Annotated in this window: 115 protein-coding genes, 1 tRNA gene and 1 pseudogene (2 of these 117 only partly in view); 70 read left to right on the top strand and 47 right to left on the bottom strand. The window is 63.1% G+C overall.

From position 1 onward, the window contains the following. Both lipA and LOZ74_RS08660 read left to right on the top strand, forming a co-directional pair. Window positions 1–775: the 3' portion of a lipoyl synthase gene (gene lipA, locus LOZ74_RS08665; protein WP_370638907.1), read on the top strand. 230 nt of this gene lie to the left of the window's left edge; the window shows 775 of its 1005 coding nt (coding positions 231–1005); its start codon lies beyond the left edge, outside the window; its stop codon occupies window positions 773–775. Further along, on the top strand, window positions 775–1248 hold the full coding sequence (locus LOZ74_RS08660) for a type II toxin-antitoxin system RatA family toxin (protein WP_230293728.1): 474 nt from the start codon (window positions 775–777) through the stop codon (window positions 1246–1248). Before lipA ends, LOZ74_RS08660 begins: the two co-directional genes overlap by 1 nt. Here the strand turns inward: LOZ74_RS08660 and LOZ74_RS08655 are convergent. Both LOZ74_RS08655 and LOZ74_RS08650 read right to left on the bottom strand, forming a co-directional pair. Next, window positions 1209–1712: a CinA family protein gene (locus LOZ74_RS08655; protein WP_230293727.1), complete on the bottom strand. Its 504-nt coding sequence runs from the start codon at window positions 1710–1712 to the stop codon at window positions 1209–1211. The genes LOZ74_RS08660 and LOZ74_RS08655 overlap by 40 nt on opposite strands. Window positions 1713–1748: 36 nt before the next feature. Next, window positions 1749–2936 (bottom strand): bifunctional 2-C-methyl-D-erythritol 4-phosphate cytidylyltransferase/2-C-methyl-D-erythritol 2,4-cyclodiphosphate synthase, encoded by a 1188-nt coding sequence (locus tag LOZ74_RS08650; RefSeq protein WP_230293726.1) that lies wholly within the window; start codon window positions 2934–2936, stop codon window positions 1749–1751. A gap of 73 nt (window positions 2937–3009) precedes the next feature. Here LOZ74_RS08650 and dusB point away from each other — a divergent pair, with 73 nt between their 5' ends. The 7 genes from dusB to hflX all read left to right on the top strand — a co-directional run bounded on the left by dusB (window position 3010) and on the right by hflX (window position 12662). Continuing rightward, the gene (gene dusB / locus LOZ74_RS08645) at window positions 3010–4047 is read left to right on the top strand and encodes a tRNA dihydrouridine synthase DusB (RefSeq protein ID WP_230293725.1); all 1038 of its coding nucleotides are present in this window, start codon (window positions 3010–3012) and stop codon (window positions 4045–4047) included. Next, window positions 4044–5165, top strand: a complete 1122-nt coding sequence (locus tag LOZ74_RS08640; protein ID WP_230293724.1) for a nitrogen regulation protein NR(II) — start codon at window positions 4044–4046, stop codon at window positions 5163–5165. The genes dusB and LOZ74_RS08640 overlap by 4 nt, the downstream gene beginning before the upstream one ends. Then, the gene (locus tag LOZ74_RS08635; RefSeq protein WP_230293723.1) at window positions 5162–6610 is read left to right on the top strand and encodes a sigma 54-interacting transcriptional regulator; all 1449 of its coding nucleotides are present in this window, start codon (window positions 5162–5164) and stop codon (window positions 6608–6610) included. Before LOZ74_RS08640 ends, LOZ74_RS08635 begins: the two co-directional genes overlap by 4 nt. 114 nt (window positions 6611–6724) lie before the next feature. Beyond that, complete coding sequence (locus LOZ74_RS08630) at window positions 6725–9052, top strand: ATP-binding protein (protein ID WP_370638891.1); 2328 nt, start codon at window positions 6725–6727, stop codon at window positions 9050–9052. Between the two features lie 34 nt (window positions 9053–9086). Beyond that, window positions 9087–10469, top strand: a complete 1383-nt coding sequence (locus tag LOZ74_RS08625; RefSeq protein ID WP_230293722.1) for a sigma-54 dependent transcriptional regulator — start codon at window positions 9087–9089, stop codon at window positions 10467–10469. Between the two features lie 178 nt (window positions 10470–10647). Then, window positions 10648–11283 (top strand): RNA chaperone Hfq, encoded by a 636-nt coding sequence (gene hfq, locus LOZ74_RS08620; RefSeq protein ID WP_230293721.1) that lies wholly within the window; start codon window positions 10648–10650, stop codon window positions 11281–11283. 29 nt (window positions 11284–11312) lie between these two features. Further along, window positions 11313–12662 carry a GTPase HflX gene (gene hflX, locus LOZ74_RS08615; protein ID WP_230293720.1) on the top strand — a complete coding sequence of 450 codons (1350 nt, stop codon included), beginning with the start codon at window positions 11313–11315 and terminating at the stop codon, window positions 12660–12662. On the opposite strand, the gene mazG is transcribed toward hflX, so the two are convergent. From mazG to LOZ74_RS08560, 11 genes are all read right to left on the bottom strand, one after another. Continuing rightward, window positions 12659–13453, bottom strand: a complete 795-nt coding sequence (gene mazG / locus LOZ74_RS08610) for a nucleoside triphosphate pyrophosphohydrolase (RefSeq protein ID WP_230293719.1) — start codon at window positions 13451–13453, stop codon at window positions 12659–12661. The genes hflX and mazG overlap by 4 nt on opposite strands. A gap of 225 nt (window positions 13454–13678) precedes the next feature. Continuing rightward, window positions 13679–15091 (bottom strand): ISNCY family transposase, encoded by a 1413-nt coding sequence (locus LOZ74_RS08605; protein ID WP_230293718.1) that lies wholly within the window; start codon window positions 15089–15091, stop codon window positions 13679–13681. Window positions 15092–15424: 333 nt separating this feature from the next. After that, complete coding sequence (locus tag LOZ74_RS08600) at window positions 15425–16837, bottom strand: ISNCY family transposase (RefSeq protein WP_230293718.1); 1413 nt, start codon at window positions 16835–16837, stop codon at window positions 15425–15427. Window positions 16838–16998: 161 nt separating this feature from the next. Continuing rightward, window positions 16999–17169 (bottom strand): hypothetical protein, encoded by a 171-nt coding sequence (locus LOZ74_RS08595; protein ID WP_230293717.1) that lies wholly within the window; start codon window positions 17167–17169, stop codon window positions 16999–17001. Further along, on the bottom strand, window positions 17166–17933 hold the full coding sequence (locus LOZ74_RS08590; protein ID WP_230293716.1) for an MBL fold metallo-hydrolase: 768 nt from the start codon (window positions 17931–17933) through the stop codon (window positions 17166–17168). The genes LOZ74_RS08595 and LOZ74_RS08590 overlap by 4 nt, the downstream gene beginning before the upstream one ends. Next, window positions 17930–18706: a TatD family hydrolase gene (locus tag LOZ74_RS08585; RefSeq protein WP_230293715.1), complete on the bottom strand. Its 777-nt coding sequence runs from the start codon at window positions 18704–18706 to the stop codon at window positions 17930–17932. The genes LOZ74_RS08590 and LOZ74_RS08585 overlap by 4 nt, the downstream gene beginning before the upstream one ends. Continuing rightward, window positions 18706–20271: a methionine--tRNA ligase gene (metG, locus tag LOZ74_RS08580; RefSeq protein WP_230293714.1), complete on the bottom strand. Its 1566-nt coding sequence runs from the start codon at window positions 20269–20271 to the stop codon at window positions 18706–18708. Before metG ends, LOZ74_RS08585 begins: the two co-directional genes overlap by 1 nt. 68 nt (window positions 20272–20339) lie before the next feature. Next, window positions 20340–21296 carry a DNA polymerase III subunit delta' gene (locus tag LOZ74_RS08575; RefSeq protein WP_230293713.1) on the bottom strand — a complete coding sequence of 319 codons (957 nt, stop codon included), beginning with the start codon at window positions 21294–21296 and terminating at the stop codon, window positions 20340–20342. Then, window positions 21293–21937, bottom strand: a complete 645-nt coding sequence (gene tmk, locus LOZ74_RS08570) for a dTMP kinase (RefSeq protein ID WP_230293712.1) — start codon at window positions 21935–21937, stop codon at window positions 21293–21295. The genes LOZ74_RS08575 and tmk overlap by 4 nt, the downstream gene beginning before the upstream one ends. Continuing rightward, window positions 21934–23136 carry a D-alanyl-D-alanine carboxypeptidase family protein gene (locus LOZ74_RS08565; protein ID WP_230293711.1) on the bottom strand — a complete coding sequence of 401 codons (1203 nt, stop codon included), beginning with the start codon at window positions 23134–23136 and terminating at the stop codon, window positions 21934–21936. Before LOZ74_RS08565 ends, tmk begins: the two co-directional genes overlap by 4 nt. 42 nt (window positions 23137–23178) lie before the next feature. Beyond that, window positions 23179–24207, bottom strand: coding sequence for a lytic transglycosylase domain-containing protein (locus LOZ74_RS08560; protein WP_230293710.1), 1029 nt, complete (start codon window positions 24205–24207; stop codon window positions 23179–23181). A 145-nt stretch (window positions 24208–24352) separates the two neighbouring features. Here LOZ74_RS08560 and LOZ74_RS08555 point away from each other — a divergent pair. Continuing rightward, window positions 24353–24442 (top strand) — tRNA-Ser (locus LOZ74_RS08555). A 122-nt stretch (window positions 24443–24564) separates the two neighbouring features. Here the strand turns inward: LOZ74_RS08555 and LOZ74_RS08550 are convergent. From LOZ74_RS08550 to LOZ74_RS08540, 3 genes are all read right to left on the bottom strand, one after another. Beyond that, entirely contained in the window at window positions 24565–24720 is a 156-nt protein-coding gene (locus tag LOZ74_RS08550) for a hypothetical protein (protein ID WP_230293709.1), read from the bottom strand. 62 nt (window positions 24721–24782) lie between these two features. Continuing rightward, window positions 24783–26171 carry a class II fumarate hydratase gene (gene fumC / locus LOZ74_RS08545; RefSeq protein ID WP_230293708.1) on the bottom strand — a complete coding sequence of 463 codons (1389 nt, stop codon included), beginning with the start codon at window positions 26169–26171 and terminating at the stop codon, window positions 24783–24785. A gap of 30 nt (window positions 26172–26201) precedes the next feature. Then, window positions 26202–26444, bottom strand: coding sequence for a hypothetical protein (locus LOZ74_RS08540; protein ID WP_230293707.1), 243 nt, complete (start codon window positions 26442–26444; stop codon window positions 26202–26204). Window positions 26445–26623: 179 nt separating this feature from the next. On the opposite strand from LOZ74_RS08540, the gene LOZ74_RS08535 reads away from it, so the two are divergent. After that, complete coding sequence (locus LOZ74_RS08535) at window positions 26624–28534, top strand: M1 family metallopeptidase (RefSeq protein WP_230293706.1); 1911 nt, start codon at window positions 26624–26626, stop codon at window positions 28532–28534. A 196-nt stretch (window positions 28535–28730) separates the two neighbouring features. Further along, window positions 28731–29156: a PilZ domain-containing protein gene (locus LOZ74_RS08530; protein ID WP_230293705.1), complete on the top strand. Its 426-nt coding sequence runs from the start codon at window positions 28731–28733 to the stop codon at window positions 29154–29156. A gap of 16 nt (window positions 29157–29172) precedes the next feature. Here LOZ74_RS08530 and LOZ74_RS08525 read toward each other — a convergent pair whose 3' ends face one another. Continuing rightward, on the bottom strand, window positions 29173–30804 hold the full coding sequence (locus tag LOZ74_RS08525) for a hypothetical protein (protein WP_230293704.1): 1632 nt from the start codon (window positions 30802–30804) through the stop codon (window positions 29173–29175). A 289-nt stretch (window positions 30805–31093) separates the two neighbouring features. On the opposite strand from LOZ74_RS08525, the gene LOZ74_RS08520 reads away from it, so the two are divergent. Further along, complete coding sequence (locus tag LOZ74_RS08520) at window positions 31094–32155, top strand: OmpA family protein (RefSeq protein ID WP_230293703.1); 1062 nt, start codon at window positions 31094–31096, stop codon at window positions 32153–32155. A 76-nt stretch (window positions 32156–32231) separates the two neighbouring features. Here LOZ74_RS08520 and LOZ74_RS08515 read toward each other — a convergent pair whose 3' ends face one another. Next, the gene (locus LOZ74_RS08515) at window positions 32232–34928 is read right to left on the bottom strand and encodes an EAL domain-containing protein (protein ID WP_230293702.1); all 2697 of its coding nucleotides are present in this window, start codon (window positions 34926–34928) and stop codon (window positions 32232–32234) included. Between LOZ74_RS08515 and LOZ74_RS08510 the strand changes: the two genes are divergently transcribed. From LOZ74_RS08510 to LOZ74_RS08500, 3 genes are all read left to right on the top strand, one after another. Further along, window positions 34896–35219, top strand: a complete 324-nt coding sequence (locus tag LOZ74_RS08510) for a hypothetical protein (RefSeq protein WP_230293701.1) — start codon at window positions 34896–34898, stop codon at window positions 35217–35219. The two genes, LOZ74_RS08515 and LOZ74_RS08510, sit on opposite strands and share 33 nt — an antisense overlap. Before the next feature lie 20 nt (window positions 35220–35239). Continuing rightward, window positions 35240–36829, top strand: coding sequence for a mechanosensitive ion channel family protein (locus LOZ74_RS08505; RefSeq protein ID WP_230293700.1), 1590 nt, complete (start codon window positions 35240–35242; stop codon window positions 36827–36829). A 179-nt stretch (window positions 36830–37008) separates the two neighbouring features. Next, a complete protein-coding gene (locus tag LOZ74_RS08500; RefSeq protein WP_230293699.1) occupies window positions 37009–37842 on the top strand; it encodes an autotransporter outer membrane beta-barrel domain-containing protein in 834 nt (277 codons plus the stop codon). A gap of 10 nt (window positions 37843–37852) precedes the next feature. Here LOZ74_RS08500 and LOZ74_RS08495 read toward each other — a convergent pair whose 3' ends face one another. The 5 genes from LOZ74_RS08495 to LOZ74_RS08475 all read right to left on the bottom strand — a co-directional run bounded on the left by LOZ74_RS08495 (window position 37853) and on the right by LOZ74_RS08475 (window position 41152). Continuing rightward, window positions 37853–38716 carry a bile acid:sodium symporter family protein gene (locus LOZ74_RS08495; RefSeq protein ID WP_230293698.1) on the bottom strand — a complete coding sequence of 288 codons (864 nt, stop codon included), beginning with the start codon at window positions 38714–38716 and terminating at the stop codon, window positions 37853–37855. 28 nt (window positions 38717–38744) lie between these two features. Next, window positions 38745–39353 carry a hypothetical protein gene (locus LOZ74_RS08490; RefSeq protein ID WP_230293697.1) on the bottom strand — a complete coding sequence of 203 codons (609 nt, stop codon included), beginning with the start codon at window positions 39351–39353 and terminating at the stop codon, window positions 38745–38747. Continuing rightward, window positions 39350–40093, bottom strand: coding sequence for a DUF2092 domain-containing protein (locus tag LOZ74_RS08485; protein ID WP_230293696.1), 744 nt, complete (start codon window positions 40091–40093; stop codon window positions 39350–39352). The genes LOZ74_RS08490 and LOZ74_RS08485 overlap by 4 nt, the downstream gene beginning before the upstream one ends. Before the next feature lie 204 nt (window positions 40094–40297). Beyond that, entirely contained in the window at window positions 40298–40447 is a 150-nt protein-coding gene (locus tag LOZ74_RS08480; protein WP_230293695.1) for a hypothetical protein, read from the bottom strand. Window positions 40448–40558: 111 nt separating this feature from the next. Continuing rightward, a complete protein-coding gene (locus LOZ74_RS08475) occupies window positions 40559–41152 on the bottom strand; it encodes a hypothetical protein (protein ID WP_230293694.1) in 594 nt (197 codons plus the stop codon). A gap of 196 nt (window positions 41153–41348) precedes the next feature. Between LOZ74_RS08475 and LOZ74_RS08470 the strand changes: the two genes are divergently transcribed. Then, window positions 41349–41942: a YidH family protein gene (locus LOZ74_RS08470; protein WP_230293693.1), complete on the top strand. Its 594-nt coding sequence runs from the start codon at window positions 41349–41351 to the stop codon at window positions 41940–41942. Here LOZ74_RS08470 and LOZ74_RS08465 read toward each other — a convergent pair. Together LOZ74_RS08465 and LOZ74_RS08460 are read right to left on the bottom strand one after the other, a co-directional pair. Further along, window positions 41931–42299, bottom strand: coding sequence for a DUF1622 domain-containing protein (locus LOZ74_RS08465; protein ID WP_230293692.1), 369 nt, complete (start codon window positions 42297–42299; stop codon window positions 41931–41933). The genes LOZ74_RS08470 and LOZ74_RS08465 overlap by 12 nt on opposite strands. A gap of 118 nt (window positions 42300–42417) precedes the next feature. Continuing rightward, window positions 42418–43578, bottom strand: a complete 1161-nt coding sequence (locus LOZ74_RS08460; RefSeq protein ID WP_230293691.1) for a BamA/TamA family outer membrane protein — start codon at window positions 43576–43578, stop codon at window positions 42418–42420. Between the two features lie 614 nt (window positions 43579–44192). Between LOZ74_RS08460 and LOZ74_RS08455 the strand changes: the two genes are divergently transcribed. After that, complete coding sequence (locus LOZ74_RS08455; RefSeq protein WP_230293690.1) at window positions 44193–44801, top strand: hypothetical protein; 609 nt, start codon at window positions 44193–44195, stop codon at window positions 44799–44801. 129 nt (window positions 44802–44930) lie between these two features. Continuing rightward, window positions 44931–45908 (top strand): formylglycine-generating enzyme family protein, encoded by a 978-nt coding sequence (locus tag LOZ74_RS08450; RefSeq protein WP_230293689.1) that lies wholly within the window; start codon window positions 44931–44933, stop codon window positions 45906–45908. A 194-nt stretch (window positions 45909–46102) separates the two neighbouring features. On the opposite strand, the gene LOZ74_RS08445 is transcribed toward LOZ74_RS08450, so the two are convergent. Then, a protein-coding gene (locus LOZ74_RS08445; protein ID WP_230291444.1) for an IS5 family transposase occupies window positions 46103–46860 on the bottom strand; the annotation gives its coding sequence in 2 pieces (ribosomal slippage) (window positions 46103–46527 and window positions 46527–46860; 759 coding nt in all). A gap of 171 nt (window positions 46861–47031) precedes the next feature. Here LOZ74_RS08445 and LOZ74_RS08440 point away from each other — a divergent pair. Then, entirely contained in the window at window positions 47032–47814 is a 783-nt protein-coding gene (locus tag LOZ74_RS08440; RefSeq protein ID WP_230293688.1) for a sensor histidine kinase, read from the top strand. On the opposite strand, the gene LOZ74_RS08435 is transcribed toward LOZ74_RS08440, so the two are convergent. After that, window positions 47801–48451 carry a response regulator transcription factor gene (locus tag LOZ74_RS08435; protein ID WP_230281117.1) on the bottom strand — a complete coding sequence of 217 codons (651 nt, stop codon included), beginning with the start codon at window positions 48449–48451 and terminating at the stop codon, window positions 47801–47803. The two genes, LOZ74_RS08440 and LOZ74_RS08435, sit on opposite strands and share 14 nt — an antisense overlap. Window positions 48452–49367: 916 nt before the next feature. Between LOZ74_RS08435 and LOZ74_RS08430 the strand changes: the two genes are divergently transcribed. Beyond that, window positions 49368–49580, top strand: a complete 213-nt coding sequence (locus tag LOZ74_RS08430) for a hypothetical protein (protein WP_230293687.1) — start codon at window positions 49368–49370, stop codon at window positions 49578–49580. A 15-nt stretch (window positions 49581–49595) separates the two neighbouring features. On the opposite strand, the gene LOZ74_RS08425 is transcribed toward LOZ74_RS08430, so the two are convergent. After that, window positions 49596–51137: a DASS family sodium-coupled anion symporter gene (locus LOZ74_RS08425; protein WP_230293686.1), complete on the bottom strand. Its 1542-nt coding sequence runs from the start codon at window positions 51135–51137 to the stop codon at window positions 49596–49598. Window positions 51138–51237: 100 nt separating this feature from the next. Between LOZ74_RS08425 and LOZ74_RS08420 the strand changes: the two genes are divergently transcribed. Next, complete coding sequence (locus tag LOZ74_RS08420; protein WP_230293685.1) at window positions 51238–51606, top strand: PilZ domain-containing protein; 369 nt, start codon at window positions 51238–51240, stop codon at window positions 51604–51606. 45 nt (window positions 51607–51651) lie between these two features. On the opposite strand, the gene LOZ74_RS08415 is transcribed toward LOZ74_RS08420, so the two are convergent. Continuing rightward, on the bottom strand, window positions 51652–51852 hold the full coding sequence (locus tag LOZ74_RS08415; RefSeq protein WP_370638890.1) for a metal-sensitive transcriptional regulator: 201 nt from the start codon (window positions 51850–51852) through the stop codon (window positions 51652–51654). A gap of 76 nt (window positions 51853–51928) precedes the next feature. Between LOZ74_RS08415 and LOZ74_RS08410 the strand changes: the two are divergent. Together LOZ74_RS08410 and LOZ74_RS08405 are read left to right on the top strand one after the other, a co-directional pair. After that, window positions 51929–53660 (top strand): annotated as a pseudogene (locus LOZ74_RS08410) (multicopper oxidase domain-containing protein). Continuing rightward, window positions 53657–54652: a copper resistance protein B gene (locus LOZ74_RS08405; protein ID WP_230293683.1), complete on the top strand. Its 996-nt coding sequence runs from the start codon at window positions 53657–53659 to the stop codon at window positions 54650–54652. The pseudogene LOZ74_RS08410 and the gene LOZ74_RS08405 overlap by 4 nt, the downstream one beginning before the upstream one ends. Here LOZ74_RS08405 and LOZ74_RS08400 read toward each other — a convergent pair. The 10 genes from LOZ74_RS08400 to LOZ74_RS08355 all read right to left on the bottom strand — a co-directional run bounded on the left by LOZ74_RS08400 (window position 54621) and on the right by LOZ74_RS08355 (window position 62061). Continuing rightward, window positions 54621–55088 carry a MarR family winged helix-turn-helix transcriptional regulator gene (locus LOZ74_RS08400; RefSeq protein ID WP_230293682.1) on the bottom strand — a complete coding sequence of 156 codons (468 nt, stop codon included), beginning with the start codon at window positions 55086–55088 and terminating at the stop codon, window positions 54621–54623. The genes LOZ74_RS08405 and LOZ74_RS08400 overlap by 32 nt on opposite strands. Before the next feature lie 492 nt (window positions 55089–55580). After that, complete coding sequence (locus LOZ74_RS08395; RefSeq protein ID WP_230293681.1) at window positions 55581–55751, bottom strand: hypothetical protein; 171 nt, start codon at window positions 55749–55751, stop codon at window positions 55581–55583. Beyond that, window positions 55751–56536 (bottom strand): sigma-70 family RNA polymerase sigma factor, encoded by a 786-nt coding sequence (locus LOZ74_RS08390; protein ID WP_230293680.1) that lies wholly within the window; start codon window positions 56534–56536, stop codon window positions 55751–55753. Before LOZ74_RS08390 ends, LOZ74_RS08395 begins: the two co-directional genes overlap by 1 nt. Next, window positions 56533–58593 carry a flagellar biosynthesis protein FlhA gene (locus LOZ74_RS08385; RefSeq protein WP_230293679.1) on the bottom strand — a complete coding sequence of 687 codons (2061 nt, stop codon included), beginning with the start codon at window positions 58591–58593 and terminating at the stop codon, window positions 56533–56535. Before LOZ74_RS08385 ends, LOZ74_RS08390 begins: the two co-directional genes overlap by 4 nt. A 41-nt stretch (window positions 58594–58634) precedes the next feature. Further along, window positions 58635–59462 carry a transglycosylase SLT domain-containing protein gene (locus LOZ74_RS08380; RefSeq protein WP_230293678.1) on the bottom strand — a complete coding sequence of 276 codons (828 nt, stop codon included), beginning with the start codon at window positions 59460–59462 and terminating at the stop codon, window positions 58635–58637. 57 nt (window positions 59463–59519) lie between these two features. After that, window positions 59520–59846 carry a flagellar protein FlgN gene (locus tag LOZ74_RS08375; protein WP_230293677.1) on the bottom strand — a complete coding sequence of 109 codons (327 nt, stop codon included), beginning with the start codon at window positions 59844–59846 and terminating at the stop codon, window positions 59520–59522. Beyond that, window positions 59843–60118 (bottom strand): flagellar biosynthesis anti-sigma factor FlgM, encoded by a 276-nt coding sequence (flgM, locus tag LOZ74_RS08370; RefSeq protein WP_230293676.1) that lies wholly within the window; start codon window positions 60116–60118, stop codon window positions 59843–59845. The genes LOZ74_RS08375 and flgM overlap by 4 nt, the downstream gene beginning before the upstream one ends. A 94-nt stretch (window positions 60119–60212) precedes the next feature. After that, window positions 60213–60713, bottom strand: a complete 501-nt coding sequence (locus LOZ74_RS08365; protein WP_230293675.1) for a flagella basal body P-ring formation protein FlgA — start codon at window positions 60711–60713, stop codon at window positions 60213–60215. A gap of 269 nt (window positions 60714–60982) precedes the next feature. Continuing rightward, a complete protein-coding gene (locus LOZ74_RS08360; protein ID WP_230293674.1) occupies window positions 60983–61378 on the bottom strand; it encodes a hypothetical protein in 396 nt (131 codons plus the stop codon). Then, complete coding sequence (locus LOZ74_RS08355) at window positions 61378–62061, bottom strand: MotA/TolQ/ExbB proton channel family protein (RefSeq protein ID WP_230293673.1); 684 nt, start codon at window positions 62059–62061, stop codon at window positions 61378–61380. The genes LOZ74_RS08360 and LOZ74_RS08355 overlap by 1 nt, the downstream gene beginning before the upstream one ends. Before the next feature lie 229 nt (window positions 62062–62290). Between LOZ74_RS08355 and flgB the strand changes: the two genes are divergently transcribed. The 15 genes from flgB to LOZ74_RS08280 all read left to right on the top strand — a co-directional run bounded on the left by flgB (window position 62291) and on the right by LOZ74_RS08280 (window position 72704). Continuing rightward, window positions 62291–62638, top strand: a complete 348-nt coding sequence (gene flgB / locus LOZ74_RS08350) for a flagellar basal body rod protein FlgB (RefSeq protein WP_230293672.1) — start codon at window positions 62291–62293, stop codon at window positions 62636–62638. 2 nt (window positions 62639–62640) lie between these two features. Continuing rightward, entirely contained in the window at window positions 62641–63048 is a 408-nt protein-coding gene (gene flgC / locus LOZ74_RS08345) for a flagellar basal body rod protein FlgC (protein WP_230281135.1), read from the top strand. Then, window positions 63045–63317 carry a flagellar hook assembly protein FlgD gene (locus LOZ74_RS08340; RefSeq protein WP_230281136.1) on the top strand — a complete coding sequence of 91 codons (273 nt, stop codon included), beginning with the start codon at window positions 63045–63047 and terminating at the stop codon, window positions 63315–63317. Before flgC ends, LOZ74_RS08340 begins: the two co-directional genes overlap by 4 nt. Before the next feature lie 5 nt (window positions 63318–63322). Continuing rightward, a complete protein-coding gene (locus tag LOZ74_RS08335; protein ID WP_230293671.1) occupies window positions 63323–64129 on the top strand; it encodes a flagellar hook-basal body protein in 807 nt (268 codons plus the stop codon). A 2-nt stretch (window positions 64130–64131) separates the two neighbouring features. After that, window positions 64132–64872 carry a flagellar basal body rod protein FlgF gene (locus tag LOZ74_RS08330; RefSeq protein ID WP_230293670.1) on the top strand — a complete coding sequence of 247 codons (741 nt, stop codon included), beginning with the start codon at window positions 64132–64134 and terminating at the stop codon, window positions 64870–64872. 12 nt (window positions 64873–64884) lie between these two features. Next, window positions 64885–65673: a flagellar basal-body rod protein FlgG gene (gene flgG, locus LOZ74_RS08325; RefSeq protein ID WP_230293669.1), complete on the top strand. Its 789-nt coding sequence runs from the start codon at window positions 64885–64887 to the stop codon at window positions 65671–65673. A 2-nt stretch (window positions 65674–65675) separates the two neighbouring features. Beyond that, window positions 65676–66329 carry a flagellar basal body L-ring protein FlgH gene (locus tag LOZ74_RS08320; RefSeq protein ID WP_230293668.1) on the top strand — a complete coding sequence of 218 codons (654 nt, stop codon included), beginning with the start codon at window positions 65676–65678 and terminating at the stop codon, window positions 66327–66329. A gap of 13 nt (window positions 66330–66342) precedes the next feature. Then, entirely contained in the window at window positions 66343–67440 is a 1098-nt protein-coding gene (locus LOZ74_RS08315) for a flagellar basal body P-ring protein FlgI (RefSeq protein WP_230293667.1), read from the top strand. 2 nt (window positions 67441–67442) lie between these two features. Continuing rightward, entirely contained in the window at window positions 67443–67733 is a 291-nt protein-coding gene (locus tag LOZ74_RS08310) for a rod-binding protein (RefSeq protein ID WP_230293666.1), read from the top strand. Window positions 67734–67739: 6 nt separating this feature from the next. Beyond that, the gene (gene flgK / locus LOZ74_RS08305; protein ID WP_230293665.1) at window positions 67740–69077 is read left to right on the top strand and encodes a flagellar hook-associated protein FlgK; all 1338 of its coding nucleotides are present in this window, start codon (window positions 67740–67742) and stop codon (window positions 69075–69077) included. Between the two features lie 8 nt (window positions 69078–69085). Further along, complete coding sequence (locus LOZ74_RS08300; RefSeq protein WP_230293664.1) at window positions 69086–70006, top strand: flagellar biosynthesis protein FlgL; 921 nt, start codon at window positions 69086–69088, stop codon at window positions 70004–70006. Between the two features lie 31 nt (window positions 70007–70037). Beyond that, window positions 70038–70901, top strand: coding sequence for a flagellar motor stator protein MotA (gene motA, locus LOZ74_RS08295; protein ID WP_230293663.1), 864 nt, complete (start codon window positions 70038–70040; stop codon window positions 70899–70901). A 3-nt stretch (window positions 70902–70904) separates the two neighbouring features. Continuing rightward, the gene (locus LOZ74_RS08290; RefSeq protein WP_230293662.1) at window positions 70905–71750 is read left to right on the top strand and encodes a flagellar motor protein MotB; all 846 of its coding nucleotides are present in this window, start codon (window positions 70905–70907) and stop codon (window positions 71748–71750) included. A 16-nt stretch (window positions 71751–71766) separates the two neighbouring features. Continuing rightward, complete coding sequence (locus tag LOZ74_RS08285; RefSeq protein ID WP_230293661.1) at window positions 71767–72063, top strand: PilZ domain-containing protein; 297 nt, start codon at window positions 71767–71769, stop codon at window positions 72061–72063. Between the two features lie 86 nt (window positions 72064–72149). Beyond that, window positions 72150–72704 (top strand): hypothetical protein, encoded by a 555-nt coding sequence (locus LOZ74_RS08280; protein WP_230293660.1) that lies wholly within the window; start codon window positions 72150–72152, stop codon window positions 72702–72704. A gap of 107 nt (window positions 72705–72811) precedes the next feature. On the opposite strand, the gene LOZ74_RS08275 is transcribed toward LOZ74_RS08280, so the two are convergent. After that, window positions 72812–73639, bottom strand: a complete 828-nt coding sequence (locus LOZ74_RS08275) for a flagellin (RefSeq protein ID WP_230281149.1) — start codon at window positions 73637–73639, stop codon at window positions 72812–72814. 343 nt (window positions 73640–73982) lie between these two features. On the opposite strand from LOZ74_RS08275, the gene LOZ74_RS08270 reads away from it, so the two are divergent. Genes LOZ74_RS08270 through fliS form a run of 18 tightly spaced genes read left to right on the top strand, consistent with a single transcriptional unit; the run spans window position 73983 to window position 88751 of the window. Next, window positions 73983–75263, top strand: coding sequence for a sigma-54-dependent Fis family transcriptional regulator (locus tag LOZ74_RS08270; RefSeq protein WP_230293659.1), 1281 nt, complete (start codon window positions 73983–73985; stop codon window positions 75261–75263). Further along, window positions 75251–75631: a flagellar hook-basal body complex protein FliE gene (gene fliE / locus LOZ74_RS08265; RefSeq protein ID WP_230293658.1), complete on the top strand. Its 381-nt coding sequence runs from the start codon at window positions 75251–75253 to the stop codon at window positions 75629–75631. Before LOZ74_RS08270 ends, fliE begins: the two co-directional genes overlap by 13 nt. A gap of 3 nt (window positions 75632–75634) precedes the next feature. Continuing rightward, window positions 75635–77314 (top strand): flagellar basal-body MS-ring/collar protein FliF, encoded by a 1680-nt coding sequence (gene fliF, locus LOZ74_RS08260; RefSeq protein ID WP_230293657.1) that lies wholly within the window; start codon window positions 75635–75637, stop codon window positions 77312–77314. Next, window positions 77311–78342: a flagellar motor switch protein FliG gene (fliG, locus tag LOZ74_RS08255; RefSeq protein WP_230293656.1), complete on the top strand. Its 1032-nt coding sequence runs from the start codon at window positions 77311–77313 to the stop codon at window positions 78340–78342. The genes fliF and fliG overlap by 4 nt, the downstream gene beginning before the upstream one ends. After that, window positions 78329–78928 (top strand): FliH/SctL family protein, encoded by a 600-nt coding sequence (locus LOZ74_RS08250; RefSeq protein WP_230293655.1) that lies wholly within the window; start codon window positions 78329–78331, stop codon window positions 78926–78928. Before fliG ends, LOZ74_RS08250 begins: the two co-directional genes overlap by 14 nt. After that, window positions 78922–80244: a FliI/YscN family ATPase gene (locus LOZ74_RS08245; RefSeq protein ID WP_370638889.1), complete on the top strand. Its 1323-nt coding sequence runs from the start codon at window positions 78922–78924 to the stop codon at window positions 80242–80244. The genes LOZ74_RS08250 and LOZ74_RS08245 overlap by 7 nt, the downstream gene beginning before the upstream one ends. After that, a complete protein-coding gene (locus tag LOZ74_RS08240) occupies window positions 80241–80660 on the top strand; it encodes a hypothetical protein (RefSeq protein ID WP_230293654.1) in 420 nt (139 codons plus the stop codon). The genes LOZ74_RS08245 and LOZ74_RS08240 overlap by 4 nt, the downstream gene beginning before the upstream one ends. Before the next feature lie 39 nt (window positions 80661–80699). Beyond that, entirely contained in the window at window positions 80700–81869 is a 1170-nt protein-coding gene (locus LOZ74_RS08235; protein WP_230293653.1) for a hypothetical protein, read from the top strand. A gap of 41 nt (window positions 81870–81910) precedes the next feature. Next, window positions 81911–82471 carry a flagellar basal body-associated FliL family protein gene (locus tag LOZ74_RS08230; RefSeq protein WP_230293652.1) on the top strand — a complete coding sequence of 187 codons (561 nt, stop codon included), beginning with the start codon at window positions 81911–81913 and terminating at the stop codon, window positions 82469–82471. Window positions 82472–82476: 5 nt separating this feature from the next. Beyond that, entirely contained in the window at window positions 82477–83376 is a 900-nt protein-coding gene (locus LOZ74_RS08225) for a flagellar motor switch protein FliM (protein WP_230293847.1), read from the top strand. An 11-nt stretch (window positions 83377–83387) separates the two neighbouring features. After that, the gene (gene fliN / locus LOZ74_RS08220; RefSeq protein ID WP_230281160.1) at window positions 83388–83666 is read left to right on the top strand and encodes a flagellar motor switch protein FliN; all 279 of its coding nucleotides are present in this window, start codon (window positions 83388–83390) and stop codon (window positions 83664–83666) included. A 5-nt stretch (window positions 83667–83671) separates the two neighbouring features. Continuing rightward, window positions 83672–83950, top strand: coding sequence for a flagellar biosynthetic protein FliO (locus tag LOZ74_RS08215; protein WP_230293651.1), 279 nt, complete (start codon window positions 83672–83674; stop codon window positions 83948–83950). Between the two features lie 29 nt (window positions 83951–83979). Then, window positions 83980–84699, top strand: coding sequence for a flagellar type III secretion system pore protein FliP (gene fliP, locus LOZ74_RS08210; RefSeq protein ID WP_230293846.1), 720 nt, complete (start codon window positions 83980–83982; stop codon window positions 84697–84699). 14 nt (window positions 84700–84713) lie between these two features. Beyond that, entirely contained in the window at window positions 84714–84989 is a 276-nt protein-coding gene (locus LOZ74_RS08205; protein ID WP_230281162.1) for a flagellar biosynthetic protein FliQ, read from the top strand. Beyond that, entirely contained in the window at window positions 84986–85771 is a 786-nt protein-coding gene (fliR, locus tag LOZ74_RS08200; protein ID WP_230293650.1) for a flagellar biosynthetic protein FliR, read from the top strand. Before LOZ74_RS08205 ends, fliR begins: the two co-directional genes overlap by 4 nt. After that, complete coding sequence (locus tag LOZ74_RS08195) at window positions 85768–86910, top strand: flagellar biosynthesis protein FlhB (protein WP_230293649.1); 1143 nt, start codon at window positions 85768–85770, stop codon at window positions 86908–86910. The genes fliR and LOZ74_RS08195 overlap by 4 nt, the downstream gene beginning before the upstream one ends. 30 nt (window positions 86911–86940) lie before the next feature. Beyond that, window positions 86941–88374 (top strand): flagellar filament capping protein FliD, encoded by a 1434-nt coding sequence (fliD, locus tag LOZ74_RS08190; protein ID WP_230293648.1) that lies wholly within the window; start codon window positions 86941–86943, stop codon window positions 88372–88374. Next, complete coding sequence (gene fliS / locus LOZ74_RS08185; protein ID WP_230293647.1) at window positions 88374–88751, top strand: flagellar export chaperone FliS; 378 nt, start codon at window positions 88374–88376, stop codon at window positions 88749–88751. The genes fliD and fliS overlap by 1 nt, the downstream gene beginning before the upstream one ends. A 56-nt stretch (window positions 88752–88807) precedes the next feature. Here the strand turns inward: fliS and LOZ74_RS08180 are convergent, their stop codons facing one another. Beyond that, complete coding sequence (locus LOZ74_RS08180) at window positions 88808–90133, bottom strand: OmpA family protein (protein ID WP_230293646.1); 1326 nt, start codon at window positions 90131–90133, stop codon at window positions 88808–88810. 563 nt (window positions 90134–90696) lie between these two features. Between LOZ74_RS08180 and LOZ74_RS08175 the strand changes: the two genes are divergently transcribed. From LOZ74_RS08175 to LOZ74_RS08150, 6 genes are all read left to right on the top strand, one after another. Then, window positions 90697–91725 carry a glycosyltransferase family 2 protein gene (locus LOZ74_RS08175; RefSeq protein WP_230293645.1) on the top strand — a complete coding sequence of 343 codons (1029 nt, stop codon included), beginning with the start codon at window positions 90697–90699 and terminating at the stop codon, window positions 91723–91725. Beyond that, window positions 91725–92582, top strand: coding sequence for a glucose-1-phosphate cytidylyltransferase (gene rfbF, locus LOZ74_RS08170; protein ID WP_230293644.1), 858 nt, complete (start codon window positions 91725–91727; stop codon window positions 92580–92582). Before LOZ74_RS08175 ends, rfbF begins: the two co-directional genes overlap by 1 nt. After that, the gene (locus LOZ74_RS08165) at window positions 92506–93561 is read left to right on the top strand and encodes an NAD(P)-dependent oxidoreductase (RefSeq protein ID WP_230293643.1); all 1056 of its coding nucleotides are present in this window, start codon (window positions 92506–92508) and stop codon (window positions 93559–93561) included. Before rfbF ends, LOZ74_RS08165 begins: the two co-directional genes overlap by 77 nt. Beyond that, the gene (locus tag LOZ74_RS08160; protein ID WP_230293642.1) at window positions 93558–94766 is read left to right on the top strand and encodes a class I SAM-dependent methyltransferase; all 1209 of its coding nucleotides are present in this window, start codon (window positions 93558–93560) and stop codon (window positions 94764–94766) included. The genes LOZ74_RS08165 and LOZ74_RS08160 overlap by 4 nt, the downstream gene beginning before the upstream one ends. Before the next feature lie 161 nt (window positions 94767–94927). After that, window positions 94928–95761 carry an amidohydrolase gene (locus LOZ74_RS08155; RefSeq protein ID WP_230293641.1) on the top strand — a complete coding sequence of 278 codons (834 nt, stop codon included), beginning with the start codon at window positions 94928–94930 and terminating at the stop codon, window positions 95759–95761. 32 nt (window positions 95762–95793) lie between these two features. Further along, window positions 95794–96726: an alpha/beta fold hydrolase gene (locus LOZ74_RS08150; protein WP_230293640.1), complete on the top strand. Its 933-nt coding sequence runs from the start codon at window positions 95794–95796 to the stop codon at window positions 96724–96726. A 9-nt stretch (window positions 96727–96735) separates the two neighbouring features. Here the strand turns inward: LOZ74_RS08150 and LOZ74_RS08145 are convergent, their stop codons facing one another. Next, the gene (locus tag LOZ74_RS08145) at window positions 96736–97620 is read right to left on the bottom strand and encodes a CoA ester lyase (RefSeq protein WP_230293639.1); all 885 of its coding nucleotides are present in this window, start codon (window positions 97618–97620) and stop codon (window positions 96736–96738) included. 162 nt (window positions 97621–97782) lie between these two features. On the opposite strand from LOZ74_RS08145, the gene LOZ74_RS08140 reads away from it, so the two are divergent. From LOZ74_RS08140 to LOZ74_RS08130, 3 genes are read left to right on the top strand one after another with little or no spacing between them, the layout of a single operon-like run. Continuing rightward, window positions 97783–99933: a xanthine dehydrogenase family protein molybdopterin-binding subunit gene (locus LOZ74_RS08140; protein WP_230293638.1), complete on the top strand. Its 2151-nt coding sequence runs from the start codon at window positions 97783–97785 to the stop codon at window positions 99931–99933. Then, window positions 99930–100400 carry a (2Fe-2S)-binding protein gene (locus tag LOZ74_RS08135; RefSeq protein WP_230293637.1) on the top strand — a complete coding sequence of 157 codons (471 nt, stop codon included), beginning with the start codon at window positions 99930–99932 and terminating at the stop codon, window positions 100398–100400. The genes LOZ74_RS08140 and LOZ74_RS08135 overlap by 4 nt, the downstream gene beginning before the upstream one ends. Then, the gene (locus LOZ74_RS08130; protein WP_230293636.1) at window positions 100397–101023 is read left to right on the top strand and encodes an Isoquinoline 1-oxidoreductase subunit; all 627 of its coding nucleotides are present in this window, start codon (window positions 100397–100399) and stop codon (window positions 101021–101023) included. The genes LOZ74_RS08135 and LOZ74_RS08130 overlap by 4 nt, the downstream gene beginning before the upstream one ends. Window positions 101024–101045: 22 nt before the next feature. Here LOZ74_RS08130 and LOZ74_RS08125 read toward each other — a convergent pair whose 3' ends face one another. Continuing rightward, on the bottom strand, window positions 101046–103061 hold the full coding sequence (locus LOZ74_RS08125; RefSeq protein ID WP_230293635.1) for a pyrroloquinoline quinone-dependent dehydrogenase: 2016 nt from the start codon (window positions 103059–103061) through the stop codon (window positions 101046–101048). A gap of 192 nt (window positions 103062–103253) precedes the next feature. On the opposite strand from LOZ74_RS08125, the gene LOZ74_RS08120 reads away from it, so the two are divergent. From LOZ74_RS08120 to LOZ74_RS08105, 4 genes are all read left to right on the top strand, one after another. Further along, window positions 103254–104444 carry a serine hydrolase gene (locus LOZ74_RS08120; protein ID WP_230293634.1) on the top strand — a complete coding sequence of 397 codons (1191 nt, stop codon included), beginning with the start codon at window positions 103254–103256 and terminating at the stop codon, window positions 104442–104444. Further along, window positions 104441–105619 (top strand): serine hydrolase, encoded by a 1179-nt coding sequence (locus LOZ74_RS08115; protein ID WP_230293633.1) that lies wholly within the window; start codon window positions 104441–104443, stop codon window positions 105617–105619. Before LOZ74_RS08120 ends, LOZ74_RS08115 begins: the two co-directional genes overlap by 4 nt. Before the next feature lie 66 nt (window positions 105620–105685). Beyond that, complete coding sequence (locus LOZ74_RS08110) at window positions 105686–106546, top strand: MaoC family dehydratase N-terminal domain-containing protein (protein ID WP_230293632.1); 861 nt, start codon at window positions 105686–105688, stop codon at window positions 106544–106546. A 4-nt stretch (window positions 106547–106550) separates the two neighbouring features. Next, a complete protein-coding gene (locus tag LOZ74_RS08105) occupies window positions 106551–107714 on the top strand; it encodes an acyl-CoA dehydrogenase family protein (protein ID WP_230293631.1) in 1164 nt (387 codons plus the stop codon). A gap of 51 nt (window positions 107715–107765) precedes the next feature. Here LOZ74_RS08105 and LOZ74_RS08100 read toward each other — a convergent pair whose 3' ends face one another. The 4 genes from LOZ74_RS08100 to LOZ74_RS08085 all read right to left on the bottom strand — a co-directional run. After that, window positions 107766–108896, bottom strand: coding sequence for a CaiB/BaiF CoA-transferase family protein (locus tag LOZ74_RS08100; RefSeq protein ID WP_230293630.1), 1131 nt, complete (start codon window positions 108894–108896; stop codon window positions 107766–107768). Further along, window positions 108893–110236 (bottom strand): MFS transporter, encoded by a 1344-nt coding sequence (locus LOZ74_RS08095; protein ID WP_230293629.1) that lies wholly within the window; start codon window positions 110234–110236, stop codon window positions 108893–108895. The genes LOZ74_RS08100 and LOZ74_RS08095 overlap by 4 nt, the downstream gene beginning before the upstream one ends. Before the next feature lie 84 nt (window positions 110237–110320). Next, window positions 110321–111724, bottom strand: coding sequence for an MFS transporter (locus tag LOZ74_RS08090; RefSeq protein WP_230293628.1), 1404 nt, complete (start codon window positions 111722–111724; stop codon window positions 110321–110323). Next, on the bottom strand, window positions 111721–112038 hold the 3' end of the coding sequence (locus LOZ74_RS08085) for an alpha/beta fold hydrolase (RefSeq protein ID WP_230293627.1). It continues 519 nt past the right edge of the window; 318 of the gene's 837 nt are visible here — the last part of the coding sequence; its start codon lies off the right edge, out of view; it ends in the stop codon at window positions 111721–111723. Before LOZ74_RS08085 ends, LOZ74_RS08090 begins: the two co-directional genes overlap by 4 nt.

Raw genomic sequence — 112038 nt, 5'->3', positions numbered from 1 at the left:
CACGCGCGCCTGTGCGTTCTGCAACGTCAAGACCGGCATGCCGCGCATGGTCGATCCGATGGAGCCGGTGAACGTGGCCATCGCCGCGGGCGAGATGGGGCTGGAACATATCGTCATTACCTCGGTCGATCGCGACGATCTGCCCGATGGCGGCGCGGGTCATTTCGTGAAAGTGATCGAGGAACTGCGCAAGCGCGCGCCCAAGACCACGATCGAAATCCTGACACCCGATTTCCGCGGCAAGATGAAAGCGTCGATCAGGGCGATCTGCGAAGCGCGTCCCGATGTGTTCAACCATAACCTTGAAACCGTGCCGCGCCTTTATCCCACGATCCGGCCGGGCGCGCGCTATTATGCCTCGCTCCGCCTGCTGGAAGAGGTGAAGGCGATCGATCCGTCGATCTTCACCAAGTCGGGCATTATGCTGGGCCTTGGCGAGCAGCGGCTTGAGATCCACCAGGTGATGGACGACATGCGCAGCGCCGACATCGATTTCCTGACCATGGGGCAATATCTGCAACCCACGCCCAAGCATGCGAAGGTGGTCGATTTCGTCACACCTCAGCAGTTCAGCGCGCTGGGCTCGATCGCGCGGGCCAAGGGCTTCCTGCAGGTGGCATCCAGCCCGCTGACGCGGTCCAGCTATCACGCAGGCGACGATTTCGCCGAAATGAAGGCGACGCGCGATGCCCAGCTGGCAAAGCAAGCGGGCGAGCCTGCCAAGGTGCCGGGCAAGAAGCACTGGGACCGCAGCAACGAGATGCCCGCCGACTGATGCCCAGCATTCGCGAAACGCGCGAGCTGAACTATTCGGCCGAGCAGATGTTCGATCTGGTCGCCGATGTAGGCAGCTATCCGCAATTCCTGCCATGGGTCGTGGCGACGCGGGTGCGTTCGGACACCGAAACCGAAATGGTGGCCGACATGATGGTCGGCTTCAAGGCGCTGCGCGAACGGTTCACGTCGAAAGTGCACAAGCACCGACCCGACCGGATCGTGGTCGAATATGTCGACGGTCCGTTGTCGAACCTTGAAAACAGCTGGCAGTTCGAACCGCTGGACGGCGGGCCGGATCACGGTCGGTGCCGCATCCATTTCTGCGTCGACTTCACCTTCCGCAACCGCGTGTTCGAGGCGCTGGCAGGCCAGTATCTCGACCGCGCGTTCCGCAAGATGGTCGGCGCGTTCGAGGAACGCGCCCAAGCGCTTTACGGCAGCAACAGTTCCAGCGCGCACAGCGCCGCCTGAAGGCGGACGTCGGCGCGGCCCTTGCAGTCGAAGTGCTTCAGCTCGGCTGAAGGTTCCTCATCCTCGTCACGGTCGCGATTGGCGCGCGCGAACACGACCGTGCCCACGGGTTTCAGTTCCGTGCCGCCATCGGGGCCGGCAATACCGGTAATGGCCACGGCAACATCCGCGTCGCTGCTTTTCAGCGCACCGGTCGCCATCGACCACGCAACGGCGACGGAGACCGCGCCGAACGTCTCGATCAGATCGCTCGGCACGCACAGCTCTTCCATCTTGGCTTCGTTCGAATAGGTCACGAAGCCGCGGTCGAGCACTTTGGAAGAGCCGGGAATTTCGGTGAGGGCGGCGCATACAAGACCGCCGGTGCAGCTTTCGGCCACGGCAATGGTCGTGCCCGCGTCCTTATGCGCGGCGACGACCCTTGCGGCCAGATCGGTCAGTTCCTGGGGGAGGTTGCTGTCCATGTCAGTTCCGGAAAAGTTGGGGGGATTTTTCGGTCATCACGCCGTTTTCACCAAGAGCACCTGGGCCTGTGCGGCGATGCCTTCACCGCGGCCGGTAAAGCCCAGCCGTTCGGTGGTGGTCGCCTTGACCGAAATGACATCGATGTCAACAGCCAGCAGTTCGGCCAGCCTTGTGCGCATGGCCATGCGGTGCGGCCCGATCTTGGGTGCCTCGCAAATAATCGTCAGGTCGCAATTGCCGATGGCATAGCCCTTGTCGGCGGCCAGCTTTACCGCATGCGTCAGAAAGATATGCGACGCCGCGCCCTTCCATTGCGGGTCGCTGGGCGGGAAATGGTCGCCGATATCGCCGATGGCGATCGCGCCCAATATGGCATCGGTCAGCGCATGCAGTGCCACATCGGCATCGCTATGGCCCGAAAGCGTATGATCGTGGTCGATCCTGATCCCGCACAGCCAGACGTGATCGCCCGGGACCAGCCGGTGCACATCATAACCGCTGCCGGTGCGAAAGGCGGGGGCGGCGCTGTGCGGCATGGCGAAATCTTCCTTGAAAGTCAGCTTGGCGAGCCGCGCATCGCCTTCGACCAAAGCGACATCATGGCCCGCCTTGCGCAGGACCTGCGCATCGTCGCCCGCATCGCGGGCGCCCTGCCATGCCCGGTGGGCGGCAAGGATTGCATCGAAGCGAAAGGCTTGCGGCGTCTGGACACGGCGCAAATCCTCCCGCCGCGCGGGGGCGCCCATGATATCGCCGCTGGCTTCGACTATGCTGTCCACAACGGGTAGAACGGGTATCGCGCCCGGAATATCCCGCAGTGCCGCGATCAGCCTGTCGGCCACGTCCGCGGGCAGATCGGGGCGCGCGGCATCGTGAATGAAAACCTGCGTCGGGGGCAGGGGCCGGGCGGCCAGCGCCTCTAGCCCTGCACGGACCGATTCCTGCCGCGTCGCGCCGCCCGGAACAAAGGAAATGCCGTTGCAATCGCCAATGGCAGCGCGGGCCTGCGCTTCGTCCCTGTCGGGAATGACGATCAGGATCGGGCCGGAAATGGCCACCCGCAACCGCGCGACCGCATGGCCCAGAACCGTCGTTTGGCCATAGGGCGCAAATTGTTTCGGCGTAGCCAGACCGGCGCGCGATCCGCTGCCCGCAGCCACGATGATGCCGGCGGTTTGCCCACCGGCCCGTTCCGCCCGAATATGCCCAGCACCGTCCGCCATCGCGCTGCCCCGCTACAGGCTTGATGGGCGTTGAGCAATCGACTATGCGCACTGCTTAATTTTTAGGCAGAATATGAACGCTATTTCGACATTCCCCACAGCGCCAAAGCTCGACCCGATCCGCATCGGGCCGGTTCATGTGGCGACTCCGGTGGTGCTGGCGCCGATGACGGGCGTGACCGACATGCCGTTCCGTACGCTGGTCCGCCGTTTCGGATCGGGCCTGAACGTGACCGAGATGATCGCCAGCCAGGCGATGATCCGCGAAACGCGCCAGTCGATCCAGAAGGCCGAGTGGCACCCCAGCGAAGATCCCGTTTCGATGCAGCTTGTCGGCTGCGATCCGGTGTCCATGGGCGAAGCGGCCAGGCTGAACGAGGATCGCGGCGCGGCGATTATCGACATTAATTTCGGCTGTCCGGTGCGCAAGGTGACCAACGGTTTTGCCGGATCGGCATTGATGCGCGACATTCCGCTGGCGACAAAGCTGATGAGCGAAACGATCAAATCGGTTTCGGTGCCGGTCACGGTCAAGATGCGCATGGGATGGGATCACGCTTCGCTCAACGCGCCCGAACTGGCGCGTATCGCACAGGATCTGGGCGCGGCCATGGTCACCGTTCACGGACGCACGCGCAACCAGATGTACAAGGGCAGCGCCGATTGGGCCTTCGTGCGCAAGGTGAAGGACGCCGTGTCGATCCCCGTCATCGTCAATGGCGACATTTGCGGGATCGACGATGCCGCCACCGCGCTGGAACAGAGCGGGGCCGACGGGTTGATGATCGGTCGCGGTGCCTATGGCCGCCCCTGGTTGCTGGGTCAGGTCATGGACTGGCTGGAAGGGCGCGATGTGCGCCCCGATCCGTCACTGGCGGAACAATATGCGCTGGTCACCGAACATTATCGCGCCATGCTGGACCATTATGGTGCCGAAACGGGCGTCAAAATGGCGCGCAAACACCTCGGCTGGTACACCAAGGGGCTGAAAGGTTCGGCCGAATTCCGCAATATGGTCAATTTCATCGACGATGCTGACAAGGTGCTGGCAGCTCTGCGTGAGTTCTATCTGCCCTTGTTCGACGATAGCCCGAAGGCCGCCGCCGCGTGACGCTTGCCGGCACGATCGGAGAGGCCGTTCGACCGTCGCCCGATCACGCGCGGCTGATCGCCAGCCTGCCCTATGCCGTCGTCATGCTGCGTCCCGGCCAGCGGATCGCCGCCGTCAATGGCGCGGGCGAGCAGCTGTTGGGACAAAGTGCGCGAAGGTTGATCGGTAAATCCCTGAAATCGGTTGTTGATTTCGGTGAACCGCGTCTGATGGCGATGCTGGACGACACCGATGTGCAGATCAATGCACGCGATATGGCGGCCCGCATCGGCAAGTCCAGCGCCCGCCGCCTGCATGTCATCGTCTCGCCGGTTGCGGGTTGGGAGGGTTGGCAGACGCTGACCCTGATCGAATCGGCAGAGGTCGAAGGGTTCGAGGAATCGGGCATCAATACGCATGAGGAAGCGGGGCTGCGCGCGCCCGAGATCCTTGCGCATGAGATCAAGAACCCGCTGGCCGGTATCCGCGGGGCGGCGCAGCTTTTGGGGCGAAAGGCCAAGGCATCGGACCGTGCGCTAACCGATCTGATCGCGGACGAGGTGGACCGTATCGCCGCGCTGATCGATCAGATGCAAACCTTGTCGAGCCGTTCCGCAGCGCCCGCGACGCCCGTGAACCTGCATGTAGCGATCCGCCGCGCCAGCGCGGTTCTGGAAGCAGGCGGGCATGCCAATGTGCGCATCCGCGAGGAATTCGATCCGTCGCTTCCCATGGTGCTGGTCAATTCGGATTCGCTGCTGCAGGTTCTGCTCAACCTGCTGACGAATGCGGCAGAGGCGTGCGCGGGAGAGGACAGCCCCGAAGTCACGCTGCGCACCCGTTTCGCCAGCGGCATCATGCTGCGGCAGGCAGGTCATGCCCAGCCGATCCGCCTGCCGATCGAAATTTGCGTGACCGATAATGGCCCCGGCGTCGATCCGGAGCTGCGCGATCATATTTTCGAGCCCTTCGTTTCCTCAAAGAAACAGGGGCAGGGCTTGGGCCTTGCGCTGGTGCGCAAGCTGGTGCGCGACATGAACGGGCGCATCAATCACGAGCGGGACGAATTGCGCGGCCTGACGCATTTCCGCATCCGCCTGCCCATGGTGGAAACCAGGCGCGAGGATAGCGAAGCATGAGCGCGCCGGTTCTTCTGGTCGAAGATGATATCTCCATTGCGGTCGTGATTACCACGGCGCTGGAGGACGAGGGGCTGAAAGTAGTCCGCTGTGATACGATTGCAGAGCGGGACCGGCTGCTGGCGTGCGAGAACTATTCGGCGCTGGTGACCGATGTCGTGCTCAAGGATGGCGATGGCATCGGCACCCTGGACGAAGTGCGCGCGCGGCAGCCCAACCTGCCGGTGATCGTCGTATCGGCGCAAAATACGCTGGATACGGCGGTGCGCGCCAGCGACACGGGTGCGTTCGAATATTTCCCCAAGCCTTTCGATCTGGACGAACTTGTACGCGCCGTCACCGCCGCGATCGGCAATGCCGAGGCAGAGGCGAAGCCACTGGAGGGAGAGGGCGATCCCGCGCTTCCGCTGGTCGGCCGGTCCAATGCGATGCAGGCGGTCTATCGCATGATCACCCGCGTTTTGCGTAACGATCTGACCGTGCTGATCCTTGGCGAATCGGGCACGGGCAAGGAACTGGTGGCCGAGGCGATCCACAAGCTGGGCCAGCGTTCGCGCGGGCCTTTTGTGGCCGTGAACACCGCGGCGATCCCCGCCGATCTGATCGAATCCGAATTGTTCGGGCATGAAAAGGGCGCGTTCACGGGCGCTTTTGCGCGCCATATCGGCAAGTTCGAACAGGCGCGCGGCGGCACTCTGTTCCTCGACGAAATCGGCGATATGCCGATGCAGGCGCAGACCCGCCTGTTGCGGGCGTTGCAATCGGGCACCATCCTGCGCGTCGGCGGGCGCGAGGAAGTGCCCATCGATGCGCGCATCGTGGCCGCGACGAATAAGGACCTGGCACCCCTCATCGAAACCGGCCGCTTTCGCGAGGATTTGTTCTATCGCCTGAATGTCGTGCCGATCCAGCTTCCACCCCTGCGCGAACGCGGCGATGATGTGGATGCGCTGGCCAGCCACTTTCTGGCACAAGCCGCGCGCGACGGTCTGCCGCGCCGCAATCTAAGCAAGGATGGCGCGGCGCTTTTGCGGGCGCAGCCATGGCGCGGCAATGTCCGCGAGTTGAAGAATTTCGTCTATCGCCTCGCCCTGCTGGCGCGTGAGGAGATTGTCGACCGCAGTGCGGTTCAGGCTTTGCTCGCCGACGAGGCCGCGACTGCCCCGCCGCCATCGGGCGCAATCATGGCCGAGAGCGGCGGCATCAACGATCTCGACAATGCGCTGCATCGCTGGCTGGCTGCCAATGCGCCCGAACCGGGCCAGATCTATGCCAAGGCGATCGCTGCTTTCGAAAAACCGTTGCTGACCCATATGCTCGACACCACGGGCGGCAACCAGCTGCGCGCCGCACGAATGTTGGGGATCAACCGCAACACTTTGCGCAAGCGTCTGGACGAGCTTGATATCGATCCGGACCGGTTTACCGCCCGCACACGTGGCTGATCGGGCCGCAGACCATCCCTATGCAGCGGCTGATCGCAATTCCGGCCAGATTTATCCCCCGCGCGCCAGTCTGCTCTTGAGTTTGCGCAACAGCGCTGTTGTATTCGCGCAACGATGAGTTCCGACCGCCCTTTCGCTACCGATTCCCTTGAAGCCCCGCTTCAGGGTGGCGCACAGGCTGCGGATGAAACGATCGCGACATCCGCCAACGGAGGTACCAATAGTGCCGGCCGCGACTGGCAGCGACTGATGCGCCGGATCGGGATCGTCTGGCACCGGTCGAACGGCTTTGCGATACTGGAAATCGCCTGCGTGATCGCGATTGCGGTTACGGTCGTGTTCGGCTGGATGACACTGGATGGCGCGTCGCAGGATGCGTTGCTGCCGACGGCGACGACGACGACATTGCTGGTGGTAACGCTGGTGCCCGGCATGGGGCTGATGGTGCTGATCGGAAGGCGGCTGGCGCTGCGACGGGCCCAGCGGCTGACGGGGTCGACAGGGCGCATGCATGTGCGTCTTGTGTTCTTCTTTTCGCTGCTGGCGGCGGTTCCGACGCTGCTGGTCGTGGTATTCGCATCCTTCCTGTTCCAGTCAGGCGTCGAATTCTGGTTTTCCGACCGTTCGCGCGGCTTGCTGGAGGATGCGAACGAGCTGGCGCGCGGCTATTATGCGGAGAATTTCCGCGACATCGGCGACAAGACCATCGCGATGGCGGACGACATCCGGTTCTATCTCGACCGCGCCGCGATCACGAGCCCCGAGTTTGCCGAGGCCTATACGCGGCAGGTGATCGTGCGCGAATTCGACAGTTCGGCCATTCTGGAAATGGGCAAGGACGGCAATGTGCGCACTGCCGCCATCGTCGATCCCGAAAGCGATTTCGGCCCGGCGAGCATCCATCCCGAGGTATTTGCCAAGCTGTCGGCCGGTTCGCGCGTTGAAGTCACGGCCGTGGCCGAGAAGATCGAGGCAGTGGCCCCGCTGGACCTCGACGCCGGTATCTATCTTTATACCTCGCGCGAATCCGATCCGCTGGCTTTCAGCCAGTGGCAGCGCGCGCAAAGCGTGCTCGCCAATTACGATGTGCTGACCGACAATGTCCGGTCGCTGCAATTGCAGTTCAACATCGCTCTATTGGTAGTGTCGCTGGCGCTGGTCGGGCTGGCCGTGTGGTTCGCGCTGCGCTTTGCCGACCGGCAGGTCGGGCCCCTGGCAGAGCTGGTCGATGCCGCGCGCGATGTAGGGGCGGGCAATTTTTCCAGCCGGGTGAGCGGGCGGACAGGATCCGATGAAATCGGCCTGCTGAACCGTGCGTTCAATCGCATGACCGCGCAGATCGAGCGGCAGACCGCGGCGCTTCTGTCCGCGAACGAGCAATTGCACGAACGGCGCGCCTTTATCGAGGCGGTGCTGGATTCGGCCACGGCAGGCATCGTCTCGATCGATACAGACGGCAAGATATTGCTGATCAACGGATCGGCGCAGACCCTGCTGGTGGGTGAGGATGACGAGGCGCCGGTCGGGCAAAGCCTCTCTGCCGTCGCCCCGACGCTTGCCGCTTTGGTAGAGGAAGGCAAGGCGAGCGGCATCGCGCAGATCCCGCGCGGCGGCGACATGCGCACTCTGGCCGTGAAGCGCGCGCGCACGACGCACGGCCATGTTCTGACGTTTGAGGATATCACCCGCCAGCTGCTCGACCAGCGGCGCGCGGCCTGGTCCGATGTGGCGCGGCGGATCGCGCATGAAATCAAGAACCCGCTCACCCCGATCCAGCTGGCGACCGAACGGCTCAACCGCCGGTACCGCCGCCAGATCGAAACCGATGGCGAGTTGTTCGACGAGCTGACGCAGACGATCATCCGGCAGGTTGGCGACCTTAGAAAAATGGTCGACGAGTTTTCCAGCTTTGCCCGCATGCCCAAGCCCAGCTTCCGGCGCGAGGACATCTCGGACCTCGTCCGGCAATCGATGTTCCTGCAGGAAGTCGGCCATCCCGAAATCACCTATCGTTTCCGCGCGGGAGAAGGGGACACGGGTATCGATTGCGACCGCCATCAGGTGGGGCAGGCGATGACCAATGTGCTGAAAAACGCGGCCGAGGCAATCGAGGCGCGCCGGCTGGCCGAAGGCGACGATTATCGCGGCCAGATCGAAGTGGCGATGCAGCCCGACAAGGACGGGGTGACGATCACCGTCACCGACAATGGCAGCGGCCTGCCGCAGCAGGGCGACCGCATCGTCGAACCATATATGACCACGCGCGAGAAGGGGACCGGCCTCGGTCTTGCCATCGTCCAGAAGATTCTGGGCGAACATGGCGGGCATATCGGGTTCGAACCTGCCGCACAGGGCGGAACGACCGTACGTATGCGTTTTGCACGCGACCCGCTGTCGGAAGAAAACGCGGCGGGCCATGGCGGCAGGCAGGCCGCGGAATGACGGGAATGATGCAAGGAAGGCAGGACTGGTTCTGATGGCACTCGATATTCTGATCGTCGACGATGAACGCGATATCCGCGAACTGGTCGCGGGCGTGCTTTCGGACGAGGGTTACGAATGCCGGACCGCGGGCGACAGCATCGCGGCGCTGAACGCGATTGACGAGCGGAGGCCGTCGCTGGTCCTGCTGGACGTTTGGCTGCATGGCTCGCCCATGGATGGGCTCGAAGTGCTCGACGCGATCAAGCAGCGCGAACCCGATCTGCCGGTGATCGTGTTCTCCGGCCACGGCAATATCGATACGGCGGTCTCGGCCATCAGTCGCGGTGCGGTCGATTTCATCGAAAAGCCGTTCGAGGCGGAACGCCTGCTGCTGATGGTGGAACGCGCGACCGAGACCGAGCGGTTGAGGCGCGAAAACGCGCAATTGCGCAATGACGGCGGCGCGGGCTTTGAAGAATTCAACGGCAATTCCGCCGCGATCAATACGGTGCGCGCCACATTGAAGCGCGTTGCCAATACGGGAAGCCGCGTGCTCATTACGGGTCCGGCAGGGGCTGGCAAGGAAATGGCCGCGCGCCTCCTCCATCACTGGAGCCCGCGGGCGGAAAAGCCCTTTGTCACCGTCAATTCGGCGCGCATCACCCCCGAACGTTTCGAACAGGAGCTGTTCGGCGAGGAATCGGGCGGTCGGCTCGTCCGCGCGGGCCTGCTGGAAATGGCCGACGGGGGCACGCTTTACCTCGACGAAGTGGCGGATATGCCCGAATCGACGCAAGCGCGCATCCTGCGCGTGCTGACCGATCAGGCCTTCGTCCGCGTCGGCGGTAACCGGCAGATCCGGGTCGATGTCCGGGTGGCCTCGTCTAGTTCGCAGGATCTGGCCGAAGCGATTGCCGACCGCCGTTTCCGCGAGGATCTGTACTACCGGTTGAACGTCGTGCCCGTCAGCGTACCGGGCCTTGCCGAAAGACGCGGCGATATTCCGGTGCTGGCCAACCACTTCTTCGCCCGATACGCGCGCAGTCAGGGCTATGCCCCGCCCGAAATCAGTGACGAGGCTGTCGCCGTATTGCAAAGCTATGAATGGCCGGGAAATGTTCGCCAATTGCGCAATGTCGTGGAACGGACGCTGATCCTTGCCCCGCGCGAAAGGCTGTCGACGATCGAGGCGGATATGCTGCCAGGAGAGATCACGCAGGAGCCGACCGGAGACAGCGCGGGCATCACTGCCATGATGGGCATTCCCTTGCGCGAAGCGCGCGAGCAGTTCGAGCGGGAATATCTGCGCGTCCAGATTCGGCGCTTTTCAGGCAATATCTCGCGCACAGCATCCTTCATCGGGATGGAAAGATCGGCCTTGCATCGCAAGCTCAAAACGCTTGGCCTTTCGGAAAAGCGTGACGAAACGGCCTGAAATCGTTACATTTCCCGATAATTACCTGCTGATACATGCTAAACATTGCGCTGCTGCACTGCAGCAATTAGTAGGAGCTTTGCCTCTGGCGTGATATGACGCCGGGTATCGGTGCATCGCAGGCACCAGAACGCCACGGGCCTCCCTCGGCCCGTGCGCCAACAACAGGAGACCAATAATGGCCGGAAAAACGCTCAGCATCCGTACCAAAGCGGAAGAGCCGGCGACGGAAAGCGCGGCAGAAGAAGCCGCCGAAGCCGAAGCGACACCCAAGAAAACCGTTACGCGCAAGGCCCCTGCCAAGACGGCGGCCAAGGCGCCTGCCGGAAAGACAGCTGCGGGCAAGGGACAGAACCTGCAGGACATTTTCCTCAATCATCTGCGCAAGCAGAAGACACCGGTTACCATGTTTCTGGTCAAGGGCGTGAAGCTGCAAGGCATCGTGACCTGGTTCGACAATTTCTCGATCCTGTTGCGCCGCGACGGTCAGACGCAGCTGGTTTACAAACATGCGATCAGCACGATCATGCCGACGCAGCCCGTCGATGCCGCGCTGTTCGAGTTCAGCGAGGAAGCCAAGGGCAAGCGCATGTTGCAGGACGTGTTCCTGTCATCGGTCCGCGATGCGGGTGCGCAAGTGACCATGTTCCTGATCAATGGCGTGATGCTGCAGGGACGGATCGCAGCCTATGATCTCTTCTGCATGCTTTTGGAACGCGAAGGTTACGTGCAGCTTGCCTATAAGCATGCTATCTCCACCGTTCAGCCGATTACCCATGTCGACCTTAGCGGCGACTGGGCTGGCGACGAGTAACGGAGAACGCCGTTAAGGCGAGGTAGGCATTGGGCGAGGATATTTTCGGAAATGACGACGTAAGCGGCGAGGTGACGCGCGGTGCGCGCGCCCTTGTCGTCTTGCCCGATATCCGCAAGGAGAACCTGCCCGACCCCGACGCGCGGTTGGAGGAGGGCAGGGGCCTTGCGCTCGCCATCGGGATTGAGGTCGTCGACAGCTTTGTCATCCCCGTGCGCGAAGTGCGCCCCGGCACCCTGTTCGGCTCGGGCCAGATCGAGAATATCCGCGCCGCCTGCGAAATGGAGGAAGCCGAGCTTGTCATCGTCGATGGCGCGCTTTCGGCCATTCAGCAGCGCAATCTGGAAGATGCGCTGAAACGCAAGGTAATCGACCGCACCGGCCTGATCCTCGAGATTTTCGGCGAACGTGCCGCCACGGCGGAAGGGCGGCTGCAAGTCGAACTGGCCCATCTGGATTATCAGGCGGGCCGTCTGGTGCGCAGTTGGACCCACCTTGAACGCCAGCGCGGCGGTTTCGGCTTCCTTGGCGGTCCGGGCGAGACGCAGATCGAGGCTGACCGCCGGATGATCCGCGACCGCATGGCGCGGCTGCGCCGCGAGCTGGAACAGGTTCGCCGGACCCGCGCGCTGCATCGGGCGCGGCGGGGAAGGGCGCCATGGCCCGTTGTCGCTCTGGTCGGCTATACCAACGCGGGCAAGTCGACATTGTTTAACCGGCTGACCGGTGCCGAAGTCATGGCCGAGGACTTGCTGTTCGCCACGCTTGACCCGACGATGCGGGCGATCGGCCTGCCGGGTGTCGAAAAGGCGATCCTGTCGGATACGGTGGGTTTTATCTCGGACCTGCCGACACAGCTTGTCGCCGCCTTTCGCGCAACGCTGGAAGAAGTGACCGGCGCGGACATCATCGTCCATGTGCGCGACATGTCGAGCGCGATGGCCGACGGGCAGAAATCCGAAGTGGTGCAAATTCTGGCCGACCTCGACATCAATACGGACGAGGAGGGCGCGCTGCGCATTCCTGTGATCGAGGCATGGAACAAATGGGATGCGATTCCCGACGACCGCCGCGAGGAACTGGCCGAACAGGCGGAAAGGTCTGACGAACCGGTCGTGCCCATTTCGGCATTGACGGGTTTCGGAACCGAGGCACTGGAACGGGCCATCGCCGCAATCCTGACACGCGATGCGCGGGTTCATGATATTGTATTGCCCAGTCGCGACGGCCGGCGGATCGCATGGCTGCACGCCCATGGCGAGGTGCTGGATGAGGAAGAGGTCAGCGACGAGATCGAGGGGGAGGAACCGCAGATCCGCCTGAGGGTTCGCATCGACGACCGCGAATTCGGCCGCTTTGTGGCAATGGGCGGAACTTAGTCGCGCGGCGCCTTTTCGCCTTGTTTCACGCGGTTCCAAAGCGAGTCCTGATCGCTAAGATCCAGCGCCGCGAAGTCCTGTCCGTCCTGTTTCGCCATGGTCTCCATTCCGGCAAAACGGCGTTCGAATTTCGCATTGGCAGCCCGCAGTGCGTCTTCGGCCGGGATCCCGCTCTTGCGCAGCCAGTTCACCGCGGCAAAAAGCATGTCGCCGGCCTCTTCAAGCCGCTCCGCTTCGGTGGAGGCTTTTGTAAACTCGTCGATTTCCTCATGCAACTTGTCGGCAGCGCCGAGTTGATCGGGCCAGTCAAAACCGACGCGGGTAGCCCGTTTTTGCAGCTTTTCCGCCCGTAACAAGGCGGGCAAGGCCAGCGCTACGCCGTCCAGAGCGCCGGTCTGTGCCTTGGCCGCGCGTTCATCCGCTTTCAACCGTTCCCAATTGGCGCGCACGGCTTGGGTTTCATTGGGTTCGTTGCCGGTGAAGATATGCGGATGCCGACGTTCCATCTTGTCGGCAATGCCGGCAGCGACATCGTCAAAATCGAATGCGCCGCGTTCCTCGGCCATGCGGGCGTGGAAGACGACCTGAAGAAGCAGATCGCCAAGTTCGTCCTTCAATTCCGCCAGATCGTCGCGTGCGATGGCATCGGCGACTTCATAGGCTTCCTCTATCGTATAGGGTGCGATCGAGGCGAAATCCTGCGCCAGATCCCATTCGCATCCGCCATCGGGATTGCGCAACTGCGCCATAATGGCGAGGAGACGGTCGATAGGGGCAGTCTGCTTGCTCATGGCGGAAATCCGTGTTTCTGCAATTTAGAGAAGACACTATTTCCGCCAGATAGAGATGTCACGGTTTGATGCAGCAGGGGCAGCGCGTAGCCCTGCGATCCTGCGCAGCGCTGACCCTGCTGGCGCGCTGGTCTGGCTGCAATGAACCCCTTGGACCCGCTGCGCAGGCAGCGGGCCCGGTCAGGCTCGTTTATGTCGCAGTCGGTGTGTGGGTGATGCGGCTTCCTAGCGGACGTATTCGCCCAGCCCCTTCGCAATCAGCTCCTCGTTTGACAGGCGAGGGCGGCGCGGCAGCGGTGTCCGGCCGCGCCGACGTTGGGATTTTGGCTTGTCGATTTCTGGCGGCTTGGCGAACACGCCAAACGATTGCGAACTGCGAGCCGGTTCGCTGGCGTTCCGCTGACGGTGATGGGGCGCACGCTCCTGCAAGCGGCGCGCAACCTCCAGCGCGGCGTCGAGATGCTTGTTGTCCACGATCGCCGCCTGGTTCACGCGCCGCATCTTGTCGAACACGCGGTAGGGAAGGGCATGCCCCTGGTGGCGGATCTCGATCCGACCGTCAGGAAACTCGCAGACCTCGACCCGCTTGCGCGCGAGCGCCTCGCTGACCGGCGTCGGCTCCAGAATGAACATCGCCTTGTTGTAATGCAGCGTCAGCGCCGCGGTTACCGTTCGCTGCTCGCGCCAGACCATTTCCGCTTCGACATTGTCATGCGGCGCCAATGGTCGATGCAGATCGCGCGGGTCCAGCGCGGGCCTGGCGAACCGCCGATTGTGCCGTTCCATGTAAGATGGGAGAAAGGCATTCGCCTCCTCGATGGTGGAGATCCCTTCGAGGCGCATCGCCTTGACCAGACGGTCCTGTAGCGTCCCGTTGGCGCGCTCGACCCGGCCTTTGGCCTGCGGTGAGTTGGCACAGATAATCTCGATATTGAGGGCGTGCAGCGCTCGGCCAAGATGACTCATTCCGTCACCCTCCGCCGTCGCCAAATTGTTCCGGAATGCGCTGTGCTTGTCCGAATAAAGGGCCACCGGCTTGCCGTGGCGTTCGATATAGCTGCGCGTCGCACGCATGTACGAAAAAGTGCTCTCGCTCTCGACCATCTCGAGATGCATCAGTTCGCTGGTTGCGTCATCGATATAGACCAGCAGCGTGCATTGCGGACCGCGATCCTCGAACCACCAGTGCTTCGATCCATCCACCTGGATCAGCTCGCCGCGGCAGTCGCGGCGGTAACGGGGCTGATATGGGCGAGGGCGACGGGCCGCGCGATCCTTCCATAATCCCTCTACGATCATCCACTTGCGCAGCGTCTCGTGCGAAACGGTGATCTGGTGCCGTTCGGCGAGATACTCGGTCGCCAGCGTCGGTCCGAAATCGTTGTAATGTTGCCGGACAAGATCGATTACCCGTTCGCGGAACGCGCTGCCAAAGCTCCGGTTACTGGGCCGGCCACGCTTCCAGGATACCAGCGCCTCGGGACCGTCAGTTCGCAAACGGCCGAGCAATCGGTAGACCTGGCGGCGCGACACGCCGATCAAATCCACAGCGTCCTCAACCCTCAGTTCACCGCGCTCGACCCGCTGCAGCGTATCATATCGTGAAAGCTCACCATGGCTCATTATCACCACCGTCATAAGCGCATCTCCCGGCTACCGGGAAATCATGCCACCTGGAACGCACACACCGCGAGCCGCCCAATCTGTGACGTCTCTAACTTGCGGGGAGTGACATCTCTAAGTTGCGCCTACAATCCGTGTTTCTGCAATTTAGAGAAGACACTATTTCCGCCAGATAGAGATGTCACGGTTTGATGCAGCAGGGGCAGCGCGTAGCCCTGCGATCCTGCGCAGCGCTGACCCTGCTGGCGCGCTGGTCTGGCTGCAATGAACCCCTTGGACCCGCTGCGCAGGCAGCGGGCCCGGTCAGGCTCGTTTATGTCGCAGTCGGTGTGTGGGTGATGCGGCTTCCTAGCGGACGTATTCGCCCAGCCCCTTCGCAATCAGCTCCTCGTTTGACAGGCGAGGGCGGCGCGGCAGCGGTGTCCGGCCGCGCCGACGTTGGGATTTTGGCTTGTCGATTTCTGGCGGCTTGGCGAACACGCCAAACGATTGCGAACTGCGAGCCGGTTCGCTGGCGTTCCGCTGACGGTGATGGGGCGCACGCTCCTGCAAGCGGCGCGCAACCTCCAGCGCGGCGTCGAGATGCTTGTTGTCCACGATCGCCGCCTGGTTCACGCGCCGCATCTTGTCGAACACGCGGTAGGGAAGGGCATGCCCCTGGTGGCGGATCTCGATCCGACCGTCAGGAAACTCGCAGACCTCGACCCGCTTGCGCGCGAGCGCCTCGCTGACCGGCGTCGGCTCCAGAATGAACATCGCCTTGTTGTAATGCAGCGTCAGCGCCGCGGTTACCGTTCGCTGCTCGCGCCAGACCATTTCCGCTTCGACATTGTCATGCGGCGCCAATGGTCGATGCAGATCGCGCGGGTCCAGCGCGGGCCTGGCGAACCGCCGATTGTGCCGTTCCATGTAAGATGGGAGAAAGGCATTCGCCTCCTCGATGGTGGAGATCCCTTCGAGGCGCATCGCCTTGACCAGACGGTCCTGTAGCGTCCCGTTGGCGCGCTCGACCCGGCCTTTGGCCTGCGGTGAGTTGGCACAGATAATCTCGATATTGAGGGCGTGCAGCGCTCGGCCAAGATGACTCATTCCGTCACCCTCCGCCGTCGCCAAATTGTTCCGGAATGCGCTGTGCTTGTCCGAATAAAGGGCCACCGGCTTGCCGTGGCGTTCGATATAGCTGCGCGTCGCACGCATGTACGAAAAAGTGCTCTCGCTCTCGACCATCTCGAGATGCATCAGTTCGCTGGTTGCGTCATCGATATAGACCAGCAGCGTGCATTGCGGACCGCGATCCTCGAACCACCAGTGCTTCGATCCATCCACCTGGATCAGCTCGCCGCGGCAGTCGCGGCGGTAACGGGGCTGATATGGGCGAGGGCGACGGGCCGCGCGATCCTTCCATAATCCCTCTACGATCATCCACTTGCGCAGCGTCTCGTGCGAAACGGTGATCTGGTGCCGTTCGGCGAGATACTCGGTCGCCAGCGTCGGTCCGAAATCGTTGTAATGTTGCCGGACAAGATCGATTACCCGTTCGCGGAACGCGCTGCCAAAGCTCCGGTTACTGGGCCGGCCACGCTTCCAGGATACCAGCGCCTCGGGACCGTCAGTTCGCAAACGGCCGAGCAATCGGTAGACCTGGCGGCGCGACACGCCGATCAAATCCACAGCGTCCTCAACCCTCAGTTCACCGCGCTCGACCCGCTGCAGCGTATCATATCGTGAAAGCTCACCATGGCTCATTATCACCACCGTCATAAGCGCATCTCCCGGCTACCGGGAAATCATGCCACCTGGAACGCACACACCGCGAGCCGCCCAATCTGTGACGTCTCTAACTTGCGGGGAGTGACATCTCTAAGTTGCGCCTACAATCCGAAAGAATGATAATCTATATTATGTAAAATAAATGCAGGACGCTACGAAGTGATCAGCCCCATGACGAGCGTTACGCCGAGAAAAATGCCGATCCAGATCAGTATCATTTTAATGGTCGCCGACTTGCTTACCTGATGGCTGCGCCAGCTTGCGATCATCAGGACGAGCCAGCCCAGCAGGCTGATCAGCGAAACGATTGCCAGCGAGTTCAAAGCTCAACCTCCATCCCGTCATATCCGACCTCAACATGCGGCGGCACCTCGTTGCAGAGCGTGCGATAATCCATGCTTTTGTCGAGATGCGTAAGGATCGTCCGGTCAGCGCCCACTGCGTTCGACAGTTCCAGCGCCATGCCAAGATGCGCATGGGTTGGATGCGGTTCACGGCGCAGGCAGTCCACGACCAGCAAATCGCAACCGCGCATCAGCGAGACCATATCATGGGTAATCTCACTGAAATCTGTGGCGTAAACGATTGAACTGGCAGCGCTTTCAAAACGAAACGCAGTACTTTTGACGGGTCCGTGCGGCATCTCGCACCAGCCGACCGACAGGCCGCAAATCATCCTCAACCGATCCAGCGGTTCCAGATTGACGATGGTCGAATAGCCGAACTGTCCTGCGAATACGTAGTCAAAGCGTCTCCGCAGCCGCTGTACCGTCACTTCGCTGGCGAAGCCGGGAATGGGGCCGCCGCGGCCATATCGAAACACCCGCAGATCGTCGATGCCGTGGCAGTGATCCGCATGGTCATGCGTCCAGAACACGGCGTCGATCTTGTCGATCCCGTTCGACAGCATCTGCTGGCGCAAATCGGGTGAGGTATCGACCAGAATCCGCTGGCCTTCATTGTTCCGGATGCAGATCGATACGCGGCTGCGGCGGTTGCGTGGTTCGTCCGGATCGCAGTCGCCCCAGTCATTGCCTACGCGCGGCACGCCGGTCGACGTGCCCGATCCCAAAATCGTCAGCTTCACAAGGCCGCCTTGGTAAACAGGCGCCGGAAATTCGCCGTCGTACTATCTGTCAGCGCAGACAGCTCCTCGCCGCGCAGATCGGCCACGAATTGCGCCGTATCGGCCACGAACGCGGGTTCGCATGTCTTGCCGCGATGAGGCACCGGAGCAAGGAAGGGTGCGTCGGTTTCGACCAGCAGGCGATCGGCGGGAATCTCGCGAACAGTGTCCTGCAGATCTTTGGCATTTTTGAATGTTACGATGCCCGAAATCGAAATCGTCAGCCCCAGTTCCAGCACGGCCTTGCCAAAGGCGTCCGACGCCGTGAAGCAATGGATCAATGCGGGAAACCCCCCCTTCCCCATCTCCTCTCGCAAGATGGCCAGCGTGTCATCCTCGGCATCACGGGTATGGATGATCAGCGGCAGTCCCGTTTCACGCGACACGGCGATGTGCATCCGGAACAGATCGCGCTGCGCATCGCGGTCGGAATGGTCGTAGTAATAATCGAGACCGGTCTCACCGATGGCGATCACCCGCTCATGCTCGCTGGCGGCGAGCAGCTCGGCATAACCCAGATCCTTGTGCTGGTCAGCCTCATGCGGGTGGATGCCGATACTGGCCCAGACGTCGCTTTCACGCTCTGCGGTGCCGACGACATCGTCCCATTCGCTCTGCCGCGTGGAGATATTGAGGAAACCGCCGATCCCGCGCGCACGGGCGGCGTCCAGCACGTCGCCCTGGCGTTCGATCAACCCTTTGTAATTGAGGTGGCAGTGGGAATCGATCAGCATTACGCCGCGCCCTCGGTCTCAGGCAGTTCGAGGCGCGGGAAAACGCCCGTTGGCTTGTCGACCTTGAACCCGCTGGCGACCAGTGCCGCGAACCAGCCGGCATCGGCCAGCGCTGCATAATCGCGCGCGTCAGCGGCAATCCCCATCTGGTCGAGCAGGCGGTCGATCGAACCCGGCACAACCGGACGCACCGCAATCGCCAGATCGCGCACGCAGCGAAACAGCACGTTGAGCACGGCCTTCATCCGCTCTGGATCGCTTTTGCGCAGCGCCCAGGGGGCCATTTCATCGACATAGGCGTTGCACGCAAAGACACCGCGCATCCATGCCTCCAGCCCTTCGCTGAATGCCAGCTTGGCGAATCCGGCGCGCAGGCCGCTGACCGCATCCGCAACGGCGGACATCAATTCTGCGTCGGCTGCGTCTTCCGGCAATCCTGCTGTAAGTTCTCCATCCAAATTTTTGAAAATCATGGACAAAGTCCGCTGCGCCAGATTGCCGAAACTATTGGCCAGCTCTGCATTCGACCGCGTGACGATGGCGTCGGGCGAATAGCTGCCGTCCTGTCCAAAGGCGATTTCGCGCATCAGGAAATAACGCAGCGGATCGACGCCGAACTGTTCGACCAGCCCCACCGGATCGGTCACATTGCCCAGCGATTTCGATTCCTTCTGCCCGCGATTGAGCAGAAAACCGTGACCGAAAACCTGCCTGGGCACCGGCAAGCCCGCGCTCATCAGGAATGCGGGCCAGTAAACCGCATGGAACCGCACGATATCCTTACCGATCAGGTGCAAATCGGCAGGCCAGAACTTGGCAAAATCGCCAGTCTTGTCGGGATAGCCGAGACCGGTGAGATAGTTTGTCAGCGCGTCGACCCACACATACATCACGTGATCGTCGGCACCGGGCACTTTCACGCCCCAGTCGAAACTGGTGCGCGATACCGAAAGGTCGCGCAAACCACCTTCGACGAACCGCATAACCTCGTTCCGGCGGCTCTCAGGCTGGATGAAATCGGGATTGTCGCGATAGAGCGCCAGCAGCGGTTCGGCATATTTGGACAGGCGGAAGAACCAGCTTTCCTCGACCGTCCATTCGACGGGCGTCCCATGGGGCGAGAGCTTTTCGCCCCCTTCGCCTTCGGTCAGTTCGCTTTCGTCGTAATAGGCTTCGTCGCGGATTGAATACCAGCCTTCGTAACGGTCGAGATAGAGGTCGCCATTGGCCTCCATCGCGGTCCAAAGGGCCTGGCTGGCCGTGTGGTGGCGATCCTCGGTCGTGCGGATGAAATTGTCGTATTCAATGTCTAGAAGGTCGAACAGGCTTTTGAAATAGCCTGATATTTCATCGCATAGCTCACGCGGTGTGATGCTCAGGTCGCGCGCCTTTTGCGCCATTTTCAGGCCATGCTCGTCAGTGCCGGTCTGGAACCGCACCTCGCGTCCCGATGCCCGCTGGAACCGGGCGATGACATCGGCGGCAATGGTTTCGTATGCGTGGCCGATATGCGGCTTGCCATTCGGATAGTGGATGGCGGTGGTGATATAATAAGGATCGGCCATCAGGCCCCTGACTTTCTGAACTGGATTGGCTTGACCGGCCACACGCGATGCGAGGCCGGTGATTTGCGCTAACCCTTAGGTGCCGCAGCCCCTGCCAGCAACCCGCCAATTTCGACCACGGTCAGTCCGGGATCGAAATTCGCATAGGGTATTTCCGCTCCGAGCCGGACCAGCCGGTCATGCGTGTCGATCAGCCGCATCTGATGCGCACGCGGGGCATGCCGTGCCTGTTCGGCACAAATCTCGCGCGCCAGCCTGACGCTGGCGAGCAGTCGTTCGCGGTCGGGCCGCGCGCCAATGGCTGCCGCAAGCGCACCGCGGCGCGTGAAATCGGGGTCGCCCTGACGCATGATGGCGCGCAATTCGCGCGCAATTGGCGCCAGTTCGTCCTCGATAAACGCCAGCGCCGCACCGGGGGAGCCCTGTGCCGCATCGATGGCCGCCTGTCGCAATTCAGCGGGAGCATCGGGTTCCTGTTCGGCCAGAACCTGCGCCAGCCGTTCATCGCTCAACGCATGAAACCGCAGTTGGCGGCAACGCGAACGCACGGTCGGCAGCAAGCCGCCCGGGCGATGCGCGACCAGCAGGAAAAAGCAGCCCGCAGGAGGTTCCTCAAGGCTTTTCAGCAGGGCGTTGACGGCCGATTTCTCAAGATCGTCGGCGGAATCGATGATGATCGCGCGCCGTGCGCCCAGCGTCGGCCGTGTCGTCAAGCGCCGCTGCATCGCGCGGATCTGGTCGACGCTGATGTTCCGCTTGCGGTTGAAGGGCTTGCCTTCCTCACGCTTCTTTTCGTCGTCGCTGGTCGCCGGTGGACGTTCCAGCAGCATGATATCCGGATGCGCCAACGCTTCCGGCTGGGGCACGCCATCTTCGGCCACCAGTTCCGCTGCCGCTGCAAGTGCGAACCCCGCCTTGCCCAGACCGCGTCCGCCCGCCAGCAGCCATGCATGGTGCATTCGCTGCCCCTGCATGGCCGAACGCCAGCTGGCCCAGGCATCATCATGTCCGATCAGGACCGTCATGGCGCATCCAGCAGGGGTGTCAGCGCTGCCATGATCCGCGCGTGCACATCCTGCGCGCTGCCAGCGCCGGCGATGCGCGCGAAGCGGTCGGGCGATTGGTCTGCCAGCAGGGCAAAGCGGTCGCGCACCGCCGAATGGTAATCTGCATGCTTTCCGCCGATCCGGTCCGCCGCATCGCCATCGCGTGCGCGCGTACGAAGGGCGGCTTCACCGGCATGCAATTCGATCAGAATAGTCAGATCGGGCAACAATCCGCCGCTGCCGATCCGGTGGAGCGTCAGCACATCGGCATCGCCAATGCCGCCTGCCCCGCCCTGATAGGCGCGACTGGAATCCACGAAACGGTCGCAGATGACCCATTTGCCTGCCGCCAGCGCAGGCTCGATCAGATGTTCGACATGATCGCTGCGCGCGGCGGCAAACAAAAGGGCTTCTGCCTTGGCGCCCCAGTCATAGGCGGGATCGAGCAGCAGGGCGCGCAATGCTTCTGCCCCCGCCGTGCCGCCCGGTTCGCGGGTGGTGACGATTTCGATGCCCCGCGCCTGCAACGCCTCGGCCAGCAAACGCGCCTGCGTCGATTTGCCCGCGCCCTCGCCTCCCTCAAAAGCGATGAACCGGCCGCGGGCATTCCCTGCCATCATCCGAAAATTCCCAGCAGTCCGTTGCGCAGCCGTTGCAGTGCATTGGCCTCTGCCACGTCTTCGGTTGCGACCAGATCGAAACGGGCGATTTCGCCGCCTTCGCGCGTAACCTGCAACTCGCCCACGCGCTGCCCTTTGCGGATGGGTGCCGCGACCGGCCCCTGATACCGCATGGTGACACTCGCGTCCGTTCTGGCACCATGCGGAACGGAGAGATTGACAGCCTGTGCTGCCGCCACCGGCACATGGCGCATCGAACCGCCCTGCACTGCCACTTCGCCCACGGGCTGGCCCTTGCCGTAAATGGTCTGCGCATCCCAGGCGGCAAAGCCCCATTCGATGAAATCGCGCGCCACCTGTTTGCGCAAACGGCTCGATTCCGCGCCGCCCAGCACCATGATCAGGCGGCGGCCGTCGCGCTCTGCCGACCCGACGAAGCCGTACCCCGCCTCGTTCGTGAAGCCGGTCTTCAACCCGTCCGCCCCTTCGACATAGCCAAGGATCGGGTTGCGGTTGTTCTGGGTGATATTGTTGTAGCTGAATGTGGGCAACGCGAAATAGCGGCGATAGAGGTCGCCATGCTCTGTCAGCAATGCGCGTGTCAGCGTCGCCAGATCGCGCGCGCTGGTATAGGTGCGCCCTTCGTCCATCCACCCGTTGGGCGTGTTGAAATGGCTGTCCTTCATGCCAAGTTTTTCGGCATTGGCATTCATCAGCGCGGTCCAGCCCTCGACACTTCCTGCGGCCCCTTCGGCAAGGATCACGCAGCCGTCATTGGCCGAAACCGTCAGGATCGCCTTTAACAGCGTATCGACCGACAGGGACGTATTGGCCACCGAATACATGGTGGAGCCCTTCCCGCTCCATTCGCGTGCCGTTCTGGCCGATACCGGCAGACGCTGGCCTGCCGTCAACCGCCCCTCTTCCAGCAATTCGAACGCGGTATAAACGGTCATCAGCTTGGTCAGCGATGCGGGGATGAAGCGGCGGTCGGCATCCTTGGCATAAAAGGGCACGCCCGCATTGGCATCCATGATCAGCGCGACGGGCACATTCTGGATCGGCGGCTTCGCGGGATCGGGATGCTGTATCGAAACGGCGGAGGCGGGCTGTTGTTGGGCCGAAGGCAAGGCGGGCACCAGCGCAAGCGCCAATGCCGCCGTCACGCCCGAAAGGCGTTTTGCCGATAGAATGTTCATGTCTGCTCCTGCGGGCACATTCGCCCCGGGCCCTGACAGGCCCTAATGGATGGCGTCTGCCAGCAAACCTACCGAAAGCGCGTAATAGTTGGAACAGTTATAGTCCAATATCACCCGATAGTTGCTGGTCAGCAGATAGGCCGTTGCCCCGGGTCCGTCGGGTTCGAACAGAAAGGCGAATGTGTCGTCCGCGATCATTCCCTGCGGCCTGATGCCCAGCGCCTTCCATTCGGCCACGGTCTTCCACTGGCCATGGCGTTCGAACACGCGCTCGCACCGTGGCGCGTTCAAACGGCTGACATTGGCCGAACGGTTGAAATTGCCGGGGACATAGGCGGGCACGCCCCACGGCTCGCCGCGACGCCAGCCAGCCTCGACAAAATAATTGGCGATAGACGCCAGCGTGTCGGCGCGGCTGTTCCAGATGTCGCGCGTGCCGTTATTGTCGCCATCCTGCGCCACGCGCAGCCAGACGCTGGGCAGGAATTGCGGATTACCGATGGCCCCTGCCCAGCTGCCCGTCAGCTGCTGGCGCGTGACCCCGCGGTCGATCATTTTCAGCGCAGCGATCAGTTCGCTTTCGAAGAGGTCGCGGCGGCGGCCTTCATAGGCCAGCGTCGCCAGCGACCGGATCGTGTCGAACGTGCCGGTATAGCTGCCGTAATTGGTTTCATGCCCCCAGATCGCGATCAGGATTTCACCCGGAACGCCATAGCGCTGTTCGATCGACGGGATCAGCGATGCGCTGGCGGCATAGGTTCGCTGGCCGCCGCTGATGCGCGCGGCATCCACATGCCTTTCGCGATAGGGCGCGAATGGCGGATAGGACGATCCCGGCGGATCGGGCGCCTGCGGCCGGTCCAGTTCCACGACGCGGGTATTGATGGTCAGGCCGGTCAGCCCTTGCCGAATCGCGCGGTCCGAAACCCCTTCGGCGCGGGCCTTGCTGGCGACCTGCGCCAGATAGGCCTCGAACCCTGCCTGCGTATAGACTTGTGCCGAGGCGGCGGGCGCAAGGGCAAAGGCGGCAAAGGCGGTCAGACCGGCGAAAAGGTGCGAGAAAATCGTCATACCGCCTTTCATGGCATAGGCTTGGGCGCGTGTGAATTGCCTCTGTCGGTGGATGCGGCAAAGCGACGCCCGCCCATGCCGCATCGCATGCTTCAATCGCATGGGTGACAAGCGCGCAAGAAGCCGCTAGCGGCGTTTCGCGTAAGGACAGGTGGCCGAGTGGTTTAAGGCAGCGGTCTTGAAAACCGCCGTGGGTTCACGCTCACCGTGGGTTCGAATCCCACCCTGTCCGCCATCGGTGCCCGCCTCGGGCGGGTGGGATGGCGGATACTGGTGCGGTGGATGGAGCCTCCGGGTTCGGAGCCGCAGCGCAGCGTAGGCGTGCGAAGCACAATCCCACCCTGTCCGCCAGAACCCTCAGTAAAACGCCAGAAACAGGCCGAATGCCGCGATGGCCGCACCGATATAGCGTTCGACGGACATATGCGTCGTTACGCCCCAAATCGAGCCGATACACAACAGCGCGAATCCGATCAGTGAAAGCATGGCGTAATTATCGCTGCGAATGGGCATGATGGCGAATTCGAAATAACTTGAAGAACCGCGTATAGAGCAACTGGATTCGCCTGACCGGATCAGATCATATCTTCGGCCCTGACGATCCGGTCGAAGGTTGGCCCGTCAACCAGCTGCAGTTCAAGCGCCGCCTCCTTCAGGCTTTGTCCGGTTTCATGGGCGTGTTTGGCGATCTTGGCCGCATTATCGTAACCGACTTCGGGTGCCAGCGCGGTGACCAGCATCAGCGAGCGGCCCACCAGATCGGCAATGCGCGCACGATCAGGTTCCAGCCCTTCGACGCAGCGTTCGGTAAAGCTGGTCATGCCGACGGCCAGCAGATCGATCGAGCGAAGAACACCCGCGCCGATGAGCGGTTTGAACACGTTCAGTTCGAACGCGCCCTGCATGCCGCCCACCGTTACCGCCTGATGATTGCCGATGACTTGCGCGGCCACCATGGTCAACATCTCGGCCTGTGTGGGATTGACCTTTCCGGGCATGATCGAGCTTCCGGGCTCGTTCGCGGGCAATTGCAATTCGCCAAGGCCCGAACGGGGGCCCGATCCCAGCCAGCGTACGTCGTTCGCGATCTTGGTCAGCGATACCGCCAGCGTCGACAGGCTGCCCGACATTTGCACCAGAGGATCGTTGGAAGAAAGCGCCTCGAAACTGTTGTCGGCGGGGCGAAACTCGCTGTCCGCAATGCGTGAGATTGCGCGCGCCATGTCTGCCGCAAAGCCCTTTGGCGCGTTCAGGCCGGTGCCGACCGCCGTACCGCCTTGCGCCAGCGCGCGCAAATCGGGCAGCGCCTGTTCGATACGCGTGCGCCCTGCCCTGAGCTGGCGGACATAGGCGGAAAACTCCTGCCCCAGCGTCAACGGGGTCGCATCCTGCAAATGGGTGCGGCCTATCTTGACGATGTCGTCCCATTGCTGCGCCTTGGTATCCAGCGCATCGGTCAGCCGGTCCAGCGCGGGCAGCAATTTCCGTTCCGTTGCCAGCACGGCAGCCACATGAAGCGCCGTGGGAAAGCTGTCGTTCGACGACTGACCTTTATTGACGTGATCGTTCGGATGAACCGGCGCCTTTCCGCCGCGCTGGCCGGTCAGGATTTCGTTCGCGCGGCCGGCGATCACTTCGTTCACATTCATATTGGTCTGCGTACCACTGCCGGTTTGCCAGATGACCAGCGGAAACTGATCATCATGCTCGCCCGCGATCACTTCCTGTGCGGCATTTTCGATGGCGTCTGCCAGATCGTCGGGCAAACCATGGGCGCGGTTGACGCGCGCGGCGGCCAGCTTGACCATTGCAAGGGCGTGGACGATCGCCAGCGGCATCTGCTCACGCGCGGGAAACGGAAAATTGTCGATGCTGCGCTGCGTCTGCGCGCCCCAATAGGCGCTGGCAGGCACCGCAATGGTGCCGATACTGTCGCTTTCCTGGCGCATTGGACCGCTCTTCATGTTCCCTGCTCCTGCTGTGACCGGTGGCCGTCAGCCGAGATAGGGACGAAGCTTGCGTATGAAATGGCCACCAAGGTTGAATGGAGTAGGTGCCAGCGAGAATTTTGCCGCCAGCCATGCAGTACCCTTGTCTCCGTCGAGGTCGCCGTCGCGACGGCCGAGGAAATCAATGGCACGTTTGGTATCGGACAACTGGAACCCGGTGACGAACGCGCTCTTCCCGTCGTTAAGACCATCTTCCGATTTGCGGATCGGTTCCTTGTAGTTTTCCAAAGAGCCGCACGTCGGATTTTCGAAATGCTCATCGCTAAGCCCTTGGGGTCCTCGTCAAAAATTCTCGAAACCTCCCTTTCGTGCCCGACGGAGCTCTGCAACGGTGGCATATTGACCGAAAGACGATTAAGGTTGCATCTGTAACCGAACTATTTCCCTTGAAATCGGAGCATCCCCCCATGCGCTTTGCGCCGTCCGCTTTTGTGGCGATTGCACCTATCTCGCTTGGCCTCTCGCTGGGCCTTGCCGCCTGTTCCACTGCCGATACTCCGGCGGAGACGACCGTGTCTCCCATCCTCACGACCGAGGATGCGAAGGACACTTCCACCTATGCCCGGCCCGAAATCGCGCGGGTAACACATGTCGCGCTCGACCTTGCGCTCGACTTCGATGCCAGGGACGTGTTCGGCACGGCCACGCTCGACATCATGGCGGCGGAAGGCGCGGATGAAATCGTGCTCGACAGCGACGGGTTGCGCATTTCGGGCATCAGTGATGCCAATGGCGCAGCGCTCGACTTTACGATCGGCGAGCATGACGAAAAGCTGGGCGAGCCTGTCACCGTCGCCATTGGCGACGCGCGCCGGATTACCGTCACCTATCGCGCGGCGCCCGACGCGGAAGCGCTGCAATGGCTTGACCCCGAGCAGACCGCCGGGGGCAAACAGCCTTTCCTGTTCAGCCAGGGACAGGCGATCCTAAACCGCAGCTGGATACCGACGCAGGATAGTCCCGGTATCCGCCAGACATGGGAAGCGCGCATCACTGCGCCAAAGCCCCTCACCGTGGTCATGTCGGGCCTGAAGGGCGGCGAGCCCGAGGAGCTGGAAGACGGACGCCGCGTGTTCGGCTTTACCATGGACAAGCCCGTTCCGCCCTATCTGATCGCGCTGGCGGCGGGTGATATCGCCTTTCGCGAACTCGGTCCGCGCACCGGCGTCTGGGCCGAACCGGTCATGCTGGACCGCGCCGCGAACGAGCTGGTCGATACCGAGGCGATGGTGACGGCGGCCGAGAAGCTGTATGGCCCCTATCGCTGGGGCCGTTATGACATGATCGTGCTTCCCCCCGCCTTTCCCTATGGCGGGATGGAAAATCCGGTGATGACGTTCCTCACGCCCACCTTCATCGCGGGCGACCGCAGCCTGACCGGCCTTGTCGCGCACGAGCTGGCGCATAGCTGGTCGGGCAATCTGGTGACCAATTCCAACTGGCGCGACAGCTGGCTGAACGAAGGCGTCACGTCTTATTTCGAAGGCCGCATTACCGAGGAAATATACGGGAAGGAACGCGCCGCGCAGGAAGCCGCGCTAAGCTTTGCGACGGTCGAGAATGTGCTGGCCGAAGTCGGCATGGACGATCCCGGCACGGCGCTGCATCAGCCTGACGGCGTGGAAAGCGCGGGCAGCGAGATCGTGTACGACAAGGGGGCGGCCTTTTTGCGCACTGTCGAACATATTGCGGGACGCGACCGTTTCGATGCCTGGCTGCGCCAATGGTTCGACAATCACGCGTTCCAGCCTGCCACTTCCAAAATGATGCTGGAGGACATGGAAAAGAACCTTGTCGCGGGTGATGCCGAACTGGGCGCACGGCTGAAGCTGCGCGAATGGATTTTCGAGCCCGGCCTGCCCGACAATGTTTTGCGGCCCGATGCGGATGCCTTTGCATCGGTGGACAAGGCGGCGGCGGAATATGCCGCGACGCGCACGCCCGATGCGGCGGCATGGCAGGGCTGGAATACCGCGGAACGGCTGCGCTTCCTGTCGACGCTTCCGGCTTCGCTGCCCAAAGAACAGCTTGCCGCGCTCGACCGGGCATTCGGATTGTCGGACAGCGGCAATAACGAGGTGCTGTTCGCATGGCTCAAAACCGCGCTGTCGAACCGTTACGAACCTGCCGTTCCCGTGGCCGAGAGCTTCCTTGCCAGCGTGGGGCGCACCAAATTCGTGCGTCCTCTGTTCGCCGTGCTGATGGAACAGGATGAATGGGGCGAATCGATTGCAAGGCGCATCTATGGCAAGACACGGTCGAGCTATCACGCGGTTACGCGCGGGTCGGTAGACGCCGTGGTGATGCCAAAGCGTTGATCCCGGTGGCGGGGGCAGGCACGCGGCTGCCCCCGCCCGATCGCAGTCACCACTCGTCGCACCGAAGGGCGATTTTAGGACGATCTTAATCTCTCGATCGGTATTCGCCGATCGTTAAAGGGGAACGGCTTTGATCGTCGCACGGCTATATATCGATGATACGCTGCGAGGCTGGCGGTCGAAACCGCGACGGACCTTGCGACTGGATGTTCATGCCGTCGCGGGTGAGGCTGGCGTTTCCGCGACGATCCGCAATCTGTCGGAAACCGGCCTTTTGCTGGAAACCGATCCGCCATTGGCAGTGGGCGACATTTTTCAGATCGACCTGCCCCTTGTCGGTGAGCAACCGGCAGAGATCATGTGGGTGGAAGGGCGCGGTCATGGCTGCCGCTTTCTCGATCCGATTCCCAAATCGGCCGTCAGCGCTGCCGCCCTGCTCGCCCCTTTCGAAGAGGAACCGCAGGAGCGGGCCTATGAAGGCGGCGTGATCGACGAGTTTTTCGACAATACTCTGCCGCAACCGGGCGACAGGATCTGGTACGCCGCCAATGCTGCGATTTTCCTGCTGGTACTGGCGGCCTTTGCCTTTGTCCTGGGCATGGTGTTTTCGGCTACCGGTTAAAGAACAGGGGCAGCAGCTAAAGTCCGAACGCTTTCAGGCCCGCATCGACCATGCCTTCCAGCCTCTTGCCTGCCTTGCCGGCGCGCATGGACAAAGGCGCTTCCTCTAACACCAGAATGCCGCTGCCTTCCTCGACCTGATCCTTTAACAAGGGTTCCAGCCCGAACAGGAAAGGCGCGAATGTCTCTGCCCGCGTTACCGAATAGGCAAGGTCGGCGCTGAACCCCACCAGCTGGTCCTGCGCGAAAATACGGCCTCGTTCGGCCCGCTCCACCCGAATGCCGCGTCCGCCTTTCACGATCAGCCGCCCCGGACCGTGGAACGAGAAGAAGCGCAATTGCATCGTCAGCCATGCATTGACGCTGAACAGCCGCCAATGGCTGCGGATCGCGATGGGCTGGCCCACCGGCTGTACCACGCCGACCAATGCGCGCGGATGCAGCATACAGGCCGCGCCCGCCGGCAGGTCGATCGCCGCCAGTTCGGCAAATCCGTCGCGGGTTGCCGACACGGTTGTCGCCTCGTCCGTGCCGCGAATGCGCGTCAGAAACGACAGGCCTGCGGCAAGGCTGGACAAGGGATGCCGGTAATCGAGCAGCCATCGCGTTGATTTCGATCCCTTGGTGGACGAGGTTTGCAGATAGCCCTGACGCACCAGCAATTCCTCCCCTTCACCCAGTCGAACCGAAAGGGACACGCGCGAGGCTTCCGGCAAGGGGATCGCCGCCCCCGATCCGGCGATTGTCGGCATCCGGATCGACGGACGCATGGCCGCCAGCGGCGCAAGCACGAAATAGAGGAAGGTTCGGATGAGAAACGGCATGGCGATGATCGCCATCAGGGCAAGCGCCGCCTTGGTCGCGATATCGGCGATCATGTCCCGCGTTTCGGGCGTGCGCAGCGTATCCAACGCCCCGTGCGCGGTTCGCTCTTGCTCTGCCAACACGCTTTGCGCCTCGGCAATCTGGCTAGCTCTTGCTTCGGCCATGGCAAGGGCGGTTTCCCGACGCTTTTGCCCGTTGCTGGCCTGTGCACACAGGCGCCGCGCATTGGCTGTCAGCACGTCCGCATCGTTCCGGCCAATCCGGTTGCGCGCCCAACGCTCTTGCATGGAAAGCCGGTTGAAATCCTGCACGGCTTCTCTTGCGGCATCGCAGGCAATTTTCGCCTCGCGCACGGCCTGTTCCGTCGGTGCCTCGATCCTTGTTCCGCGTTTCAATCTGTCGAGGTCGAGATGCGCCTTGAGGACGGTGATCTCCTGTTCGATAATCGCGCGTTCAATTTGCAGGCGCTGTCGCTCGACCACCCGTGCAGGCAAATATTGATCGAGGATGCCCGGCTTTTCGCTCAACAGTTCATCGATTTCGTCCAGCCGCACTTCCCGCGCTTCCAGTTCCGAGCGGCGCCGGTCTTCCGTCCAGCTGGCGAATGACGCGAGATTCCTGTCCAGCCTCCCGCGCACCTGATCGACAAGCGCGTCGAAGTTGCGGGCGATATCATCGGCGTCCGACCGGATATCGACATCGGCAGGGCCACAGCCATTCGCACAGCGCAGCGTCAGCGCGCCCGACTGAAATATGGCAATCGCAACGGCAAGCAGCAGAAAAAGGATGATTTGCCTGCCTATCCATCCGGTCAGCGCTTTCACCCGGCACCCCTTCCCCGCAGGCGGTTTTAACGGCCCCTATCACGGTGTTGCGATGCGGCATGAACGCAACGCAGGCCCCAAAAATCCAATCCAATCAATAAGAAAATTACTGAATTGTGAACCTTAACAAAAGATCAGATGCCAGAGGAATTTACCTAAACCATTGATAATATGTGGTTTAAAGATCACTTAATGCGAGTGCAAAACGTAACAGGCGATGTTATCTTGCGCCCCGGCCAACAATCACCGTTCCGGCCATAAAGCTTCGCCACGACGAAGGGGGAAGATCATGAGGAATACTATCATCGGTTTGGCGCTTGCATCGACGGTCCTGTCGACGCCAGCGCTTGCTCGCGACGACACCTGGTACATTGGTGTCGATGGCGGTGCTATGCTTGTCGAGGATTCGGATGTTGACGTCGATGGCGTCGACAATCAGGCGACCTTCGACTGGGATTACGGTTACGACTTCGACGTTGTGGCCGGTTATGACTTCGGCGGCTTCCGCCTCGAAACCGAAGCGGCCTACAAGGGCGCCGGCGACGATGGTGCGACGCTGTTCGGCGACAATTATGACGACAGCGAGATGAACCTTGAGTTCAACACGCTGAGCTTCATGGTCAACGGCCTGATCGACTTCGGCGACGACGATGGCCTGCAGGGCTTCATCGGCGGCGGTGCCGGTGTCGCGCGCAGCGAGTTCGAAGAACCTGTGCTGATCGACGATTCGGACACCGGCTTTGCCTGGCAGGCGATCGCGGGCATCCGCGCTCCGCTGTCGGACAACTGGGACGTCGGCCTGAAGTACCGTTTCTTCAACCACGACAATATCGACCTAGTGGCGCCGACCGGCGAAGCGATCGAGACGAGCATCCGTTCGCACTCGCTGCTGGGCTCGCTGACCTATAATTTCTGGTCGCCTGCTCCGCCCCCGCCGCCTCCGCCGCCTCCCCCGCCGCCGCCTCCCCCGCCGCCGCCGCCGCCGGCTCCGGAAGTGGTGTGCAACACCGGCCCCTATATCGTGTTCTTCGATTGGGATTCGTCGGAAATCACGCCCGAAGCAGCCAGCATTCTGGACAGCGCCATCGCTTCCTATGCCGACTGCAACTCGGTGCCGATCATGGTGGCCGGTTACACCGATACGTCGGGTTCGAAGACCTACAACGTGGGTCTGTCGGAACGTCGTGCGGAATCGGTGCGCTCGTACCTCACGGCACGCAGCATCCCCGATACGGCGATCACCACCGAAGGCTTCGGCGAAGAGAACCCGCGCGTTCCCACCGCCGACGGTGTCCGCGAACTGCAGAACCGCCGGGTGGAAATCACCTACGGTCCGGGTTCGGGCATGTAAGCCAAAGATCGCAAGATCGACACACGAAAGGGGCCGGAATCTTCCGGCCCCTTTTTTTGTGCGCTCAAACTACCGGTCAGGCGCTCAACCTGTCGCACTCCACCGCACCAGGACGCCCGAAGTAGAACCCTTGCGCCTCGCCGCATTGTTCGGCGCGCAGCAAGGCGAGGTCTTCCTCACTCTCAACACCCTCGGCCAGAACCGGCAGGTTAAGGCTCCGCCCCAGCGCCAGAACCGCGCGAATGATCGCACGCGAAGCCTCGCTTCGTTTGGCATCCATCAGGAAAGTCCGGTCGATCTTGATCTTGTCGAATTCAAACGAGTTCAACGTGTCGAGCGAGGAATAGCCGGTCCCGAAATCGTCGATCGCCACCGAGACGCCCAGCGCCTTGATTCGGCGCAGATTATGCAAAGCGCGGTTCTTGTCGGTGATGATGACGCTTTCGGTAATCTCGATCTCCAGCCGGTCGGCAGGCAATCCGCTTTCCAGCAGCGCATGTGTGACGAGCTGGTGAAAATCCGGCTGGATCAGCTGGATTGCCGATATGTTAACGGCAAGCTTGTGCGGCGCCTGCCAGGCCGCCGCTTCGATACAGGCCGTGCGCAGTACCCATTCGCCGATGGCAAGAATCAGCCCGTTCTCCTCGGCCGCCTTTACGAAGCGGTCGGGCGGCAGCGTGCCGAACCTTTCGTGCCGCCAGCGCAGCAAAGCCTCGTACCCGAAGACCTGCCCCGTCTGCACCAGACATTGCGATTGATAGGCGAGGTAGAATTCATCGCGATCGAGCGCATTGCGCAGCGCATCCTGCAATTCGCGCTGCTCGCGCGAGCGACGACCCATCTTCTGGTTATAACGAAGCCAACCTCCGCGCAGCTTGGTCTTGGCGCGATACATGGCAAGATCCGCGTTGCCGATCAGCGCCTTGGTCGTTTCCCCGCCATCGGGCGCGACAGCGATGCCGACGCTTCCCGCGCTCTGGATCGCCTTGTGGAGCAGGATCGTCGTGAAATTTACCGCGTTCGTCAGCCTGGCTGCAAAATTCGCGCAATCGATATCGTCCTTGCCGATCCGCGCGAGCACGGCGAATTCGTCGCCGCCCAGCCTTGCGGCAATGCCGCTGTTCCCCACCGCATCTTCAAGCCGCGCCGACACCTCTTGCAACAAGGCATCGCCCACTGCGTGACCATGAATGTCGTTCACTTCCTTGAACAGGTCGAGATCGACGATGGCGACGGCCAGCACCTTGTCGTCGGGCGGTGCCATCGCGAATTCGGCGTCGAGCATGCGCCGGAACGCCTCGCGGTTGAGAAGGCCGGTCAGCGCGTCGTGGGTGGCCATGAACTGCAATCGCTCGGCCGCTTTATGCCGGTCGGTAACGTCTTCTACCGTGACCACCTTGCCCCCATTGGGCAGCATGCGGCGGTTGATCGAAACCGTCAGATCCTCATCGACATCGGCCTGAACATAGCCTTCGCTCCGGCTGGTCGATTTCAGCTTCGCTGCCACGCGTTCGGCTTCTGCATCACAACTGCCGCGCATGGCGGCGCGGCTGCGGATCGTGGCTTGCCCGATTTCCTCTTCGGTCATGCCGGGCACGAAAATATGCTCGGGCACACCGAATATGCGGGCAAGGCGCGCGTTGACCATCTTCACCCGCCCCTCTGCATCATAGAGGATCAGGCCCTGCACCATATTGGCCGTCGCAGCCTCCAGATCGCTGCGGATCTGGTTGAGATGCTCCTCCGCTTCGATCCGCGCCGTGATGTCGTGTGTGATTTTGACAAAGCCGATCAGCTTGGCGTGGTCATAGACCGGCTCCATCGTCACATCCGCCCAGAAACGCGATCCGTCCTTGCGATAACGATATCCGCGGGTTTTATATGCTCCTTGGTCGAGCGCGGTTTTCAAGGCATCCGCAGGCGAGCCGCGCAGGCGCTCGCTCTCTCCGTAAAAGCGCTCGAAATGCCGTCCCAGAATGTCGCATTCATTGAATCCGGTCAGCCTGCGCGCACCCTCGTTCCAGCTGACGACGTGGCCGCGCGTGTCGATCATGCATATGGCCGTATCGCGCAAACCATGCACCAGATGCGAAAATTCGCGCGTGTGCCGCCCCAGCATACGTTGAAAACTGTGCCGCGACATCGAAACGGAGAGCGCCCAGCCGCCCAGCAACAAAGATCCGAAAGCAACCAGAAGGCCCAGTTCCAGCGGAGCAATGCCCTTTTGCACCAGCTCGATCCCGTCGAGCCGGACAAGACGGATCGATTGCATGCCCAGAATATGGACGCTCAGCATGCTGGCGGCGAAGAACCCGATGCCCAATGCAGCCGGCCCGCGGCTATCGCGGCGGCTGAGCAGCGGAAGCGCGACGGCCGACAAAAGGGTGCCGATGACAACGGCCGAAATGGCAAGCGAAAGATCGCGTGCGACGATGCCGCGAAACGATACCGACATGGTGCCGACGAAATGGATTGTCGCCGTCGACAGGCCGCAGCTTAACCCAGCCCATGCGGCCTGCAACCGGCCCCGTCGATATTCGAACATCTCGAGCGACAGGCCAAAGCCGAGCACGCCCAATGCGAGCGAGGCAAAGGCCGGCCCCGGCAGAAAGGTCAGCTCGTAACGTGCGGAATAGGCCAGCAGCGCGAGGAATTGGGCAGCCCAGATGGCGGTTGCCACGACGATGCCGGTGGTCAGCAAATGAATGCGCAGACGCTCTCTGCCGCTGGACAGCGCCGATTGCAGCATGACGGCCAGCGCTGCCGCAGTCATCAGGCAAACGAAAGCGGACAGAACGGTCAAAACGGGAAAAATATCGAAGCGCACCGGTCCTCCAATCCAGTTGATCCGGATAACGCCACGCCGGTTAAGGTTTACCTAGCAAATGGGCGAAGTTTCTACGGGATATGGATTTTTCGTGTCGCACGGCCTTTCGACGATCCTGTCACGGATGCATCCGGCCAAGTCCCCCGCCTGACTAAGGGCTTTCCCTATGGGCAGATCGTGGCAAGGCCCTATGAATATGCTGGACCATTCATGCTGGAGGATCCGGTTTGCCCCTGAAATCTGCTGTCACGCTACTGATGAAGAAAGCGCGGCCTGGTCTGCTTGCCGTGTTGGGGGCATTGCTGACATGGGCCGCCGTGATGCCATCGGTGCTTCACGCTTCGGACGGATCGGGCGGAGAGGTCACAAGCAAGGAAATCGTCGACCCCTTCAAGCGGGAATCGCCGCGATCGATGCAGATCGGGCTGTTCAACGTGCTGGGTTCCAGCAATGTTCAGGATATCGCGCCCTTCGTCGAGGGAGCCGATGCGGGGTCGGAAGAATCGCTGCGGCGCATCAAGGCATTCGTCGCCGCGCTCGACCGGCGGGGATCGTTGACCCAGCGGATCAGCCTGTCGATCGAACCGGAAGGCAATCTGGCCGACGGGCTCGCCCCCGATCTTGAGGAGATCGGAACGCTGGCTTTGGACGAGGGCGATGTGCCCATCCTTATCCGGCGAACCCAGCCGGACGAAGGGCCCGCGATCTGGCAAGTGGCTGCCGAAACGGTCGATCACGTCGCGCTTGAGGAATTTGAGGAAGAGGCGGCGACGGTCGACGAAGAAGCGGTCGGCACAACGATGGTCCTGGGCGCGCCGCTATCGACCTGGCTTCTGATCACCGGCCTTGGCCTGTCCGCCTTTGCGGTCATCGTTCTGAGTTTCAAGATAATCTGCCGCAAGCTGGGGGTGGATGACCGGACGGGGCATCGTCCGCTCGGCTCGATCCTGCTGGCGGCCTTTCCTCCTTTGACCCTGATGGGCGTTTATGCGGCGGTCGAGCGACTGGCCGAACCGTTTGGCGCCAGCCTGGTCGAACGGACCGCGATCGCGCGCTATTCGGGGCTAGCGATCGGCTTTGCCGCGATCTGGCTTGCCTGGCGGCTGGCGGGGGTGATCAACCGGTGGGTGGTGCATTGGCTGCGCAGCGTGGATCAGCCTGCCTGGATCGGCCTCACCAATTTTGTAACGCGTCTGGTCCGTCTGGCGCTGATTGTGGTCGCCATCGGCACATTTCTGGCCACCTTTGCGATCGATGTGACCACGGGACTGGCCGCATTGGGCATCGGCGGTGTCGCATTGGCACTGGGCGCGCGCAAGGCGGTGGAGGATATTGTCGGCAGCGTGATGATCCTAGCCGACAAGCCGGTGCGCATCGGCGACCGTTGCAAGGTCGACGGGGTGGAAGGCGAAGTGCTCGACATCGGGATGCGTTCGACGCGCATCCAGACCTATGACCGCACCATCACGACCATTCCCAACAATGTCCTCGCCAGCCAGAATATCGAGAACATGACCCTGCGTGACCGGTACCAGATCGACCAGCGGTTCCTGCTTGCTTACGATACGCCTCCGGATCTGCTCGCCCGGGCGCTGCAGGAAACGCGGAACATTGTCGAAGCGCAGGAGGACTACATCCATTCGACTTGCCCCGTGCGGTTCGAGGGGTTCACGCCAGCGGGCTTCGAATTGAGGATCAAATGCTATCTGGCGGCGGAATCCTACTCGCTGGGGCATTTGCGCAAGGAGAAAGTGCTGATTGCCCTGTTGCAGCGATTTGGCGAGATCGGGGTCAGCATCGTGCCGTCGGCGCAACGGATCGAAATGTCGGGTGGCGCCCCGCACTAGACCGGATGCCCACGTCAAATTCCATGGCTGCGGGTTTCTCCCGATGCGAGGCAGGGACAAAGCTGATAAGATGCGTCGGTACAAGCGGTTAAACCGCGTCAGACCCGCAACGCGGGCCACGGAACGAACCGCCGGGTCGGTCCGGATTTTCCGCGCCGACGGAGTACGGGGAGCGAAACATGTCGCATATGCAATCCACTCGCCATCTTGCCGCGATTGGCGGCGGCATACTTGTCCTGGCAGCGGCGCCGGCGGCCAGCGCGCAAAGCCTCGACAACGACTACTGGATCAATGTTCAGGCCTATTACCCGAAGGTCGACACCAATGTTCGCGTGACGGCAGAAACCGCGAACGAGGTCGGGACCGATATCGACCTTGAAAAGGATCTGGACCTCGACAATCGGGATTTCCTGCCCGCCGTCTCGATCGGTTCGCGGTTCGGCAAGGTCGTGGTGGGTTTCGATTTCTTCAAGCTGAAGCGGAATGGAGAAAAATCGCTGGAGCGCGAGATCGAATTCGACGACGTGACCTATCCGGTCAATGCCGGCGTGCGCAGCGGTTTTGACAGCGATGTCTATCGCCTGACAGTCGGCTATTCCTTTATCCAGCAGCCCGACCTGGAAATCGGCGCGGCACTGGGTGTGCATGCCACCGACTTTACCGTATCGATCGAGGGTGAAGTGGGCGCGGGCGAGCTGGAGGCGCAATCCGAAGCCCGCCGCCGCAGCGTGCTGGCGCCGCTGCCGACGGTTGGGCTCTATGGTACATGGCGCGTGGCCGATCGTCTGGAGGCGAATGGCCGGATCGATTATCTTTCGCTTTCCATCGGTGATTACGATGGCAAGCTGATCAATGCGCAGGCGGGATTGAACTATTCGATTACCGATAATGTCGCGTTGGGTGTCGCCTATCGCTATGTCGAATACCGTTTGGGTGTCGACAAGGATAACTGGAACGGGCGCATCCGTTATCGCCTGTCAGGCCCTGCCGTGATCGCGCAAGCCAGCTTTTAATCCGCAAATCTCAGGCAGCGCTAGCGGCCTGATGCTTGCCGATCTTGCGCATGAACGGCACGCAGACCACCATCGATACCAGCAGCGACAACAGGATCGCCGCCGGTGCAAGCTCGTTATCCGGGAAGACATGCGCCGCAATCGCCAGCGCAACACCGGGATGACGGGTCGAGGTCGCCAGCCCCAGTGTCGCCCTGTCGCCCGCATCGGGCCCGCCAAGGAAATAGCCAGCGGCCAGTCCGACAGCGGCCATCACTGCCAGAGCGACCAGCGTGCCGTGGCCGATGACTTCCAGCATTCTCGGGAAGATCATGATCAGCAGTCCGATGGCCGATACGGCCAGCAAGATCACGCCTAGCTTGTTGGCGATAGCGCTGACCTTGGGCAACAGCCCCTCGCCCAGCAAGGGCGCGATGGCGACGCCAAGCACCAGCGGAAGCAGGATCGTCAGCACCAGCGGCATGGCGATGGCGCCAAATCCGACCTGCGCTTCTATCCCGAAAATCTGCGAAAACAGATAGACGCCCAGCGGCGCCACAAGGATCGAGACGATGGTCGCACCGAACAGCAGGCCGGTGATGTAACAGGCCCTGCCGCCCGCTTTCAGCTGCTTGTTGGGCAGGATCGGCGGGATAGGGGACAGGGCAATCGTAACCAGCGCAATTTCGACCGCGGGGTTCAGATTGAAAAAATAGGCAATTGCGACCGCAACCGCCGGAACGATCACGAACATGGCAATCAGTGCGCCAAGGCCCAGCCGCCAGTGGGTGACCATATAGCCCAGATCGGCCACCCGCGCCCGAAGCGACAGGGCGAACAGCATAAGAATTACGCTGATCACTACCATCAGCTTGAGCGCGAGTGCCACGGTCATGAAATCTCTCCGGTCGTATTGGGGCGGATCAGCGCGGCGGGTTCACCACCACATATTGCACCGACGAACCGTAATATTGCGGCTGATACCAGGTGTTCCCGCATTGCGAGTAGCTGATGCCGTTCACGATAACGGTGCTGCAATCGGGCGGAATGCTGGCAACGATGCTGCCGATGACGGCCGCGGTCATCGTAATGGCAGCCGCCGTCGCGACCGGATGCCAATCGTCGTCCCAATCGTCCCAATGGTCGTGGTGATGATGATCGTCGTAATGGTTGTAATGATCATCGTGACTGTTGTTCACATTGATGTTGACGTCATTGCCGCTGATATTGTTGCTGCGGTTACGATTGCTCGTATTCGTGTTGCGGTTCCGGTCACCATTGTGGTTCACGCTGGGCTTCGACGTGCTGCGCGCCTGCGGTTTGGGCTTTGACGGCGCCTTGCGATTGCCTGCGCTCGCCTGCCGCGTCCGCTGTTGCAGCGCGAAGATCGAGGCGGTTTCGGTCGCTCCGATGCTTACGACAGGCGACGCATCGAAACTTTCGCCCGTCACCGCACGCTGTTCGATGGCGCTTGCGGGGGCAAGCGCCATGCCGCCCGCTGCCAGCAATGCGATACAATTGGCCAGGATCATTGTTCTTCTCCGACAACGGCTTCGACATCCGCCATGGTGATGCGATGCGCTTCGGCGGGCGGGTCAAAGGCGAGCGATTCCGCCGGTACCTGCGTGGTCAGATCCCAATGCAGGACCGACACATATTGCGGCATCGCCGGATCGTCCTTGGACGTGATCACGATCTTGCAGGGCAACGGCTTGTCACCCTCTTCCAGCCATAGCTGCCAGTCGACCATTTCCTGACGGAACGCATAATGGATGCATGTCCGGTCGCCGATCGTCTCGGGCAGGATCACCATGGCTTCCTGCACGCGCGAGCGCACCGTCTGGTCGGTGCCCCATGTGAACAGATCGGCCAATGGCACTTCGATGTCATATTTCGTACGCGCGGTATCCAGCGTCTGGCCGATGGTCGGCGGCGCATCGAAGCTGGCGTAATAGCCAAGGCGCGGGGCATAGATGGTAAAGGCCTTGCCATCGTAATACATCTCGCGCGTGCGCGTATCGGCGGCCGACACGACCTTGAACGCGCTGGGCCGGTGCACTGCCAGATCGATTGTGCCGCCGAACTGGATCTTCTGTCCGCCTTCCAGCACCACTTCGGTCGTCGCGTCGGATGTTACGCGGAACGAGACCAGCGTCTGCAGATAGGCCGCCATTTCGTCGAGGGCGGCGATGGCCACCGGATCGATGGGATCGACCTCTTCGGCAGCGGGGGCATCCTGCGCGGCCGCTTCATTGGCAGTTGCGGGGGTCATGGCGACCAGGCATGCGATGCCTGCGGCTAGGCCTATTTCCTTGAAGCTCGGGATTTTTGGCTCGATCGGCATTGAACACTCCCTCTGTTGCACCGGTTCGGTCGGAATATCGCCAGTGACTATCGGACTGCGCAGCACTGGCCCCCATCGGGGAAATTGCTGAGAGGCACCGCTGCCAACCCGCCTATCCGCGATTGAGTGCCCCTATTTCGGGAACAGCAGCGTGGCGACGAAGCGCGTCCCCCATTCGGCCCCGCCCGACGGGCTTTCGGCATAGTAACGCCCGCCAACCGCAAGGCTGACGGGCTGCTTGCCAAAGCGCACCACATGGCTGACGGTCGCGTTGATCGGCACGTTCCACGTCTTGCGTTCCCAGTCGCGCGTGGCTTCGACGTTCAGGCCGAAACTGGTCGTATCGGGCAGCGTCTTGGTGATGAAGGGCTGGATAAAGGTGGCGCTGACATCCTATGCGGCATCCTTGCCAGCAAAGGACCAGATGTGGTTGGCAAGCAGGCCATAGGTCATCCCCCCGCCCTGCTTCAGCACGACGACCGTCGGGCCCGCGCCCCACTTCTCGGCCGAGAAGCTGGATTTGCCGGTGGGATACAGGAAAACCGGACCGACACCCCAGACCAGACCGTTTTTGGCCTCTTTGGGGGACAGGAAGAAGCTCTGTACCACATCCCCAAGGCCGGTGTCGCCGCCTGCGCCCTGCACCGTTTCGCTCGCGCTGATGACGGGCAGGATGGTGCGGGTGATCAGGTTCCAGTCTTCTCCGACCGAAACGGGGATGACGGGCTGGATGTTCAGCGTAAAGCGGTCACCGTCGTCGGGGCCATAACAGCAATCGTAATTGGCCTGAAACGGAACCGAGATCAGATCGGCAACCGGATTAGCAAGCTGTTCGGCCAGATTGGGGCCGGCCGCTGCGGGAGCCTCTGCAATATCGGCGTCGCCTGCGACCACGGCGCCCTCTCCCACCGCCGTATCCTGTGCCCAAGCCGTAACCGGCATCATGGCCGCGACCACACCGGGCAAGAGCATTTTTTTAAACGACATCGACCTGACCCCTCATGATTTGCGACGCATTATCGCGCTGCACTGCAACGCCGCGCCATCGGGACTTTCCCTAGGGGTCGCGCCCCATGACCCGACGCTCCGTAATTTCCGCGGGGGTGATCGGGGGTTGGCCCTATTGCCGGACCCCGTATGCACGGCGCTAATGGCGCGTATATGCAGTATGGAGTAGCTTTGCATGAGTGAGCCCACCCCACCGGTGCCCCGTTCGGTCAGCGATCCGGTTCCCGATCTTCCGGTAATTGCAGAGGATCAGAAGAGCGAAGCCTCGACGATTTATTCGCATTACCGCAGCGGCCTCTCGCGCCACCGGACGCAAATGTCGGACCACCGGACCGATTTGTCGGAAAACCGGACCGAGATGTCGATGCGCCGCACCGGCATGTCGATCCACCGGACCCGCATGTCAGCGGACCGGACCATGATGTCGGAAATCCGCACCGCCCTGTCGCTGATCGGCTTCGGCTTTACGCTGTACGAGGCATTTCGCAGCCTCGACAAAAGCGGCATGCTGGAAAACAGCCCCTCGCCCCGCAATTTCGGGTTGATCCTGATCCTGCTGGGCGTCGCGATCCTGCTGGGCGGCATCTGGCGGCACGTCCAGTTCGCGCAGGAACTGCGCCGCACGCGCAAGACGATGATGGCAGAGGGGCTGGTCCACGGCGAAAGCACCTATCCCGTTTCGATCAGCCTGATCGTTTCCATCGGGCTGATGCTGGTGGGCATGGCGGCCGCCGCCAATATCATCTTCGGGATCAGCCTATTCGGCTGATCCTTTTTCTGCGCCTTCCTTTTCCGGCTTCAATTCCTCGATATCGCGTTCGAGGAAGAAGCTGAGGAAGGTGCGGATCGCCGCAATGGCGGCCAGCTTGCCCACATCGTCCCATGTCGGCGCGATGGCCGTGCGGATGATGTCGGCCCCCAGCGCGAATTCCAGCGCAAGGATGATCCACTGGGCAAAGCGCATCCAGATCATCCGGCGCGTCTGGTGGCTGAAGGTGGCAAAACCGCCCTTGATCAGGTTGAACATCGCTTCGATCGCGCCATACATCACCAGCAAGGCGACGATCGCTTCAAGGATCAGGGCCGAGAACGAGGCCAGTTCGTTAAGCATTTCTTCCATCAGCATTTCGATACCCCTTGCGCGAACTCTGCGCCATCATCCGGACGGCAGAGGATAGATGGCGCGTGCCACAGGCGAATCGGGATTTACCCCGAGTGTCGGTGGCCGCTTCCCCGTTTCGCGATCAGAATGCCTCGCCAATACCAAGGTAAAACGCAGGTCCGTCCTGCCCGAACGCCAGATCGGCGCGCAGATTGGCCCTGTTACGGTCGGACATGCGATAGCGCATGCCGAAACCGGCGGAGGACAGCACATGGCTGTGTTTCCAGATGTCGCCGCTGCTGTCGGCTATGCCGCCGGCCCCGACAAAGGCCACGCCGCCCAGCCTGCCCGACAAATGCTGCCGTAATTCCAGATGCAGCGACCAGCTGGCCCCGTCGCGATATCGCCCGATTTCGTAGCCGCGCAGGTCGCCATGTTCGCCGAACAGGCACAAATCATAGAACGGCGCGTCGCCGCTGATTGCGCATGCCGTCTTGCGCACGGCCAGCACCGATCCTTCGTCGAGGGTGAAATAGGCAGTCGACAGGATTTCCATTTTGCGATGGCTGTAATCGCTACCCAGCCCTTTCAGCCCGAACATCCAGTTGCCCGTGACATCGACACCCCTGGTCGGCGCAAAGGGATCGTCGCGTGTCTGGAATGCAAAGGCCAGCCCTGCCGAAACGATATCGCTGTCTGAACTGGCTAACAGCGGTTCCGGCAAGGGGCTGTCGAAATCGCGGGGCGAGTTTCGCGAGTTGAGATAACGCAGGCGCGGTCCGGCATGGACATGCGACAGCAGGCCGTGATCGAAAAAGCGCATCTGCGCATCTGCCGTCGCGCTGAAATCCTTGCTGCGCAGGGCCACAGGCTGGCGGCCGTCACCCTCGTCCGCGCCGATACCGTAGTAATCGATCCGCGCATCGGCATAGCCTGCCTTTGCGGTCAGGCGCAGCCGGTCGTCGCCCAGCGACATGCGATGCGACAGGCCAATGGCCCATGCATCGCTGCTGGTAAAAACCGCTCCCAGATCGGTAACCCACGATCGCGGCCCGCCTTCGGGGCCACTGTTCAAGGAAACGATTGCGCCCCCGCCCGTCCCGAACGCCGGATCGGAAAATGGCAGCGGTGCGATGTCGACCCCGCCGTCGGCCTCGCCATCATCGGCAGGCGATTGTTCCAGAAACTCGCCCTGTCGCTCGATCTCGTGCAGGAGCGGGGCCGATTGGGCATGGGCGCCAGCCCCGTAACCGGCGATCCCGATCGCGCATGCGTGGAACAATATTTCGGGACGCCAGCGCATCGACCGCCTTTCGCCAATTCTCATTCACCAGCCTATGGACAGCTGGCAATCAGACGATATCGGGGCTTTCCCTGAGAGCTTGGCAGAACGCCATGGACCGGCCCGTCAGATGTTCATTCCGCCTTTTGAGGCGCGGGCGGGCTAATACCGATACGCGCGCCGTTCCTGGGCTGGCATGGACCGGACATGACGATGCGCGCCATTTTCGCCCTTTCCTGTGCCTGCCTTGCCCTGACGCCGCATATGGCGCGCGCACAAGCCGGCCCATTGGACGGTGGTGACACCGGTTCATGCCGCGAAAACGCCAGCGAAACCGGCCCGCAAGCACCTTGCCCGCCCGCTGCGACGCAGGCTGTGGAACCGGAGATTGTCGATGGGGACGATCTGCGTCCCAACAACCGTTTTTTTCCCATTGGCGGACGGCGCGCGATCGAACGTGGCTATCGCATCCCCGAACCTTGGGGCATCGGTGCGATGTATGTGAAAAACCATACGAATTTCAATTCGCAGGACCTGTCCGTCGCGGTCAGCAAGGGCACCGCCCCGCCCGAGGATGTGCCGCTGATACCCCTCTCCCCTCTGTCACCACGCGGCGCATCGAATCCGATACGGAAATGGCCGGGTTCAAGGCCGATCTGTGGCTGTTCCCGCCCGTCAACGTGTTCATCGCCATCGGCAAGGTGAAAGGCGTCAACGAGATCGACGTCGATATCGATCTGGACGAGCTGGTCCCCGCCCCTTTCTGCCGGCCGGCCAAGCCGTGCGGCACGATCAACCTGCCGTTCGAGGCAGAGGTCGATAATGCCACCATCACATTGGGCACCATCCTCGTCTATGGCAGCGAGGACTGGTTCATATCGGGCTCGGCAGCCAAGACATTGTCGGTCTCGTCCAAAGAGCGTTCGGATGTCGAATCGACCAATTTCGCCTTTCGCGGGGGTCCGCGATTTCAGGTGGGAGAGGACAGCTATGTCACCCCCTATATGGGCGCGAATTATTTCGACCTGCAAACGCGCGTGCGCGGCGTGGTGTCGACCGGACCGTTTTTCGAAGACGGCGATCCGGTCAATCTGCGCTATGACGTGGAGCTTGAAGCCAGCCACCCATGGGCCCTGCTTGTCGGCATGAATGTCGAACTGACCCGTCACATCAATCTGCAAGGCGAAGTTCAGGCGGGCGAGCGTTCCACCCGCGGGCTGACCACGGTATCATTGCGTTTCTAGGTGTTTACCCGCAGCATTGATTGCGGACATTACTGATGGAAGATGGCGTCCGTTGGGCCGAGAATGCCCGCCGCGCGCCAGATTTGAATGACCGGCCCGATTTCCGGCAAATGCTCAGGAGCTTTCCCTATGGCCCACACGGCCGCCAATTCCGCACCGCAACCGCAAGCGCTGACCGATGGTATGATCTATCTGGAAGGCGGAAGCTTTTGGATGGGATCGGACGACCATTACCAGGAGGAAAAGCCCGCTCACAAGGTCAAGGTCGATCCGTTCTGGATCGATCCCACCCCCGTGACGACGCGCGATTTCGCCGCTTTTGTCGAGGCGACCGGCCATGTGACGACCGCTGAGGTCGCACCCGATCCTGCCGATTATCCGGGCGCCCTGCCCGAAATGCTATATGCCGCATCGCTGGTGTTCCAACCGCCGGGCCGTCCGGTATCGCTGCACGATTTCTCGCAATGGTGGGATTACCGCGCCGATGCTAACTGGCGCCAGCCACTGGGTTCCGGCACGTCGGTCGAGGGGCTGGAGGATCATCCGGTTACCCATGTCTCGTTCTTCGACGTGCAGGCCTATGCCGAATGGGCGGGCAAGGAATTGCCGACCGAAGCCGAATGGGAATTCGCCGCACGCGGCGGTCTGGACCGCACGGAATATGCGTGGGGCGAAGAATTGATGCCCGGCGGCAAGGCCATGGCCAACACGTGGCAAGGCGCGTTTCCGAACGAGAATACGCTGGACGACGGTTTTATGCGCACATCGCCGGTGCGCAACTATGACGCGAACGGCTATGGCATTTTCGATATGATCGGCAATGTGTGGGAATGGACGGGCGATTATTTCGCGGCGGGCCATTCGGTCACCAAGGGCAGTTCCTGCTGCGGTCCGCGCAATCCGCGCGGCGCTGCGCTTGAGGAAAGCTATGATCCGGCCATGCCCGAGGTGCGCATCGCGCGGCGCGTTCTGAAGGGCGGCTCGCATCTCTGCGCACCCAATTACTGCCGCCGCTACCGCCCTGCCGCACGCCACGCCCAGCCGGAGGATACGTCGACCAGCCATGTCGGCTTCCGCCTGATCGTGCGTGCGCCGGCAGCGGGATGACACATTTGTTAGAATCCGGTTGCATGAAAACTTAACATGCAGTTCTATTTTGTTTGACAAAACGGGCCGCATGGCGGAACTTATCGATCCATCCCCCTATATTAATTAATATTTCTGGAGATTTGCCAGATTATTGATCGCGTTAACTAGTCTTAAAACCGACATGTTTGCGGCTTAGGCTCAGGACTCGTTGATCACAGCCAGAAGAGCACTGTTGCGGCCAGAGTGAGTGCGGAAAAGAAGACGGTTGGGCAGCGGTCGTATCGCGTTGCCACACGGCGCCAATCCTTGAGGCGGCCGAACATGATCTCGATGCGGTTGCGGCGTTTGTATCGGCGCTTGTCGTATTTGACGGGCATCGAGCGGGATTTACGGCCGGGAATGCAGGGCTTGATGCCCTTCTGCTCGAGCGCGTCGCGGAACCACTCGGCGTCATAGCCCCGGTCGGCCAGCATCCACTCTGCTTTTGGCAGGTCGTCGAGCAGAGCCGCCGCTCCGGTGTAGTCGCTGACCTGGCCAGCTGTGATGAAGAAGCTCAGAGGACGTCCGTTGGCATCGGTGATGGCGTGCAGCTTGGTGTTCATGCCGCCCTTGGTCCGTCCGATCAGGCGCCCGAGATCCCCTTTTTTACCCCAAGGCTGGAAGCCGTGCGGTGGGCCTTGAGATAGGTCGCATCGATCATGACGGTCTGGGGTTCGGCCCTCTGGGCGGACAGACCTTCCATCATCCGGCTAAACACGCCCATCTCGCCCCACCGCTTCCAGCGGTTATACAATGTCTTGTGTGGTCCATATTCCCTCGGCGCATCCCGCCAGCGCAGGCCGTTGCGGTTGACGAAAATGATCCCGCTCAGCACACGCCGGTCATCAACCCGAGGTTTGCCATGGCTCTTGGGGAAATAGGGCGACAGGCGCGCCATTTGCTCGTCCGTCAGCCAATACAGGTCGTTCATGATCAATCTCCTCCCGGAGCCTGAATCACATCGCCTCTCGCCAATCAATGGGTCCTGAGCCTAGCAATGTAACACCTCGCTCTTCGGAAAGTGGGAGAACGGTCGGGTAAAAATGCCCGACTCGCAGGAATTCCGAAGAGAGGAATGCATGAACGCTTCGGGGGAACACACATGCGTTCGAGTAATACGGGCTTCGCAACCGGCAACGGCTTGCGATACAGGACGAGCGGAAAAGTAGACGACGGATCGGCAGAGGATGCCCATCTTCGCCTTTTGGAAGCGCGCGAGGACGAGCGCCGACAGATCGCCCGCGATTTGCACGATGTAACCGCCCAGCTTTTGCTGGAGCTGGAATTCGCGCTCAACACGATCGACAGCGATGACGAACCGCTGAAAAACCGCGCGCGGGTCAGTGCGCATGACGCGATTTCGCGGCTGCAGTCGCAGGTCCGCTGCGTCAGCTATCTGCTGCATCCACCCGAACTGGCGCGCTATGGCCTCGAACAGACGCTGGAAACGCTCGCCCTGGGGATGAGCGAGCGTTGCGGGATCGATATCCGCTTCCGGTCACGCGGCTATCGCACCGATATTCCCGACGAAACGCAGATGACCATGCTGCGGATCGCGCAGGAAGCTTTGATGAACATCTTCAAGCACAGCCAGTCGAAACGGGCGGAATTCCACCTGTATTGCAATCCGCAATGGATGTGCATGCGGATCCGCGATTTCGGCATCGGCTATCGCGCGCGCAATGCGATCGAGTGTGGCAAGGGCGTCGGTCTGAACAGCATGCGCGAACGGATGGAGGCTTTGGGCGGCACGCTGAATATTCGCGCGCTCGACGGGGGAACCGTTGTCACTGCCGTTACGCGGGTTGCGAAAGCCAAGGCAAAAGAACTGCTTTCGCCCTCAAACACTCATGCAATGACGGAGCGTTTGATCAGGGTTCAATGATATGGTTGCGCACGGCGTAGCGGACGAGGTCGGCTGAGCTTTTGAGGTCCAGCTTGTGCATCGCCGCTGCGCGGTGGGTTTCGACCGTCTTGATCGACAGGTCGAGAATGGCGGCGATTTCCTTGTTGAGCCGTCCCTCGGCGATCAGCTGAACAATCTCACGCTCGCGCGGGGTCAGCGCGGTGACGGTTGAATCCCGCGATGCCATTTCGATAAATCGGTCGAGCAGGGTCTGCGAGACATTGCCCGAGAAATAGGGGCGCTTCACCGCCAGTGCCTCTACCGCAGAGACGAGATGCTTGCTGGCATCCGATTTCAACAGATAGCCGCGCGCGCCCGCCATCAGGACTTCGGCCAGAATATCCTCACGATCATGCATGGTGAAGATCAGGATCTCCGTTCTCGGAAGCTCCTTTTTGATCGCGCGGGTCAGTTCCAGCCCGTTCATCATCGGCAGCGAATAATCCAGCACTGCGATATCGGGTTGTAACGAGCGGATCAGCTCCAGCGCGTCGCGACCGTTCGACGCCTCTCCGACGACACGCCAGTCCGGATGGACCGACAACGCCGACCGCACGCCAAGCCGTATCGTTTCATGATCATCGGCCAGTACGATCCGCCTGATTGGACTGCTCATCACCGCATCCCCCAAGTCAGCCGGCCGATGTTTGCGACAGAAAACATGCCCCATCATCCAATATGCGGCATGATCGGCACATCAGGGTTTACCCTGAGAGTTTCGATGGCCCGCCCCGATATATTGTTTCCGATCAGGATCGCTGTCCAGCCGGTTAATCATGCCGGTTCGCAATTGACCGCAATCCGCCGCATCTCAGGCCAAATCCCGCAGTTTCTGGGCGCAACTCCCCATATCGCCGGACTGTCTCGCCTGACATTGGAGCCGCGGGCCGGAAGGATCGAAGCCACACACCAGAGCTTTCCGGCCCAAACCCGATCCATAGTCAACGCCGAACCGACAGGCCGGTCGCCATGGGCGTGAAGGCCCCCGCTTCCGGGCTAGGACGGGCGGGATCAGGAAGCGGGGGCAAACGTGATCGGACCGGCATTCGCCATACCCGATCGCGTTCAGCTTTGGCGCCCAGGCATCGGTCAGGCCGTAACGGACAGGCCGCGACTGGCAAGGACGCAAGGACCATGGCAAGAAATTGGCGTTTCCCAATCCGGACGATGCATCGTCCGGCCACGGCTGCATTGTACGATTCTCCGCCCGCGCCCCCAATCGGGGATTCCCCTTGGCTGAAGCGGAGCGCCCCCGAAGTCGCGCGATGAAAACAGGCAGGGGAGCAAAGGAAATCACCCTTGCCGCTTGCTGACACAAAGGTAATTTGAACATTGCTGCAGGGGAGGAAATCGACATGACTTCGACAGTAAAACGGACGCGGGCTGGGATTGTGTTTGCCATCTCGTGCGCCGGAATGACGGCTGCCGCATGTTCGCCGATAGCGAAACCTGCGGCCCGAACGGCTGATGATCCGGTTGCGCTGGGGCACGAGTTTGCAGTCACCCGTTGTGCGTCGTGCCATGCCGTCGAATTGACCGGCCTTTCGCCCAATCCGCAATCACCGCGTTTCGAAGCGGTGGTGAACCGGCCGGGCGTTACGCAGGAAACGCTGGTTCCGTGGCTCAATAATTCGCATAACTTCCCGCAGGACATGAACTTTGAAATCGCGCCAGAGGATATCGACCACCTCGCTGCCTATATGATGACGCTGCAGCATGCCGGTTTCCGCCCGATCCCGCAGTGATCGCTGCCGGTCCGGTTAAAAGCGGATGCCCATGGCCAGTCCGCCCAGCCAATAGCAGAACAGCGTGATCAGCAGCACGCCGACCAGATTCAGCACGAAACCGCCACGGGCCATCTCGGCGATCGAAACGCGGCCGGTGCTGAACACGATGGCATTGGGCGGTGTGCCGACAGGCAGCATAAAGGCGCAGGTCGCCGCGAAAGCCGCCGGCACCAGCAGCGACATCGGATCGGCGTTCATTCCCAGCGCCACCGCGCCCAGAATGGGGATGAAGGTTGCTGCCGTTGCCGTATTGCTCGTCACTTCGGTCAGGAAAATGACCAATGCGACCACCGCGGCCACCAGCAGCAAAGCTGGCAATGTGGCCAGTCCGGCGACCAGCGACCCCAGCCAGCTGTCGAGCCCCGTCGCCGCGACCCCCATCGCAAGGCTGAGCCCGCCGCCGAACAACAGCAATACGCCCCACGGAAGACCTTCCTCTGCGTCCTTCCATGTCAGCACCATTTCCGAATTGCCCCGCGCGGGAAGGATGAACAGGGCCACCCCTGCCGCAATGGCAATCGCCGCATCGTCCAGCGCGCCCATCCATGCTGGCAGATCGACCAGCCCCGCCAATATGCCCGGCGCAATCCACAAGAGTGCGGCGCAACAGAATACGCCCAGCACCATTTTCTCGCCCTGACTGACCGGGCCAAGGCGGGCATATTGATCGTCGATCATCGCCCTGCCGCCCGAGATTTCCCCGATGTCAAAGCGGTAAAGCAGGCGGGTCATCAGGAACCAGCCGATCAGGATAAAGGCAAAGGCGGTCGGCACGCCGATCACCATCCAGTCGACAAATCCGATCCGGACGCCCAGCTCGGTCGCCGCGTAACCCGCGATAATCGCATTGGGCGGGCTGCCCAATAATGTGCCCAGCCCGCCCATACTGGCCGACCATGCGATTGCCAGCATCATGCAGAGGCCGAACCGGTGGATGCTGTCCGTGTTATCAACGCTGTGGCCATTGTCATCCGCGACCAGCGCGATAACCGATATGCCGATCGGCAGCATCATCAGCGTGGTGGCGGTGTTCGATACCCACATCGACAGAAAACCGGTTGCCAGCATCATGCCCAGCACGATCTGGCGCGGGCGCGTGCCGACCAGACGCAAGGTGAGCAGTGCGACACGGCGGTGCAGGTTCCATTTTTCCAGAGCAATGGCGATCAGAAATCCGCCAAGAAACAGAAAGACAATCGGACTGGCATAGGGGGCCGTTGCCTCGGCCACGGTCAGCGGAGTGAATACGGGCAAAAGGACGATCGGCAAAAGCGCGGTCGCGGCCAGCGGAATGGCCTCTGTCATCCACCAAAGTGCCATTAATGTCGCGATCGCGGCCACATAACGTGCATCTTCGGACAGGCCTTGCGCGCCCGAAAGGCCGATCCAGACGAACGATGCGCACAGCGGGCCCAATGCGCGGACCGACCAGACGAACAGCTTCGAGCGCTCCCCCGCTGTCATGATCCGCCCCGCCTCTCTTGGTCCGCTTCTTCCCGCCAGCGATAGCGACATTCCCGACCGCCCCGCAAGTGGGCTCGAATTTCGCAGACGGGAACCTGTTCTTAACCCCGATGCGCTAGAATTGCGGAGCGAAACACTATGGGACCACAAGATGTCGCGGCGAGAGCACGAGCGCCTCAACTCTGACCGGCCGGTCGAATGCCGTATCGATGGCCGTCATTTCATGGCGGTTCTTTACAATGTATCGATCTCGGGCTGCATGATCGAGGTGCCGCTCAACCGCGTCATCGACGGGGATCGCGTGCATCTGAAAGACGGAAATATCCGCATGTCAGGTGTTGTGGTCTGGCACGACGAGCGCAATGCCGGCCTGCGGTTCGACCAACCTTTGCACGAGGCAGTGGTCCGCTTTCTCGGCTATGATCCCGCGAAGGGAGAGCCGCTGATGCCGACCGACCGTTTCGGCCGCGCCCTGCCCCGCCTGCCGCGCAGCGATCGTTTCTTTTCGGATAGTCGCTGATCGATCTGGCGCCGAACCATCCAGCGCTGATCCACCCGCCAGGGCCTAGCGGCGCTGGCGTTCATCCAGTTCCACCAGCTCGTATAACTTGGCCCTTTGCTCTGTCGCGTCGCCCAATGCGATAGCTTCGGCCACACAGCAGGCCGCGTGGTCCTTCAAAATCTCGCTCTCCGCCTTGGCAAGCGCGGAGCGGACGGCTTGGAGCTGCGTCAGTATATCGATGCAATAGCAGTCCTCCTCAACCATGCGGGCAAGACCTTGTACCTGACCCGCAATACGCTTCAGCCGATTGCCTCTTGAGATACCCCCAAGGGGTATAAAAATGCGGCGGGGAGGAGTAAAGCGTGCGCACATCGCCAACATCACCATCCCGCAAGGCAATCGCAACATCGACCGGCGCACGGCGCTGCGCGGCGGCCTGGCTGCCATCGGGGGCAGCGCCCTCCCCTTGCCCGCATGGGCGGCGGGGCTGGGCCTGCACCACGCGGCCAAAGGTTTCGGAACACTCTCGGGCGAGGTGATCGATCTTTCCATCGATTGCACCCATTTTACAACGGGCAGACGCAGTGGCCATGCGGTGGCTGTGAATAGCACGATCCCCGGCCCGCTGATCCGGCTGCGCGAGGGGCAGGATGTGACGATCAATGTCGCCAATCGTCTGGACGAGGATAGCTCGATCCATTGGCACGGCATGCTCGTCCCATTCCAGTTCGATGGTGTGCCCGGCGTCAGCTTCCCCGGCATCGGCCCGCGCAACAGCTTTACCTATCGCTTTCCGGTGCGGCAGGCGGGCACCTAATTGGTGGCACAGCCATTCCGGATTACAGGAACAGATCGGCCATTATGGCCCGCTCATCGTCGATCCCGCAGCTGCGGATCCGCATGAATACGACCGCGAATTCGTATTGATCCTGTCCGAATTCACGCCGCATTACCCGCATACGGTCATGCGCAATCTGAAAGTGGGCGAGCATTACTACAACCGCCAGATGATGACGCTGAACGAAGGCGGCATGACTTTGGCGGATCGGTTGAAATGGGGTCGCATGCGTATGAATCCGCGCGACATTTCGGATGTCACCGGCGCGGAATATGCCTATCTGATCAACGGCTACGGTACGGCGGACAATCTGCAACTGCTTTTTCAGGCAGGAGCGCGCGTGCGCCTGCCCATCATCAACGGCAGCGCGATGACATTCTTCAACATCCGCATCCCGCGCACCGAGATGAACGTCGTTCAGGCCTACGGGCAGGACGTCGCCCCCGTTGTGGTGGCCGAGTTGCAGATCGGCGTCGCGGAAACCTATGATGTGATCGTCAGTCCCACGGCTGGCGCGCATGTCATCGTGGCATAGGCGATCGACCGTTCGGGCATGGCCATCGCCAGCCTGACCAGCATAGCGGGCGACCGTACGGAGCCGCCTGCCCTGCGCGATCCGGTGACACTGATCATGGCGGACATGGGCATGATGGCGGAACACGCCGACATGGATCATTCCATGCGCGACAAATCTTCCGTTCCCGAAACGTTCAAGGTCGGCGCGGGGGTCGACATGATCGCGCCCATGCCGATCGACCGGATGGATTTTCCCGGCCTCGGCCTCGACAAAGTCGGTCACCGCGTGCTACGCCACAGCAATCTGAAAGCCTTGCGGCCCAATCCGGTCCGCCCGCCCGAGCGGCAGATGGAAATCCATCTAATCGGCAATATGGAACGCTATATGTGGTCCTTCGACGGGCAGAAGCTGAATGCGGTCAGCGACCATCCCATACGGTTCGCTTTCGACGAGCGGGTGCGCGTGAAGTTGGTCAACGATACGATGATGGCGCATCCGATCCATCTTCACGGCCATTTCTTCGAACTGGTGAACGGCGCAGACGATGCGCATCAACCGCTGAAACGCATGCTGATCGTGCAACCGGGCGGCACGGCCACTTTCGACTTGACCGCGAACGAGCCGGGCGATTGGGCCTTTCACTGCCATCTGCTGTATCACATGCATTCGGGCATGTTTCAGGTTGTCACCGTGCGCCCGCTGGATGGCGCGCGATGAAGCGCTTTCTTCTCCTGCTCGTTGCAGGCTTCCCCGTGCAAGCCAAGGCGCAATCGCATGACATGCACAGCGATCATTCCGGCCACCAGATGTCGCCGGAACCCCAGCCTGATAGCGTCGCGGAAGATCCGCCGAAGCATGATCACGCGCCGATGGACCATGCGGCGATGGGGCACGCCATGCAAGGCGACGCGGCGCAGTCCGAAACGGCAACACTGCCCACCGCTACCCCGCCAGCAGCCTTTTCAGGGCCCGGGCGCGCCGCCGATACGATCTGGGGTGCAGATGCAATGCGCGACAGCCGCACCGAATTTTACCGCGAAAACGGCGGCATGCGCTTTGGCCAGTTTTTGGCGGAAAGGCTGGAGGCACGTCTGGGCGATGAGGATGGCTATCTTTGGGATATTCAGGACTTTTATGGCAGCGATCTCAACCGGCTGACAATCAAGTCGGAAGGCGAAAGCCCTTTCCAAGGCGACATAGAAGATGCCGAGATACAGGCGCTGTGGTCGCATGCCATCGGGCCGTGGTTCGATGTGCAGGCCGGTATAAAGCAGGGTCTGCAATCGGGCGGACGCACCCATGGTGTGCTTGGCGTGCAGGGACTTGCGCCCTATAATCTTGGAACCGATGCCGCGCTCTTTCTGTCCGACAAGGGGGAACTGACGGCTCGGATCGAAGTCGAATACGACCAGAAAAACACGCAAGACCTGATCCTCCAGCCCCGGGTGGAACTGGCGCTGTCTGCTCAGGACATTCCCGAACAGCAGCTTGGATCGGGAGTGACGGGGATAGAGGCGGGGCTGCGCTTGCGTTACCGGATCTCGCCCGAATGCGCGCCCCATATCGGGTATGATTTCAGCTGGCAATTCGGAGATACCAAGCTTTTCGCCCATGCATCGGGAGAGGACGCGTCGACGGGCGCCCTCGTAATTGGCATCCGCACGTGGTTCTGGGCCCCTAGTTCTCGCAAACGCGGCGCAGCATATTGAACAGCAATTCGCGCTCTTCTGGCGACAGGCCCTCTGCCATGCGGTTTTGCACGTCGACGGCAATGGCCATGCATTGGCGCGTCAGTTCCCGCCCCTCGTCGGTAAGGACCAGCGTGATGACCCGCTTGTCATCGCGCGAACGCGTGCGCTTCAACAGACCGCGCTGCTCCAGACGGTCGAGCGTATAGGTAATCGCCGCTCCGTTCTGGAACCGCAGCCGCGCCACTTCGCTGGGAGTGGATGCACGCCCGAAATAAATCGTCGTCAGCACTCCGAACTGGTGTGAGCTGAGCGCAAAGTCCGACAAGGCGGAGTCGACCTCATCACTGACCTTGTTGAAACTGCGGCGCAGATTGAACGCCAACGACCGTTCGAAAAAATGCTCTTCGACCGGATTTTCTTCGGACCCTTCGTCGGTTTGATCTTGTTTTGCCATGGCTTTATGATCACGAAAACGAGTCACTCGTTTCAACACTCTTCAAATTTTAAGGATTATTCGGCGCGGGTTCAAGTCTGTAAACTTCGGCAGTCTTGTCCGCTAAGACGGAGACCTCGAGAAATGACCTTGAACGCGGGCTAGCGCGGGCCTTGGATCTTATGCAACCGTTGTTAGGATTGCACTGCTACATTCCCGAAAAACCTTGTTAATATAGATAGATAGTCGCTGAAGCGCGAAAGACCGTTCCCGCGAAACATGCTTGAGGGACGATCTCGTCTTCGATAAGTAAATCGCTCCGGCAGTTGGAAAACAGATGTCTTATTACCAGCCGAAAGCTTAGCGTGAACTTAATCGCCCAACCTTTTAATCCGTCACGATCTAACCCGTGGGGATAGGAAACTGGCGACTACGGCGGCTTTGAACTCGCCTTCTAACATCGCCACGAACCCTCGGCGCTTGGGCAATTGCGTCAGCGCGTCGATCATGACCTCACGCCGCGCTGGTCCAGCTCACACCGCAGTATTTTTGCTCCTGCTTCGGCACTGCTGCGCGGTCGGATTGGATCGCGGTCTCCATCTCGCTTTCCTCGCCTGCGCCATCTGCAAGGAACCGGCGGATCAGCTGCCTTGGTCCGCGCGAAAAATCCGGTGCGGAAAACATCAGCTCTGCGCCTCCGGTCCCGCATCGCTGGCCGTCATCGCCGCGCGCAGCCTGTCGAGCGCCTGCGCTTTCAACTGGTGGACGCGCGGTATGCTGACCCCCAGCACGGCCGCGATCTCAGACAGGTTCAGTTCCTCTACAAAGTAAAGCTGGGTGATCATCTGCAATCTTTCGGGCAAGGCGGCGATCGCGGCAGCCAGTAAGGCGCCCTGCTCCGCATCCTGCATGGCAGACAAGCCATCGGGGGTGTCGTCGGCAAAGGCGGCGTTGCTGTCGGAGTAGCACCGGTCGATCGGATCGAAGCGCAAAGGCTCGCTGAACGCGCGCAGCGACGATAATTCACGCGGGCTCACTTCCATCGCTGCCGCCAGTTCGCCATCGCTGGGATTGCGTCCCAATTGCTGTGCCAGCCCATGCGCCGCCGCTTCGATCTCGCGCCGTTTGCGGGCGGCGGTTCGGGTCGTGGGTGCCTCGCGCCGGATCAGGTCGAACATCGCACCGCGCACGCGCATTTTGGCATAGGCGGCAAAGGCGTGCTCGCTCCCCTGCTCCCCTTCACCCAATTCGGACCGCCCGCGGTGACGCTGCGCACATTCGGCCAGCGCCATTAGCCCGACCTGGATCAGATCCTCGATCTCTATGCCGGGCCTTCCGCTGCCATGGGCATGCCATGCCAGCCTTTTGACCATGGGCATAAAGTCCCTGATCCGTTCCTCCGCGCTGCCGGAATAGGCATTGCGGGCGGTCTGCCGCGTTCTGGCAAATGCCGTCTGGTTATGCATCATGCCGCCATCTCCATATTGTCGGCTGCCGCAATCGGGGCGCTGGCACCGATCACCTCGATCACTTCGATGGGCTGGCTGGCAGGCAGTTCGCCGATCGAGATTACGATGACTTCAGGGGTCCGCTGGCGAACCAGCGATGCGATGGCGCGCCGCGATTGGGGCTGAACCACCAGCGCAGGTGGAATGGCCGCAGGCCCGCGCTCGTCCACGATCTGCTTCATGCGGCGGGCAATGGTGGTTGCTAGATCGGGCTCGATCACCGGCCAGCCGGTCACCGGATCGCGCAGCCCCTGCAGGATCGCGCTTTCCAGCCCGCCATCCAGCGTAACCACGGGCAGCGATCGGGTCGGCGGACAGATCCGCCCGACAATGGTCGCGCCCAGATCGCTGCGCACGCGGTCGACCAATGCCTCGTGATCCTGGGTCACCTGTACCGCACGCGAGAGACTGGCGAAGATCGGCACCGGATGGGTGATCGCGATGCCATCCTCCAGCAGGCTGCGCAGCACGCGGGTCACGGCGGCCAGAGACAACGGCTGCGGATGGAAGGTCTCGATCAGGCTGGCCGAATGGGCCTTGGTCGCCTCGATCAGTTCGCGCACCTCGTCCGGCCCCAGCAAATCATGCGCCCGCTCTCCCAGCAACTGGTTCAGATGGGTCGCGATGACCGTGCCCGGATCGACGACAAGGAAACCGGCCGCCGTGGCATGATCGCGATTGCCCTTGTCGATCCACAAGGCGGGGCAGTTGAAGCTGGGGTCGCGGGTCTCATCCCCCTTCAAGTGATGATTGCGGCTGGCCTCTCCCGTATCGATGGCCAGCACACGGCCCGGCTGCACCGCCGCGCCGCCCAGCATGACCCCGCCCAACATGATGCGATAGTCATAGGGCGCCATATCCAGCGCATCGCGCAACCGGAACTGCGGGACGACAAAGCCGAAATTGCGCGACAATTGCTTGCGCACGCCAGTGATGCGGGCCAGCAATGGCGAGCCCTTTTTCTCATCCACCAAGGGGACGAGACCATAACCGAACTCTATGCTGACGAGCGCCATGTCGGTCACCTGATCCAGATCGATGCGATGCGGATCGACGGGCGCTGATATGGCAGCGACCGTCGCAGGCCGTCCGGCGCGCTTTTTCAACCTATGCGCCAGCCAGAATGCCCCCGCCGCTGCGGGCAGAAAGATCGACTGCGGCATGGCGGGGATCATCCCCACGGCAGCGAGCACCACACCCACCGGCAGCCAGCTGCGCGGATCGGCAAATTGCCCGCCGATCTGCCCTGCCAGATCGCGCGCGTCGGATACGCGGGTCACGATCACCGCTGCCGCGATCGACAGCAGCAACGAGGGCACTTGCGCGACCAGAGCATCGCCGATGGCGAGCTGTATATAGGTTTCGGCCGCTTCGCCCGCGGAAAGGCCGTGGGTAATCATGCCAAGGCACAGCCCCGCGATGATGTTCACTGCCAGGATCAGCAGCGCCGCGATCGCATCGCCCTTCACGAATTTCGACGCACCATCCATCGAGCCGTAGAAATCCGCCTCGGTCGCCACTTCGCGGCGGCGGGCCCTCGCTTCGTCGGCCGTCAGAATGCCGGCTGCCAGATCGGCATCGATCGCCATCTGCTTGCCGGGCAAGGCATCGAGGGTGAAACGCGCCGACACTTCGGACACGCGCCCTGCACCCTTCGTCACCACCACCATGTTGATGATCATCAGGATCAGGAAAACGAAAATGCCGACCGCGAAATTGCCGCCGATCAGAAATGCGCCGAACGCTTCGATCACATGGCCCGCCGCGGCACCCCCTTCATGGCCATGCACCAGTACCACGCGGGTGGAAGCGACATTCAGCGCCAGCCGAAGCAAGGTCGCGAATAACAGGACCGAGGGAAAGGACGAGAAATCCAGCGGCTTTTGCGCGTTCATCGCGGCCATCAGGATCGCCACCGACAGCGCGATATTAAGAACAAAGGACACATCCAGCAGCATCGCTGGTACGGGCACGATCATCAGCAGCATCAGTGCGATGATCCCGGCTGGGAGTGCCATCGCGCTGAGATCTGCGGCTCGTTTCGCGGTTGGGGCGGGCGTCACAGGCCGAACCTTTCAAACTGCGAATAGGCTGCCTTGACGGCGGGCGGAGCGGATTGGCCGGTGTCGCCGAAGATCGACTGCAGGCTGGCGGTCATGGATTGTCCGCCCGCGATCCGCCCGGCGACCGGCACGGCCCTGTCCGGAACAGGCAGGCCGTGCCCCGGTTGGGCAGGCCGGTGGGGCAACGGCGAAGCGAACTCGCCCGCGCCATTCATGGCACCCTGTACCTTCGCTTCGATCACGGCCATCACCTCGCCAAGGCTGCGCTCCGCACCCGATGGGTGGCGGAATATGCCGCGATTGGCAGCGCTGGCGGCAGGCAGCAGCGCCGTAGCCGACGCATCGGGATCGCGGGACAGCGCGGTCAGAAAGCGGGAGGCATCGCCGCTGCCGAGGAAATGGGCGAGATAAAGCTCTGCCGCGTCGGGCTGGCGGCCCAGCGTGCGCGCCATTTCGATCCGGTTATCGCCAGCGAGCTCGCCCGCCATCAGGGCCGATGCGGCGGGATCGTAACGCAGGCCCATGATCCGGCCCGCCATCGCCTTGTCGGTGATGCGCCCGTCCGAAATGGCCGCGCTGGCCCAGCCATAGCCGTGCTTTGCGCCGTGGCGTTCCAGCGTGCCCAGCCATGTCGCATTGGTGAACTGGAACAGCCCCGCCGCGCTGGAGGTTGCGGCCTTTGCATCGGGGTTCATCGAGGATTCGATGCGGGCCTGTGCCAGCAGGAAGTCGAAATCCTCTCCGGTGCGCTGCGCGGCGCGGGCGATATCGGCGCGGATCGCTGCGCCGGTGCCGGAGACGGCTTCAATCGGGGGTCCACTCATTTGGGTCAATCCTGTCGGTGACTGTGACAGAACAACCCAAGCAATTACCGTGCCAGTTCAGGCCCCCAGTGCGGCATAGCGTTTCGCGCCATACAGGCGCGGCGAACCGCTCAGCATATCGATCCGCGCCGTGATATTGGCCGCGACAAGATTGCGCATCTGGCGGTTCACCTCGTTCGCGTCGCGGGCGGCGCGGCTCATCGCGCGGCATTCCTCGTCCAGCGAGGCGGCATCGGCATGATCCAGCCGGTCGCACAGGCCCAGCTTGTCGCGCGCAGCCAGCGTAATCGCGTCGAGGTCGAGACCGGCAATCGCTTGCCGCTCACTCTCAAGCACGGCAAGCATCTGCCGCAACGCTTCCTTCAGTTTGACGGTCTCGCTCACTTTTCGGTCCTTAGCATGAAGCCGGCTGCGATCATGGCATCGGCGATTTTCTGCGGCACCAGCGGATAGGTGCCGTCTTCGATGGCCTTGCGGATTTCGGCGACGCGGTCGGCATCGACGGGCGGCGCGCCCGGATCCAGCGCGTCGGAAAGCGCAAGGCCGGAGGCGGCGGGCGCTTTTTGCGGTGCCATGTCCGGCCCCGTGCGAAGGGGTGTTGGGCGGATGTCGCCGGTAAAGACCGGGCGGATCGGTCCGATATCATGCGTTGCCATTTGCGCGTTTCCCTAACAGCGGTCCGAAAGGCAGGACGGATGCGGCAAGGGAAGTTTAAGGGCGGCGCCAGAAAATGGCCTTTCGGGCCGGAGATCAGGCGGAAGGCAGGCTGACCACGCCCGGCGCGGTAATCCGTGCGCGCATGATGTCGGCGCGGCGGCGGGCCTCGGTTACGGGACGCACCTTGATCCAGTCGCCAACCGCGCCGCTTTCCAGCGCCTCTCCGGGGCGGGAGATGGTGAAACCCTGTCCTGCAACCGCAATCGAAACGGCATCGCCGCGTTGCACTGCGATCGCCCCGGCCTCGGCGTCTGCCGCGACCGCTGCCGCGCGTACCGGCATATAGAGCCGCCATCCGCCCGCATCGGGGCATTGCAAGATCAGCGTATCGCGGCCGTCGCTCCGCCAGCCGATATCGACCGGCGCGGCACAGGGGCGCAATTTCAACCTGCGGTCGAGCGGATGCATGGCGCCGCCTTCCTCTCCGATCGCTGCGCCGGTAAACTGCGCGATCCGGTCATCGAGCGCGGCCAGATCCTGAACCGGCGCACCGGCGGCCATCAGCAGGACGATCAGGGCAGAAGCGTTGAACATGGGCGTGGCCTTTCGCAGCGTGTAACGATGTGCATCACGGCTGCGTTGCAAGCTATGTGCCAAGCAATCCGACTATCCGGCGTGGGTGACAAAGGTGACATCTGTCACCCAATGTGTCACCCAGTGTTTTTCCCGGAAATGCGCGGGTTTTCGCGCCTTTGGGTGACATTGTCGGGTTGCGGGGAAATTCGACGTTTTGAAAGAGCCTTGGATAACGGGCGATAGGCCGGATCGGGCGTGTAGGACAGCAAAACCCCCATAGCGCGCCATCAATTGTCATAGGCCAGCACCGCGCCCTGTTCGCGGCTGTCGGGGATCAGCACGATGCGTGCATGGGCGCCCGCACCGGCGGCTTCGGCAGCAAGGCGGGCGGCTTGATCCATCGCGACGGCGGCATTGGCAGGATCGTATCCGATGGTGATTTGCAGGCTCGCCCCCGCGCCCGCCGGGTTTTGCCGCAGCCATTCGCCCAAAGGCGGCGCATCGGGCAATGCGCGATAGATTGCTTGCGGGACCGGATCGGGCGCGGGCAAGTCTGCGGCGCGGTCTGCCGAGGCATATTGCGCGGTCACGATGAAAAGGATCAGGGCCAGATCGGCCAGCATGATCGCCCAGCCCGCCTGCCCCTTCATACCGCGATGCCCCTTTATACCGCGATGAGCCATCACGCGGCGATTACCCTGTCCGCTGCGCCGACCCCGTCTGCCCCGTCCGCCCCGTCGGGCAGGGGGTGAACCACAGCACCCTCCAGCTGCGCGGCAGTCCAGCGCAATAATTCGTCGCGCGCCTGTTCCTCTGCCTCGCCCGAACGGCGGATCGCCTCGGCCAGCGGGGTAAGGACCAGATGGGCCAGCAGCACGCCATACAGCGTGGTCAGCACTGCCGCCGACAGCGCCGCGTTCATCCCTGCGGCCGGATCGGACGGCAATTGCGACAAGGCCAGCAGCGTGCCCGCCAGCCCGAACGCCGGCGCGGTTTCCGCCGCCATGGCCAGCGTGGCGAAGGCACGACGGTTGTCGGCCAGACGCCGCGCGCGATAACGCGCCATCTGCTTGTGAAACAGCGGGATCGAACGCGCGTCGATCATGGCCTTGGCGGCAAGCTGGCTGGCGCGGTCGCGGAAATAATAGGGTTCGGTCCTGACCAGTCCGTCGATCCGCACATCCTGCACCATGCGCGCCAGATCGCTGCGCAGATCGTCGGCGTCGAATTCGCGGGAGGCAAGATGCCGGATCGTCGCCAGCGTGGCGCGGCATTCGCCCAGCCCCGCCCGCAGCAAGGTGGCCAGCGCCGTGCCGCCGACGACGATGGCGGCAGAAACGGGATCGATCAGCGCGGCGAAATCCATGGCTATTGCGGCTCCTTATGCGGGCCAGAACGGATGGCGCGGTGCGTTTTTCAGGGGGCGGCGCGCGATTGCCGCCATACCGGCAAGGCTTTGCCGCAGCCTGTTGCCGCCTGCACGGCCGATCCTGCCGCCACATCCGGAAAAGCGCGAAGAACCGCGGTTTTCGCCCGATTGGCACGGCATTTGCAAACCCATCAACCGACTATCGCACAGCAGGAAAGGGCCGATCATGTCCGGCGATCTGTTTGGAATTCACGGGGCAGCATTGCAATTGCGCTCGCAGCGCATGGGCGTGCTGGCGTCGAATATCGCGAATGCCGGAACCCCCGGTTACAAGGCGCGCGACATCGATGTCGGTGCGGCCCTGTCGCGCGTCGCCGGCGGTACTAGTGTCGATCGGGCCGCTGACGGCGCGACGCTGTTCCGCGTGCCGGTCATCGCCTCGCTCGACGGCAATACGGTCGAGCTGCAGAACGAACAGATCGCATTCTCGGAAAACGCCGTCGGCTATGCCGCCACGCTCGACCTGATCCGCACGCGGGTCGAGACGGTGACCCGCGCGATCCGGGGCGAATGACGATGGCCGACCGCCCCCTGACCGCCTTTACCCTCGCCCAGCGCGGCATGTCGGCCCAGATGGTCCGCATGAACGCGGCGGCCTCGAATCTGGCCAATGCAGGTTCGGTCGCCGCGAGCGAGGGGGAAGCCTATCGCCCCTTGCGCGCCGTTTTCGCCGAGGATCTCGATCGCGCCACCGGCCAGTCCAGCGTGCGCGTCAGCGCCGTGGTGCGCGAGGATACCGCCCCCACCCGCCGCTATGACCCCGGCCATCCGCTGGCCGATGCCAATGGCGAAGTCTGGGTCGCCCCCGTCGATGAGAATGCCGAGATGGTCGAGATGCTGGAAGCATCGCGCCAGTACCAGAACATCGTCGAGGCGCTTTCCACCACCAAGCAACTGATGCTCGACACGATGAGGCTGAAATGACGATTTCCTCTGTGACTTCCGCGACGACCGCAACCGCAAGTTCCTCGACCGGCGGCGGCTTCGCCTCGCTCGACCAAAGCGATTTCCTGAAACTGATGACGGTGCAGATGCAGCATCAGGATCCGTTCGATCCCGTCGACAACAAGGAGATGCTGGCCCAGCTGGCCCAGTTTTCGCAGCTGTCCGCCAGTTCGGAAACGAACAGCGTGCTCGACCAGATTTCCGCCAAGCTCGACGCCATTGCGGCGCTCGCGGCCGGAAAGGAGTAACCCCCATGTCTTTCTATACTTCGCTCAGCGGCCTGAAGAATGCCCAGACGGGCCTGAACGTCACGGCCCATAATATCGCCAATGCCGAAACCAGCGGCTTCAAGAAATCGACCGCCAATTTCGCCGATCTGGTGGCCGGTTCGGCCAACGCCGATCCGCGCATGCTGATCGGGATCGGCTCGTCGGTGGATTCGATCACCCAGAATTTCGACGTTGGCCCGATCGAACAGACGGGCGCTTCGCTCGATCTGGCGATCACGGGCGACGGGTTCTTTTCGACCGTATCGCTGGCCGACGGCAAAACGCTCTATACCCGCAATGGCGGCTTTGGCATCGACGAGGCCGGCAATGTGCAGGACGGCGCGGGCAATGTGCTGCAGATCTTCGCGCCCGGTGCCGATCCGGCGGTCGATGCACCGGTCGGGGCACTCGTCCCGCTGGTCAATGGCGCGGGCAGCGAGTTCGCGGGCATTACCGTCAATACCGACGGGTCGATGATCGCATCCTATGCCGATGGCACCAGCACCGCGCTGGGCACGGTGGCGCTGGCCAACTTCACGACCCCGACGGGGCTGCGGCAGGAAGGGTCGTCGAACTGGTCCTCGACCGGCATTTCGGGTGTCGCCACCTACGGCGCGCCGAATACGGGGCGCAATGGCGGCATCATGTCGGGCGCGATCGAAAGGTCGAATGTCGATCTGTCGGAAGAGCTGGTCAGCCTGATCACCGCGCAACGCTATTTCCAGGCCAATGCCAAGGCGATCGATACGGCGACGCAGATCAGCCAGACGATCATCAACCTCAGGACCTGATCATGGACCGGCTGATCTATTCCGCCGTATCGGGCATGAACGCCAGCATGGTGCGCCAGCGCGCCATCGCCAGCAATATGGCCAATGCGCAGACCACCGGCTTCAAGGCCGAAATCTTCGATTCCCGTCCCGTGACGCTGGATGGCGGGCCGGTTGAAGTACGCGCCCAGAACCGGACAGAGGTTCGCGGCGCCCAAATGGCCGACGGATCGGTCAACGATACGGGCCGGCCGCTGGATATCGCGATGCAGGGCGACATCCTGCTGGCGGTGCAGGCGCTGGACGGGACGGAAGCCTATACGCGGCGCGGCGATCTGTCGGTCTCGCCCACGGGCGTGCTGCAAACGGGCGACGGACTTCCGGTGATCGGCGATGCCGGGCCGGTGACCGTCCCCTTGGGCGGCGACATCGCGATTGCACCCGATGGCGCAATCCTGCTGGCCGACCCCGCCGTGCCGGAGGCTGCGCCCGAACAGATCGGCCGCCTGAAACTGGCCAGTGCCAGCGGCAGCGATCTGGTGAAAGGGCTGGACGGCCAGTTCCGCGTCAGAGGGGGGGGTATTTTGCCTGCCGATCTGGACGCCAAGGTCGTCACCGGCGCGCTGGAAGGATCGAATGTCGTTCCCTCCGAAGTGCTGGTCGACATGATCGAGGCCCAGCGCCTGTTCGATATCCGCACCAATGTCGTCTCTACCGCCCGCGATCTCGACGAGAGCGCGGCCCGCCTCATGCGGCTTAGCTAAAGGAGAATTTCCATGCCCAGCTCGGCACTTCACGTCGCCCGTACGGGGCTTGAGGCGCAGGATGCGCGCATGCGCGTCATCGCCAACAACCTCGCCAATGTCGCCACCACCGGCTTTAAACGCGACCGCGCCAATTTCTCGACCCTTGCCTATCAGGCCGCGCGGGTGGCGGGGCAGCAAAGCAGCAACCAGACCGAATATGCCGAGGGGCTGAACCTTGGCACCGGCGTTCAGGTCCAGTCGACCAGCCGGATCGTCACCCAAGGCACGCTGAACGCGACGGGCAATGCGCTCGATCTCGCTCTCGATGGCGACGGCTATTTCCAGGTGGAGATGCCTGGCGGCCAGATGGGCTATACGCGGGCGGGCAATTTCACCCGCTCGTCCGAAGGGCTGCTGGTCACGTCGCAGGGTTACCCCGTGCAGCCGCAGATCACTATTCCCGAGGGGATGACATCGCTGACCATTGGCGACGACGGCATCGTTTCGGCCATGGTGGCGGGCGATGGCGATCCGGTCGAACTGGGACAGCTGACCATCGCCAGCTTTGCCAATCCGGGCGGATTGCGACCTGTCGCGGGCAATTATCTGGAAGAAACCGCAGGCAGCGGCCCCGCCCTTCTGGGCATCGCGGGCGAGGAAGGGCGCGGCCATGTGCAACAGGGCATGCTGGAAGGCAGCAATGTCAATGTCGTTCAGGAACTGGTCGACATGATCGAAACGCAGCGCGCTTACGAGATCAATTCCAAGATGATCTCCTCGGTCGACGAGATGCTGCAGAACGCGAACCAGACGCTGTGACCATGCGCCCGCTCGTCCTTGTCGCCCTTCTTGCCTGCGCATCGACCGCGCAGGCACAGGAAGCCGGATACGAACCGGCCCCTGCTGCGCCAACCTATATGCCATCGGTGCCCCCTGCCCCGACCGGCGGAATATTCCAGCCCTCGTCGGGCTATACCGGCCTGTACGAAGGGACGCGTGCGCATCGGGTGGGCGACCTTGTCACCATATTGCTGGTCGAGAGCACGGTCACGTCGAAATCGGTGCGTTCAAAGAACGACCGCAGCGGCAGCCTCTCTTTCGTCCCGCCGTTGACCGGTCCCTTCGCCTTTCTCGACCCGTCGGACCTTAAAGCTTCGGGCGCGGGGTCGTTTTCGGGAAGCGGAAGCGCGGGGCAGAACAGCTCGCTCGCCACGGCGCTGGCCGTGACCATCGTCGAAGTGCGGCCGAACGGTACCGCGCTGGTGCAAGGGGAAAAGAACATGTTGCTTAGCCAGGGGGATGAATGGGTGCGCTTTCGCGGCATCATCCGCCTTGCCGATGTGGACGCGGAAAACACTGTGATGTCGAGCCGCGTGGCCGATGCCGCCATCGAATATTCGGGCAAGGGTGACCTTCAGCGGGCAAGCCGCCCGGGATGGCTGTCGCGCTTTTTCTCGATCATCAGCCCATTCTGACGGAGCCGGAACGATGCGCCGTTTTATCCTTATCCTTGCAGCCCTGTGCACGGCCGTGTTGCCCGCGACGGCGCATGCCGAACGGGTGCGCGACCTTGGCCAGTTTCAGGGCGTCAGGTCCAACCAGCTGACCGGATATGGCATCGTCGTCGGGCTTCCCGGCACGGGCGACGACAATCTGGAATATGTGACACAGGCGATGAAGGGCGTGTCGGGCCGCATGGGCCTGCAATTGCCCGCGGGGGTTCAGCCTTCGCTGAAGAACGCCGCCGCCGTTATCGTCACCGCCGATCTGCCTGCCTTTGCCAAACCCGGCCAGCGTATCGACGTGACCGTTTCGACCATGGGCAAGGCCAAATCGCTGCGTGGCGGCGCGCTGATCCTGACCCCGCTCTATGGTGCGGACGGGCAGATTTACGCCATGGCGCAGGGCAATCTGGCCGTGGGCGGTCTGGGCGTATCCGCTGCCGACGGGTCGAAACTGACCGTCAACGTGCCGACTGTCGGGCGCATTGCTGATGGCGGCAGCGTGGAACGCGCGGTCGACACGGGTTTCGATAGCGGCGAGGTGCTGCGCTATAATCTCTTCAACGCCGATTTCCTGACGGCAAGCCGCGTGCGTGATGCGATCAACCGCATGCTTCCCGGCACGGCGAGCATAGAGGACGGGGTGACGTTGGCGCTGCGGCTGCCCGCCGGGTCCGACCGCCGAGCCAGCCTGATGGCGGCGATCGAAATGCTGGAAATCGCGCCCGCCGAAACGCCTGCCAAGGTGATCGTCAATTCGCGCACCGGCACGGTCGTCATCAACAGCGCGGTGCGCCTGTCGCCCGCCGCGATCAGCCACGGCACGCTGACGGTGCGCATCGACGAGAACCCGATGATCGTCCAGCCCGCCCCCTTCAGCCGCGGACAGACCGCGCAAGAGGAAAGCTCCGACATCTCCGTCAGCGAAAGCGGCGGACAGGTCGCGCTGTTCCAGCCCGGTGCCTCGCTGTCGGAAATCGTCGATGCGCTGAACCTGCTGGGTGTGGGCGCATCCGATCTGGTCGCCATTCTGGAAGCGTTGAAACAGGCAGGCGCGCTGAAAGCCGAAATGGTGATCCTGTGAGCATGTCGATCAGCACCGCTGCCGCCGCAGCTTCAACCGCGAAAGAGCGGTCGCAGCTGGCCGGCGCCGCGCAGGATTTCGAAGCGATCTTCCTGCGCCAGATGTTGTCGGCTGCGCGCGACAGCGCGATCCGCAGCGATCTGTTCGGATCGAACGGATCGGACACATTCCGCCAGATGCGCGACGAAGCCTTTGCCGACATCGCATCGCAGCAAGGCGTGCTGGGGCTGGCCGCCATGATCGAGGCGCAGGTGGCCAGTGCCGATCCGCAAACGCCCGGTTCCAAGGAGTAGGCCGCAATGGCATCCGATCTCATCTCGATTGCGCAAAGCGGCGCGCGTACGGCGCGGCAGGCGCTGGATGTAACCGCCAGCAACATCACCAATGCATCCTCCCAGGGATATGTCCGTCGCACCGTCCAGCTGAACGAGGTGGTGGCATCGGGCGGGCTGTCCGCAGTCGGCAATCTGTCCCTGTCGGGCGTGCGGCTGAATGCGGTGATCCGCAATGCCGATGCGTTCCGCCTGTCAGAAGTGCGCCGCACCGGATCGGACCTTGCCCGCGCCGATGCGGAGCTGTCGGGCCTGTCCAATATCGAAAGCGCGCTGGAACAGAGCGGCCTGTATGACGCGCTGGTCGATTTCGAAGCCGCGCTGAACCAGCTGGCCAGCGATCCGGTCGACCGGTCGCTGCGCGCTGCCGCGCTGGAAGCGGCGCGCGGTATGGCATCGACGTTCAACCTTGCCGATGCGGCGCTGGCGGCAGCAGGTGACGGCGTGACATTCGAAGCCGGTGCCGATGTAGCGCAGGCCAATCTGCTGACCGGCGAGCTTGCCGTGCTGAACACCAAGCTGGCGCGCAGTGCCGCGGGTTCCTCGGATCAGGCGGCCTTGTTGGACCGGCGCGATTATCTGCTGGGCGAATTATCGGGCAAAATCGGCATCCATGCCGAAATCGCGCCCGACCAGACGGTCACGATCCGCGCCGGCGATGCGAGCGGGCCGCTGATGCTGGACGGCAGCACGGCGACCCCGTTGTCGGTGACAAGCGCGGCGGACGGAACATTGCTCTTCGACCTTGGCGGCAGCGCGGTGGTTCCCGCCGCCGGATCGCTGGCAGGTCATGCACAGGCGCTGGACGAACTGGCCGACGTGCGGCTGCGGCTGGATACGCTGGCCATGGATGTCGTCACTGCCGCCAATACTGCGCAGGCCGCCGGTGCCGCGCTGGACGGCAGCGCCGCGCCCGCCATGTTCGCCGGTACCGGTGCGGGCGATATGGCGCTGGCCATCTCCGACGGCTCGCTGATTGCCACCGCCCCCGCCGGATCGCCCGCGAACAGCCGCGACGGCAGCAATCTGGCCGCCCTGTCCGCGGCATTGACCGGCAGCGGCGTCGCATCGGGGCTGAACGGCCTGTTGTTCGACGTGTCCGCCATGGTGAACGGCAAGACCGTCACGCGCGACACGCTGGCCGCGATTGCGGACAACGCCAATATCGCGCTGCAGGCACAGGCGGGCGTCGATCTGGATGAAGAGGCGGTGAATCTCGTCCGGTTCCAGCAGGCGTTTCAGGCATCGGGCCGCGTCATGCAGGTCGCCAGCGATATTTTCGACACCATCCTCGGCATCAGGTGAGGCACGCGATGAGCATTTACGGAACCGGCACAACGGCATTCTACGCCAAATCGCGCGTGGATATGACGGCGCTTCGCAAACAGGCCGAAAAGATGCAGGGCCAGCTGTCCACCGGCGAAAGGCTGGAGCGGGCATCCGACGATCCGGTCGCGGCCGCGCGGTTGCGCACCTTGTCGCGCGCCGATCGGTTGGCAGAGGTAGACCAGTCGAACACAAACCGCGCGGCAGGCGATCTGGGACTGGCCGATGCGGCGCTGACGTCGATGGCCAATCTGGTCACGCGGGCGCGCGATCTTGCGATCCAGGCGGGGTCGGAAACGCTGAACGATACGCAGCGCGCCGCCATCGGAATCGAAATCGAGGAAATCCATACGCAGCTGGTCGCGCTGGCCAATGCGCGCGACACGGGCGGCCATGCGCTGTTCGGCGGGGCGACGACAGGCGATGCCTATGAAATCGATGGCACCGGCTATGCGGCCTATCTGGGCACGGCAGCATCGGGCGAAATCGATCTGGGCGCTGGTCAAACCGTGATCCGGTCGATCACTGGCCCGGCTATTTTCGGCATCGATGTCGATGGAACGCCTGCCAATCTCCTCAACATCGTCAAGGGTCTGTCGCTGGCGCTGGCGGGCGGCGCGGCCGACACGGCGCAGGCCGCGCGCGACGCGCTGGGCAGATTGACGGCGGGTATCGACAATATCGCCACCAACCAGACCGTGCTGGGCGCGCGTCTGGTGTGGCTGGATTTCGTGGCCGAGCGCCAGACCGATCTGGGCGTCATGCGCGCCGCGGAGGAAGCCGATACCGGCGGGGTCGACATCGCCGACACCATGATCCGCCTGCAGGAAGCCATGACCGTTCTGGAAGCCAGCCAGGCCGGTTTCACACGCCTCTCGGGCATGAGCCTGTTCGACCACATCGGTTGAACTCTTCAACGCAAGTCACGGAAAAACAGTCATGTTCGCAGCCATCGGTATCGTCATCCTGCTGGTTATGGTGTTTGGCGGTTTCGCCCTGACCGGCGGCGCATTGGGCCCCGTCATGCATGCCGTTCCGCACGAAATGCTGATCATCGGCGGCGCAGCGCTGGGCGCGGTGGTCGCAGGCAATTCGATGCACGAGCTGAAAGCGATCGGTGCCGCACTGGGCAAGGTGTTCAAAGGTCCGAAGCATTCCAGACAGGACCACATGGATGCCATCGTGCTGAGCAGCCGTCTGATGAAGATGCTGAAGAACGAAGGGCCCGTCGCGGTCGAGGCGCATGTTCAGGATCCGTCTAATTCGGCCATTTTCAACGAGTTTCCTGCCATTCTTGCCAACAAACCTTTAACCGACCTGCTCTGCGATGCGATCAGCCTGCAGGTCGTATCGTCGGGCACTCTGGAGCCGCATGCGGTGGAGGAGGTCATGGATAATGCCATGAAGACCCATTTCCACGGATTGCACGAACCGCAGCACGCCTTGCAGAACCTTGCCGATGCGCTGCCCGCGCTGGGCATCGTGGCGGCCGTGCTGGGCGTCGTGAAGACCATGGGCTCGATCGACGAACCGCCATCGGTGCTGGGGGGAATGATCGGTTCCGCTCTGGTCGGCACGTTTCTGGGCGTCCTGCTCGCCTATGGCATCGTCGGGCCGCTGGCGGGCAGGCTGAAGCAGATCAACGAGCAGGACGAGCAGATCTTCCACGCCGTCAAGCAGGTCATCATCGCCAGCCTGCACGGTTGGCCGCAGCCTTTGGTAGTGGAAAGCGCGCGGTCGGGTCTGGGCCATGGATTCCGGCCCGGCATGAACGAAATGCTTGACGCGATGCGGGGCAAGTAAGCCATGGCCAGCACCCCCGCCCCCTCCGACGCCGGTTTCGACGCCGGTTTCGACGGCCGCAACAGCCGGCCCGTCATTGTCAAAAAGGTCACCATCGTCGCGGGCGGCCATCACGGCGGGGCGTGGAAAGTGGCCTATGCCGATTTCGTGACCGCGATGATGGCGTTCTTCCTGCTGCTCTGGCTGCTCAACGCCACGACCGAGGAGCAGAAGCAGGGGCTGGCCGATTATTTTGCCCCAACCCTTGTCCAGATGCGTGAAAACAGCGCGGGCAGCAACGGCTTGCTGGGCGGCCGGTCGCTGTCGAACGTGACCAGCGAGGCGAATGGCAAGTCGGAAAAGGAGCAGCTTGCGATCACCCCTCCCCTTGGCGGCAGTGACAATCCGCGCCGGTCGGAGGAAACCCGCCGCGCCGTCGAAGCCATGCTGCAATCCACCCCTCGCCTGCGCCGGCTTGCCGAGCAGGTGCGCCTTGTCCGGACGGTCGAAGGCATTCGTCTGGATCTGGTCGACGATGCCGATTTCTCGATGTTCCATCTGGGCACCACGGTCCTGACCCCTGACGCGCGCACCTTGCTGGGCGCGATTGCCGAGGCTGCGGCAGCCCAAAACACGCAGCTGACCTTGCGCGGCCATACCGATGCGCTGCCATGGCGCGACGGAGTGCCGGGCAATAACTGGTCGCTGTCCGCCGGCCGCGCAGAAGCGACGCGGATGGAACTGCTGCGCGGCGGCATCGCCAAAAACCGCTTTGCCCGTATCGAGGGGGTGGCAGACCGCGAACCGCTGATCGCAGATAATCCCGCCGATCCGCGTAACCGGCGCATTTCGATTACCGTGCTCGATTGAGCATGCATTCCGGATCATGATCGCAGCGCTCAAACAGGAACGCGCCAGTGTCGAAGGCGTATGCCGCTATCGCTTTGGCGGCGGCATCGCCGTGCCCGTGCGCATCTCGGATTTGACCGAAGGGGGCTGCAGGATCAGCTCGATCCCGCGCGCGCTGGCCATTGGCGACCATATTTCGATCAGCATCGACACGTTGGCGCCCCTGTTCGCGACGGTGAAATGGGTGGAAAGCGGGCGTGCAGCGGGGCTGAAATTCGACAACCCGCTCTACCCTTCCGTTTTCAGCTGGCTGCTGTCGAACATGAAGGCATGACATCTGCCTGTATTACACGCATTCTGTTGATCCGCTTGGATTGACCAAGTAATGATCCGCGCGAGTCCACGATAAGGATGCGCGCCATGCATCAGATTTACTTGACCCGGTATTGGGCCGTCCCCCTGATTCTATTGTCGCAAACAGCCTGCTGGGACGATTCCTCGGCCGAAACCACGACTGCGACATCGGCTGCAACATCGGCCGGGGCGGCCAAGAAAGCCGAGACCATTTCCGACGAAGAGATTTTCACCGCAGCGGGTTTTACCCAAAGCAACGGCGCATGGTCCAAATGCGGCGATCCCGGCACGGTCAGCTATGAACCGGGCGATATCGTCGATCGCGGCGATTTCAACGGCGACGGCCTGCCCGATGCGGTGGTCGTCGAATATGGCACCTATTGCTTTGGCATGACGGGTTCGGGCTATACGCTGGTCAGCCGCAAAGCCGACGGCGCATGGATCATCGTGGACGAGCGGCCCGGCATCCTCCGGTTTCTGAACACCAGGGGTAAGGACGGCTGGCCCGATATAGAGGTTGGCGGCCCGGGTTTCTGCTTTCCCGTGATCGGCTGGAACGGCACCAGCTATGAAACCGTACGCTGGGAGTATGAGGGCAAGGCCTGTCAGAAACCGTACTGACCGCACCGTAAAAGCGAAAAGGTCCGGCGGTCGTGAAACCGCCGGACCCGAACGATCACCCACATCGGGGGGAGTGATACGGGCGATAGCCCTTTGATCGACGCCGCTTAACGAAGCAGCGACAGGACGTTCTGCTGGCTCTGGTTCGCCTGGCTCAGCATGGCGGTCGACGCCTGGCTCAGGATCTGGGCCTTGGCGAGAGCGGTGGTTTCGGCCGAATAGTCGGTATCCTCGATCCGCGAACGCGCGTCCGACAGATTGGTCGAATTGGTGGTGAGGTTGTTGACGACGCTTTCCAGACGGTTCTGCCCAGCACCCAGCGTGGCGCGCGTGGCCGAAATGTCGGTCAGTGCGGCATCGACATTGGTGATCGTCGTCGCGGCCAGCGCGGCGGTCGTCACGTCGAGTGCGGTTGCATCCATATCGGTGATATCCAGCGCCTTGCTGGTCAGCGTGACGACATCGGTTGCCGCTGCGCCCGTGGCGATCGAAAAGGTCACGTCGGTCGCACCGTCGGTGCTGAACAGGGCCACGCCGTTGAACGTCGTATTGCCGAGAATATCGCCGATCTGCGAAGTCAGCTCGGTCACTTCGGCCTGCATATAGGCGCGGTCGTCGGCATCGTTATAGGTGCCGCTCTTCGACTGGACGGCCAGTTCGCGAACGCGCTGCAGCATGTTGGTCACTTCGTTCAGCGCGCCTTCGGTCGTCTGCGCAAGGGCAATGCCGTCATTGGCGTTGCGGATGCCCTGGCTCATGGCGCGCACGTCCGATGTCATCTTGGTCGCAATGGCAAGACCTGCCGCGTCGTCCTTGGCGCCGTTGATGCGCTTGCCGGTCGACAGGCGTTCCATGGCGGTGCCCAGCTGGCGGTCGGCAGAAATCGAAGCAGCCGAAGCTTTCATCGCGGAAATATTGGTGTTGATTACGGTCATCGTTGAAACTCCTGGTCAGAAATTTTGGGTCAGAGAATTTGGGTAGTCCTGCTTGAAACTCTGGGTTTCGTTTTCCCGGTCGGCCAAGCCCCCATTTGGCCCGGCTGCCACCATGAAAAGCGGACATCGCTTCAGGAGTTTAAGGGGCCTCGCAGCTTTTTCGGTCCGTTCCGGATCGAATGCTTAACGACTAGGTGATTGTCCCTATCCGCTTCGTGAAATTCGTTTCCTCTCTCCCCTTTAAAAGCGGTCACGAACGAAGCTGCATTAAGGGGGGAACCTGGTGTCCGCGGTTCAGTACACGGAAAAGTCGCGCGCCTTGCACGGCGCGCTTATGCAACGAATGTCAGCCATCTGCGGGATCACGCTGGGCGGTGCACCGGTCTTCGTCCGCGACGCGGAAGAGGATACCGCCCCGCCGCCAAAGGCGCGCGTGATCGAACTGGCGCGCGGCGATGCGCTGTCCATCGTGCGCAAGGGCGCGCGCCATATCGCGGTCACCTATGAAGATGCCATGTCGGATGGCGCGCTGGCCGCCGCGCTATGCGCCCTGTCCGGCCCCGAAGATCCGATCGCGGGCGATCCGGAAAGCCTTGCGATCTTTGCACTGGCACAGCGGATCGCGGCCAGCGACATACCCGTTCTGATCAATGGCCCGACCGGCACCGGCAAAGAAGTGCTGAGCCGTTTCGTCCATTCCCGCAGCGCTCGCGCGGACAAGCCGTTTATCGCGGTCAATTGCGCGGCCATGCCCGAAACCATGCTGGAGGCGATGCTGTTCGGTTACCAGAAGGGCGCATTCACCGGTGCCAATGCGGCAAGCGAGGGCTTTATCCGTGCAGCCGACGGCGGCAGCCTGCTGCTGGACGAGATCAGCGAGATGCCGCTGGCTTTGCAGGCGAAACTGTTGCGCGCCTTGCAGGAACAGGAAGTCGTGCCCATCGGCGCGAGCGTTCCGGTCAAGGTCGATGTGCGCATCATCGCCGCGGCCAACCGCGACCTGCCGCTGGAAGTGGCCGAGGGGCGTTTCCGGCAGGACCTTTACTACCGGTTGAACGTGTTCCCGCTGGGTCTGGAAGCGCTGGAGCGCCGGCCGCAGGATATCGCCCTGCTGGCGCAGGCGATGCTGATGCGCCATTCCCCGGCGCTGGGTGCAGTGCCCTGCATCGCGGACTGTGCAATCGACGTGCTGAAGGGCCATGACTGGCCGGGCAATGTACGCGAGCTGGAAAACGTGATCCGCCGCGCCTTGCTGCTGTCCAGCGGCGCGATGTCGATCACCGCCGACCATATCATGTTCGACAAGGCGCCCCTGTTCGACAAGACTCGCCTGTTCGATAAAATCCCCGCGCGGATCGAAACTCGCGACGAACCGCGCGAAAGCGCCCGGGTCATTCCGCTAAAACGCACGTCTCGCGAAGAGGCATGCCTGTCCGATGTGAAGCAGGAATCCGAAACCCGCGCGATCTTGCAGGCGCTGGAGGATTGCGATGGCAATCGCCTGCGCACCGCCGACCGGCTGGGCATTTCCGAACGCACCCTGCGCTACCGCCTTGCCTCTATGCGAGAGGCGGGCGTCGAAATCGAACGCTATGCCAGCGGAGGTGCGCAATGTCGGCGCTGACCCCCTTGGGCACTGCCGGAACCGCTCCGGCCATGAACGTCCAGCAGATCATCGACCTGCGCAACCGCATTATCGAGCGGAACGACGCGCTGCAGACCATCCACGCGCCCGAAACCGCCCGCGCCGCCAACCCTGCGCAGGGTCCTGCGCAGAGTTTCGACGATACGCTGCAAGCGATGCTGGGCGGCGTGAACGCGGCCCAGTCCCGCGCCGAGGATGTCAGCGCCGCATATCAGCGCGGCGAAGTCACCGATGTGGCGCAGGTGATGCTGGCCCGTCAGGAAGCCGGCGTCGCGTTCGAAGCCACGCTGCAAGTCCGTAACAAGCTGTTGTCCGCCTATCAGGACATCATGCGGATGGGGGTTTGATCCATGGCCGATCTCGTTCCGACCATGCCGCAGGACGTGCCCCTGGGGTCGCGTGCCGTGGCGCTCACCGCTCCGCTGTTCGACCGGTCCGGCGGCCCCGTTCTGACCCGCCTGCGCAATTTCACCGCGCAGGAGCCGGTGCAGCGCATGATCCCCGCCTTTGTCGCGGTCAGCGCATTGGGGCTGGCCGCGCTGGCATGGACCCAATTGTCGCCCGCGCCGCAACGCATGCTCTATTCCGATCTGGGCGATGCGGACCGCGCCGAAGTGACCCAATTGCTGGATGCGCAGGGCATCGGCTGGCGCATCGACAATGCGACCGGCGTTCTGACCGTGGATGAAGAGGATTTCTATCGCGCCCGCATGCTGGCCGCGTCGAACACGTCTTTGGGAGCGCCCGACAGCAGTATCGAAATGCTGGACGCGCTGCCGCTGGGCGCGAGCAAGACGATGGAAGGCGAACGCCTTCGCGTCGCGCGCGAGCGAGAGTTGCAGATGACCATCGCCGAAATCGATGGCGTGGAAAGCGTGCGCGTCCATCTGGCCGAGGCCGAAAGATCGGCCTTCGTGCGCGAGGATACGCCCCCGTCGGCATCGGTCATGGTCCGGCTGGCGCGCGGGCGGCAGCTGGCGGATTCGCAAGTGCGCGCCATCGTCAATCTGGTCGCGGCATCGGTTCCCGGCATGTCGGTCGACGCGGTGCGCGTGGCCGACCAGCAAGGGCGGCTGTTGTCCGATCCGGTGCAGAAGACCGACGACCGGCTCGACCTGCAGGCCCGCATAGAGGACAAGCTGCGCAGCCAGATCTCCCATTTGCTGACCCCCATGTTCGGCGAGGGCAATTTCACCAGCGAGATCCAGGCCGAAATCGACATGGATCAGGTCACGCGCGCCAGCGAAAGCTATGACCGCAATGGCGCGCTGCGCAGCGAGAACCTTGTCAACAGCCAGTCCGTGGCCGCAGGCAATGCGGCGGGCATACCCGGCGCCTTGTCCAACACCCCTCCCCCCGCGGCCGAGGCGCAGGACCGCGCGCCCGAAGGCGGCGAAGTGACCCAGGGCGGCAGCGGCGCATCGGAAAGCAGCGCAAGCCGCAGCTGGGAACTGGGCCGCGAGGTTTCGGTGGCCAACAGCGCGCCAGGCGGCGTGAAACGCCTGTCTGTGGCAGTCGCGCTCAGCAAGGAAGCGCTGGGCAGCGCGAGCGCGCAGGAAATCGACAATATCAAGGCGCTGATCGGCTCTGCCGTCGGGGCCAATGCAGAGCGCGGCGATCAGGTAACCGTGATCGCCCGCAGTTTCGAGGCGGTGGAGGCCGATGGCGCCGCCTTTTACGAGACCGGATGGTTCGCGCGGCTGCTTCGCATCGGCGGAGCCATAGTGATCGCGCTTCTGGTCGTCCTGCTGGGCCTGCGCCCGTTCCTTAAAAGCCTGCGCGAGAGGAAGGAAACGCCTGTGCCCGCGTTGCAGGTCCGGCAGGACACATCAGCCGGCACCGTGCCGGAGGGTGACGGCAAGCTGCTTGCCATCATGGATGCCGCCGCGCGCCGCGACGATCTGAACCGCAAGGTCGGACTTGCCCGCGAACTGATCGAGGAGAAGCCCGACGATGCGCTGGTGGCCCTGCGCGAAATGTTGAGCGCAAAGCCCGGAAAGCGGGCCGATGCATTGCCGGAGGCGATATGATGACCGGACTGACGACTGGGCTGATGACTGGGCAGGATGGCGACGCGGCCACGCGCGCCGCGCTGATGGTGATGATCCTTGAGGAAGAACAGGCCGCGAAACTGCTGGCCCGTCTGGAGCCGGAGGAATTGCAGGTTCTGGGCAATCGCATGTGCGCGCTGGAACAGGTGGAAGGGGGCGATCTGGATGACGCGCTGGTCAGCTTTATCGACCGGATCGGCAAAAGCTCGCTCTCTACCCACGACCAGATCGGCAAGGTCCGCAGCCTGATGACCCGTGCGGTCGGATCGGTAAAGGCCGATAATCTGATGCAGCGGATCAGGCCCGAACAGGCGCGCCCGTCACCGTTGCAACTGATCCGCTGGCTGACGCCGGAATCGCTGGTGCCGCTGGTCCGCGACGAACATCCGCAGGCGATTGCCGTGCTGCTGGTGCAGCTGGAAGCGCAGATCGCGGCAAAGGTATTGCACCAGTTGCCCGACGATGTGCAGGGCGAAGTGGTGCGCCGCGTGGCAACGCTGGGCCCCGTGCGCAGCGACGCGCTGGCCATTCTGGAGGAAGTGCTGGAGCGCCGCATTTCCGAACATCACGGTCAGGCCGTGCTGAAGATCGGCGGCCCGCGCGAGGCGGCTGAAATCATCAATAATTCGGACAAGGCGGCCGAACGGCGGATCATGCCGGTGATACAGGATTTCGATGCCGATCTGGCCCGCAAGGTCGAGGACGAGATGTTCACCTTCGACGATCTGCTGAAACTCGATCGCCAGAACATGGGCACGCTGCTGCGCGAGATCGAAAGCGAAGTGCTGGTCGTCGCGCTCAAGGCTTTGCAGGACGACGATCTGAAAGTGTTCTTCGCTGCGATGTCCGAACGCGCCGCCGAAGGGCTGCGCGACGAAATGGACGAACGCGGGCGCGTCCGGCTTGCCGATGTCGATAATGCGCGGCGCGAGATGATCGCCATTGCGCGCCGCCTGTCGGATGCGGGCACCATCAGCTTTGGATCGGGCGACGATGAATTCGTTTGACGCCCCGCGTATCGCACGGCTCGACCATCTGGCGGAAGGGGGCGGATTTCGCGCCGATCCACGCTATGGCGGCCTGCCCGCCCGCCCCGATCCGCGCGAACAGGACCGTGCCGATCGGCAGCGGGCCGCCAGCGATGCCTATGCCCGCGGCTATGAAGAGGGGCGTGCTGCTGCCATGGCAGAGGCAGAAGCACATATGGCGGCAGAGGATGCTGCGCGCACGAAGCTGGGCGATGCGCTGGTCCGCATCGGGACCGAGGACGCGCGCCGCCTGTCCGAACGATTGCGCGACATCGCGCTGGCCGTGTGCTGCGAAATGCTGGCCCCGCTGACGCTGGACGAGGATGCGCTGAACCGCCGGATTGCCGCCTGTCTGGCCTTGCTGTGCGATGCCGGGGACCGCGTTCTGCATCTGAACCCCGACGATATCGCTTTGCTGGACGCCGATCTGCGCAAGGATTTGACGATTGCACCCGATGCGACCCTGCCGCGCGGCGAAATTCGCATCGAAACCCCCGATGGCGGGGTTGAGGACGGACCGGCGACATGGCGCGCTGCCATTGCCGAAGCGTTGCAGACGTGTTGACGGCCGAGCGGCTTGCCCCGCAAATCCCCTTTCTCTCGCTGGGCCCCGCCCGTTTCGGGCTGGTCGCGGCCTGTGACAATGGCTTGCTGGAAGTAACCGGCCTGTCGCTGCCGATCGGCTGTATCTGCCGGATCGAGCAGGAGAGCGGGTCCGATATGGCGGCCGAAGTCATCGGTTTCCGAAATGGCCGCACGCTGATGATGATGCTGGGCGATAGCGCGCTGCTGTCCCCAGGATCGCGGGTTTATACCGAAGGGCGCCCCGGCATGGTGCCCGTGGGCGAAGCGTTTCTGGGCCGTGCGGTCGATGGCAGGGGTCACCCCATCGACGGCGGGCCGCCGGTGCAGGTCGGGCAATTCTGGCCTGCGGGCGGCATGCGCAGCGGCGCGCTGGATCGCAGTCCCGTTACCAGACCGTTCGATTGCGGCATTCGCGCGATCAACGCGCTGGCCACCATGGGACAGGGCCAGCGTATTGGCATCATGGCCGGATCGGGCGTAGGCAAATCGGTGCTGATCGACATGATCGCGCACGGCGCGGATGCCGATATCGTGATATTTGCCCTGATCGGCGAACGCGCGCGCGAGGTTTCGGGCTTTGTCGCGCGGCATATGTCGGGCGCAAAGCGCCAGCGCGCGATCACCATCGCCGTACCTGCCGACCATGCCCCCAATCTGCGCCTGCGCGCCGCCCAGCTGGCCGTGGCGCAGGCCGAATATTTCCGCGCACAGGGCAAAAGCGTGTTGCTGATCATGGACAGCCTGACCCGCGTGGCCCATGCCGCGCGCGAGATCGGTCTGCTGCTGGGCGAACCGGGATCGGCTCGCGGCTATCCGCCATCGGCCTTGGCGACGATCAACCGGCTGGTCGAACGCGCGGGCAATAGCGCGCAAAGCGGCGGGGCCGTCACCGGCATCTATACCGTTCTGGCCGATGGCGACGATGAAAACGATCCCGTGGTCGACACTGCCCGCGCCATTCTGGACGGGCATATCGTGCTGTCGCGCGCCATTGCGCAGCGCGGACAATATCCGGCGATCGATGTCGGTGCCTCTCTATCGCGCGTGATGAGCGATGTCGCGGGGCGCGAGCATCGAACCGATGCCACCGTGCTGCGCGCGCTTTGCGCTTCGTATGAGGCGAACCGCGATCTGGTGCTGATGGGCGCCTATCGCGCGGGAGCCGACGCACAGCTTGATCGCGCCATGGCGATGCAGCCCGCGATACAGGGCTTTCTGGCACAGGAAACGGACGAGCTCTGCCCGCTGGATAACAGCGTGGCGGCTTTGCATGCGCTGGTAGCGGGGCCGCCGTGAAACAGGACCGGCACGCGCTGCATCGCCTGCGCCGACTGGAACGCGTGCGCGAAGTGGCGAAGCAGACCGCCGCGATGGAGTCTGCCGAGGCCGAGGGCACTTTGGGCCAGCTTGTGGCCCTGCGCGACCGGACCCGCGCAATTGCGGCATCCTATCGACCGGCGGGTGCCGAAACGGATGGCGGCGACCTGCGCCGCATGCGCGCCTTTGTCGAAGGTGTCGGCAGGCTGACCGGCCAGACCGAGCAGGACATTACCGCCGCGCAATCGCGCGCCGATGCGCTGCGCGGCGATCTGGCCGCTGCCCAGCGCCGCCTGTCGCTGGCGAGCGAGCGCAGCGTCCGTTGCCGCAAGGCGCTGAACGCGGAAAGACCGGCCGAAACACCGGCGCGGCGGAGCAACTGGCACGAAACTTGAAAGGTATCGGGAGAACTCTAGCCAAGCGGACCCGATGCCATGAATGCCCTGACCCTGTTCTCGCTGCCCGCCGCGAAAGGCACCGGCCTTACCGGCGAATCCATCATCAGTGGCGAGGGTACCGAGAGTGAGGAAAATGGCGGAAACGCGCCATTCGCGGCCCTGTTCGACATGCTTCTGTTTGCGCAGCCCGTTGCCGTTCCGGTGGCTGCGGGCGATGGAGATGCGGCAATATCTGTTGCCGCGACCGGCAAGAACCTGCCGGTCTTGCCGGTGGCCGAAACGGCCTTGCCGGACACGGCCGCGCCGCTTGTTCCTGTTACGGCCGATTCCGCACAGCATGCCCCGGACCTTCCATTTGCGGACTCGCCATTTGCGGATGCTCTTCCCGAAGATCCGGCTCCGGTCAAACTCGCATCGCAGACTGGCCCCGCCCCCCGCATGCCGGAACCTGCGACCGTAGCCGCGCCCCTTGCTAAAAGCCTCCCCGCGCCTGCTGCCCCAATAGTCACTGCCGTTCAAACCGTGCCCGACGAAAGCGACACTACCCCTGCCCCGATCGGGACGCGCGAAACCTCACCCGCGACCGAACTTCCCGAAGCCGGCGAAGCGCCCGCCACTTCACCCGCGAAAATCCTCGCAGCGCGCAGCGGCGGCGAGATGCAGGTGCAATTGACGATCAGCCAGCCCGTTGAGGCGAGGTCTGCCCATGCCAGCCCCGTCACCATCGAACGCACCGACCCGTTTCAGGGCGCGCAGCGCCTGGACGAGCTGGTGCAGGCCATCGCCCATGCTCGCGAAACGGGCAGCAATCAGCCGGTACGCGCCACCATCTCGCATGCCGAATTCGGTGTTCTCGCCCTGCGCCTCTCGCGTGAGGATGGCGGCGTGACCGCACAGATCGCCAGCAGCGATGTCGGCTTTGCCCCTGCCGCGCATCATGCGCTGCGCACCGCCGCCGAAACCGGCCTGTCGGGCCAGAACCGCGGTGAGGATCAACCCCGCCATCAGGGCACCGCATCCGAACAGCAGGCCCCATCGAACAGCCAGTCGAATGCCCATTCACAGGGCCAGTCGCCGGGGCATTCTCAGGCACAGCACAACCGTGCCGCCGCCCGCAGCGACGCGCGCACCGATACGGCATCCTCCGCGCCGGAGGGCGAAACCGCCGAACCCACCGAACAGCGCGCGAACGGCCTCTACGCCTGAGCGTCCCCGCCATTCCCGCCATACCACCGAACGGACCCGACATGAGCAAGCAAGAGAAATCCGAAACGAGAAAGAAGGGTGGCAGCCGCCTGTTCATCGCCATGGGCGCGGTCGCGCTGCTGGCGGCGGGCGGCGGCGGCGCCTATGCCATGATGCGCGGCGGTTTGATCCCCGCGCATGAGGCAAAGGACAATACCCCGCGCCTGATCCGCAAGGGCGACAGCGACCCCTATCCCGCTGCCGAGGACACGCCCGCCGAAGTCTATGGCGATGGCGGCAGCGAGTATCGCACGGCCTATTACAGCTTTGCCGACAGCTTCACCTCGAACCTCAAGGGTTCGGACGGTCTGGTTCAGCTGAGCCTTGCGGCTTCCACGCGCCGCGACGGGCGGGTGCTGATGTGGATGCAGCAGCACGAACTGGCCATACGCTCATCGATCCTGACTGTTCTGGCCGACACGGGCGAGGATGAGCTGGGCACGATCGCGGGCAAGCAGGCGCTGCGCAAGCGGCTGACGGCAGCCATCAATGACGAACTTGTCGCCCATGAAGGCTTTGGCGGGGTCGATCAGGTCTATTTCCGCAGCTTTATCGTCCAGTGACCGCCATGGACCAAAGCTTCTCCATTGCCGCAGAACGGCTTGCCGCGCAGCATTGTGCGGAACTGACCGCCCCGCGCCGTTCAGCGCCCGATCACGGTGCAGGCCTGTCCCGCTTTGCACGCCGCATGGCGCTGGTCCTTCCCGATCTGCTGGCAGGGTTCGGCGACGATATGCATTTCGCGATCACCGCCATGGACCCGTGTTGCGGAGAGCCTGCACAAATGCTGCAAGGCGATGGTCAGGGTTTCAGCCATGTCGTGCTGGCGACGGGCAAGAGCGGTGACGATTTCGTTTTGTCGATCGAACGGCGCGCCGTGTTGGAAATGCTGGACCGCGCGTTCGGCGGCGACGGCCGCATCGCGGGCGCTCTGCCCGATGTGCTGCCGCTGTCGGGCCAGTCGATCCTGATGCGTCTGGAACGCGGAATTGCCGATGTGCTGGCCGCACTTGCGCCGGCGCACGCCCTCCCCGCGCTGCATATCGGTCGGCGCGAGGACGATATGGCATTGCTGCGCCCCTTTGTGCGCGAGGATGCTGTACACCGCCTTGCCTTGTCGGTCCGCTGCGGCGATTCCGATCCGTGGACGCTGATGATCACCATGCGGGCCACCATGGCCGAATTGCTGGCCGAGGCGAATGCCGACAAGGCCAGACGTGCGGCCATCGCCCCGCATGATGCCCCCTTTGCCGATATTCCGCTGCGCCTGCGGGCGACGCTGATCGACATGCGCCTTCCGCTCAGCCGCCTGGGCGGGCTGAAGCCGGGCGACATGATCCCCGTATCCGTGGCGCGCAGCGTGCCGCTGGCGCTGGGCGATACGATCGTCGCGCATGGCACGGTCGGCGAAATCGACGACCGTGTCGCGCTGCAGATCACCAGCGCCTTTTCCCGTTCCGCATCCTGAAAGGGTTTCCGATGCATTCCGATCCGCTGAATTTCCTGAAAGATGTCGACGTCCGCCTTTCGGTCGAACTGGGCGCGGCGCTGATGCCGCTGCGCGATGTGATGGCCTTGCGCGAAGAAAGCGTCGTGCCTCTCGACCGCCTGACCGACGAGCTGGTCGATATCGCCGTCAATGGCCGCCGCATCGCGCGCGGAGAAGTGGTGGTGCAAGGCAACCGCTTTGCCCTGCGCATTATCGAGATGGAAGGGCACGAGCCTGCCGCCAGCACTGCCGAACCGGTGGAGGCCTGAGCGTCATGTTCGAATATGTGCTGAAACTGGCGATCATGCTGCCTGCCATCGGATTGCTGGCATGGGGCTGCCTGAAGCTGGCGAAAAAAATGCAGGACCGCGTGGGCGCGCCGGTTCAGGGCAAGTCGGCGCGCATCATCGAAACGACGATGCTGTCGCCTTCGCTCAAGCTTGCGGTCATCGAATTTCACGGGCGTGAAATTCTGGTCTCGGCATCCCGCACGGGCCTCACCCGTCTGGCAGAGGCCCCTGCCCGCGCCTCCGCCGAAGGCTTGGACCGTTGAGGCGCGCCGCAATCTGGCTGGCGGCCGGCATGGCCGCCCTGCCCCTTCCCGCATGGGCGCAAGAGGCTGTTCCCGGAGCGCTCGACCGTGCGTTCGGAACGCTGGAGGCAGCCAATGGCGGATCGCTGAGCCTGTCGCTGCAATTGCTGCTGGTGATGGGGCTGCTGACGATCCTGCCCAGCCTGATCCTGATGATGACCAGCTTTACCCGCATCTTGATCGTGCTGGCCATTTTGCGGCAGGCGCTGGGGTTGCAGCAATCGCCGCCCAATCAGGTCCTGATCGGCCTGTCGCTGTTTCTGTCGCTGTTCGTGATGGCGCCCACGCTGGATCAGGTGAACGCCCGCGCCATCGCTCCCTATGCCGCAGACCGCATTCCCGCCGAAACCGCGATCGCCAATGCGGGTGAGGAATTCCATGCCTTTATGCTGCGCCAGACGCGAGAGCGCGATCTGATGATGTTTGCCGACATCGCCAATGCACCCAAGTTCGAAAGCCCCGAAGCGGTGCCGTTCTCGATCCTGCTGCCTGCATTCGTCACCAGCGAGCTGAAAACCGCGTTCCAGATCGGTTTCATGCTGTTCCTGCCGTTTCTGGTTATCGACCTTGTCGTCTCGTCCGTGTTGATGAGCCTTGGCATGATGATGATGAGCCCGATGATCGTCTCGCTGCCGTTCAAGCTGTTGCTGTTCGTGCTGGTCGATGGCTGGGCCATGCTGATGGGCTCGCTTGCCCAAAGCTTTGCCTGAAGGGGAGACGGCGCATGGAAAGCGATGCCCTGCCCCTGCTGGCGCTGGCCGACCGGATGCTGTGGATCACCGCGCTGGTCGCCGCGCCCGTGCTGATCGCCTCGCTGGCGGTGGGCCTGCTGATCGGTTTGATACAGGCGGCCACGTCGGTCAACGAACAGACATTGACCTTCGTGCCCAAGCTGGCCGTAACCGCGCTGGTGCTGGTGTTGCTGGGCGGCGCGATGATGGGGCTGGTGGGCGAATTCGCGACCGAGATCTTCACCGAAATCGCACGGATTTCGCAATGATCCAGACCGATTTCGGACTGGGCGGGATCGAGGCCGAGTTCTGGCGCTGGGTCTTTGTGATGACGCGTATCGGCGCCGCGATGGCCGCCGCCCCGCTGTTCGGCGCCAGCAGCGTGCCCCCGCAGGTCCGCGTCATCGCGGGCGGCGCTGTGGCGATCTTTCTGTGCGCATGGTTCCCCGCCATCCGCGCGCCCGATGAATTGCTGTCGGTCGGCGGCATGGTCATCGTTGCGGGAGAGGTTCTGATCGGGCTTGCCATGGGGTTCATGTTGCAGATCGCCTTTGCCGCGCCCGTCATGGCGGCCGAAGTGATTTCGGGCACGATGGGCATGTCGATGGCCACGGCCGTCGATCCCGGCAGCGGCGCGCAATCGCCCGCGCTGGGGCAATATTTCACCGTGGTCATGACCCTGGTGTTTCTGGCCCTTGGCGCGCATCTGCACTGGATCCGCCTGTTGGTCGAAAGCTATGGGGCGTTTCCGCCGGGTTCGCCGTGGTTTTCCGCCGAGCGTTCGGGAATGCTGCTGGGCTTCGGCTCCACCCTGTTCGTCAGCGCCATCGTGATCGCGCTGCCCGTCACTTTCGTGTTGCTGATGGCGCAAATCGTCACCGGCGTGCTCAGCCGGTCGGCGCCGTCGCTCAACCTGTTCGCGCTTGGCCTGCCGCTGGGCGTTCTGGCGGGTCTGGTGGCGCTGATCGCCAGCCTGCCGGTGTTGCACGAGCAGCTGGCCGATCTGTCGATGAATGCCGTGCTGGCCGCCGAAGGGCTGATCGCACCATGAGCGGGGAGTCATCCGCGGGCGAAAAGACCTTTGCCCCAACCGACAAGCGCAAGCGCGATGCCGCGCAGAACGGCGATGTGCTGCGTTCGCGCGAACTGGCGACGGCCGCCGCCGTACTGGTGGGCGGCGCGTGGCTGATGTGGGCGGGCGGCTGGCTGCTGGAGAACCTGTCGACCGCATTGCGGCTGGGCCTGTCGTGGGATCGCGCCGAATTGCAGCATTTCGATCCCGCGGGCGCGATGACGGCGTTGATGATCGCGCTGCTGCCGCCGGTTTGCGTGCTGGGTCTGGTTGTCGTCGCATCTTCAGTCGTTTCCCAACTCGGCTTTGGCACCGGGGTCTGGGTGGGCAAGAACCTGTCGTTCAAGGGGTCGCGCCTGAATCCGCTGTCAGGGTTGAAGCGCATGTTCGGCCCCAACGGGCTGATCGAAATGGCCAAGGGGCTGGCCAAGGTCGCCCTGCTGATGGCGATCGCGTGGGCTTGGGGCAAAAGCCATTACCGCGGCTTTGCCTCGCTTGGGCGCGGCGAATTGATGCAGCAACTGGGTTTTGCATGGGATGCGCTGATAGCGCTGGTCTTCGCGCTGGGCGCGGGCCTGCTCGCCATCGCCCTGATCGATGTGCCGGTGCAATTGCTGCGCCGAAACAAGCGCCTGATGATGAGCCTTCAGGAAATCCGCGACGAGCACAAGGATGCTGAAGGATCGCCCGAGCAAAAGGGCGCGATCCGCGACCGGCAGCGGAAGCTGGCCGCGGGCGCGCTGGCCCCCGCCATGCGCGAGGCGCAATTCGTGATCGCCAATCCCACCCATTTCTCGGTCGCGCTGTGCTATGACCCGGCCAAGGCGCATGCCCCCGTGCTGCTGGCCAAGGGGCGCGGCGACAAGGCGCTGGCGATGCGCGATCTGGCGGCGGAATATGGCGTGCCCGTGCTGGAATATCCGCTGCTGGCACGCGCCGTCTATTTCACCACGCAGGAACGGCAGGTGATCCGCCACGACCTGTATTCGGCAGTGGCAGCGCTGCTGGCATTCGTATTCGCGCTGAAACGGGGCGAAAGCCCGCGCGCACCGATGGTCGATGTGCCCGTATCGCTGCATTTCGATGCCGATGGCCGCGCATCGGCAAGGCACCCTTAAATTCGCGTCCCCGCAACCGTTTGAGGCAGCATGACCACGACCAGCGCCACATCCGCCACCAGCAGCCTGATCTCCGCGCTTGGCGCGGGCAGCGGGATCGACATGGCGCAGCTCGCCAGCGATCTGGCGGCCGCGCAATATGCGACGCGTATCGACCGGCTGGCAGCCAAATCCGAAACGCTGCAGGCGCAGATATCGGCTGCCTCCGACCTGAAAAGCATGATGCTCAGCCTTGCGACATCACTGGGAGAGCGGGTGCGCGTGGGCGATCTGTCCACCCAGCCCAGCCTCGACAATGCATCGGTGGCCAAGGCCGTTTTGTCGGGCACGCAGCAGCCCAAAGGAACCTATTCGCTGGAAGTGGAACAGCTGGCCCAAGGACAGATGCTGGCCAGCACCGCGTTCGGATCGCGCAGCGATAGTGTCGGCGCAGGCACGATCACCATCCGGTTCGGCACGGTGGACGGGAGCAGTTTTACCGACAGCGCATCGAAGGCGCCGGTCGATATCGCCATATCGCCGGGGATGACCCTTGCCCAGACAGCGCAGGCGATCAACGCTTCGGGCGCGGGAGTAACGGCCTATGTTTCGGACACGGTCGATGGCGCGCGTCTGGTTATCAAGGGGCCGGAAGGGGCCGAAAGCGGCTTTGTCCTCGACGTGACAGAGGATGGGGCCAATCCGGGCCTGTCCGCACTCGCCTGGCAGCCGGGATCGGCGGGCGGCACGCTGCTGCAACAGGGGCAGGATGCGCGCGTCAGGATCGACGGGCTGGTGCAGACTTCGCCCGGCAACACGCTGACCGATGCCATTCCCGGCATCACGCTGACCCTGACGGGTGCGAATGCGGGCGCACCGACGACGGTGCGCTTCGCCGATCCGTCGACCGCTATTACCGAGGCGATGCAGGACCTGACATCCGCACTGAACGAGATTGCCGCCGTGCTGAATGCCGCCACCGATCCGCTGACGGGCGATCTGGCCCGCGACAGCGGCGCGCGGGCATTGCGCCAGTCCTTCTCTGCACTGGCAGGCAAGATCATCATGCCCGGCGCAGCCGAAGGGGGCATACGCAGCCTGTCGGATCTGGGATTGAAAATCACCCGCTATGGCACGTTCGAATTGGATAATACCCGTCTGGCCGCCGCGATGGCACGCGATCCCGAAGGGGTAGCGGCGATGTTCACCACCGGCGTCACCGGTGTTTACGCCACGTTTGATTCGCTATCGCGCAGTGTCAGCGCGGTGGGCAATCCGGGCAGCCTGGCCGGCTCTCTGTCGCGCTATAACGCCGAATTGCTGGAACTGGGCGAGGATCAGGCCGATCTGGCCGAGGATCAGGAAGCCACGCGCGCACGGCTTGCCGCCCGCTTTGCCGTTTCGGACAGCCGGATCACGCGTTACCAGTCCACGCTCAGCTTTCTTGAAAACCAGATCGCAGCATGGAACGCGGATAAGGGCTGATGCTGTCGGGCAGGGTCCATCCGGCAGAAGCGTACAGGCAAGTGGAATTCGATGCCCGCGTCCATGGCGCCAGCCCGCAAGAGCTTGTCTCGATCTGTTTCGAACAGCTGACAGGCGCGCTGGGCACGGCAATCCATGCGCAGGAAACAGGCGATCCGGTGCTGCGCAGCCGTTCGCTCTCACGCGCCGTGTCCAGCCTGCTGGCGCTGGAAATGGGGCTGTCGGGCGACGATCCGGTGGTGATGGCGATGCGCGACCTTTATGGCCGCGCGCGTTCGTCGATCCTGTCCTGCGCAGTTCAATTCGATGCCGACAGGCTGGACCATATCCGGCGCGACTTTATCGATATTCATGCCGCGCTGTCGGGCAGCACTTAACTAAAACCCCCTCCCGACATGGCCGGAAAGGGGGCTCTCGCCTCATAGCAGAACTCTCAGCTTGCGACGTAAATATCGACGTTCACGCGGCGGTCCGGGGCGAAACATTCGCCTGCGGCCACCGGATCGGCCCCTTCGGTCAGAAATGCGGCGCAATCTTCGGGCGTGTCGGCGGCGGGATTGGGGAACTTCTCGCCAGCGCCGAACACCTGTACCGCGCGGCCGTTCCAGTCGATCCCCTCGGCCATGGCCTTTTCCTTCAGATAATCGGCCACCGCCTGCGCGCGTTCCTGCGACAGGGTCAGGTTCAGCGCATCGTCGCCGCGCACATCGGCATGGCCCACGATCCGCGCGCCCGTCACGATCTGCCCCTTCGCCTCGCTGATGATCTTCTCGTCGATTTGCGCCTTGCCTTCGGGCGTCAGCACCGCGCTGTCGGTTTCGAACAGCGCATCGGTGACAAGTTCCGACGTCAGCACGCGAGATCCAGGGGGCGCACCGGCGGAAGCAGGCACAGCCGCCTCTTTCGCGCCGCCAAGGCCCAGCAGAGAGAGCAGGCCGAGCAGGACCGCACCGATCAGCCCCAGCCAGAACGGCAGCAGCGACGGCCGCGCGGCCGCGCTGGCGGTCGCGGTGGTCAGCGCGGCCAGCGGGCCCGCATCGACAATGGGGCCGGCGACCGTGTGATGTTCGCGATAAGTACGCCCCGTCCGTACCGACAGCACGGCAGCCGGCACGCCCAGCGCGGCGGCAAGGCTTGCATTATCGCCCATCAGCAGGCGGCGGGCCTGATCGATCCAGTTGCCGACATTGCCGACGGTTACATCCTCGCCCGCGGCGACAAGCTGGCTGGCCAGCTTCTCCGGCTCGGCATCGGCCAGCAGGGGCACCGAACCGATGCCCAGCGCGCCCAGACGTTCGGCAGTCGGCGCACCGATGCCTTTCACCTCGCTCAGCGCCAGCCGTCCGGCGCGCAAGTCGCCCTTGACCTTCACGAATTCGTTGAGCCAGCCATTGGCCAGCAATCTTGCCTGAAACGGCCAGGTATAGGGCCGCGCGATAGCGAACTCGCTGCCGCCCTTACGCAGGATGTCGGCTATTTCCACCGGGTCCATCGCTGCGATCTGCGCAAAGCGGTGAATACCATTGTCGTGCAGCAGCGCGGCGATCTTGGGTCCAATGCCCTCGATGGCCTCCAGCTGGTCGACGATCGTTTCGCGCTCTTCCTTGATGCTGACGGTCTTGCCCTCGATATCGGCAAGCGTCACCGCACTGGCGCTTTCAGTGTTGGTCCGACCGCCGATCAGCCATGAAATCAACCCGCCGATGGCAATGCCGACGAATATCCAGAACAGAATGGTCAAGATGCCGATACCGAACATGAACCCCTCCATTTGCTTACAGGAATGGAGGCGGCATTATTCGCGGGCGTGGGCCATGCGGCCATAGGGCGAAACCCTGTCCCAGTCGGGCGCTGCCCGCCCCGTGCAAAGGGCAGACCCTGCCCGGCGAGGGCGGTAAACACCCAAGGGTGTGGGAATTGCCCCGACTCGCACTAAACCGCGCGATGTGATGGTTAATGGTCCGGCGCCTGTCCGATAGTGCTGCGCTTCGGACAGCCCGCAGATCATCCGAACGGGGTAGCGCCCTGCTCCCGCTCACCCCGCTCGCCGCAACCGGACCCCGCCCCTCTCTCAACTCTCTCCCACGGCATTTTATGATGTAGCGACGGGCGCTTGCCGGCCATTGCCGACAGGCCCCGGCCAATGATGCGACAAAAGGCGACATAGCCACCCCGCCGCAGAATTCAGCGTCTTTTCAATCCGCTGCGGCAGGGCATCGAATATGGTTAATGCGGTTCCCCCGATGCGCCATTGAAGACCCATGGCTTTTGCGGCTTTTTTCCCTTGGTCGCGGGGGCAAGAAAAGCGGTTACGGGGGCTGTATGAACACCGTGAAGAGCCGGGTCGTGCTGGCCATGCCGGTCTATAACGGCGCGAATTTCGTCGAGCAGGCGATCCTTTCCATCCTCGATCAGGATTATGCGGATTTCCGGCTGATCGTCACCGACAATGCATCGACCGACGATACGGGCGACATCGTGCGCGCACTGGCGAAACAGGACGACCGCATCACCTATGTCCGCAACCGCGAAAACCTTGGTGCATCGCGCAATTACAACCTTGGCTATGATCTGTCCGACAGCAAATATCTGAAATGGTGCGCGCATGACGATTTGCTCAGCGCGAATTACCTGGGCGAATGCGTCGTCGCGCTGGATGCCGACGAGGGGCTGGCGCTGGCATTCGGCCGGACGATCAGCATCGACACCGACGGAAACCGCTTGCCGCCCGTGCCGTGGGATACGCCGGATATCGACAATCCCGATGCAGCGGCGCGGTTTGAACAGATCATCGACCTGTTCGGAAGGATGTGCTTTCCGATCTTTGGCCTGATGCGCCGGTCGGCACTGGCGAAAACCGATCTGCATCCATCCTATTACGGATCGGATCAGGCCCTTCTGGCCGAGCTGGCGCTGCGCGGGCGTTGGAAGCGGATCGAGGATGCGGTGCTTTGGAACCGCGACCATAACCAGCGCTCCCTTGCGATCGAGGACAAGCTGGAACGGGCCATGTGGCAGGGTGGATCGAAGAACCGCATGCTGGCCGCCGAACACATCCAGCTTTTGCGCCATCTTTGGCAGATCGGCGGACAACACGGCGATGTCGCCGCGCCATGGGCCCTGCGCAAGATCGTGCTGAAACGCGCGGTGCAGCCCAAGCAGATGGGCCGCTATGTTCTGGAGGCCACCAGCCTCGTCTCGCCCGCCATGGCGCGGCGCATGCGGGGACTGGTCACCCGGTCACCTGCTCAGGCTGCGGCACAGGCCAAGGCACAGGCGGCGCCGCCGGTCGTGGCGCCGGTGCAGGATACGGCAGCAGTGCCGGCCAAGGGAAGTGTGGGAGCGGCCTGATGAAAGTAGGTATCCTGGCCGGCGGGTTGGGGTCCCGCCTTTCGGAAGAAACCGATATCCGCCCCAAGCCCATGGTCGAGATCGGCGGCATGCCGATCCTGTGGCACATCATGCAAATCTATGCCCATTACGGCCTGTCCGAATTCTGCATCGCGCTGGGCTATAAGGGCGAATATATCAAACGCTGGTTCCGCGATCTGCACGACCAGTCCGGCTCGATCAATGTTTCCACCCGTTCGGGCGCGGTTGCCAGCCATACGCTGCCCTCGATCCCCGACTGGTCGGTCGATCTGATCGAAACCGGCCGCAATGCCGGCACCGGCGGACGCATCCGCCGCCTTGCCCCGTTTCTGGGCGACGAAACCGCGCTGGTCACATGGGGCGACGGCGTGGCCGACATCGATATTGCACGCCTGCTCGATTTCCATCGCTCGCACGGCAGGCTGGCCACGCTGACCGCGGTGCGCCCCCCTGCCCGCTATGGCCATCTGGAACTGGCGGGCGACCGTATCACCAGCTTTACCGAAAAGCCGCAGATCGGCGAAGGCTGGATCAATGGCGCGTTCTTCGTGCTGGAACCCGGCGTGATGGATTACATCGCCAGCGACGAGATGATGTTCGAACAGGACCCGCTCGTCCGGCTGGCGCAGGACGGCCAGCTGATGGCCTATCGCCACGAAGGGTACTGGCAATGCATGGATACCATGCGCGAGAAGCAGATCCTCAACGATGCATGGCACTCGGGCGCGGCCCCGTGGAAGATATGGAAGGACGAAGGCGATGAAAATCTTGGTGACGGGGCATCTGGGGTACATCGGATCGGTCCTCGTCCCAATGTTGTTGCAGCGGGGGCATGATTTAAGCGGCCTCGATTCCGATCTGTTCGGTGCCTGCGATTTCGGCAGCGCACCAGTCGAACTGCCGCAGATCGGCTATGACATCCGCGACTTCACCGCGCGCGACAATGCGGTAGAGGCTTTGCGCGGTTTCGACGCGGTGATCCATCTGGCAGGACTGTCGAACGATCCGCTCGGCGATTACCGGCCCGAACTGACGACCGCGATCAATTGCACCGCCTCGGTCGATCTGGCGGCGCTGGCGAAGCAGGCGGGTGTCCCGCGCTTTCTGTTCGCGTCCTCCTGCTCCAATTACGGCGCGTCGGGGAACGATTATATCGCCGAGGATGCGGCATTTAACCCGGTCACACCCTATGGCGTGTCGAAGGCGACGGTCGAACGCATGGTCGCGCCGATGGCGGACGAGGGATTTTCGCCCACGTTCCTGCGTGCCAGCACAGCCTATGGCCTGTCGCCGCGTGTGCGGTTCGATCTGGTCGTCAATAATCTGACCGCATGGGCCTATACGACCGGAGAGGTCCATTTAAAGAGCGACGGCACCGCATGGCGCCCCATCGTCCATGTGGCCGATATCGCCGCCGCCTATGTCGCCGCGGTCGAAGCCCCGCGCGAGGCCGTGCATAATGTGGCCTTCAACGTCGGCATGACCGAAGAGAATTACCGCATCCGCGACATTGCCGAAATCGTCCATCGCATGGTCCCGGGATCGACATTGGGCTTTGCCGAGGGGGCCGAGGCGGACAAACGCAATTACCGCGTGAACTGCGACCTGATCCGCAAGGCCCTGCCCGAATATCGCCCGCAATGGACATGCAGCAAGGGCGTGGAACAATTGCTGGCGGCCTATGCGGACTACGGCCTGGAACTCGCCGAGTTCGAGGGGGAGCGCTATAACCGGATCGCCCATATGAAGCACCGCGTGGCGCAAGGGACGGCGGATGCCGATTTCCATCCGCTGGCGCAAAAGGTGGCCGCATGAATATCGCAGTGCCCCTTGCGGCGCGGGCAGACAATCTGATCGCCGCATGCCCGTCCTGCGGCAGCGGCGATCTGACGGGCATCTATGCGCAGGACGATGTTCCGGTCAGTTCCTGCCTGTTGTTCGACGATGCCGACGCCGCCTTGCAAGTCGACCGCGGTGACATCAGGTTAAGCCATTGCGCCGGTTGCGGCTTTATCTTCAACGCCGCGATCCGGCAGGGCGCCAGCGAATATTCGGAGCGATACGAGGAAACTCAGGGTTTTTCGCCCACCTTCTCAAGCTTTCACACCGCATTGGCGACCGACCTGATCGAGCGGCACGATCTGCGCGGGCGCGAGGTGCTGGAAATCGGCTGCGGCAAGGGGGAATTCCTGCTGCTGCTGTCGCAACTGGGCGAAAACCGCTGCACCGGCATCGATCCCAGCGCCCATCCCCACCGGATCGAGGGGATCGAGGGGGCCCAGCGGGTCAGACTGATTCCCGAATTCTTCTCGCCCGAACTGGCGCAGCAGCAATTCGACGCGATCGTCTGCAAGATGACGCTGGAGCATATCGTGCCCACGCTCGACTTTCTGCGCGTGGTGCGCGAGGGTATTGTCGAGGGGAGCCGCCCGCTGGTGTTCTTCCAGATCCCCAACGCGCTGCGCATTCTGGCCGATGCCGCCTATGAGGATATTTATTACGAGCATTGCTCGTATTTCACAGCGGGTTCGCTGGTGCGCCTGTTCGAAAAGGCCGGTTTCGCCCCGCTGCGGGTATTGCATCAGTATGACGATCAATATCTGACGATCGAGGCGACGGTGGGCGATGCCCCGCCGCTGGACATGGCGGACGACAGGGCCGAAGTCGCCGCGCTGGCCGCCAGCCTTGCCGGACGGGTGGCGGCAAAGCAGGCCGACTGGGCAGCGCGCATCGCTGACGCGGCGGCGGCAGGGCGAAAAATCGCCATCTGGGGCAGCGGGTCGAAGGCGGTGTCCTTTCTGGCCGCCCTGCCCGATCCGTCGCAAATCGGCGCAGTGATCGATATCAACCCGAACCGGCAGGGCCATGCCATGCCCGGCACGGGGCACGCCATTGTCGGGCCGGACGATCTGGCTGCGATACGCCCCGATCTGGTGATCGTGATGAACGCCGTCTATCGCGATGAAATCGCCCGCGATCTGGCCGGTCTGGGAATCGGGGCGGAAATCGCCGCGCTCTAGGCGGCTAGATTTTCACCAGCCTGCAGGGGCCATAAGCTGGTACCGCTCTATTCGCCCTATGACCATCGCGCAGCGCGGTTTTGCGGCTCGTATCAATGCGCGCTACGCATTTCGGCCAATTCAATTGCAAGGCCGGATGTTCCGGCAGGGAGCAGCGCGGCGTGATCATCGATTCCCAGATCCACCTGTGGGAAGCAGACAATCCGGCGCGGCCATGGCCCGAAGGGGTAAAGCCTGATGTGGCCGAACCGCTGACGGCGGAACGCTTCATCCCGATGATGGACGAGATCGGTGTCGACCGCGCGATCATCGCTCCGCCCGGCGTTTGCGGATTCGATCCCGGCTATGCGCTGGAATGCGCGGCGCGTTTCCCCGACCGGCTTGCCGTCACCTCGCGCTGGACGCTGGACGATCCCGAATGGCGCGCCAGCCTGCCGACATGGATGGACCGGCCCGGCATGGTCGGCATCCGGCTGGGCCTGCTGCCCGCAGCGCGCCACAAATGGCAGGAAAGCGGCGATCTTGGCGATTTCTGGGCCGAATGCGAGCGGCTGGGCATCCCGCTGATGATTTTCGCCCCCCGCGACCTTTCCGCCGTCGAGCAAGCGGCAGAGGCGCATCCCGGCCTGACCCTTGTGGTCGATCACGTCAATCTGGTGATCTCTACCCCCGACACCGTGGCTGATTGCGTGGCTGAACTGAACCTGCTGGCGCGCTTTCCCAATGTGGCGGTCAAGCTCGGCTCGCTGCCTTTGCGATCGGCGGGTGGCTATCCCTATGCCGATCTGCATGCCCCCTTGCAGTCGGTCTATGATGCGTTCGGTGCCGAAAGGCTGATGTGGGCGTCCGACCAGACGACCACCATGGCGCGCGATCGCGGCAGCTATCTCGAAAACCTGATGCTGATGCGCGATGCCTATGCCGCTGTGCCCAAGGGCGATCTCGACATGATTTTGGGCGGAACGGTGGCCCGGCTGTTCCCATGGCGAAGCTGAGGGCAACCCGGGCGACAGGAGGGCAACCCTTTATGACCGACCACTCGCTATCGCGCCGTCAGCTCTGCGCGGCGCTGGCCGCGCTCCCTCTGGCGGGCGCCACCGGTCTGTCGGCGGCGGCCCGCGCCGGTACGAATGTGCCGGACGACAGCTTTGGCTGGGACGATGGGGGCATGGTCGCGGTATCGGGCGGGCGGCTCAACTGGCGGCGCATTGGCCGCGGATCGGGCATGCCGGTCGTTTTGCTGCACAAGCTGGGCGGCTGGATCGCCGACTGGCGCCATATCGCGCCCTTGCTGGCGGCGGAACGCCCGCTGATCGCCATAGACCTGCCCGGCCATGGCGATTCCGCAATGTATGGCCCGCCGCCGTACATCCAGACTGTCCCCGAAAGCGCGGCCATGATCGCATCGGCGCTTCAACAGCTGGGTGTCGATCGCTATGGCTTGCTGGGCAATTCGCTGGGCGGCGTCATCGCGATTGCAATGGCGGCATATTGGCCCGGCACCGTGCACGAGCTGTCACTCGTCAGCGTCAGCCTCGCTTCTGGCATCGGCCGTGCGGAACTGGCTGAAAAAGAGCGGGTGCGCGATCCCGCGGTGTGGACGGAGGACTGGCGCCCGCTCCCGCGAACAGGCGCGGCGACGGCCATGTTCGGCACCATCGATCCCGCCATCGCCGATGAACAGAATCGCAGCCGCGCCAAGGCGGATCGCTGGGTGCGGCCGTCCGAACGCGGTGCCGCCGTGCTGGATATCGCGGGCCATCTGGCACGCACGCAATGTCCCGTGCAGGTGATGATCCCACACGGCGGGTCCTATGCCCGCTTTGCCGATGTGCCGCAGGCTGCACGGCCCGATGCGGAACTGGTGCGGATCGCGGATGCAGGCTCCTTCATGCATCAGGAAGCGCCCGATGTCGTGGCGGCCGAACTGCTTCGGTTCTGGAGATCGATCGGCAACTGATCGCATGGATCAGCGCGCGGCGATCAGCCTTTGCGCGATTTTCAGATGCACCGCGTCGACCATACGCCCGTCGACCACCGCCGCCCCGGCACCGTCCCCCTGTCCGACTGCGGATTGCACCTTTCTGGCCCATTCCAGACGTTCGGGCGACGGGCGAAACCCATCGTGGATGATCGGCACCTGCCGCGGATGGATTGCCAGCATGCCCGCAAATCCGTCGCGTGCCGCATCGTCCGCAATCCGCGCAAGGCCGGTTTCGTCACCGGTATCGGCGAACACCGTTTCGAACACCGGCAGACCCGCCGCCGCCGCCGCAAACAACAGCTGCGATCGCGCCCATGCGAACGCCGGTGTGTAACCGCCATCACCCTCGCGGGCGGTCAGCGCGCCCGTTCCCGCGCATAGATCCTCTATTCCCCAACACAGGGCCAGCGGCCGCACCGCGCCAGCGGCAATCTCATCGGCGGCCAGAATGCCGCGCGGGCTTTCGATCAGCGGGATCAGGCATTGGCCCATGGCACTTCCCCCGATGGCGGATGCGGCTTGCAGGTCCTTTGCATTCTCGGTCTTTGGCAGCATCACGGCATCGGGCCGGTATTGCGCCATCGCCTGCAAGTCGCTTTCGAAACCGGCGTGACCGGCGGAATTGATCCGCACGATGGTCGCGACACCTCTGCGTTCGGGCCCTTCGCGATCGCCCCCTTCCCGATCCGGTCCGGCAAGCCATGCGCAGGTCGCCGCGCGCGCCTCGGCCTTGCGGCCGTCTGCGACGGCGTCTTCCAGATCGATGATGATCGCATCCGCTCCGCTCGCCGCCGCCTTGGCAAAGCGGTCGGGCCGGTCGCCGGGAACGAACAAAAGGCTGCGCCAGCGCGCGGCATCGGGAATGGTCATGTCGGGTCCTTCGGGCAATTCAGCGCGGCGATTAGCCTATCGCCTGCCCTGCCCGCGCATTGGTCGCGCGTTTGATCGGTTGGCGATCAGCGGGCCGTGCCTGCTTGGCGAATGACGCCAGTTCGCATAGGAATTCGGCTTGTGCGCGAGAATGGAGCAGCCATGGTCAAGCCAACCCGCAGACAAGTGCTGGCATCGGGGGGCGTGCTGATGATTGCGGCGACGCTGCTGCCCGCCCGCATGGCTGCACAGGCCGGTGCCGCCGCCGCGCAGCCCGGTGCCTTTGCCCCCAATGCCTTTATCCGCATCGCCCGCGACAGCAAGGTCACCATCGTGATCAAGGCCGTCGAATTCGGACAGGGTTCGGCCACCGGCCTTGCCACGCTGGTCGCCGAAGAGCTGGATGCCAACTGGGACGATGTGGACATCGCCTTCGCGTCGAACAACGACCCGCTTTACAAGAACCTGCTGTTCGGAACGATGGCCGTGGGCGGTTCGACCACGATCAAGAATTCCTATACCCAGATGCGCGAAGCAGGGGCGACCGCGCGTGCCATGCTGGTCGGCGCGGCCGCGGCGCGGTGGGGCGTCGATCCGGCGGACATTACCGTCAGCAAGGGTGTCGTCGCAGCCAAGGGACATAGCGCCCGTTTCGGCGATCTGACCGAAGCGGCGGCACGGATGGCGGCTCCGCAAAGTGTGACCTTGAAGGATCCGGCGCAATTCACGCTGATCGGACGGCATGTCCCCCGTCCGGACAGCGCAGCCAAAAGCAATGGCAGCGCGCGCTTCGCCTGCGACGTGCGGACGGATGACATGGTCTATGCCGTGGTCGCGCATCCGCCGCTGTTCGGGGCACGGCTGGCCGGTTTCGATCCGGCACCTGCCCTTGCCATTGCCGGCGTGCGCAAGGTTCGCGCCATCGACAGCGGGGTCGCCGTATTCGCGGACAACAGCTATGCCGCGCTGCGCGGACGGGCCGCCTTGCAGATCGAATGGGACGAAGCCGCAGCCGAAACCCGTTCGAACGCCGAACTGGAAGCCGAAGCGGCGCAAAAGGCATCCGTTCCCGACACATGGGTCGTCGATGACGGCGAATGGCCCGCCCTGCCCGATGGCAGCAGGGAACTCTCGGCCCGCTTCACCCTTCCCTTCCTTGCGCATGCGCCGATGGAAACGCTTGATTGCGTGGTACAGCGCCGCGACGGCAAGGTCACATTATGGTCGGGCTCGCAGTTCCAGACGCGCGAAACCGAAAGCGTTGCCGCCGAACTGGGCATAGCGCCCGCGAACGCCCGGCTCGACCAATGCTATGCCGGCGGCAGTTTCGGCCGCCGCGCCACGCCCGACGGCAGCTTTGCGAAAGAGGCGGGGCAAGTGGCCGCCGCATGGGGCGGCGACAATCCGGTAAAGTTCTTTTGGACGCGCGAGGATGACATCACCGGCGGTTATTACCGCCCGTTGATGGTGCATGACATTCGCGCCGCGATTACGCCGGATGGCCGGATTGCCGCATGGCATCATGGTGCGGGCGGACTGTCGATCAAATATCGCACGCCCGAACAGGTCGCCGCCAATGATGGCGCGCATGATCCGCTGATGGTCGAGGGGATCGAAAAGCCGTCCTATCGCATCGGCCATCACCGCGTCGGCGCGGGGGTCGTGTATAGCGCCGTGCCGTCGAACTGGTGGCGATCGGTCGGCCATAGCCACAGCGGTTTCGCCATGGAAGTGATGATCGACCGCCTGCTCGCCAGCGCGGGCATCGATGCGGTGGGGGGGCGTTTGCAATTGCTCGACGACCCGCGCGCCAGGGCCGTGATCGAACGCGTGGCCGACATGGCCGGCTGGGGCAATCCGCAGCAGGACGGCCACGCCCTTGGCCTTGCATTCGTTCAGAGCTTTGGCACCTATGTCGCTGAAATCACGCAGGTCCGGCGCGGACAGGATGGCTTGCCCGCGGTCACCAAAGTATGGTGTGCGCTCGATTGCGGGGCGGTGGTCAATCCCGATGTGATCCGCGCCCAGACCGAGGGCGGGATCGGCTTTGCCCTCGGACACGCGCTTTATGGAGAGATCACGCTGGGCAAGGGCGGCCATGTCGATCAGCGCAATTTCGACAGCTATCGCTCGCTCCGCATGTCGGAAATGCCCGATATAGAGGTGGCGATCATCGACAGCACTGCCAGCCCGACCGGTATTGGCGAGCCGCCCGTCCCCCCGCTGGCGCCCGCCGTCGCCAATGGCTGGTGCGCGCTGACCGGCCAGCAAATCGACCGTCTTCCCTTTATTCGCGGGATCGAACAGGCATGAAAATCACCTTCCGCTTGAACGAAAAGCCCGTTTCGGTCGATGCCGATGCCGATATGCCCCTGCTATGGGCGCTGCGCGACTTATTGGGCGCGACCGGTACCAAATATGGCTGCGGCATCGCGCAATGCGGTGCCTGCACCGTGCATGTTGACGGCAAGCCGCGCCGGTCCTGCGTCACGCCGGTCTCCTCAATCGACGGGCGCAATATCGCCACGATCGAAGGCGTGGACGATCCCGTCGCGCAGGCGTTGCAGGCTGCATGGGCAGAGCTGGACGTGCCGCAGTGCGGTTTCTGCCAGTCGGGCCAGATCATGTCCGCCATTGCGCTGCTGCGCGCGGTCCCCCGCCCCGACGATGCGCAGATCGATGCCGCCATGGCGGGCAATATCTGCCGCTGCGCTGCCTATCACCGTATTCGCGGCGGCATCCATCTGGCGGCCGCCAAGCTGGACGGAGAACCCGCATGATCGTCGCTGGCCGAATTTTGCTGGCGGCTTCGGTTGCCGTGGTGGGGATCGCCGCGACCGGAACGGATTCGTCGGGCGATACGGCGGTTCGGTCCCTGCGCGATCCTGCCAGCTTTGCATCCATCGACAGCGAGCAGGCCCGCTCGCAAGCGATCTTCAGCGAAATGGCCAAGGTGTTTCAACACCCGCGCTGTCTGAATTGCCATCCGCGCACCGATACGCCGACGCAGGGCGATGTAATGATCGTGCACAGCCCGCCGGTCGCACGCGGGCCCGACAATCACGGAATGCCTGCCATGGAATGCAGCACCTGTCACGGCGACAGCAATATGCCGCTACCCACGGGCGAAGGCAGCATTCCCGGCGATCCGCACTGGTCGCTGGCTCCGCGCGAAATGGCGTGGGCCGGCCGCAGCGTGCGCCAGATATGCGAACAGGTGAAAGATCCCGCGCGCAATGGCGGCAAGACGCTGGACGAGATCGTGACGCACAATCGCGAAGATCACCTCGTCGGATGGGCATGGCATCCCGGGGCCGATCGCACACCCGCCCCCGGCAGTCAGGACCTGTTCGGCAGGCTGACCGCCGCATGGGTCGCCAGCGGGGCGCATTGCCCCGACTGACGCCCGCGCGGCGCAATGGCCCCTATTCGGGCAGGCTATACACCATCAGCGCATCGCCCAGATCGGTTCCGGCAACGGCATTGCCGCCTGCCGCAATGGCGACATATTGCCGCCCGTCAACCGCATAGCTGGCGGGAACCGACATGCCCGGCGCGGGCAGGCCAGCTTTCCACACCGTGCGCCCCGTCCGCACATCGAACGCGCGGAAACCGGCATCCAGCGTCGCGCCCAGAAACACCAGCCCCCCGCCTGTCACCATCGGCCCGCCAACCGTGGGCGACCCCCAGTTCAGGAAAGCGGGCACCGTAATGCCATAGCGTTTCGACTGGCCCGCGGGCACTTGCCACACGATCTTGCCGCTGCTCATATCGATGGCGCTCAGCGTGCCCCATGGCGGCGGGATGCAGGGAATACCCAGCGGCGAGAGGAAGAACTCCCCGCGCGAGATCAGTTCGCCGCCCGGCAATTCGCGGGTCATGAAATCGCCCGGCGCAAACCCCTCCGGCTTTTTCAGGATGGCCATGGTCGATGCCAGATTGTCGGTCTTGACGATCAGCAGGTTGGTCTGCGGGTCATAGGCCGCCCCGCCCCAGTTGGTCCCGCCCATGGCGCTGGGCAGCAACAGCGATTCCCGCTCGTCCGGCGGGGTGAACATGCCTTCGTAACGCAAGCCGTCGAAACGGCGGCGGCATAGGGCGCGGTCGATCGGGGTCAGGCCGAACAGTTCGTCGCGCGTCACCGAAAGGCGCGTCGGGGATTCGGGCAGCAACGGAAACGGCTGCGTCGGCGCGGCACTTTCGCCCGGAATGGTCGAAGCCGGAACGGGCCGTTCCTCGACCGGGAACACCGGCTTGCCGTTATCGCGGTCAAGTACGAAGATCAGCCCCTGTTTGGTCGCCTGGATGACCACGTCGCGCGGTGCGCCATCCTTTTCGATGGTGACCAGCATCGGCTGAACCGCCAGATCGTAATCGAACAGATCGTGATGGACGATCTGGTAATGCCAGGCGACCTCGCCCGTCGCGACCCTGACGGCGACGACGGCATTGGCATAGGGAATGTCGAATTTTCGCGTCGCCCCGTAATAATCGGGTGACGGGCTGGTTGTCGCCAGAAAGACAAGGCCGCGTGCCGGATCGCCCGACAAAAGGGTCCAGATATTGGCCGCGCCGGTATCGTGGCGGTGGGCTTCGGGAATGGGATTGAATTCCCACATCATTTTCCCGCTGCGCGCATCGAAGCCGCGCACGATGCCGTCGGTCGCGTCCTGGAGCGAATCCCGCGAACCGGCTGCCGCCACGACCACATCGCCAATCACGATAGGCGGGCTGCTGGCCGAGACGGGGCTTTCGCCCATCGGATCGAAATCGGCATGGGTAACGAAACCGGCATGGCCGTTTCCGGCGCCGAAACCGGCGCAGGGTGCCCCTGTGGCGGCATCGAGCGCGATGATCGACTGGTCTCCCGCCGAGCGGAAGATACGCTGGCGGCACAGGCTGTCGGGTGCGGCGGCTTCATCGCGCCAGAATGCGACGCCGCGGCAATGCTTGGGCGCCAGTTCGTAATCGAACATCACCTGCCCGTTCGCGTCCGGCTGACGCGGATCGAACGCCCAGCGATCTTCCCCCGTCGCCGCATTCAGCGCGATTACGCGGTCATAGGCGGTGCAGTAGTACAAGGTTCCGTCGACGACGAGCGGGATCGCTTCGAACGAACCGGCAAGCGAGGCCGAGGCCGGATCGAAATCGCCCGAATGATGCTCCCACGCCAGTTCGAGCCCGCCGATATTGGCGGGCGTAATCTGGTCGAGCGCGCTCCACTGGCTGCCGCCGGGATCGCCGCCCGTTCCCGACCAGTCCGCCGCATTGCCCGTGACCCGCGCCAGCGTTGCGCCGCGGCCCGCATAATCGCTTTCCGCACTGGCATAGCGCGGCTCGGGAATGTCGAGTGTCGCCAGCGACCAGATGGCGAATGCCGCAATCAGCAACAGCGGAATGCCGATGATCCATTTTTTGCGCGAACCGCCCGTTGAAGCCATGAACCCGTCATCCCGTTGTTGATGCCCCGCAATCGGCGCGCGGCTTCGGCAGATTAGTGATAACCCGCCCCGCCCGCGAACATAGACCGGCCCACGGATTGTTCGGCAAGCGGTCATTGGCCAGAATGGCCGCGCGTTGCAGGCGAACCTGACCGCTATTCGGCGGGCAACGTACTGGATCGAAAGGCAGGGATGAGCCGTTTTCTGACCGCGACTGTCGTAGGCCTGCTGCTTGCCGGCACACTGGCGCTGGGCGCGATGGCGGCGGATGACTGGCCGTTCTGGCAACGCTGGTTCGCCCGGGTTCCGGCAATAACCGGCTTTGGCGGCAATGCGAACGCCATTCCGGACCTTCGCAGCGATTTCGGCGGCGAAGCAGCGCCTCTTACCCGTCGCCAGCCCGAGCCACGGCTTGTCGCTCCGCTACGACAGGCCGATGCATGGATGGCCGACCGGAACAGCGATGCCTTTCTGGTGTGGCACGATGGCGCGCTGGTATTCGAACATTACTACCGCGGGGATGCCGCGACGCAGCGGCCCGCGGGCGCGATGGCGAAATCGCTGGTGGCGATCATGGTCGGCCGCGCAATCCGCGAAGGCGCAATTGCCGGACTGGACGCCCCCGTCGCCGATGCGCTGCCCGAATGGCGGAACGACGAACGCAATCGCATACGCTGGCGCGATCTGCTGGCGATGCATGCGGGGCTGGCATGGTACCGGCAGGAGACTTCTCCGTTCAGCGATTTTCAGCGGATCATCATCGGGTCCGATTACCAGCCCCGCGCGCTGGCCCTGCCCGCCGTGGCTCCGCCGGGGGAAGTGTTCGATTATTCGGCGTGGACATATGACATTGCCGGTCTGGCGCTGGCGCGCGCCGGCAACGCGCCATACGAGGATCTGGTCGACCGCTGGCTGACGCCGCCACTGGGACTGGGGCCGATGCGCATCTATGTCGACCGCGACGGCGGCAATGTGCATGCCAATTGCTGCCTGTATGGCCGCGCCGACGACTGGGTCCGGCTGGGCGCGCTGATCGCTGACGAATGGGTTGCCCCGCGCCTGCTGCCCGACGGTTTCGTCGCGGAAATGCGCAAGCCCGGTCCGGACCGGGCCAATTACGGCCTCGGCATATGGCTCGGCAGTCCGTATGAAGCGCGCCGGCCGATCGCGTCGACACGCAACCCCTATCCCACGCCCGTCAAAAGCGTGATCGAGCAATCGGAACCCTTCGCAGCGGACGATGTCATGATCTTTGAAGGCGTGGGCCAGACCAAGACATGGATCATACCGTCGCGCCGCCTTGTAATCGTGCGTTTCGGCTCTGCGCCCCAAGATTGGGACGATGCCATGGTGCCGAACCTTTTGATCAGGGCCTTGCAATGAAACGATTGATCCCCCTTGCCGCCCTCTCGTCCATCGCGGCCTGCGCACCATCGCATTTGTCGGGTGCAGAGGAGGAAGCTGCCCTCCTTGCCGAGCGTCGCATCTGGTGGGCAAACCCGCACCATGCGCTGGAGGTGGAGACGATGCGCCCGCTGGAGACAGTTAAGGGCGCTGCTTCCGAACCGCTGCCAGCGGGCGATCCGGCGCTGGCAAAGCCGTTGCGCGAGGCGGGACTTGGCGCATTGGGCGATGCGGGGGCTGCCGCTTTACTGGTCTGGCACGACGGCGCGTTGCAACTGGAATATTATGGCGAGGGCTATGGCCCCGACATGCTTTCGGCACCGGCCTCGATGCCCAAACCCGTGCTGGCGCTGGCCATCGGCGCTGCCGTCGACCAAGGGCTGTTATCGCTGGACGAGCCGGTTTCGCTTCACATCACCGAATGGCGGAACGATCCGCGCGGCAAGATCACACTGCGGCAATTGCTGCAAATGCGGTCGGGCCTGCAGAAATATGGCGCGACCAGCACTGGCGGCGCGGCCGAACAGCTGATGCTGGGCACCAGGCTGGAAGACCTGCTGCTCGAAACGCCGCTGACGGGCACGCCGGGCGCGCGTTTCGACTATAATAATATCGATAATGCAACCGCCATGCTGGTGCTGCAACGGGCCATCGGCACGCATTATGCGGCGTTTCTGTCGCGGAATATCTGGCAAAAAATCGGCGCGCGCGATGCCCATGTTTGGCTCGACCGGCCGGGCGGCATGCCGCGCACGTTCTGCTGCCTGCTTGCCACTCCGCGCGACTGGGTTCGCGTTGGATTGCTGATCCGCGACATGGGCGCATGGCAGGGACAGCAAATCGTGTCGCGCGGGTATATGGAACAGATGATTGCCCCCTCGCCCACTAATCCGTCCTATGCGTTCCAGCTTTGGCGGGGCACCGACGCGCGCTCGCGCAGCTATGGTAGCGGCACCGCGCCCGCGCTGCAGGTGGGCGAGCCCTATGCGGTCGATGACCTGCTGATCCTTGACGGAGCGATCGGGCAGCGCGTCTATATTTCGGCAAAGCTGGGTCTGGTGATCGTGCGGATCGGCGAGATGGCGCCCGACTGGCGTGACAGCGCGCTTCCCAATGCCATTATCGCGGCGCTGGGCGCAGACGCGGCGGACTGATCGCGATACGATCAATCATGCGGCGCGACTGTCGCAAGCCTGCCCAGAAGCGCCAAGGCCATTTGCATGAACAACGAAACGCACGATTGGTCCGACTGGATCGGAAGAACGCAGGAAGAGCGCGATTTGCTTTCCGCGTCCGATGTCGGGCAGCTGGCGGGCGCTTTGTTCGGGCGGGAATGGACTGCCGATAGCGGCTTCGCGCCGCCGCTGGCGCATTGGATGTGCTTTCGCCCTGCATGGATGCGCGATGCCACGGGCACCGACGGCCATCCGGCGCGCGGCGGTTTTCTTCCCCCGGTGCCCCTGCCGCGCCGCATGTGGGCGGGCGGCGCACTGGAATGGCACCGCCCGGTGCCGGTCGATGTGCCGCTGCGACGCATTTCGACCGTCGCTTCGGTCACCGCCAAACAAGGTGCAAGCGGCGCGCTGGTTTTCGTAAGCGTCGACCATGCGATCAGCGACCCCGACGGCCCTGTCGTGAACGAGCGGCAGGACATCGTCTATCGCGCCGATCCCGCCGCGGGAACGCCCGCGCGCGATGCCGGAAGGCCTGCGCCCGATCTGCCGGCCACAGCCGGATTGCGGCCCGATCCGGTCATGCTGTTCCGCTTTTCCGCACTGACGGGCAACAGCCATCGCATCCATTATGACGCGGCCTATGCCCGCGAGGAAGAGCATTATCCCGCGCTGGTCGTGCATGGCCCGCTGACCGCGATGGCGCTGCTCGACCATGCGACCCGCGTGGCGGGCCGCCATCCGGCGCACTTCCGTTTTCGCGGCACACGGCCGCTTTTTCTGGGCGATACGATCACGCTGGGCTGCGGCCTGCCCGATGGCGATAGAACGGTCACGCTGGCCGCATCCGACCAGACGGGCGCGCTGTGCATGCAGGCCGACGCCCGCTTTACCCCTGGACAGGACTGATATCATGCGCGCGCTTCCCGACGATCCTTATACCGAGATCCGCGATGCCGTCGCTGCGCTTTGCGCCGGTTTTCCGGCCGAGTATTTCCGCAAGGTAGACGAGGAAAAGGGCTATCCCGACGCTTTCGTTGATGCACTGGCACGCGATGGCTGGCTCGCCGCGCTGATCCCCGAGGAATATGGCGGTTCGGGCCTTGGCCTTGCCGAAGCCTCTGTCATCATGGAGGAAATCAATCGCAACGGCGGCAATGCCGGCGCCTGCCATGGCCAGATGTACAATATGGGCACGCTGCTGCGCCACGGTTCGAAAGAGCAGAAAGACCTTTACCTGCCCCGTATCGCCAGTGGCGAATTGCGGCTGCAATCGATGGGCGTGACCGAACCGGGTACCGGCACCGACACGACCCAGCTGAAAACGACTGCCGTTCGCAAGGGCGACCGCTATGTGGTGAACGGCCAGAAGGTGTGGATCAGCCGCGTGCTGCACACCGATCTGATGATCCTGCTGGCGCGCACCACCCCGCGCGACCAGTGCAAGCGCAAGGCCGACGGGCTGTCGATTTTCATCGTCGACGTGAAGGAGGCGATGGCCAACGGGATGACGGTGAAGCCTATTCCCAACATGGTCAATCACGAGACCAACGAGCTGTTTTTCGAGGATCTGGAAATCCCCGCCGAGAACATGATCGGCGAGGAAGGCAAGGGTTTCCGCTATATCCTCGACGGGCTGAACGCCGAGCGAACGCTGATCGCCGCCGAATGTATCGGCGACGGTTACTGGTTCGTCGACAAGGCCGCCGCCTATGCAGGCGAGCGCGAAGTCTTCCAGCGCCCCATCGGCCAGAACCAGGGCGTGCAGTTCCCGATTTCGGAAAGCTATATCGAAATTCGCGCGGCCGATCTGATGCGTTACCGCGCATGCGAATTGTTCGACGCGCACCAGCCCTGCGGAGCCGAAGCCAATATGGCGAAATATCTTGCGGCCAAGGCATCGTGGGAAGCGGCCAATGCCTGCCTGCAGACCTTTGGCGGCTTTGGATTTGCCTGCGAATATGATGTCGAGCGCAAGTTCCGCGAAACGCGCCTGTATCAGGTCGCGCCGATCAGCACCAATCTGATCCTGTCCTTCGTGGGCGAACACGTGCTGGGCATGCCGCGCTCTTTCTGAGCGCGCGGCATGGCAGGCACTTTATCGGTCTAATGCCTGGCGCAGAGGGTCTTACCAGCCCTCTGCGAATTCGCGCCGGATGGCCTCGCCATGCGAATCGATGCGCGGGACCGGTCCGGGCTGCAATGGCGTGCGATCATGCAGCGGCGCGGGGGCCGGATATTGCGCCGGGCCGCCTGGCGTTTCCACCGTGACCCGCCGCAACTGGGGATGGCGCGAAAGTCCCGCCACATCGTTCAGCCGCCCAAAGGCGATCCCGCCTTGCTCCAGCCGGTGTTCCAGCGTTGCCGCGTCCAACCCGCCCAGAACGGCCCCGATGGCAGCATCCAGATCGCCGCGCGACGCGCAGCGCGCCTCGTTACTGGCAAAACGCGGATCGCCCGCGATGTCGGGGCTTTCCAGCACGATGGTGCAGAAATTACGCCACTCCCGCTCGTTCTGAATGGCAAAGACCGTTTCGACCCCGTCACCGGTGGCATAGGCACCATAGGGGGCGATGCTGGCATGGGCGATGCCGACGCGTTCAGGCGCCTTGCCCGCATAATCATATTGCAGCAGCGGGACCGCCATGAAATCGGCCATCGCATCGAACAGCGAAACCGATACGATGCTTCCCTGCCCCGTCCGTTCACGGGCCAGCAACGCCTCCAGCACGGCGGCGTGGGCGTTCATGCCGCAGGCGATATCCGCCGCCGACACGCCGATCCGCCCTGCCGCATGGGGCGAGCCGGTGATCGATGCCATCCCGCTTTCGCACTGGATCAGCAGATCATACGCCTTGCGCCGCGCATAGGGGCCGTCCTCGCCATAGCCCGAGATCGAGCAGCAGATCAGGCGCGGGAAATCGCGGCGCAAATCGTCCGCGCCCAGACCAAGACGCTCTGCCGCGCCGGGGGCAAGATTTTGCACGAACACATCCGCGTCGGCCAGGATCCGCCGCACCAGTGCCAGATCGTCGGAATTCTTCAGATCGGCGGCCAGCGACTGTTTACCGCGATTAAGCCAGACGAAATAGGTGCTCTCGCCATGAACCGCGCTGTCGTAATCGCGCGCGAAATCGCCTTCGGCCCGCTCGACCTTGATCACCCGCGCGCCCGCGTCGGCAAGCCGCGCGGTGCATAGCGGGGCGGCGACCGCCTGTTCGATGGATACGACGGTAATTCCTGCCAGAGCCTGCATCATGCCGCCGCGTCCGATGCTTCCAGTTCCTCGACCGCGCGGGCATATCCCTTGCGCCCCGTCAGCAGCAGCGCCGTCAGCACGCCGCCCGCCGTCAGCAGGATCACGGTCAGCGACCATTTGATCCCCTCGTCCGACGTGAACACCGTATCGTTCAGCAGGCCGACACCGGTCGGGCCGATCAGCGTGCCGATCATCGCATTGGTCATGGTGTACAGCGCCAGTACCCGCCCGCGATATTGGGCAGGCGTCGCGAACACGACCGAGGCAATGCCCGTCGATGTCGACATCGAACTGAAATAGGCCGAAACCGCCAGCGCGCCGATCGTCATCCACGGATTGGGCCACAGCGCTGCCGTGCCGCCGACAATCACCAGCACCGGCAGGCTGACCGACAGCACGCGGAACGGTGCGTCCTTGTACCCCTTGGCATAGAGCCGGTTGGCGATCAGCCCGCCGCTGACAGTGCCCAGTGGCCCCATCACCAGCAGGATCGTGCCGTACCAGATCGAGAAATCCTGCGTTTCCCATCCCCACACACGATTGAACATCGTGGGCAGCCATGTAAACGCATAGCCGAACAGGGCCACCGTCCCCATGCCCACTGCCAGCGGGACCAGAGCCCGTTTATGCCGCCCGATATGCGCGAAACAGGCCTTCATCGACGCGCTGGCCTGCCGCCCCCGATTATGGCGCGGCGGTTCGCGCACGACTGCCAGCAGTGCCAGCGAAATCAGGATGCCGGGCGCGCCGACCATGACGAAGACGATCTGCCACGGTTCCAGCGATCCGCCCATGATGCTGGCATGATGCGCCGTCGCCCATGCCAGCAGCGCGCCGCCGATCAGATAGGACAGGCCCATACCGGCATAGATGCCCAGATCGAACACGCCGATCGCCGCATTCACCTTGCGGCGGGGAAACAGGTCTGAAATCAGCGAAGTCGCCGATGGGGTCAGCGCCGCTTCACCGAAACCGATGCCGAAGCGGCAGACGGCGAGCTGGAAAAAGCTGCGGGTGAAACCCGACATGACCGTCATCAACGACCAGAAGCTGATCGCACCCGCCACCAGATTGCGGCGATTGAACCTGTCGGCCAGCCAGCCGAAAGGCAGGCCCGAAAGCACATAGACCAGCGCAAAGATCGGCCCCATCAACAGGCCCATCGCCGTATCGCCGATGCCCAGCGATTCCTGGATCGGATGGACCAGAAGGGTCAGCACCCAGCGATCGAGCAGCGACAGCGCATATGCGACCGTCAGCAGGATCACCGCCGTCCACGCATAGGCCGGGCGGGGATAGCCGCTGTCGTCATCGGCCCTGCTACTATTGTCTTCGGTCATCGCGCGTACTCTGTTGCAAAGCCCGTGTCCTGCCCGCGCCGTTTGCGGCGGTCTGCCCTGCCATGGCCTGTGTCCGCCACGCGATCAGCCATCGGCCTTCGCAGTCTTTTGCGCACGCAGTTCTTCCAGCCTGTTCTCGTCAAGATTGTAGAAGCACAGCAAAGTCGCGCCCAGCACCAGCATGGCGGCAGGCACCGTCGTCTTTATCGCATAGAGCGCGCTGACGGTTTGCGCCGTTTGGGTCACGATATCGCCATCATGGGTGGAGATATAGCCTGCCGCAGACAGGCCAAAACCCAGCACGGCGGCACCGATGGCAAAGCCCAGCTTCTCGTTCACCGAATAGAGGCTGGCGAACACGCCGCCGCGTTCGACGCCGTTCTTCAGCCGGTCGAATTCGATCGTATCGGGCAGCATCGACGTGCTCATCAGCAAGGCCCCGCCCGATGCGAAGCCGAACATCACGCCGCGCCACCAGATGCCGGGATAGCCTGTCGACGCATCGGCCCAATACCATGTCATCACCGCCGGTATCATGATCGCCTGCGCCAGCAGATAGGCATTGCGCTTGCCGATCCGCCGCCCGATCCGCGTCCACGCCCACATCGATGCGAACACGGTGGCGTTCTGCACGATGGAAAGGTGGATCATGCCGGTATAGCCCACGCTCATCACATTCAGCAGGAACAGCAGGGTGATCGGCATCAGCACGCCGAACGCGACATATTGGCACAGCTTCGCCCCCAGCAGGATGAACAGCGGGCGGTTCTCCAGCAAGGTGCGGAAATCTTCGCGCGTCAGGCGGTGGGGCGCGCCCTTGTGCTCGTCGAAAATGGCGCGGCGCGTGCCGATCCACGACCCCAGCATCGTCAGCAGTGCCAATACCGCCATGATCCCGCCCATCAGGCGATAGCCGCTGGCGCCGCCGCCGCCCGTCTCGATCAGCCATGCGCTGAGCGCCAGCGCCGTCAGCTGGCCGATCCCGATAAAGGCCGTGCGGAACGAGATCAGCTTCAACCGTTCCCGCGTGCCGCGGGTGATTTCGGCGGGAAGCGCCAGATAGGGAACATTGAACAGCGAATAGCCGGTGGAATAAATGACCAGCGCTACCGCCATATAGCCGATCAGCACCGGTTCGCTCATCGGTGGAGCCATGAAGATCATCAGCAGCGAGGCGAAGGAAATGATCGCACCGGCCAACAGGAACGGGCGGCGACCGAACCGCGCACGAAGCTTGTCGCTCGACGCGCCGATGATCACATCGGCAAAGGCGTCATAGATCTTCGATATCACCAGCAAGGTACCGGCAATCGCAGGGTCAAGCCCCAGCACCGTCGCCATCAGCGCCGGGAAATAGACCGACACCGTATTGAGCATGATCGACACGCCCGACGTGCCCACGCCAAAGCCGAGGCACAGCGACAGCGAGGGATAGGACTTACCGCCCGATGCCGGTTGGCTGCGCCGGTCTGCCGCGAGTGTGCTCATTTCAACTTTCCGTTCTTGCCCGACCGGGCCTTCAACAATTCTTCGATGGCCGCGGCCACGGCTGCGGGCTTCTCGGCGCACAGATAATGGCCGCATCCCTTCACGATCCGCGGCGGCGCCGCGCCCAGCGCATCGGCCATCGCCCGTGCGCCATCGGGCGGACAGGTCCGGTCGTGCTCTCCCGTCAAAAGAACCGCCGGGACGCGCAGCGATCGCGCAGCCGCCAGCAGATCGCCGCGCGTCGCATATCCTGCGATGGTCCGCGCCTGCAAAGCGAGCGGAGCCGCCATGCGGTCGGCCACCAGCATGTCGAG

Origin of the sequence: Croceicoccus sp. Ery5 (genome assembly GCF_020985325.1) — a bacterium.
In the GTDB taxonomy this organism is placed as follows: Bacteria; Pseudomonadota; Alphaproteobacteria; order Sphingomonadales; family Sphingomonadaceae; genus Croceicoccus.
This window is presented reverse-complemented; position numbering and strand designations above follow the sequence as displayed.

Excerpts from the sequence above, each read along its gene's own strand:
- LOZ74_RS08125 (WP_230293635.1), bottom strand. The coding sequence starts at position 103,061 with ATGGCTTCAACGGGCGGTTCGCGCAAAAAATGGATCATCGGCATTCCG.
- LOZ74_RS08565 (WP_230293711.1), bottom strand. The coding sequence starts at position 23,136 with ATGAACATTCTATCGGCAAAACGCCTTTCGGGCGTGACGGCGGCATTG.
- LOZ74_RS08425 (WP_230293686.1), bottom strand. The coding sequence starts at position 51,137 with ATGTCGCTATCGCTGGCGGGAAGAAGCGGACCAAGAGAGGCGGGGCGG.
- hfq (WP_230293721.1), top strand. The coding sequence starts at position 10,648 with ATGGCCGGAAAAACGCTCAGCATCCGTACCAAAGCGGAAGAGCCGGCG.
- LOZ74_RS08585 (WP_230293715.1), bottom strand. The coding sequence starts at position 18,706 with ATGCTGATCGATTCCCACTGCCACCTCAATTACAAAGGGTTGATCGAA.
- LOZ74_RS08450 (WP_230293689.1), top strand. The coding sequence starts at position 44,931 with ATGGCCCACACGGCCGCCAATTCCGCACCGCAACCGCAAGCGCTGACC.
- LOZ74_RS08180 (WP_230293646.1), bottom strand. The coding sequence starts at position 90,133 with ATGTTCGGTATCGGCATCTTGACCATTCTGTTCTGGATATTCGTCGGC.
- LOZ74_RS08500 (WP_230293699.1), top strand. The coding sequence starts at position 37,009 with ATGTCGCATATGCAATCCACTCGCCATCTTGCCGCGATTGGCGGCGGC.
- LOZ74_RS08390 (WP_230293680.1), bottom strand. The coding sequence starts at position 56,536 with ATGATGCATAACCAGACGGCATTTGCCAGAACGCGGCAGACCGCCCGC.
- flgM (WP_230293676.1), bottom strand. The coding sequence starts at position 60,118 with ATGGCAACGCATGATATCGGACCGATCCGCCCGGTCTTTACCGGCGAC.
- LOZ74_RS08115 (WP_230293633.1), top strand. The coding sequence starts at position 104,441 with ATGAAACGATTGATCCCCCTTGCCGCCCTCTCGTCCATCGCGGCCTGC.
- fliS (WP_230293647.1), top strand. The coding sequence starts at position 88,374 with ATGCTGTCGGGCAGGGTCCATCCGGCAGAAGCGTACAGGCAAGTGGAA.
- LOZ74_RS08440 (WP_230293688.1), top strand. The coding sequence starts at position 47,032 with ATGCGTTCGAGTAATACGGGCTTCGCAACCGGCAACGGCTTGCGATAC.
- LOZ74_RS08435 (WP_230281117.1), bottom strand. The coding sequence starts at position 48,451 with ATGAGCAGTCCAATCAGGCGGATCGTACTGGCCGATGATCATGAAACG.
- flgG (WP_230293669.1), top strand. The coding sequence starts at position 64,885 with ATGCCCAGCTCGGCACTTCACGTCGCCCGTACGGGGCTTGAGGCGCAG.
- LOZ74_RS08505 (WP_230293700.1), top strand. The coding sequence starts at position 35,240 with ATGAAGAAAGCGCGGCCTGGTCTGCTTGCCGTGTTGGGGGCATTGCTG.
- LOZ74_RS08520 (WP_230293703.1), top strand. The coding sequence starts at position 31,094 with ATGAGGAATACTATCATCGGTTTGGCGCTTGCATCGACGGTCCTGTCG.
- LOZ74_RS08380 (WP_230293678.1), bottom strand. The coding sequence starts at position 59,462 with ATGAGTGGACCCCCGATTGAAGCCGTCTCCGGCACCGGCGCAGCGATC.
- LOZ74_RS08550 (WP_230293709.1), bottom strand. The coding sequence starts at position 24,720 with ATGCCCATTCGCAGCGATAATTACGCCATGCTTTCACTGATCGGATTC.
- LOZ74_RS08215 (WP_230293651.1), top strand. The coding sequence starts at position 83,672 with ATGTTCGAATATGTGCTGAAACTGGCGATCATGCTGCCTGCCATCGGA.
- LOZ74_RS08270 (WP_230293659.1), top strand. The coding sequence starts at position 73,983 with ATGTCAGCCATCTGCGGGATCACGCTGGGCGGTGCACCGGTCTTCGTC.
- LOZ74_RS08635 (WP_230293723.1), top strand. The coding sequence starts at position 5,162 with ATGAGCGCGCCGGTTCTTCTGGTCGAAGATGATATCTCCATTGCGGTC.
- LOZ74_RS08330 (WP_230293670.1), top strand. The coding sequence starts at position 64,132 with ATGGACCGGCTGATCTATTCCGCCGTATCGGGCATGAACGCCAGCATG.
- LOZ74_RS08495 (WP_230293698.1), bottom strand. The coding sequence starts at position 38,716 with ATGACCGTGGCACTCGCGCTCAAGCTGATGGTAGTGATCAGCGTAATT.
- fliN (WP_230281160.1), top strand. The coding sequence starts at position 83,388 with ATGCATTCCGATCCGCTGAATTTCCTGAAAGATGTCGACGTCCGCCTT.
- LOZ74_RS08485 (WP_230293696.1), bottom strand. The coding sequence starts at position 40,093 with ATGACCCCCGCAACTGCCAATGAAGCGGCCGCGCAGGATGCCCCCGCT.
- LOZ74_RS08105 (WP_230293631.1), top strand. The coding sequence starts at position 106,551 with ATGCGCGCGCTTCCCGACGATCCTTATACCGAGATCCGCGATGCCGTC.
- LOZ74_RS08465 (WP_230293692.1), bottom strand. The coding sequence starts at position 42,299 with ATGCTGATGGAAGAAATGCTTAACGAACTGGCCTCGTTCTCGGCCCTG.
- rfbF (WP_230293644.1), top strand. The coding sequence starts at position 91,725 with ATGAAAGTAGGTATCCTGGCCGGCGGGTTGGGGTCCCGCCTTTCGGAA.
- fliE (WP_230293658.1), top strand. The coding sequence starts at position 75,251 with ATGTCGGCGCTGACCCCCTTGGGCACTGCCGGAACCGCTCCGGCCATG.
- fliD (WP_230293648.1), top strand. The coding sequence starts at position 86,941 with ATGACCACGACCAGCGCCACATCCGCCACCAGCAGCCTGATCTCCGCG.
- LOZ74_RS08600 (WP_230293718.1), bottom strand. The coding sequence starts at position 16,837 with ATGACGGTGGTGATAATGAGCCATGGTGAGCTTTCACGATATGATACG.
- LOZ74_RS08145 (WP_230293639.1), bottom strand. The coding sequence starts at position 97,620 with ATGACCATTCCCGATGCCGCGCGCTGGCGCAGCCTTTTGTTCGTTCCC.
- LOZ74_RS08110 (WP_230293632.1), top strand. The coding sequence starts at position 105,686 with ATGAACAACGAAACGCACGATTGGTCCGACTGGATCGGAAGAACGCAG.
- LOZ74_RS08395 (WP_230293681.1), bottom strand. The coding sequence starts at position 55,751 with ATGTTTTCCGCACCGGATTTTTCGCGCGGACCAAGGCAGCTGATCCGC.
- fliR (WP_230293650.1), top strand. The coding sequence starts at position 84,986 with ATGATCCAGACCGATTTCGGACTGGGCGGGATCGAGGCCGAGTTCTGG.
- LOZ74_RS08225 (WP_230293847.1), top strand. The coding sequence starts at position 82,477 with ATGGACCAAAGCTTCTCCATTGCCGCAGAACGGCTTGCCGCGCAGCAT.
- dusB (WP_230293725.1), top strand. The coding sequence starts at position 3,010 with ATGAACGCTATTTCGACATTCCCCACAGCGCCAAAGCTCGACCCGATC.
- LOZ74_RS08575 (WP_230293713.1), bottom strand. The coding sequence starts at position 21,296 with ATGACGGTCCTGATCGGACATGATGATGCCTGGGCCAGCTGGCGTTCG.
- LOZ74_RS08335 (WP_230293671.1), top strand. The coding sequence starts at position 63,323 with ATGTCTTTCTATACTTCGCTCAGCGGCCTGAAGAATGCCCAGACGGGC.
- mazG (WP_230293719.1), bottom strand. The coding sequence starts at position 13,453 with ATGAGCAAGCAGACTGCCCCTATCGACCGTCTCCTCGCCATTATGGCG.
- LOZ74_RS08400 (WP_230293682.1), bottom strand. The coding sequence starts at position 55,088 with ATGGCAAAACAAGATCAAACCGACGAAGGGTCCGAAGAAAATCCGGTC.
- LOZ74_RS08420 (WP_230293685.1), top strand. The coding sequence starts at position 51,238 with ATGTCGCGGCGAGAGCACGAGCGCCTCAACTCTGACCGGCCGGTCGAA.
- LOZ74_RS08165 (WP_230293643.1), top strand. The coding sequence starts at position 92,506 with ATGAAAATCTTGGTGACGGGGCATCTGGGGTACATCGGATCGGTCCTC.
- LOZ74_RS08310 (WP_230293666.1), top strand. The coding sequence starts at position 67,443 with ATGTCGATCAGCACCGCTGCCGCCGCAGCTTCAACCGCGAAAGAGCGG.
- LOZ74_RS08605 (WP_230293718.1), bottom strand. The coding sequence starts at position 15,091 with ATGACGGTGGTGATAATGAGCCATGGTGAGCTTTCACGATATGATACG.
- LOZ74_RS08415 (WP_370638890.1), bottom strand. The coding sequence starts at position 51,852 with ATGGTTGAGGAGGACTGCTATTGCATCGATATACTGACGCAGCTCCAA.
- flgB (WP_230293672.1), top strand. The coding sequence starts at position 62,291 with ATGTCCGGCGATCTGTTTGGAATTCACGGGGCAGCATTGCAATTGCGC.
- LOZ74_RS08490 (WP_230293697.1), bottom strand. The coding sequence starts at position 39,353 with ATGATCCTGGCCAATTGTATCGCATTGCTGGCAGCGGGCGGCATGGCG.
- LOZ74_RS08355 (WP_230293673.1), bottom strand. The coding sequence starts at position 62,061 with ATGGATTTCGCCGCGCTGATCGATCCCGTTTCTGCCGCCATCGTCGTC.
- LOZ74_RS08140 (WP_230293638.1), top strand. The coding sequence starts at position 97,783 with ATGGTCAAGCCAACCCGCAGACAAGTGCTGGCATCGGGGGGCGTGCTG.
- LOZ74_RS08150 (WP_230293640.1), top strand. The coding sequence starts at position 95,794 with ATGACCGACCACTCGCTATCGCGCCGTCAGCTCTGCGCGGCGCTGGCC.
- LOZ74_RS08130 (WP_230293636.1), top strand. The coding sequence starts at position 100,397 with ATGATCGTCGCTGGCCGAATTTTGCTGGCGGCTTCGGTTGCCGTGGTG.
- LOZ74_RS08535 (WP_230293706.1), top strand. The coding sequence starts at position 26,624 with ATGCGCTTTGCGCCGTCCGCTTTTGTGGCGATTGCACCTATCTCGCTT.
- motA (WP_230293663.1), top strand. The coding sequence starts at position 70,038 with ATGTTCGCAGCCATCGGTATCGTCATCCTGCTGGTTATGGTGTTTGGC.
- LOZ74_RS08625 (WP_230293722.1), top strand. The coding sequence starts at position 9,087 with ATGGCACTCGATATTCTGATCGTCGACGATGAACGCGATATCCGCGAA.
- fliP (WP_230293846.1), top strand. The coding sequence starts at position 83,980 with ATGGCCGCCCTGCCCCTTCCCGCATGGGCGCAAGAGGCTGTTCCCGGA.
- LOZ74_RS08205 (WP_230281162.1), top strand. The coding sequence starts at position 84,714 with ATGGAAAGCGATGCCCTGCCCCTGCTGGCGCTGGCCGACCGGATGCTG.
- LOZ74_RS08360 (WP_230293674.1), bottom strand. The coding sequence starts at position 61,378 with ATGGCTCATCGCGGTATAAAGGGGCATCGCGGTATGAAGGGGCAGGCG.
- fliF (WP_230293657.1), top strand. The coding sequence starts at position 75,635 with ATGGCCGATCTCGTTCCGACCATGCCGCAGGACGTGCCCCTGGGGTCG.
- LOZ74_RS08660 (WP_230293728.1), top strand. The coding sequence starts at position 775 with ATGCCCAGCATTCGCGAAACGCGCGAGCTGAACTATTCGGCCGAGCAG.
- LOZ74_RS08320 (WP_230293668.1), top strand. The coding sequence starts at position 65,676 with ATGCGCCCGCTCGTCCTTGTCGCCCTTCTTGCCTGCGCATCGACCGCG.
- LOZ74_RS08300 (WP_230293664.1), top strand. The coding sequence starts at position 69,086 with ATGAGCATTTACGGAACCGGCACAACGGCATTCTACGCCAAATCGCGC.
- LOZ74_RS08475 (WP_230293694.1), bottom strand. The coding sequence starts at position 41,152 with ATGTCGTTTAAAAAAATGCTCTTGCCCGGTGTGGTCGCGGCCATGATG.
- LOZ74_RS08460 (WP_230293691.1), bottom strand. The coding sequence starts at position 43,578 with ATGCGCTGGCGTCCCGAAATATTGTTCCACGCATGCGCGATCGGGATC.
- LOZ74_RS08470 (WP_230293693.1), top strand. The coding sequence starts at position 41,349 with ATGAGTGAGCCCACCCCACCGGTGCCCCGTTCGGTCAGCGATCCGGTT.
- LOZ74_RS08650 (WP_230293726.1), bottom strand. The coding sequence starts at position 2,936 with ATGGCGGACGGTGCTGGGCATATTCGGGCGGAACGGGCCGGTGGGCAA.
- LOZ74_RS08250 (WP_230293655.1), top strand. The coding sequence starts at position 78,329 with ATGAATTCGTTTGACGCCCCGCGTATCGCACGGCTCGACCATCTGGCG.
- LOZ74_RS08100 (WP_230293630.1), bottom strand. The coding sequence starts at position 108,896 with ATGATGCAGGCTCTGGCAGGAATTACCGTCGTATCCATCGAACAGGCG.
- LOZ74_RS08195 (WP_230293649.1), top strand. The coding sequence starts at position 85,768 with ATGAGCGGGGAGTCATCCGCGGGCGAAAAGACCTTTGCCCCAACCGAC.
- LOZ74_RS08365 (WP_230293675.1), bottom strand. The coding sequence starts at position 60,713 with ATGTTCAACGCTTCTGCCCTGATCGTCCTGCTGATGGCCGCCGGTGCG.
- LOZ74_RS08315 (WP_230293667.1), top strand. The coding sequence starts at position 66,343 with ATGCGCCGTTTTATCCTTATCCTTGCAGCCCTGTGCACGGCCGTGTTG.
- LOZ74_RS08515 (WP_230293702.1), bottom strand. The coding sequence starts at position 34,928 with ATGACTGCGGCAGCGCTGGCCGTCATGCTGCAATCGGCGCTGTCCAGC.
- LOZ74_RS08120 (WP_230293634.1), top strand. The coding sequence starts at position 103,254 with ATGAGCCGTTTTCTGACCGCGACTGTCGTAGGCCTGCTGCTTGCCGGC.
- LOZ74_RS08655 (WP_230293727.1), bottom strand. The coding sequence starts at position 1,712 with ATGGACAGCAACCTCCCCCAGGAACTGACCGATCTGGCCGCAAGGGTC.
- LOZ74_RS08340 (WP_230281136.1), top strand. The coding sequence starts at position 63,045 with ATGACGATTTCCTCTGTGACTTCCGCGACGACCGCAACCGCAAGTTCC.
- LOZ74_RS08290 (WP_230293662.1), top strand. The coding sequence starts at position 70,905 with ATGGCCAGCACCCCCGCCCCCTCCGACGCCGGTTTCGACGCCGGTTTC.
- metG (WP_230293714.1), bottom strand. The coding sequence starts at position 20,271 with ATGGCCGATCCTTATTATATCACCACCGCCATCCACTATCCGAATGGC.
- LOZ74_RS08090 (WP_230293628.1), bottom strand. The coding sequence starts at position 111,724 with ATGAGCACACTCGCGGCAGACCGGCGCAGCCAACCGGCATCGGGCGGT.
- LOZ74_RS08280 (WP_230293660.1), top strand. The coding sequence starts at position 72,150 with ATGCATCAGATTTACTTGACCCGGTATTGGGCCGTCCCCCTGATTCTA.
- LOZ74_RS08235 (WP_230293653.1), top strand. The coding sequence starts at position 80,700 with ATGAATGCCCTGACCCTGTTCTCGCTGCCCGCCGCGAAAGGCACCGGC.
- LOZ74_RS08405 (WP_230293683.1), top strand. The coding sequence starts at position 53,657 with ATGAAGCGCTTTCTTCTCCTGCTCGTTGCAGGCTTCCCCGTGCAAGCC.
- LOZ74_RS08095 (WP_230293629.1), bottom strand. The coding sequence starts at position 110,236 with ATGACCGAAGACAATAGTAGCAGGGCCGATGACGACAGCGGCTATCCC.
- LOZ74_RS08630 (WP_370638891.1), top strand. The coding sequence starts at position 6,725 with ATGAGTTCCGACCGCCCTTTCGCTACCGATTCCCTTGAAGCCCCGCTT.
- LOZ74_RS08230 (WP_230293652.1), top strand. The coding sequence starts at position 81,911 with ATGAGCAAGCAAGAGAAATCCGAAACGAGAAAGAAGGGTGGCAGCCGC.
- LOZ74_RS08135 (WP_230293637.1), top strand. The coding sequence starts at position 99,930 with ATGAAAATCACCTTCCGCTTGAACGAAAAGCCCGTTTCGGTCGATGCC.
- LOZ74_RS08385 (WP_230293679.1), bottom strand. The coding sequence starts at position 58,593 with ATGGCACTCCCAGCCGGGATCATCGCACTGATGCTGCTGATGATCGTG.
- flgK (WP_230293665.1), top strand. The coding sequence starts at position 67,740 with ATGGCATCCGATCTCATCTCGATTGCGCAAAGCGGCGCGCGTACGGCG.
- LOZ74_RS08275 (WP_230281149.1), bottom strand. The coding sequence starts at position 73,639 with ATGACCGTAATCAACACCAATATTTCCGCGATGAAAGCTTCGGCTGCT.
- LOZ74_RS08160 (WP_230293642.1), top strand. The coding sequence starts at position 93,558 with ATGAATATCGCAGTGCCCCTTGCGGCGCGGGCAGACAATCTGATCGCC.
- fliG (WP_230293656.1), top strand. The coding sequence starts at position 77,311 with ATGATGACCGGACTGACGACTGGGCTGATGACTGGGCAGGATGGCGAC.
- flgC (WP_230281135.1), top strand. The coding sequence starts at position 62,641 with ATGGCCGACCGCCCCCTGACCGCCTTTACCCTCGCCCAGCGCGGCATG.
- LOZ74_RS08285 (WP_230293661.1), top strand. The coding sequence starts at position 71,767 with ATGATCGCAGCGCTCAAACAGGAACGCGCCAGTGTCGAAGGCGTATGC.
- tmk (WP_230293712.1), bottom strand. The coding sequence starts at position 21,937 with ATGATGGCAGGGAATGCCCGCGGCCGGTTCATCGCTTTTGAGGGAGGC.
- LOZ74_RS08175 (WP_230293645.1), top strand. The coding sequence starts at position 90,697 with ATGAACACCGTGAAGAGCCGGGTCGTGCTGGCCATGCCGGTCTATAAC.
- LOZ74_RS08560 (WP_230293710.1), bottom strand. The coding sequence starts at position 24,207 with ATGACGATTTTCTCGCACCTTTTCGCCGGTCTGACCGCCTTTGCCGCC.
- LOZ74_RS08455 (WP_230293690.1), top strand. The coding sequence starts at position 44,193 with ATGGCCGGGTTCAAGGCCGATCTGTGGCTGTTCCCGCCCGTCAACGTG.
- fumC (WP_230293708.1), bottom strand. The coding sequence starts at position 26,171 with ATGAAGAGCGGTCCAATGCGCCAGGAAAGCGACAGTATCGGCACCATT.